Annotated in this window: 109 protein-coding genes, 1 tRNA gene and 1 riboswitch (1 of these 111 running past the window's edge); of the genes, 44 read left to right on the top strand and 66 right to left on the bottom strand. The window is 73.3% G+C overall.

The features are described 5' to 3' along the window. Positions 1-106 precede the first annotated feature (106 nt). The 6 genes from V7S47_RS01135 to V7S47_RS01110 form a co-directional block, all read right to left on the bottom strand. Positions 107-373 (bottom strand): DUF4031 domain-containing protein, encoded by a 267-nt coding sequence (locus tag V7S47_RS01135; protein ID WP_090849613.1) that lies wholly within the window; start codon positions 371-373, stop codon positions 107-109. Further along, positions 370-1,083 carry a copper homeostasis protein CutC gene (locus V7S47_RS01130; RefSeq protein WP_090849611.1) on the bottom strand — a complete coding sequence of 238 codons (714 nt, stop codon included), beginning with the start codon at positions 1,081-1,083 and terminating at the stop codon, positions 370-372. The genes V7S47_RS01135 and V7S47_RS01130 overlap by 4 nt, the downstream gene beginning before the upstream one ends. 16 nt (positions 1,084-1,099) lie before the next feature. Further along, a complete protein-coding gene (locus V7S47_RS01125) occupies positions 1,100-4,792 on the bottom strand; it encodes a lamin tail domain-containing protein (protein WP_336559895.1) in 3,693 nt (1,230 codons plus the stop codon). Between the two features lie 138 nt (positions 4,793-4,930). After that, positions 4,931-5,221 carry a hypothetical protein gene (locus V7S47_RS01120; RefSeq protein WP_336559894.1) on the bottom strand — a complete coding sequence of 97 codons (291 nt, stop codon included), beginning with the start codon at positions 5,219-5,221 and terminating at the stop codon, positions 4,931-4,933. After that, the gene (locus V7S47_RS01115; RefSeq protein WP_336559893.1) at positions 5,218-5,961 is read right to left on the bottom strand and encodes a hypothetical protein; all 744 of its coding nucleotides are present in this window, start codon (positions 5,959-5,961) and stop codon (positions 5,218-5,220) included. The genes V7S47_RS01120 and V7S47_RS01115 overlap by 4 nt, the downstream gene beginning before the upstream one ends. Beyond that, positions 5,962-6,318 carry a hypothetical protein gene (locus V7S47_RS01110; protein WP_336559892.1) on the bottom strand — a complete coding sequence of 119 codons (357 nt, stop codon included), beginning with the start codon at positions 6,316-6,318 and terminating at the stop codon, positions 5,962-5,964. It abuts the gene before it with no gap. Between the two features lie 94 nt (positions 6,319-6,412). Between V7S47_RS01110 and V7S47_RS01105 the strand changes: the two genes are divergently transcribed. After that, the gene (locus tag V7S47_RS01105) at positions 6,413-6,754 is read left to right on the top strand and encodes a hypothetical protein (protein WP_090849603.1); all 342 of its coding nucleotides are present in this window, start codon (positions 6,413-6,415) and stop codon (positions 6,752-6,754) included. 7 nt (positions 6,755-6,761) lie between these two features. Here the strand turns inward: V7S47_RS01105 and V7S47_RS01100 are convergent, their stop codons facing one another. The 3 genes from V7S47_RS01100 to V7S47_RS01090 form a co-directional block, all read right to left on the bottom strand. Further along, on the bottom strand, positions 6,762-7,433 hold the full coding sequence (locus tag V7S47_RS01100; protein WP_244509194.1) for a GntR family transcriptional regulator: 672 nt from the start codon (positions 7,431-7,433) through the stop codon (positions 6,762-6,764). Between the two features lie 138 nt (positions 7,434-7,571). Next, entirely contained in the window at positions 7,572-10,115 is a 2,544-nt protein-coding gene (locus tag V7S47_RS01095) for an ABC transporter permease (protein ID WP_336559891.1), read from the bottom strand. Beyond that, positions 10,115-10,840 carry an ABC transporter ATP-binding protein gene (locus tag V7S47_RS01090; protein WP_336559890.1) on the bottom strand — a complete coding sequence of 242 codons (726 nt, stop codon included), beginning with the start codon at positions 10,838-10,840 and terminating at the stop codon, positions 10,115-10,117. The genes V7S47_RS01095 and V7S47_RS01090 overlap by 1 nt, the downstream gene beginning before the upstream one ends. A 63-nt stretch (positions 10,841-10,903) precedes the next feature. Between V7S47_RS01090 and V7S47_RS01085 the strand changes: the two genes are divergently transcribed. The 5 genes from V7S47_RS01085 (at position 10,904) to V7S47_RS01065 (ending at position 14,778) form a co-directional block, all read left to right on the top strand. After that, positions 10,904-11,521: an alpha-ketoglutarate-dependent dioxygenase AlkB gene (locus V7S47_RS01085; RefSeq protein WP_336559889.1), complete on the top strand. Its 618-nt coding sequence runs from the start codon at positions 10,904-10,906 to the stop codon at positions 11,519-11,521. Positions 11,522-11,738: 217 nt separating this feature from the next. Beyond that, positions 11,739-13,181 (top strand): NADP-dependent phosphogluconate dehydrogenase, encoded by a 1,443-nt coding sequence (gene gndA, locus V7S47_RS01080; protein ID WP_336559888.1) that lies wholly within the window; start codon positions 11,739-11,741, stop codon positions 13,179-13,181. Beyond that, complete coding sequence (locus tag V7S47_RS01075; RefSeq protein WP_336559887.1) at positions 13,182-14,054, top strand: aldo/keto reductase; 873 nt, start codon at positions 13,182-13,184, stop codon at positions 14,052-14,054. 112 nt (positions 14,055-14,166) lie between these two features. After that, positions 14,167-14,415 (top strand): hypothetical protein, encoded by a 249-nt coding sequence (locus V7S47_RS01070; RefSeq protein WP_336559886.1) that lies wholly within the window; start codon positions 14,167-14,169, stop codon positions 14,413-14,415. 36 nt (positions 14,416-14,451) lie between these two features. Beyond that, entirely contained in the window at positions 14,452-14,778 is a 327-nt protein-coding gene (locus V7S47_RS01065) for a LapA family protein (RefSeq protein ID WP_090849587.1), read from the top strand. A 17-nt stretch (positions 14,779-14,795) separates the two neighbouring features. Here V7S47_RS01065 and V7S47_RS01060 read toward each other — a convergent pair whose 3' ends face one another. From V7S47_RS01060 to V7S47_RS01020, 9 genes are all read right to left on the bottom strand, one after another. Beyond that, positions 14,796-15,509 carry an SRPBCC family protein gene (locus V7S47_RS01060; RefSeq protein ID WP_336559885.1) on the bottom strand — a complete coding sequence of 238 codons (714 nt, stop codon included), beginning with the start codon at positions 15,507-15,509 and terminating at the stop codon, positions 14,796-14,798. After that, complete coding sequence (locus V7S47_RS01055; RefSeq protein ID WP_336559884.1) at positions 15,509-16,360, bottom strand: FAD binding domain-containing protein; 852 nt, start codon at positions 16,358-16,360, stop codon at positions 15,509-15,511. The genes V7S47_RS01060 and V7S47_RS01055 overlap by 1 nt, the downstream gene beginning before the upstream one ends. Next, positions 16,357-18,831: a xanthine dehydrogenase family protein molybdopterin-binding subunit gene (locus V7S47_RS01050; RefSeq protein ID WP_336559883.1), complete on the bottom strand. Its 2,475-nt coding sequence runs from the start codon at positions 18,829-18,831 to the stop codon at positions 16,357-16,359. The genes V7S47_RS01055 and V7S47_RS01050 overlap by 4 nt, the downstream gene beginning before the upstream one ends. Next, complete coding sequence (locus V7S47_RS01045) at positions 18,828-19,301, bottom strand: (2Fe-2S)-binding protein (protein WP_090849580.1); 474 nt, start codon at positions 19,299-19,301, stop codon at positions 18,828-18,830. The genes V7S47_RS01050 and V7S47_RS01045 overlap by 4 nt, the downstream gene beginning before the upstream one ends. 196 nt (positions 19,302-19,497) lie before the next feature. Then, positions 19,498-20,739 carry a transcriptional regulator gene (locus V7S47_RS01040; RefSeq protein ID WP_336559882.1) on the bottom strand — a complete coding sequence of 414 codons (1,242 nt, stop codon included), beginning with the start codon at positions 20,737-20,739 and terminating at the stop codon, positions 19,498-19,500. A 62-nt stretch (positions 20,740-20,801) separates the two neighbouring features. After that, entirely contained in the window at positions 20,802-21,863 is a 1,062-nt protein-coding gene (locus tag V7S47_RS01035; RefSeq protein ID WP_336559881.1) for an alpha/beta hydrolase family protein, read from the bottom strand. Continuing rightward, positions 21,860-22,993: an XdhC/CoxI family protein gene (locus V7S47_RS01030; RefSeq protein WP_336559880.1), complete on the bottom strand. Its 1,134-nt coding sequence runs from the start codon at positions 22,991-22,993 to the stop codon at positions 21,860-21,862. The genes V7S47_RS01035 and V7S47_RS01030 overlap by 4 nt, the downstream gene beginning before the upstream one ends. After that, complete coding sequence (locus V7S47_RS01025) at positions 22,986-24,107, bottom strand: vWA domain-containing protein (RefSeq protein WP_336559879.1); 1,122 nt, start codon at positions 24,105-24,107, stop codon at positions 22,986-22,988. Before V7S47_RS01025 ends, V7S47_RS01030 begins: the two co-directional genes overlap by 8 nt. Further along, positions 24,104-24,979 (bottom strand): AAA family ATPase, encoded by an 876-nt coding sequence (locus V7S47_RS01020; protein ID WP_336559878.1) that lies wholly within the window; start codon positions 24,977-24,979, stop codon positions 24,104-24,106. The genes V7S47_RS01025 and V7S47_RS01020 overlap by 4 nt, the downstream gene beginning before the upstream one ends. 17 nt (positions 24,980-24,996) lie before the next feature. Between V7S47_RS01020 and V7S47_RS01015 the strand changes: the two genes are divergently transcribed. After that, complete coding sequence (locus tag V7S47_RS01015) at positions 24,997-25,239, top strand: DUF3253 domain-containing protein (RefSeq protein WP_336559877.1); 243 nt, start codon at positions 24,997-24,999, stop codon at positions 25,237-25,239. On the opposite strand, the gene V7S47_RS01010 is transcribed toward V7S47_RS01015, so the two are convergent. From V7S47_RS01010 to V7S47_RS00975, 8 genes are all read right to left on the bottom strand, one after another. Further along, entirely contained in the window at positions 25,230-25,805 is a 576-nt protein-coding gene (locus V7S47_RS01010) for a nucleotidyltransferase family protein (RefSeq protein ID WP_336559876.1), read from the bottom strand. The genes V7S47_RS01015 and V7S47_RS01010 overlap by 10 nt on opposite strands. Then, entirely contained in the window at positions 25,802-26,470 is a 669-nt protein-coding gene (locus tag V7S47_RS01005; RefSeq protein WP_336559875.1) for a hypothetical protein, read from the bottom strand. Before V7S47_RS01005 ends, V7S47_RS01010 begins: the two co-directional genes overlap by 4 nt. Then, positions 26,467-27,003 carry an RNA polymerase sigma factor gene (locus tag V7S47_RS01000; RefSeq protein ID WP_336559874.1) on the bottom strand — a complete coding sequence of 179 codons (537 nt, stop codon included), beginning with the start codon at positions 27,001-27,003 and terminating at the stop codon, positions 26,467-26,469. The genes V7S47_RS01005 and V7S47_RS01000 overlap by 4 nt, the downstream gene beginning before the upstream one ends. Before the next feature lie 254 nt (positions 27,004-27,257). Then, entirely contained in the window at positions 27,258-28,889 is a 1,632-nt protein-coding gene (gene groL, locus V7S47_RS00995) for a chaperonin GroEL (RefSeq protein ID WP_090849563.1), read from the bottom strand. A 162-nt stretch (positions 28,890-29,051) separates the two neighbouring features. Continuing rightward, entirely contained in the window at positions 29,052-31,121 is a 2,070-nt protein-coding gene (locus tag V7S47_RS00990; RefSeq protein ID WP_336559873.1) for a hypothetical protein, read from the bottom strand. After that, the gene (locus V7S47_RS00985) at positions 31,118-31,621 is read right to left on the bottom strand and encodes a SigE family RNA polymerase sigma factor (RefSeq protein ID WP_336559872.1); all 504 of its coding nucleotides are present in this window, start codon (positions 31,619-31,621) and stop codon (positions 31,118-31,120) included. Before V7S47_RS00985 ends, V7S47_RS00990 begins: the two co-directional genes overlap by 4 nt. Positions 31,622-31,659: 38 nt before the next feature. Then, positions 31,660-32,502, bottom strand: coding sequence for an ATP-grasp domain-containing protein (locus V7S47_RS00980; protein ID WP_336559871.1), 843 nt, complete (start codon positions 32,500-32,502; stop codon positions 31,660-31,662). Positions 32,503-32,512: 10 nt separating this feature from the next. Beyond that, entirely contained in the window at positions 32,513-33,343 is an 831-nt protein-coding gene (locus V7S47_RS00975; RefSeq protein ID WP_336559870.1) for an SGNH/GDSL hydrolase family protein, read from the bottom strand. A 110-nt stretch (positions 33,344-33,453) separates the two neighbouring features. Between V7S47_RS00975 and V7S47_RS00970 the strand changes: the two genes are divergently transcribed. From V7S47_RS00970 to V7S47_RS00950, 5 genes are all read left to right on the top strand, one after another. Continuing rightward, complete coding sequence (locus tag V7S47_RS00970) at positions 33,454-33,822, top strand: YciI family protein (protein WP_336559869.1); 369 nt, start codon at positions 33,454-33,456, stop codon at positions 33,820-33,822. Next, complete coding sequence (locus V7S47_RS00965) at positions 33,819-34,166, top strand: YciI family protein (RefSeq protein ID WP_336559868.1); 348 nt, start codon at positions 33,819-33,821, stop codon at positions 34,164-34,166. The genes V7S47_RS00970 and V7S47_RS00965 overlap by 4 nt, the downstream gene beginning before the upstream one ends. Before the next feature lie 3 nt (positions 34,167-34,169). After that, positions 34,170-34,487, top strand: coding sequence for a YciI family protein (locus tag V7S47_RS00960; RefSeq protein WP_336559867.1), 318 nt, complete (start codon positions 34,170-34,172; stop codon positions 34,485-34,487). A 182-nt stretch (positions 34,488-34,669) separates the two neighbouring features. Next, a complete protein-coding gene (locus V7S47_RS00955) occupies positions 34,670-35,686 on the top strand; it encodes an RNA polymerase sigma factor (RefSeq protein WP_336559866.1) in 1,017 nt (338 codons plus the stop codon). 41 nt (positions 35,687-35,727) lie between these two features. Beyond that, the gene (locus tag V7S47_RS00950; RefSeq protein WP_336559865.1) at positions 35,728-36,504 is read left to right on the top strand and encodes a hypothetical protein; all 777 of its coding nucleotides are present in this window, start codon (positions 35,728-35,730) and stop codon (positions 36,502-36,504) included. Positions 36,505-36,516: 12 nt separating this feature from the next. Here V7S47_RS00950 and V7S47_RS00945 read toward each other — a convergent pair whose 3' ends face one another. After that, positions 36,517-36,798 carry a helix-turn-helix domain-containing protein gene (locus V7S47_RS00945; protein ID WP_336559864.1) on the bottom strand — a complete coding sequence of 94 codons (282 nt, stop codon included), beginning with the start codon at positions 36,796-36,798 and terminating at the stop codon, positions 36,517-36,519. A gap of 165 nt (positions 36,799-36,963) precedes the next feature. Here V7S47_RS00945 and V7S47_RS00940 point away from each other — a divergent pair, with 165 nt between their 5' ends. Next, complete coding sequence (locus tag V7S47_RS00940) at positions 36,964-37,305, top strand: DUF6907 domain-containing protein (protein WP_336559863.1); 342 nt, start codon at positions 36,964-36,966, stop codon at positions 37,303-37,305. A 6-nt stretch (positions 37,306-37,311) separates the two neighbouring features. After that, positions 37,312-38,535 (top strand): helix-turn-helix domain-containing protein, encoded by a 1,224-nt coding sequence (locus V7S47_RS00935; RefSeq protein ID WP_336559862.1) that lies wholly within the window; start codon positions 37,312-37,314, stop codon positions 38,533-38,535. Here the strand turns inward: V7S47_RS00935 and V7S47_RS00930 are convergent. After that, the gene (locus tag V7S47_RS00930; RefSeq protein WP_336559861.1) at positions 38,510-38,785 is read right to left on the bottom strand and encodes a MoaD/ThiS family protein; all 276 of its coding nucleotides are present in this window, start codon (positions 38,783-38,785) and stop codon (positions 38,510-38,512) included. The two genes, V7S47_RS00935 and V7S47_RS00930, sit on opposite strands and share 26 nt — an antisense overlap. Positions 38,786-38,860: 75 nt before the next feature. After that, complete coding sequence (gene thrC, locus V7S47_RS00925; RefSeq protein WP_090849540.1) at positions 38,861-40,126, bottom strand: threonine synthase; 1,266 nt, start codon at positions 40,124-40,126, stop codon at positions 38,861-38,863. Between the two features lie 9 nt (positions 40,127-40,135). Beyond that, positions 40,136-40,278: riboswitch (SAM riboswitch) on the bottom strand. Between the two features lie 163 nt (positions 40,279-40,441). Between thrC and V7S47_RS00920 the strand changes: the two genes are divergently transcribed. Next, complete coding sequence (locus tag V7S47_RS00920; protein ID WP_336559860.1) at positions 40,442-41,257, top strand: hypothetical protein; 816 nt, start codon at positions 40,442-40,444, stop codon at positions 41,255-41,257. Beyond that, positions 41,254-42,642 carry a hypothetical protein gene (locus tag V7S47_RS00915; RefSeq protein ID WP_336559859.1) on the top strand — a complete coding sequence of 463 codons (1,389 nt, stop codon included), beginning with the start codon at positions 41,254-41,256 and terminating at the stop codon, positions 42,640-42,642. Before V7S47_RS00920 ends, V7S47_RS00915 begins: the two co-directional genes overlap by 4 nt. 6 nt (positions 42,643-42,648) lie before the next feature. Here V7S47_RS00915 and V7S47_RS00910 read toward each other — a convergent pair whose 3' ends face one another. Continuing rightward, entirely contained in the window at positions 42,649-43,773 is a 1,125-nt protein-coding gene (locus V7S47_RS00910; RefSeq protein ID WP_336559858.1) for a DegT/DnrJ/EryC1/StrS family aminotransferase, read from the bottom strand. 28 nt (positions 43,774-43,801) lie between these two features. Next, the gene (gene pseB, locus V7S47_RS00905; protein ID WP_336559857.1) at positions 43,802-44,782 is read right to left on the bottom strand and encodes a UDP-N-acetylglucosamine 4,6-dehydratase (inverting); all 981 of its coding nucleotides are present in this window, start codon (positions 44,780-44,782) and stop codon (positions 43,802-43,804) included. A gap of 60 nt (positions 44,783-44,842) precedes the next feature. On the opposite strand from pseB, the gene V7S47_RS00900 reads away from it, so the two are divergent. Next, positions 44,843-45,865, top strand: coding sequence for a PseG/SpsG family protein (locus V7S47_RS00900; protein ID WP_336559856.1), 1,023 nt, complete (start codon positions 44,843-44,845; stop codon positions 45,863-45,865). On the opposite strand, the gene V7S47_RS00895 is transcribed toward V7S47_RS00900, so the two are convergent. The 7 genes from V7S47_RS00895 to V7S47_RS00865 all read right to left on the bottom strand — a co-directional run bounded on the left by V7S47_RS00895 (position 45,858) and on the right by V7S47_RS00865 (position 52,604). Beyond that, complete coding sequence (locus V7S47_RS00895) at positions 45,858-46,913, bottom strand: N-acetylneuraminate synthase family protein (protein WP_336559855.1); 1,056 nt, start codon at positions 46,911-46,913, stop codon at positions 45,858-45,860. The two genes, V7S47_RS00900 and V7S47_RS00895, sit on opposite strands and share 8 nt — an antisense overlap. A gap of 73 nt (positions 46,914-46,986) precedes the next feature. After that, on the bottom strand, positions 46,987-47,460 hold the full coding sequence (locus V7S47_RS00890) for a GNAT family N-acetyltransferase (RefSeq protein ID WP_336559854.1): 474 nt from the start codon (positions 47,458-47,460) through the stop codon (positions 46,987-46,989). Beyond that, positions 47,457-48,158, bottom strand: a complete 702-nt coding sequence (gene pseF, locus V7S47_RS00885; protein ID WP_336559853.1) for a pseudaminic acid cytidylyltransferase — start codon at positions 48,156-48,158, stop codon at positions 47,457-47,459. Before pseF ends, V7S47_RS00890 begins: the two co-directional genes overlap by 4 nt. Positions 48,159-48,212: 54 nt before the next feature. Beyond that, positions 48,213-50,537 (bottom strand): endopeptidase La, encoded by a 2,325-nt coding sequence (gene lon, locus V7S47_RS00880; RefSeq protein WP_336559852.1) that lies wholly within the window; start codon positions 50,535-50,537, stop codon positions 48,213-48,215. Positions 50,538-50,875: 338 nt separating this feature from the next. Continuing rightward, positions 50,876-51,721, bottom strand: a complete 846-nt coding sequence (gene otsB, locus V7S47_RS00875; RefSeq protein ID WP_336559851.1) for a trehalose-phosphatase — start codon at positions 51,719-51,721, stop codon at positions 50,876-50,878. Between the two features lie 83 nt (positions 51,722-51,804). After that, positions 51,805-52,257: a LytR C-terminal domain-containing protein gene (locus tag V7S47_RS00870; RefSeq protein ID WP_336560427.1), complete on the bottom strand. Its 453-nt coding sequence runs from the start codon at positions 52,255-52,257 to the stop codon at positions 51,805-51,807. Between the two features lie 47 nt (positions 52,258-52,304). After that, complete coding sequence (locus V7S47_RS00865; RefSeq protein WP_090849518.1) at positions 52,305-52,604, bottom strand: DUF3263 domain-containing protein; 300 nt, start codon at positions 52,602-52,604, stop codon at positions 52,305-52,307. A 112-nt stretch (positions 52,605-52,716) separates the two neighbouring features. Here V7S47_RS00865 and V7S47_RS00860 point away from each other — a divergent pair, with 112 nt between their 5' ends. Beyond that, positions 52,717-53,727: a Gfo/Idh/MocA family protein gene (locus V7S47_RS00860; RefSeq protein ID WP_336559850.1), complete on the top strand. Its 1,011-nt coding sequence runs from the start codon at positions 52,717-52,719 to the stop codon at positions 53,725-53,727. Here the strand turns inward: V7S47_RS00860 and V7S47_RS00855 are convergent. Next, complete coding sequence (locus tag V7S47_RS00855; RefSeq protein WP_336559849.1) at positions 53,709-54,362, bottom strand: sensor domain-containing protein; 654 nt, start codon at positions 54,360-54,362, stop codon at positions 53,709-53,711. The genes V7S47_RS00860 and V7S47_RS00855 overlap by 19 nt on opposite strands. Positions 54,363-54,477: 115 nt before the next feature. Between V7S47_RS00855 and V7S47_RS00850 the strand changes: the two genes are divergently transcribed. The 6 genes from V7S47_RS00850 (at position 54,478) to V7S47_RS00825 (ending at position 61,185) form a co-directional block, all read left to right on the top strand. After that, positions 54,478-55,905, top strand: a complete 1,428-nt coding sequence (locus tag V7S47_RS00850) for an alpha,alpha-trehalose-phosphate synthase (UDP-forming) (protein WP_090849512.1) — start codon at positions 54,478-54,480, stop codon at positions 55,903-55,905. Further along, positions 55,905-56,312, top strand: coding sequence for a GNAT family N-acetyltransferase (locus tag V7S47_RS00845; RefSeq protein ID WP_336559848.1), 408 nt, complete (start codon positions 55,905-55,907; stop codon positions 56,310-56,312). The genes V7S47_RS00850 and V7S47_RS00845 overlap by 1 nt, the downstream gene beginning before the upstream one ends. A gap of 9 nt (positions 56,313-56,321) precedes the next feature. Further along, a complete protein-coding gene (locus V7S47_RS00840; protein WP_336559847.1) occupies positions 56,322-57,554 on the top strand; it encodes an alpha/beta fold hydrolase in 1,233 nt (410 codons plus the stop codon). Between the two features lie 76 nt (positions 57,555-57,630). Next, the gene (locus V7S47_RS00835; RefSeq protein WP_336559846.1) at positions 57,631-58,368 is read left to right on the top strand and encodes a D-Ala-D-Ala carboxypeptidase family metallohydrolase; all 738 of its coding nucleotides are present in this window, start codon (positions 57,631-57,633) and stop codon (positions 58,366-58,368) included. A 61-nt stretch (positions 58,369-58,429) separates the two neighbouring features. Next, positions 58,430-59,740: an MFS transporter gene (locus V7S47_RS00830; RefSeq protein WP_336559845.1), complete on the top strand. Its 1,311-nt coding sequence runs from the start codon at positions 58,430-58,432 to the stop codon at positions 59,738-59,740. After that, positions 59,740-61,185, top strand: a complete 1,446-nt coding sequence (locus tag V7S47_RS00825) for a pyridoxal phosphate-dependent decarboxylase family protein (RefSeq protein WP_336559844.1) — start codon at positions 59,740-59,742, stop codon at positions 61,183-61,185. Before V7S47_RS00830 ends, V7S47_RS00825 begins: the two co-directional genes overlap by 1 nt. Before the next feature lie 217 nt (positions 61,186-61,402). Here the strand turns inward: V7S47_RS00825 and V7S47_RS00820 are convergent, their stop codons facing one another. Genes V7S47_RS00820 through V7S47_RS00810 form a run of 3 tightly spaced genes read right to left on the bottom strand, consistent with a single transcriptional unit; the run spans position 61,403 to position 63,608 of the window. Continuing rightward, on the bottom strand, positions 61,403-62,338 hold the full coding sequence (locus tag V7S47_RS00820) for a carbohydrate kinase family protein (RefSeq protein WP_336559843.1): 936 nt from the start codon (positions 62,336-62,338) through the stop codon (positions 61,403-61,405). Beyond that, positions 62,335-62,982 carry a class II aldolase/adducin family protein gene (locus V7S47_RS00815; protein ID WP_336559842.1) on the bottom strand — a complete coding sequence of 216 codons (648 nt, stop codon included), beginning with the start codon at positions 62,980-62,982 and terminating at the stop codon, positions 62,335-62,337. The genes V7S47_RS00820 and V7S47_RS00815 overlap by 4 nt, the downstream gene beginning before the upstream one ends. Next, positions 62,979-63,608, bottom strand: coding sequence for a TetR/AcrR family transcriptional regulator (locus tag V7S47_RS00810; RefSeq protein WP_336559841.1), 630 nt, complete (start codon positions 63,606-63,608; stop codon positions 62,979-62,981). The genes V7S47_RS00815 and V7S47_RS00810 overlap by 4 nt, the downstream gene beginning before the upstream one ends. Positions 63,609-63,708: 100 nt before the next feature. On the opposite strand from V7S47_RS00810, the gene V7S47_RS00805 reads away from it, so the two are divergent. Together V7S47_RS00805 and V7S47_RS00800 are read left to right on the top strand one after the other, a co-directional pair. Then, positions 63,709-64,074, top strand: coding sequence for a VOC family protein (locus tag V7S47_RS00805; protein WP_336559840.1), 366 nt, complete (start codon positions 63,709-63,711; stop codon positions 64,072-64,074). A gap of 16 nt (positions 64,075-64,090) precedes the next feature. Beyond that, the gene (locus V7S47_RS00800; RefSeq protein ID WP_336559839.1) at positions 64,091-64,522 is read left to right on the top strand and encodes a VOC family protein; all 432 of its coding nucleotides are present in this window, start codon (positions 64,091-64,093) and stop codon (positions 64,520-64,522) included. Positions 64,523-64,583: 61 nt separating this feature from the next. Here the strand turns inward: V7S47_RS00800 and V7S47_RS00795 are convergent, their stop codons facing one another. The 3 genes from V7S47_RS00795 to V7S47_RS00785 form a co-directional block, all read right to left on the bottom strand. Continuing rightward, complete coding sequence (locus tag V7S47_RS00795; protein WP_336559838.1) at positions 64,584-67,835, bottom strand: fibronectin type III domain-containing protein; 3,252 nt, start codon at positions 67,833-67,835, stop codon at positions 64,584-64,586. A gap of 47 nt (positions 67,836-67,882) precedes the next feature. Continuing rightward, positions 67,883-70,033: a fibronectin type III domain-containing protein gene (locus tag V7S47_RS00790; RefSeq protein WP_336559837.1), complete on the bottom strand. Its 2,151-nt coding sequence runs from the start codon at positions 70,031-70,033 to the stop codon at positions 67,883-67,885. 242 nt (positions 70,034-70,275) lie between these two features. Next, on the bottom strand, positions 70,276-70,779 hold the full coding sequence (locus V7S47_RS00785) for a winged helix-turn-helix transcriptional regulator (protein ID WP_336559836.1): 504 nt from the start codon (positions 70,777-70,779) through the stop codon (positions 70,276-70,278). A 64-nt stretch (positions 70,780-70,843) separates the two neighbouring features. On the opposite strand from V7S47_RS00785, the gene V7S47_RS00780 reads away from it, so the two are divergent. From V7S47_RS00780 to V7S47_RS00765, 4 genes are read left to right on the top strand one after another with little or no spacing between them, the layout of a single operon-like run. After that, complete coding sequence (locus tag V7S47_RS00780; RefSeq protein ID WP_336559835.1) at positions 70,844-71,308, top strand: PaaI family thioesterase; 465 nt, start codon at positions 70,844-70,846, stop codon at positions 71,306-71,308. 56 nt (positions 71,309-71,364) lie between these two features. Then, entirely contained in the window at positions 71,365-72,018 is a 654-nt protein-coding gene (locus V7S47_RS00775; protein WP_336560426.1) for a uracil-DNA glycosylase, read from the top strand. Then, positions 72,015-72,677, top strand: coding sequence for a SanA/YdcF family protein (locus tag V7S47_RS00770; protein WP_336559834.1), 663 nt, complete (start codon positions 72,015-72,017; stop codon positions 72,675-72,677). The genes V7S47_RS00775 and V7S47_RS00770 overlap by 4 nt, the downstream gene beginning before the upstream one ends. 51 nt (positions 72,678-72,728) lie before the next feature. Further along, positions 72,729-73,511, top strand: coding sequence for a dioxygenase family protein (locus V7S47_RS00765; RefSeq protein WP_336559833.1), 783 nt, complete (start codon positions 72,729-72,731; stop codon positions 73,509-73,511). Between the two features lie 148 nt (positions 73,512-73,659). Here V7S47_RS00765 and V7S47_RS00760 read toward each other — a convergent pair whose 3' ends face one another. Together V7S47_RS00760 and V7S47_RS00755 are read right to left on the bottom strand one after the other, a co-directional pair. After that, positions 73,660-75,234 (bottom strand): succinic semialdehyde dehydrogenase, encoded by a 1,575-nt coding sequence (locus V7S47_RS00760; protein ID WP_336559832.1) that lies wholly within the window; start codon positions 75,232-75,234, stop codon positions 73,660-73,662. A 3-nt stretch (positions 75,235-75,237) separates the two neighbouring features. Next, positions 75,238-76,863, bottom strand: a complete 1,626-nt coding sequence (locus V7S47_RS00755) for a GMC family oxidoreductase (protein ID WP_336559831.1) — start codon at positions 76,861-76,863, stop codon at positions 75,238-75,240. A 101-nt stretch (positions 76,864-76,964) separates the two neighbouring features. Between V7S47_RS00755 and pdxY the strand changes: the two genes are divergently transcribed. Then, complete coding sequence (gene pdxY, locus V7S47_RS00750) at positions 76,965-77,816, top strand: pyridoxal kinase PdxY (protein ID WP_336559830.1); 852 nt, start codon at positions 76,965-76,967, stop codon at positions 77,814-77,816. 96 nt (positions 77,817-77,912) lie between these two features. Here the strand turns inward: pdxY and V7S47_RS00745 are convergent. The 3 genes from V7S47_RS00745 to V7S47_RS00735 all read right to left on the bottom strand — a co-directional run bounded on the left by V7S47_RS00745 (position 77,913) and on the right by V7S47_RS00735 (position 79,679). Then, a tRNA-Thr gene (locus tag V7S47_RS00745) sits at positions 77,913-77,988 on the bottom strand. 186 nt (positions 77,989-78,174) lie between these two features. Further along, positions 78,175-78,948, bottom strand: a complete 774-nt coding sequence (locus V7S47_RS00740) for an SDR family NAD(P)-dependent oxidoreductase (RefSeq protein WP_336559829.1) — start codon at positions 78,946-78,948, stop codon at positions 78,175-78,177. 2 nt (positions 78,949-78,950) lie between these two features. After that, complete coding sequence (locus V7S47_RS00735; protein ID WP_336559828.1) at positions 78,951-79,679, bottom strand: SDR family NAD(P)-dependent oxidoreductase; 729 nt, start codon at positions 79,677-79,679, stop codon at positions 78,951-78,953. Between the two features lie 71 nt (positions 79,680-79,750). On the opposite strand from V7S47_RS00735, the gene V7S47_RS00730 reads away from it, so the two are divergent. From V7S47_RS00730 to V7S47_RS00720, 3 genes are read left to right on the top strand one after another with little or no spacing between them, the layout of a single operon-like run. Further along, positions 79,751-80,146 carry a hypothetical protein gene (locus V7S47_RS00730; protein ID WP_336559827.1) on the top strand — a complete coding sequence of 132 codons (396 nt, stop codon included), beginning with the start codon at positions 79,751-79,753 and terminating at the stop codon, positions 80,144-80,146. 20 nt (positions 80,147-80,166) lie between these two features. Next, positions 80,167-80,613 carry a redox-sensitive transcriptional activator SoxR gene (soxR, locus tag V7S47_RS00725; RefSeq protein WP_336559826.1) on the top strand — a complete coding sequence of 149 codons (447 nt, stop codon included), beginning with the start codon at positions 80,167-80,169 and terminating at the stop codon, positions 80,611-80,613. After that, positions 80,610-82,451, top strand: a complete 1,842-nt coding sequence (locus V7S47_RS00720) for a glycoside hydrolase family 13 protein (RefSeq protein ID WP_336559825.1) — start codon at positions 80,610-80,612, stop codon at positions 82,449-82,451. The genes soxR and V7S47_RS00720 overlap by 4 nt, the downstream gene beginning before the upstream one ends. 134 nt (positions 82,452-82,585) lie before the next feature. Here the strand turns inward: V7S47_RS00720 and V7S47_RS00715 are convergent, their stop codons facing one another. After that, the gene (locus V7S47_RS00715; RefSeq protein ID WP_336559824.1) at positions 82,586-83,605 is read right to left on the bottom strand and encodes an LLM class flavin-dependent oxidoreductase; all 1,020 of its coding nucleotides are present in this window, start codon (positions 83,603-83,605) and stop codon (positions 82,586-82,588) included. Positions 83,606-83,670: 65 nt separating this feature from the next. Between V7S47_RS00715 and V7S47_RS00710 the strand changes: the two genes are divergently transcribed. From V7S47_RS00710 to V7S47_RS00695, 4 genes are all read left to right on the top strand, one after another. Further along, entirely contained in the window at positions 83,671-84,885 is a 1,215-nt protein-coding gene (locus tag V7S47_RS00710) for a DUF4032 domain-containing protein (protein WP_336559823.1), read from the top strand. An 83-nt stretch (positions 84,886-84,968) separates the two neighbouring features. Beyond that, positions 84,969-85,190 (top strand): hypothetical protein, encoded by a 222-nt coding sequence (locus tag V7S47_RS00705; protein WP_336559822.1) that lies wholly within the window; start codon positions 84,969-84,971, stop codon positions 85,188-85,190. A gap of 133 nt (positions 85,191-85,323) precedes the next feature. After that, the gene (locus V7S47_RS00700; protein ID WP_336559821.1) at positions 85,324-87,789 is read left to right on the top strand and encodes a metallophosphoesterase family protein; all 2,466 of its coding nucleotides are present in this window, start codon (positions 85,324-85,326) and stop codon (positions 87,787-87,789) included. Positions 87,790-87,850: 61 nt separating this feature from the next. Then, a complete protein-coding gene (locus V7S47_RS00695) occupies positions 87,851-88,288 on the top strand; it encodes a nuclear transport factor 2 family protein (protein WP_090860657.1) in 438 nt (145 codons plus the stop codon). A 37-nt stretch (positions 88,289-88,325) separates the two neighbouring features. Here V7S47_RS00695 and V7S47_RS00690 read toward each other — a convergent pair whose 3' ends face one another. The 7 genes from V7S47_RS00690 to V7S47_RS00660 are packed head-to-tail and all read right to left on the bottom strand — an operon-like array spanning position 88,326 to position 97,361. Further along, entirely contained in the window at positions 88,326-88,889 is a 564-nt protein-coding gene (locus V7S47_RS00690) for a hypothetical protein (protein WP_336559820.1), read from the bottom strand. A gap of 2 nt (positions 88,890-88,891) precedes the next feature. Next, positions 88,892-90,592, bottom strand: a complete 1,701-nt coding sequence (locus V7S47_RS00685) for a choice-of-anchor P family protein (RefSeq protein WP_336559819.1) — start codon at positions 90,590-90,592, stop codon at positions 88,892-88,894. After that, positions 90,589-91,299 carry an ABC transporter ATP-binding protein gene (locus V7S47_RS00680; RefSeq protein WP_336559818.1) on the bottom strand — a complete coding sequence of 237 codons (711 nt, stop codon included), beginning with the start codon at positions 91,297-91,299 and terminating at the stop codon, positions 90,589-90,591. Before V7S47_RS00680 ends, V7S47_RS00685 begins: the two co-directional genes overlap by 4 nt. After that, a complete protein-coding gene (locus V7S47_RS00675) occupies positions 91,296-92,111 on the bottom strand; it encodes an ABC transporter ATP-binding protein (protein WP_336559817.1) in 816 nt (271 codons plus the stop codon). The genes V7S47_RS00680 and V7S47_RS00675 overlap by 4 nt, the downstream gene beginning before the upstream one ends. Beyond that, positions 92,098-94,083 (bottom strand): ABC transporter permease, encoded by a 1,986-nt coding sequence (locus V7S47_RS00670; RefSeq protein WP_336559816.1) that lies wholly within the window; start codon positions 94,081-94,083, stop codon positions 92,098-92,100. The genes V7S47_RS00675 and V7S47_RS00670 overlap by 14 nt, the downstream gene beginning before the upstream one ends. Beyond that, positions 94,080-95,813 (bottom strand): ABC transporter substrate-binding protein, encoded by a 1,734-nt coding sequence (locus tag V7S47_RS00665; RefSeq protein ID WP_336559815.1) that lies wholly within the window; start codon positions 95,811-95,813, stop codon positions 94,080-94,082. Before V7S47_RS00665 ends, V7S47_RS00670 begins: the two co-directional genes overlap by 4 nt. Positions 95,814-95,873: 60 nt before the next feature. Beyond that, positions 95,874-97,361, bottom strand: a complete 1,488-nt coding sequence (locus tag V7S47_RS00660; protein WP_336559814.1) for an ABC transporter substrate-binding protein — start codon at positions 97,359-97,361, stop codon at positions 95,874-95,876. 102 nt (positions 97,362-97,463) lie between these two features. Between V7S47_RS00660 and V7S47_RS00655 the strand changes: the two genes are divergently transcribed. Further along, positions 97,464-98,660, top strand: a complete 1,197-nt coding sequence (locus V7S47_RS00655; protein WP_336559813.1) for a GNAT family N-acetyltransferase — start codon at positions 97,464-97,466, stop codon at positions 98,658-98,660. A gap of 88 nt (positions 98,661-98,748) precedes the next feature. Here the strand turns inward: V7S47_RS00655 and rlmB are convergent, their stop codons facing one another. Both rlmB and cysS read right to left on the bottom strand, forming a co-directional pair. After that, complete coding sequence (gene rlmB, locus V7S47_RS00650) at positions 98,749-99,708, bottom strand: 23S rRNA (guanosine(2251)-2'-O)-methyltransferase RlmB (RefSeq protein ID WP_336559812.1); 960 nt, start codon at positions 99,706-99,708, stop codon at positions 98,749-98,751. A 70-nt stretch (positions 99,709-99,778) separates the two neighbouring features. Further along, positions 99,779-101,155 carry a cysteine--tRNA ligase gene (cysS, locus tag V7S47_RS00645; RefSeq protein WP_336559811.1) on the bottom strand — a complete coding sequence of 459 codons (1,377 nt, stop codon included), beginning with the start codon at positions 101,153-101,155 and terminating at the stop codon, positions 99,779-99,781. Between the two features lie 93 nt (positions 101,156-101,248). On the opposite strand from cysS, the gene V7S47_RS00640 reads away from it, so the two are divergent. Then, positions 101,249-102,499 carry a C39 family peptidase gene (locus tag V7S47_RS00640; protein ID WP_336559810.1) on the top strand — a complete coding sequence of 417 codons (1,251 nt, stop codon included), beginning with the start codon at positions 101,249-101,251 and terminating at the stop codon, positions 102,497-102,499. Positions 102,500-102,506: 7 nt separating this feature from the next. On the opposite strand, the gene V7S47_RS00635 is transcribed toward V7S47_RS00640, so the two are convergent. Continuing rightward, positions 102,507-103,253, bottom strand: coding sequence for an SDR family NAD(P)-dependent oxidoreductase (locus V7S47_RS00635; protein ID WP_336559809.1), 747 nt, complete (start codon positions 103,251-103,253; stop codon positions 102,507-102,509). Further along, positions 103,250-104,782 carry a molybdopterin-dependent oxidoreductase gene (locus V7S47_RS00630; protein WP_336559808.1) on the bottom strand — a complete coding sequence of 511 codons (1,533 nt, stop codon included), beginning with the start codon at positions 104,780-104,782 and terminating at the stop codon, positions 103,250-103,252. The genes V7S47_RS00635 and V7S47_RS00630 overlap by 4 nt, the downstream gene beginning before the upstream one ends. A 32-nt stretch (positions 104,783-104,814) precedes the next feature. Between V7S47_RS00630 and ispF the strand changes: the two genes are divergently transcribed. Together ispF and V7S47_RS00620 are read left to right on the top strand one after the other, a co-directional pair. Beyond that, complete coding sequence (ispF, locus tag V7S47_RS00625) at positions 104,815-105,318, top strand: 2-C-methyl-D-erythritol 2,4-cyclodiphosphate synthase (protein ID WP_336559807.1); 504 nt, start codon at positions 104,815-104,817, stop codon at positions 105,316-105,318. Then, the gene (locus V7S47_RS00620) at positions 105,315-106,199 is read left to right on the top strand and encodes an alpha/beta fold hydrolase (protein WP_336559806.1); all 885 of its coding nucleotides are present in this window, start codon (positions 105,315-105,317) and stop codon (positions 106,197-106,199) included. Before ispF ends, V7S47_RS00620 begins: the two co-directional genes overlap by 4 nt. Here the strand turns inward: V7S47_RS00620 and V7S47_RS00615 are convergent. Further along, the gene (locus tag V7S47_RS00615) at positions 106,188-106,853 is read right to left on the bottom strand and encodes a sirohydrochlorin chelatase (RefSeq protein WP_336559805.1); all 666 of its coding nucleotides are present in this window, start codon (positions 106,851-106,853) and stop codon (positions 106,188-106,190) included. The genes V7S47_RS00620 and V7S47_RS00615 overlap by 12 nt on opposite strands. A gap of 17 nt (positions 106,854-106,870) precedes the next feature. Then, entirely contained in the window at positions 106,871-107,254 is a 384-nt protein-coding gene (gene nirD, locus V7S47_RS00610; protein WP_090860674.1) for a nitrite reductase small subunit NirD, read from the bottom strand. Positions 107,255-107,429: 175 nt separating this feature from the next. Between nirD and V7S47_RS00605 the strand changes: the two genes are divergently transcribed. Further along, positions 107,430-108,110 carry an IspD/TarI family cytidylyltransferase gene (locus V7S47_RS00605; protein ID WP_336559804.1) on the top strand — a complete coding sequence of 227 codons (681 nt, stop codon included), beginning with the start codon at positions 107,430-107,432 and terminating at the stop codon, positions 108,108-108,110. Here V7S47_RS00605 and V7S47_RS00600 read toward each other — a convergent pair. Together V7S47_RS00600 and V7S47_RS00595 are read right to left on the bottom strand one after the other, a co-directional pair. Then, the gene (locus tag V7S47_RS00600; RefSeq protein WP_336559803.1) at positions 108,090-108,650 is read right to left on the bottom strand and encodes a 2-C-methyl-D-erythritol 4-phosphate cytidylyltransferase; all 561 of its coding nucleotides are present in this window, start codon (positions 108,648-108,650) and stop codon (positions 108,090-108,092) included. The two genes, V7S47_RS00605 and V7S47_RS00600, sit on opposite strands and share 21 nt — an antisense overlap. A gap of 63 nt (positions 108,651-108,713) precedes the next feature. Beyond that, entirely contained in the window at positions 108,714-109,199 is a 486-nt protein-coding gene (locus V7S47_RS00595; protein WP_090860676.1) for a CarD family transcriptional regulator, read from the bottom strand. Between the two features lie 213 nt (positions 109,200-109,412). Between V7S47_RS00595 and V7S47_RS00590 the strand changes: the two genes are divergently transcribed. Continuing rightward, positions 109,413-109,723, top strand: partial view of a UbiA family prenyltransferase gene (locus V7S47_RS00590; protein WP_336559802.1) — the beginning only. The gene runs 523 nt beyond the window's last position; only the first 311 of its 834 coding nucleotides appear in the window; the start codon lies at positions 109,413-109,415; the stop codon falls past the right edge of the window.

Below are 109,723 nucleotides of genomic sequence, written 5' to 3'. Positions count from 1 at the left end.
GCCCCCCCGCGCGCCCTCCTCCCCCGAGCTGGGGGGGCCCCCCCCGCCCCCCTCGGCCCCCCCCCCCCCCCCAACTTCTGCTGACTCGGCCGGAGAGCCGGGGGGGTCAGGTGGGGCGGCGGGGCTTGCGGCGGCGCAGGCCGGCGGCGACCAGGCGGGCGACCAGCTCGCGGGAGGTGACGGCGACGGCGCCGGCGGCCAGGACGTCGTCGTACCACTCGGACGGGACGTCGTAGTGGTCGCGGTCGAAGCCGCGCTCGGGGATGCCGAGGGTGCGCGCGAAGGCGTGCAGCTCGTCGTACGACGTGTCGCTGGCCAGGTGGGACCACATCCGGCCCCGGGAGGGGACCAGCGGCGGGTCGATGAGGATCACCGGCGCTGCCGCGTGTCGTCGAGGAGCCGGCGCCAGGAGCGGACGTGGCCCGCGTCGACGTAGGACTTGTACGACGCGCCGGGCCGCGCCTGGACGCCCAGATGGAACTGGCGCACCCCGGCCCGGACCAGCCACGGCACCTGCTCGGCGAGCAGGCCTCCGCCGGCCATCATCATCCGGGCGATCGCCGGGTCGGACTCCGCGGTGGCGAGCAGGTCGTCGCCGCCGACGGCCATGCCGCGCGGCGAGCCGGCCGAGCGCACCCCGGCCAGTCCGGGCAGGTCGAGGACCCGGCGCCAGGAGCGGCGGGGGTCGAGGGTGTGGTCGAACGCGCGGTGGAAGGTCCACGGCACGCCCGGCAGGCCGGTGGCGAGGTGGCGGCAGACCTCGACGTCGACCTCCAGCTCGCTGTCGAGGAAGCCCCACGAGAGGCCGGCCGCGCCGGCTCCGAGGTAGTCGCCGGCCAGCCCGAGCAGCCGGGTGAGCTCGCCGCCGGTCGTCGTCCACGAGTCGTTGAGCCGCAGCAGCACGAAGACGGGGACGTCGCTGGCCCGGCACACCGCCGAGACCAGCGCCGGCTCCGGCGAAGAGGCGTAGCCGTCGGGACCGGTCCCGAGCGCGACGAGGTGGAGCCGGTCGGCCCCGCCCTCGTGCGCGCCCGGGACGTCACGCTCGTGGAGCGCCGTCACCTCGAGGAGCAGCTCGCCCATGGCGTGAGCGTAGAGGTCAGCGCCCCCGCTTGGCCTTCACCACGACGCGAGTCGCGGTCGCCGAGCCGCGGTGCAGGGCGTCGCCGTCGTAGACCGCGCGCACCCGGTAGGCGCCGGCGACCAGCCGCGCGGTGCTGAACCGGACGACGCCGTCGCGCAGCCGCACCGTCCGAGTGACGGTCCGCCCCTTCCGCGGGTCGAGCACCACCGTGACCGTGCCGGTCGGGTCCCAGGCACCGGTGACCCGCACCGTGACCGCGGCCCGCTTGCCGGCCGTGACCGTCCGGGCGACGCTCAGCCGGGTCCTCGACACCGCCGGGCCGGTCGCCCGGACGGCCGCGCTGGTCGCCGTACCGCTCGCGTGGCCGGGCCGGGCCGCCGTCACCCGGACGGCGACGCGCCGACCCTGGTCCGCTCCGACCAGCCGGTACGACGACGCCGTGGCGCCGGCGATCGGGGCCCCGTCGCGCAGCCACTGGTAGCCGAAGGCCAGGCCCGGGACCGACCAGGTGCCGCTGGTGGCGACCAGGCGCTGCCCGGTCACCGGAGTCCCGGAGACCCGCGGCGCCGCCGTCGCGGTCGCGGCGTCGCCGGCGACCACGGAGGCCGGCTCGGTCGTCGCCGGGGCGCCGGACGCCCCGCCGGCCGGGCGGGTCGCGGTGACGCGGGCCGAGACCGCGCCGGCGGCCAGGTCGGCCGCCGTCGGCGTGTACGTCGCCGAGGTCGCCCCGGCGATCGGCGCGCCGGAGCGCAGCCACTGGTAGGCGAAGGCCAGCCCGGCCTCGTCCCAGCCACCGGTCGAGACGGCGAGCTCGTCGCCGACCCGGCCCGACCCGGAGACGACCGGCGCGGTGACCAGCAGCGGCAGGTCCTCGACCGTGACCGGCGCCGAGGCGGCGGTCTCGTCGGCGTACCCGGTCTTCGAGGCGGTGACGACCACGCTCAGCGCCGCACCCTTGTCCGCGCTGGTGACGACGTACGACGTGCCGGTCGCGCCCTCGATCGGGGTCTCCCCGCGGCGCCACTGGTAGGCGAGGGTGACGCCGTCGACCGACCAGGTGCCGGCCGTCGCGGTCAGGGTCTCGCCGGACCGAGCCGTGCCCGAGACCTGCGGTGCGGTGGTGCTGTCGATCAGCCCGGTGCAGGGAAGGCTCGCGGAGCGGAGCGAGTGCCCGCCGGTGCCCGCGTCGTCGGACCAGACGACCTCCTTCGTCCCGTCGACGCAGGTGGACTGCGGGGCGATCGCGAAGCCCTCGTTGTTGAGGTTCGGCATGCCGGTCGGGCGCTCGTAGCCCCCGACCACACCGAACGTCCCGTTCGCTCCGATCCTCAGGTGCGAGACCTGCCCCTGGCAGGTGTCGTCGCAGACGGCCCACAACTGCTGGCGCTCGGCGTCGAACGAGACGTCCATGACGTGCGGGAACCCGCTCGCGACCTTGGCGACCCGGTGCTGGAGGCCGTTGCCGAGGGCGTAGGCGTAGAGGGCGCCGTCGTTCTCCAGGGCCATCACGAACAAACCGTCCCCGTGACCGGCGTACGACGACGGCCGGTAGGCCGCCCCGGTGCTCTCGTCGACGAACCCGCCGGCGACCAGGTAGCTGTCGGGCACCCAGGTGAGGCCCTCGAAGCCGAGGTTGGAGCCACCGGCGATGCCGGCCAGCTCGGGGAAGTCGGCGTTCAGGTTCCACGTCGCGGTGGCGCGCAGCGGACCCGGCTGCGTCGGGTCGAAGCGGAGCACCTGGTTGAGCGGGACGCCGCTGGACGTGTTGTCGCGCTCGGTGGTCGCGTAGATCGCGCCGTCCGGTCCGACCGTCACGCCCTCGGTGTCGGGCTCGCCCGAGCCGTCGGCAAAGGTCAGCGCCTTGCCGGTGGCCCAGCCGTCGGTGGTGAGCGGGGTCCACAGGCCGCCGACCTTGGTCAGCTTGAAGAGACGGTTCTTGTTCTTGATCGCCCACAGCACGCCGGGCTCGGTCGGGCTGAAGGCCAGACCGCTGACGTCACCGGCACTGACGTCGGAGACGAAGGCGTTCTGCGGGTCCGACGTCGTGACCGTCTGGCTGCCCGGCCACGGCTCGGTGTCGACCCCGAAGAACGGCGGCGGGCAGAGGTTGGCGGCCCCCTTGGTGACCGCCTCGGTGGCCACGAAGGCGCCGGCCCCGTCGGCGCACCGGCCGTACGACGTCGTCGCGTGCGTCGTCCAGGCGTAGGAGTCCACCAGGGTGGTGCCATCGGCGCGGAGGAGGCGCGCGGAGTCGGGCTGGCCGAGACCGAAGCCGAACGCGGCCTCGTCGAGGACCAGGTAGGCGCCGGCGGCGATCGTGGTCGCGGCCGGGATGGCGTAGGAGTGGGTGTCGTCGGCGTCCTTCAGCACCCAGCCGGACACGTCGACCGGCCCGGCGCTCACGTTGACCAGCTCCACCCAGTCCCCCGGCTGCCCGCCGCTGGACTCGACCTCGTTGATCCGCACCGGCTGGCAGACGTTCTCGGCGCCGGGGCTGGCCACGGGGTTCTCGACCAGCCCGGGGCCGTCGGGGCAGCGCCCGTACGACGGCAGCCGGTGGGTGGTCCACGCGTAGGTGTCGACGACCGTGGTCTTGTCGGACAGCAGGATCGTCACGCTGTCGGCGGCCCCGAGGCCGAAGCCGCCGACGATCTCGTCGGGGTTGAAGGCGAAGAGCTCGCCGGGCTGGAGCGGGGTGGACTCGGAGGTGATCCGGACCGGGCTCGCGGCCGAGTCGGCCACCCAGAAGTCGGCCACGTCGACCAGCGCGTCGCTGACGTTGCGGACCTCGACGAAGTCGGGGTTCGGGTTGGTCTTGACCTCGTTGATCTCGAGGGCGTCCGCACCGGCCGGGGCCGGACAGGTGTTGACCGCGCCCTTGGTGGGCGCCGTGGTCGTCGTCAGGTTCCCGGTCCCGTTCGGGCACCGCCCGTACGACGTCGTCGCGTGCGTCGTCCACGCGTAGGAGTCGATCACCGTGGTGCCGTCCTCCGCGAACAACCGCGCCGAGTCCGGCTGCCCCAGCCCGAACCCGAACGCCGCCTCCTCCAGCAGGAAGTAGCCGCCCGCCGGGATCGACGTGCCCGCCGGGATCACGTACGCGTGGGTGTCGTCGGCGTCCCGGAAGACCCACCCCGACGCATCCACCGCACCCGTCCCGGTGTTGAGCAGCTCCACCCAGTCACCCGGGCTCCCACCGCTCGACTCCACCTCGTTGATCCGCACCGCCGTGTCCGGCACGGTGCAGGCGTTGGCCGCGCCGAGGCTGGCCGCCTGCGCCTGCACGAACGCGCCCGTGCCGTCCGGGCAGCGCGACCACGACGGGTTCGAGTGGCTCGGGAACGTGTGCCCGTCGACCAGCGTGGTGCCGTCCGGCAGGAACACTCGCGCGGCGTCGCCGTTGCCGAGCCCGAAGGTGGTGGGGAAGGACAGGAAGCCGCCCGCGGGGAGCGTCGTACCGGCGGGGATCGCCTGCGAGCTCGCGTCCTTGTCGTCCTTCAGGATCCAGCCGGAGAGGTCGACCGGCGCCGCGCCGATGTTGGTCAGCTCGATCGAGTCGGGAGCCGGACCGTTCGACACGATCTCGTTGATCTTGACGTCGGCGGCCCCGGCGGACGCCGGCGGCGCCAGCGCGACCAGGAGCGGGACCAGGCCGACGGAGCCGGCCAGGAGGGAGGTGATGAGGGCAGAGCGGTGACGCGATGGCACGAGGTGAGTCCTCCACGATTTCGGCCGGACCCGAGTCGGCGGCGTCCACAACAGGCTCGTGCACTGTCATCGCCACCGGAGAACCCGGCGTGAACACCGGGCCAACTCGAGCCGGACGCCCGCCGTCGTACTCCTCGCTCAGCCCGCGGCGCGACCGATGTCCTGCGCCACCACGACGAGCGCCCGCTGGACCAGCCGGACGGCCGCCGGGCCGAGCGTGTGCGGGTCCCGCCAGACGTCGTCCCACCCGAGCAGACCGCAGCGGACCCGCTCGCCGACCGACTGCTCGGCCGCCGACGCCGACGCCGCCCCGCTGACCTCGTCGAGGGCCGCCCGGACCGCCGGGTCGACGGGCTGGGTCCGGGTGACGGCCGCCGCGCGCTCGGAGACCGCGGCGGCGCGGGCCAGGGCCGCCTCCAGGTCGGTCACGAGCGCACCAGCGAGGGCAGCCCGCGGAACAGCTCGAGGCGGTCCTGCTGCTGGTGGACCCAGTCGACGACCGTCCCGTGGAGGTCCCGGAGCGTCTCGATCAGCTCCAGCACGCGCTTCACGTCGTCGATGATGTCGGTGATCGCGTCCAGGCCCTTCAGCAGCAGCTCGGCCGCGAAGGCGCCCCAGCCGGCCGGGCCGGAGACCTTCGACAGGATCCGGCGGGCCAGGCGGACCAGGGTCCGACCCAGCTCGACGACCAGCCGCTCGACCTCGATGCCGATCCGCTCGGAGAACCGCGCGATCTCCTCGAAGGCGATCGCACCGACCCGCACCGTCTCGCCCAGCCCGCGCGCGGCCAGGCCCAGGGCGTTGACCCGGAGCAGGTACGCCGACGCCGCGGCCCCGCCCCAGCCCGGCTCGACCCCGACCGAGAGCCGCGCCAGGTTGTCGGCCCAGTCGTGCAGCGCCTCCCGCACGTTTATGCACGCCGCGGCGTTCTGGCCGATCGTCGCGTAGTCGCCGGTCAGCGGCAGGATCAGCAGCTCCTCCAGGCTGCCCTCGGGCAGCCGCGGCAGCCCGGCACCGGCGTGGTTGACGGCGTCGATGCCGTGGTTGACCACGTCGCGCATGGTCGTGAAGGCCTCGTCCCAGGCCGTGAAGGTCGCGTCGTGGTCGAGCTGCTTCCCGCCGCGGTCGGGCTCCTCGAGCCGGATGCTCATCAGGGTCGGGACCGGCATTCAGGCCACCCCCCGCAGGTCCCGCCCGAGCGCCACGCTCGAGCCCGCGGCCCGCCCGTCGGAGCCGGCCAGCTCGCGCTCGGCCGTCACCACGCCCGCCCGCACCTCGGCCCACTGCTCGGCGAACTCCTCACCGGTCCGCCGGAACGCCCAGGCGACCAGGTCCATCGCCTCGGCGAGCGGCCGGAGCAGGCAGACCGGGCTCGGCTCGAACCCGGCCCGGTTGGCGACCCAGGTCGTCGCGTGCCCGACGATCCGCTCCGCCTGCTCGGCCGCCTCGTCCATCACCTGCGGCAGCCGCCGCAGGTCGTCCCACGCCTCCACGAACACCTCTGCCGGTGCATCGGTCGCGCCCATCGTCGTACCTCCCGAGACCGTGGTCACCCGTCGTGACCGGTGCCCGACGCGTGCCCGGACGGGCCGGCCTTTGAAACGCGAGCACAATGGGGCTGTGGACAACGCGCTGCTGTACGACGCGCGGGCTCGGGTGCTCGCGGACCTCTCGGCCCGCGGTCAGGCGACGGCGGCCGCGGTCAGCGCGCTCGAGGACGCCGTCTCGGCCCGGAAGTGGTGGGCCGAGCAGTGGCCCGAGGGGGCCGTGTACGTCGCCGGGCTGGTCGCTCAGGACGTCCAGGACGCGCTGTTCGAGGCGGCCGGCCGCTGGCCGCTGTGCTCGATCTGCGAGGACGGTCCCGTGCACACGCTCTACATCCAGCCCGACCTGGGCGGCCCCGACCCGGTGTGGGTCTGCGAGGAGACCGGCGAGCCGGTCGCGGCGCTGGGGAAGCTGTAGCGGACTGCTAGCCGTCCTGGCCGAGCTGGACCCAGAGGGTGAACCGGTCCGCGCGGTAGACGGTGCGCGAGACCTCGACGACCTTGTCGCCGGCGATGGCCCGGCGGGAGTGGCGCAGCACCGGGGAGCCGGGCTCCACCTCGAGCAGGCCGCACTCCTCGGCGTTGCCGCGGTCGGCGTTGATCGAGTCCTCGGCCCAGGAGGGGCGCAGGCCGCGCGACTCCAGGGCGTCGTACAGGCTGGTGGGCATGCCGCTCTGCAGGAAGCCCGGGAGCAGGACCTCGTTGAGGTAGGCGTCCTCGATGCACATCGGGACCCCGTCGGCGCGGCGCAGCCGGCGCCAGTGGATGACCGCGTCCCCCTCGGTCAGGCTCAGCGCGCGGGCGACGCCGGGACCGGCCTGCTCGCGGCGGGCCAGCAGGGTCTGCGACTCCGCGAGCATGCCGCGGCGCGCCATCTCCTCGGAGTAGCTGGTGATCCGGCTGGCGGTACGACGGGGCCGCGCGACGAAGGTGCCCCGTCCGGGGATCCGCTCGAGGAGTCCCTCGACGACCAGCGCGTCCATGGCCTGGCGCACCGTCATCCGGGCGACGCCGAAGCGGTGCACGAGCTCGCGCTCGGACGGCGCGGGCGATCCGGGGGCGCTGCCGGTCACCAGGGAACGGACGTACTCGCGCACCTGTACGTGCTTGAGCGATCGTCCGTCCGGAACCAGTACTTCCTCCACATCCCCGAGGGTAGATGGACTAGACACCTTCCGTCCGGGAAATCCGGGATCTTGACCGATTCGGGCTGACGAAGTCCAATCCGGCGCCCCTCACTCCGTGGCGATGGCCCGCAGCACGTCGAGGCGGGCCGCCCGGCGGGCGGGCAGCACCGCCGCGAGCACCCCGATCAGCACCGACAGGGCGAGGAAGACCGCGAGCTGGCCGGTCGGCACGCTGATCACCTCGAGGCCCTCGTCGCGCAGGGCGTACATCAGCACGATGCCGAAGAAGGTGCCGAGCAGCACCCCGAGCACCGCGCCGAGCACCGCGATCACGACCGACTCGAGTGTGATCATCCACCGCAGCTGGCGCCGGGAGAGCCCGATGGCCCGCAGCAGCCCGACCTCGCGGGTGCGCTCGATGACCGACAGCGCGAGGGTGTTGACGATGCCGAGCACGGCGATCACCAGCGCCAGCGCGAGCAGGGCGAAGATCAGCAGCACGAACTGGTCGATCGGGGCGCGCTGCTCCTCGGCGAACTCGGCCTGGTCCTTGACGGTGACGATCGGCAGGTCGGCGATCGCCTCCTCCAGCCGGTCGCCGACGCCCGGCGAGGCCGGGTCGACGTCGATGATCAGCGCGTTGTCCTTGTCCTGCGCCCCGGTCGCGAGCAGCGTGTCGACGGTGGTGACGATCGGGAAGAACAGCACCGGGTTGTCCTCGTAGATCCCGACGACCTCCCAGCGCTGGTCGCCGGCCGGCATCTCGATCTCCAGGTCGTCGCCCACCTGGAGATCCTCGTCGTCGGCGTAGGTCTCCTGGAGCAGGACCGTGCCCTCGCGCAGCGCGGTGACGTCACCGGCCGCGGCGGTGAGCTCGAGGAACTCCGCGCCGTCGGCGTCGATGCCGACCACGCCCTGCGGCTCGCCGTCGATGGTGCCGCCGGTGTAGCGCTGCCGCACCACCTGGACCACGCCGTCGACCGCCCGCATCCGCTCGGCGACCTCGGGCGAGAACGACCCCGCCACGACGTTGCTGACGACGTAGTCGCCGACGAAGTTGTCCTCGATGGACTTGTCGACCGAGGCCTTGGCGGAGTCGCCGACGATGGCCATCGTGCAGGCCAGGGTGAGCCCGATCATCAGCGCCGAGGCCGTGGCCGTCGTACGACGGGGGTTGCGCAGCGAGTTCTGGCCGGCGAGGTTGCCGACGGTGCCGAACAGGCGCGCGAAGGTGACCCGGGCCAGCACGAGGAACGGCCGGCTGATCACCGGGCTGGCGGCCGCGACGCCGAGCAGGATCGCCAGCACGCCGGCGCCGACGAACCAGCCGCCGTGCGGCACCTCGACGACGTCGCCCAGACCCGCGAAGAGCGAGACCAGCCCGGCCAGCACCAGCACCACGCCGGCCTGGAGCCGGCGCTGGATCGAGGACTCGGGCAGCACGACGTCGTCGCGCAGCGCCTGCACCGGCGCGATCCGGGTGGTGCGCAGCGCGGGCAGCAGGGCCGCCGCCATGGTGACCAGCACGCCGATGGCGTAGGCCGCGAGGACGGTGCGGGGCGCGAAGATCAGCGACTGCCCCGACAGGTCCAGCCCGACCTGGGCGAAGACGGCCCGCAGCCCGATCGCCAGCAGCACGCCCAGCCCGAGACCGAGGGTCGCGCCGAGCAGGCCGAGGACCAGCGCCTCCAGCTGGACCGAGCCGAGCACCTGCCGCTTGGACGCCCCGAGGGCCCGGAGCAGCGCGAGCTCGCGACTGCGCTGGGCCACCAGGATCGAGAAGGTGTTGACGATCAGGAAGGCGCCGACCACGAGCGCGATGCCGGCGAAGATCAGCAGGAACGTGGTGAGGAACGAGATCGCCTCGAGCAGGTCGGAGGCCGCCTCGTCGGCCGCGTCGTCACCGGTGACCGCCTCGAGCCCGTCGGGCAGCTCGGCCTCGACCCGGTCGCGCAGCTCCTCCTGGGAGACGCCGTCCTCGGCGGTCACCCAGAGGTCGGAGTAGGCGTCGGCACCGTCCAGGAAGAGCTCCTGGGCGGTCACGGTGTCGAAGATCGTGAGCGTCGCCCCGTTGAGCGAGCCGCCCTCGCGGAAGTCGGCGATGCCGACCAGGGTCGGCTCCAGGGTCGCGGTGGCCCCGGCGGTGTTGAGGGTGACGGTGTCGCCGACGACGTACCCGGCCTTCTCTGCCGTCCCGGCGTCGAGCGCCACCTCCTCGGGACCGTCGGGCACCCGCCCCTCGGTCATGACCAGACCCTCCAGGCCGTGGCCCGCGGGGGCCCCGGTCCAGTTCGAGCCGAGCGACGGCGGGCCGAAGCCGCCGACCACCTTGTCGTCCTCGTCGAGGACGACGACGTTCGTCGCGTTGACGTTGCCGTCGACCCGCGCGGCGCCGTCCACCTGCTCCAGGTCGGCCGCGACGTCCGCGGGGACGGTCAGCGTCGAGAGGTCGCCCATCGGGTTGACCGCGCCCTCGGGCCGGACGACGACGTCGCCGACCGTCGAGGCGAACAGCGCGGTGAAGCTGCGGTTGAGCGTGTCGGAGAAGACCAGGGTGCCGGCGACGAACGCGACCCCGAGCACGATCGCGAACGTGCTCATCAGCAGGCGCACCTTGCGCCCGAGCAGGCTCTTCAGCGCGGCGCGCAGCATCAGCCGGCCATCCCGGCCATGACCTCGAGGACCTGCTCGCGCGTGGGCTCGCGCAGCTCGCTGACGACCTGCCCGTCGGCCAGGAAGACCACCCGGTCGGTGTACGACGCCGCCACCGGGTCGTGCGTCACCATCACGATCGTCTGGCCCTGGTCGGCGCTGCGGCGCAGCAGGTCGAGCACCTCGGCGCCGGAGCGCGAGTCGAGGTTGCCGGTGGGCTCGTCGGCGAACACGATCCGCGGCCGGCTGACCAGCGCCCGGGCCACGGCGACCCGCTGCTGCTGGCCGCCGGACAGCTCGCTCGGCTTGTGGCGCAGCCGGTCGCCGATGCCGACCGTGTCGACGACCGCGTCGTACCACTCGCGGTCGGGCTTGCGGCCGGCGATGGCCAGCGGCAGCAGGATGTTCTCCTCGGCGCTGAGCGTCGGGACCAGGTTGAAGGACTGGAAGACGAACCCGATCTCGTCGCGGCGCAGCCGGGTCAGGGCCTTGTCGTCGAGCGTGGTGAGGTCCTGCTCGCCGACCAGGACCTGGCCGCTGGTGGCGGTGTCGAGCGCGGCCAGGCAGTGCATGAGCGTCGACTTGCCGGAGCCGCTCGGCCCCATCACCGCGGTGAACTCGCCCGCGAGGAGGTCGAGGGTCACGTCGTCGAGGGCGCGTACCGCGGCCTGGCCCGCGCCGTAGGTCTTGGTGAGCCCGCGCACCTGGCAGGCGATCTCGGTCATGGAGGGATGCTCCCAGACTTCACCGACATTTTGCTCGAACGCCTGTTCGACTACGATGCGCGCATGGACTTCCAGAGCTCGCTGTTCCAGGCGGCCCCCGCCGGGGTGCGCGACTTCTCGGGGATCGAGCGGACCGGGCTGACCCGTGGCGCCTGGGTCGACGTACGACGCAGCTGGCTGCCGGACGCCGACGACGTCTTCACCCGGCTGGTCGCCGACGTGCCGTGGCGGGCCGAGCGGCGGCAGATGTACGACCGGGTCGTCGACGTGCCGCGACTGCTGCACACCTACATGCTCGGCGAGCCGCTCCCCCACCCCGTGCTCGAGGAGGCGCGCGACGCGCTCAGCGAGCACTATCTGCCCGAGCTGGGCGAGCCCTTCCGCACCGCCGGCTGCTGCTACTACCGCGACGGTCGCGACTCCGTCGCCTGGCACGGCGACACGATCGGCCGCGGCAGGACCCAGGACACGATGGTCGCGATCGTCTCGGTCGGCGACCCCCGCAAGCTGCACCTGCGCCCCCGGGCCGGTGGGGCCGAGGCGGTCGTGGTCGAGATGGGCCACGGCGACCTGGTCGTGATGGGCGGCTCCTGCCAGCGCACCTGGGAGCACGCCGTCCCCAAGGTCTCGTCCGCCGGACCGCGGATCTCCGTCCAGTTCCGCCCCCTCAACGTGTTCTGAGGGCGCTTCGCCCGAGCCTGCGAGGGCGAAGAGGCACGCCCCAGGTCGAGTAGCCGCGCGACCGACGAAGGAGGTCGCGACCGGCGTACCGAGACCATGACCGAGGGTCTCGATACGCTCGCTGGCGCTCGCTACTCGACCAACGAGGGGACTCGCTGGCGCTCGCGAGAGAGACCAGCGAAAGCCGGGGTTTGGCCTGGCGTAGTTGGCTGGAGACATGGCAGAGCAGCAGGCAACGATCGGGGTGACCGGGCTGGCCGTGATGGGCCGCAACCTGGCCCGCAACATCGCCCGGCACGGGCACGTCACGGCGGTCCACAACCGCACCTTCACCAAGACCGAGGCGCTCGTCGACGAGTTCGGCGACGAGGGCACGTTCGTGGCCAGCGAGTCGCTCGAGGACTTCGTGCAGAGCATCGAGACGCCGCGCGCGATCATCATCATGGTCAAGGCCGGCGAGCCGACCGACGCGGTGATCGACGAGCTGGTGCCGCTGCTCGACGAGGGCGACATCGTGGTCGACGGCGGCAACGCCCACTTCGCCGACACGGTCCGCCGCGAGCAGGCGCTGTCCGAGAAGGGGCTGCACTTCGTCGGCATGGGTGTGTCGGGCGGCGAGGAGGGCGCGCTCCACGGACCCTCGATCATGGTCGGCGGCTCCGAGCACGCCTACGAGCGGCTCGGCCCGATCGTCGAGTCGATCGCCGCGCAGGTCGACGGGACGCCGTGCGCGACCCACGTCGGCCCCGACGCGGCGGGCCACTTCGTGAAGATGGTCCACAACGGCATCGAGTACGCCGACATGCAGCTGATCGCGGAGGCCTACGACCTGCTGCGCAGCATCGCCGGGCTCAGCCCGGCCGAGATCGCCGACGTCTTCGAGGAGTGGAACGGCGGCGACCTGGAGTCGTTCCTCATCGAGATGACCGCCGACGTGCTGCGCCACACCGACGGCGAGGGCGGTCAGCCGTTCGTCGACGTCGTCCTCGACGAGGCCGAGCAGAAGGGCACCGGCCGCTGGACCGTGCAGGCGGCGCTCGACCTCGGCGTCCCGGTCACGGGCATCGCCGAGGCGACCTTCGCCCGCAGCCTGTCGGGCCACACCGAGCAGCGGGCCGCCGCCCGCGAGGTGTTCACCACCGACCCTGACGAGCAGCGGGTGTCGGTGGACCGCGACGTCTTCGTCGACCAGGTCCGGGCCGCGCTCTACGCGTCCAAGGTGGTCGCCTACGCCCAGGGCTTCGACCAGATCGCGGCGGGCGCCGAGGCGCACGGCTGGGACGTCGACCTCGGCTCGGTCGCAACCATCTGGCGCGGCGGCTGCATCATCCGGGCGCAGTTCCTGGACCGGATCAAGGACGCGTACGCCGAGGAGCCCGACCTCACCACCCTGCTGACGACGGCGTACTTCGCCGACGCGGTCAAGGCCGGCGTGGACGCCTGGCGTGAGGTGGTCGCGACCGCGGCCCAGGGCGGCGTACCGGTGCCGGCGTTCGGCAGCTCGCTGTCCTACTTCGACGGGCTCCGGCGCGAACGGCTGCCCGCCGCCCTGATCCAGGCGCTCCGAGACGACTTCGGGGCGCACACCTACCGACGCGTCGACCGCGAGGGGACCTTCCACACCCTCTGGGCCGGCGACCGCAGCGAACAGGAGATCTGAATGACCACCACGAGCGACAACCTGGCAGCAGCCAGCGGCACCTTCCGACTGGGCGGCGACCTGCCCGTCGTCCGTCTCGGCTACGGCACGATGCAGCTCCCCGGCGAGGGGGTCTGGGGCCCGCCGAAGGACCACGACGAGGCGATCCGGGTGCTGCGACGCGCGGTCGAGATCGGGATCACCCTCTTCGACACCGCCGACTCCTACGGCCCCGAGACCGCCGAGCAGCTGCTGAAGGAGGCCCTGCACCCGTACGCCGACGACGTCGTGATCGCCACCAAGGCCGGGCTGACCCGCCAGGGCCCCGGTGTGTGGACCCCGGTCGGCAACCCGGCGTACCTACGCCAGCAGTGCGAGCTGTCCCTGCGCCGGCTCGGGCTGGAGCGGATCGACCTGTTCCAGCTGCACCGCATCGACGGCGCTGTCCCCCTCGAGGACCAGGTCGGCGAGCTCGCGAAGCTCCGTGACGAGGGCAAGATTCGGCACATCGGGCTCTCGGAGGTCGACGTCGACCAGCTCAAGGCGGCCCAGCAGGTCGCGCCGATCGTGTCGGTGCAGAACCTCTACAACCTGGCCGACCGCTCGGCCGAGGAGCTGCTGGACCACTGCGACGCCGAGGGCATCGGCTTCATCCCGTGGTTCCCGCTCGCGACCGGGGCGCTGTCGAAGGAGGACGGCCCGCTGGCCGACGCCGCGCGCGAGCACGACGCGACGCCGTCGCAGCTGGCCCTGGCCTGGCTGCTGCGCCGCTCGCCGGTGGTGCTGCCGATCCCCGGCACGTCCAGCGTCGACCACCTGGAGTCCAACACCGTCGCGGCCGGCATCGAGCTGACCGACGAGGAGTTCGACCGGCTCTCCGCCGCAGGGGGCTGACCACCCGCCGGGGACCGCCGGGCCGGAAAACCGGGTGACGGCGGTCTCGGCAGGGGGTGTGATGGGCACCGGACAGCAACTCCGTCCATCTCGGAGACGAAGGAGCGACACCATGCCCGAGCGCCAGGACCCCCGGACCGATCCGGTCGACATCCCGCCCGCTCCGCACGAGCACGTGCGCGGCGAGGACGCCTATCCCGGCTCGGCCACCGAGCCGACGATGGGCTTCGTGGTCTCGCAGGACAGCCGCTTGCACCACACCCACGGCTCGGCGCCCGACCGGCCGCGGCCGCTGGTCTGGGCGCTGCTGCTCCTGCTGGTGCTTGCCGTGGTCGTGGCCCTGGTGGTCGTCGTCGTCTGAGCGTGTGACGGCGTGCGCCGACGGGCACCGGAGGTCATGAGCGACACCACCGACCCGGTCACCGGCGACACCGGCAGCGCCCCCGTGACCGAGGCCCCCCGGGCCGACCCGCTGCGCGGCTCGAGGACCAGCGGCACCTGGGCCGCCCTGGTCGTCGCCGCCGTGGTGCTGATCCTGCTGGTCGTCTTCATCGTGCAGAACACCCAGTCGGTGCAGGTCTCCTACTTCGGCTGGGAGGGCACGGCCCCGCTGGCCGCCTCGCTGCTGGTCGCCACCGCGGCCGGGATGCTGCTCGCGATCATCGCGGGCTCCCTGCGGATGCTCCAGGTACGACGACGCGTACGGCGCGACCTCAAGCGCTGACCCCGCCGCGCCGGGGCTCAGCGCCCCCGGCGACCGAGCAGCCAGCCGACCAGCAGCCCGAGCAGACCGGCCGCCAGCGGGCCGCCGTACGTCCTCAGCAGCACCGGTACGACGGCCGCCCCCAGGTCGACCGAGTCCGCGGCGTGGGCCCGCGGCGGCGGTGACCTGTCCACCGATCCGGCCGCGGAGCCGGTGGCGGGGTCACCGCTGCTCGGGGGCGGCGGTGAGCTGGCCACCGGACCGGGGGCCGGTTCGGTGGCGGACTCACCGCCGACCGCCGGGTCCGGCGTGCTCGAGAGCCGCTGCTCGAGACAGGTCACGAACTGGCCGAGCAGCTTGTCCGAGACGTCCTGCATCACGCCGCGCCCGAACTGGGCCGGCTTGCCGGTGATGGCGAGGTCGGTGAGCACCTCGACGTCGGTGCCGGCCGGTCCGGGCGCCATCGACAGCGTGACCGTCGCGCCCGCCGTGCCGTTGCCGCGCTTGTCCTTGCCCTTCGCCTCCACGACGAACCGGTGCGCCGCCTCGTCCTTCTCGACGAACCGGCCGGAGCCGGAGTAGACGAGCGCGATCGGGCCGAGCTTGACCTTCACCGAGCCGGCGAAGGTGTCGGGCTCGACCGAGGTGACCGTGGCGCCCGGGAAGCACTCCGCGACCGAGGCGATGTCGTTGAAGTGCGCCCAGGTCTCGTCGACCGAGGTGGGGACGGTGAAGCGGTGCTGGAGGTCCATCAGGACGCGGCCGCCAGGATCGCCCGCCGGGTGAGGACCCGCGCGAGGTGCCGCCGGTAGTCGGCGTCCCCGTTGAGGTCCGAGGGCGGGTTCGTGCCCTCGGTCGCGTGCTCGGCGGCGGCCCGTACGGCGTCCTCGGTCGCCGGCTGTCCCGCCAGCGCCTCCTCGACCGCCCGCGCCCGCAGCGGCGTCGAGCCCATGTTGGTGAGTCCGATCCGGGCCTCCGCGATCACGCCTCCCTCGACCCGCACGGTCGCCGCGACCGCCACGATCGGCCACTGGTGGGCGACCCGCACGAACTTCTCGTAGTGCGCGCCCCAGGCGGTCCGCTTGGGCAGTCGCACCTCGGTGAGGATCTCGTCCTCGCCGATCGCCGTCTCGAAGAGATCGACGAAGAAGTCGTCGGCGGCCACGGTGCGGCTGCCCCCCGGGCCGGCCACCACGAACTCGGCCCCGAGCGCGAGCGCGGGCGCTCCGAGGTCCCCGGCGGGGTCGGCGTGCGCGAGCGCGCCGCCGAAGGTCCCGCGGTGCCGGACCTGGGCGTCGGCCAGGTGCTCGACGGCCTTGGCCACCAGCGCGGCGTGCTGGGCCACCAGCGGGTCCGAGCCGACGACGGAGTGCGGGGTCATCGCGCCGACCACGATCGCGTCGCCGTCGTCGCGCACCCCGCGCAGCGACTCGATCCGACCGAGGTCGATGACCATCTCGGGCGCGTTGAGGCGCATCCGCAGCACCGGCAGCAGGCTCTGACCGCCGGCGATGATCTTGGCGTCGTCACCGTGCTGGGCCAGGGCGGCGAGCGCGTCCTCGACCGAGGTGGGCGCGACGTAGTCGAATGCGGCGGGGATCATCGGGCGTCTCCTTCCGTGCTGTCGGCGCCGGGTTCGGCGGGATCGAAGTGCGGCATCGCCGCGGCCTCCGTGGCGGGGCCGCCCGAGGCGCCGTCGCCGTTGATCGCCTTCCACACCCGCTCGGGCGTGCAGGGCATCTGGACGTCGGTGACCCCGAGCGGTCGCAGCGCGTCGACGACCGCGTTGACCACGGCCGGGGTCGAGGCGATCGTGCCGGCCTCGCCCACACCCTTGGTGCCGAGCGTGTTGGTCAGCGACGGGGTCGTCGTGTGGTCGACCTCGAAGCTGATCGTGTCGGCCGCGGTCGGCAGCAGGTAGTCGACGAACGAGCCGCTGACCAGGGTGCCGGACTCGTCGTACACGGCCTCCTCCCAGAGCGCCTGGGCGATGCCCTGCACCAGGCCCCCGTGCACCTGGCCAGCCACGATCAGCGGGTTGATGACGTTGCCGATGTCGTCGACGCAGACGTACTTCCGCATCGTCAGCGCGCCGGTCTCGGTGTCGACCTCCATCGCGCACAGGTGGGTGCCGTGCGGGTAGTTGAAGTTCACCGGGTCGTACGTCGCGTCGCTGTCGAGCGACGGCTCCATCCCGTCCGGCAGGTCGTGGGCGGCGAAGACCGCGGAGGCGATCTCCTGGATCGCCATGCCCTGGTCGGTGCCGCGGACCGTGAACCGGCCGCCGCCGAACTCCAGGTCGTCGGCCGACGCCTCGAGCAGGTGGGCGGCGACCACCTTCGCCTTCTCGACGACCTTGTCGGTGGCCTTGACCAGCGCCTCGCCGCCCACGACCAGCGACCGGGAGCCGTAGGTGTCCAACCCCTTGTGGGCGACCTGGGTGTCGCCGTGCAGCACCTCGACGTCCTCGAAGGGGACGCCGAGCCGGTCGGCGACGATCTGGCTGAACGCCGTCTCGTGGCCCTGCCCGTGCGCGCTCGCGCCGGTGACCACCTCGACCGTGCCGGTGGCCAGCATCCGCACGCTCGCGTGCTCCCAGCCGCCCGCGCCGTAGTCGAGCGAGCCGAGCACCCGCGACGGCGCGAGGCCGCACATCTCGGTGAACGTCGAGACGCCGATGCCGAGCTGGACCGGGTCGCCGGAGTCGCGGCGGCGCCGCTGCTCGGCGCGCAGCTCGTCGTACCCGAACATCTCCTTGGCCCGGGCGGTGGCCGCCTCGTAGTTGCCGGAGTCGTACTCCAGGCCGGCGACCGTGGTGAACGGGAACTCCTCGTGCTTGATCCAGTTCCGCTCCCGGACCTCGAGCGGGTCCACGCCCAGCTCGGCGGCCAGCTCGTCCATCAGCCGCTCGATGGCGAACGTCGCCTCCGGGCGGCCGGCGCCGCGGTAGGCGTCGGTCCAGGTCTTGTTGGTGAGCACGGTCTGGACGGCGAAGCGGTAGGCGGGGAACTTGTAGATCGCGTTGAACATGAAGGCGCCGAGCACCGGGACGCCGCCGCCGACGAGCGACACGTAGGCGCCGAGGTCGGCCAGCAGGTCGACCTTGAGGGCCTTGACGTTGCCCTCCCTGTCGGCCGCCAGGGTCAGCTTCTGCCACTGGTCGCGGCCGTGGTGGGCGGCCATCAGCGACTCGCTGCGGGTCTCGGTGTACTTCACCGGGCGGCCCACCCGGCGGGCCACCGCGACGGTGATCCACTCCTCGGGGGTGGTCTGCAGCTTGCCGCCGAAGCCCCCGCCGACGTCGGGTGCGATCACCCGCAGCTTGGACTCCGGGATGCCGGTCGTCGCGGCCAGCGCGAAGCGGAGGATGTGCGGGATCTGGGTCGCCGACCAGACGGTCAGCTGCTCGCCGGTCGGGTCGACCACCGTCGAGCGCGGCTCCATGAAGGCGGGGATCAGCCGCTGCTGGCGGTACTCCCGCTCCAGGACGATGCCGTCGACGCGGGCCTCCGCGATCGCGGCCTCCACGTCGCCGCCCGTCCCGGCCTCGTTCGAGTCGAAGACCCACAGCGCCGACTTGTTGGTGCCGAGGTCGGGGTGCGCCAGGACGGTGTCCTCCGCCGACTCCCGCAGGTCGAGGGCGGCCGGGAGCACGTCGTACTCGACGTCGACGAGCTCGGCCGCGTCGCGCGCCTCGGCGGCGGTCCGGGCGACGACGACCGCGACGATCTCCCCGGCGAACGCGACCCGGCCGGTCGCCACCGGCAGGTGCGTCGGCGTCTTCTGGTCGGGGGTGATCGGCCAGGCGTTGATGAGCACGCCCTGCGCCTCGCCCAGGTCCTCCCCGGTGACGACGTCGACGACGTTGGTCGCGGCCTTCGCGGCGCTCGTGTCGATGCTGGTGATGGTCGCGTGGGCGAACGGGCTGCGCACCATGGCCAGGTGCAGCATCCCCGGCAGGGTGATGTTGTCGGTCCAGCGGGTCCGGCCGGTGATCAGCCGCTGGTCCTCCTTGCGGCGCCGGTCGCGGCCGATCTCCTTGGCGACCTCGGGCGCGTCCTGGACGGCGGTCATGCCTCGGCCCCCGCCGCGTGCTGCACCGCTCGCACGATGTTGTGATAGCCCGTGCAGCGGCACAGGTTGCCCTCGAGCCCGAGCCGGATCTCCTCCTCGGAGGGGTGCGGGTTCTCCTTCAGCAGGTCGACGCTCTGCATGATCATCCCGGGCGTGCAGAAGCCGCACTGCAGGCCGTGGCACTCGCGGAACGCCTCCTGCACGGGGTGCAGCTCGCCGTTGCCCGTCGTCGCCGCCAGCCCCTCGATGGTCGTCACCTCCGACCCGTCCGCCTGGACGGCCAGCACGTTGCACGACTTCACGCTGGTGCCGTCGAGGTGCACCGTGCACGCGCCGCAGTTGCTGGTGTCGCAGCCGATCACGGTGCCGGTCTTGCCGAGCCGCTCGCGGAGGTACTGCACCAGCAGCATCCGGGGTTCGACGTCGTCGGCGACCTTCGCACCGTCGACGGTGAGGCTGATCCGGGTCATGAGGACTCCCTTGCATGTGTGGTGCAGGTCACGCTAGGGAGCCGTGGTTGGCCAGCCGTTGGTTGAGCTCCACCGGTGGTTGAGGAAGGACGAAGTCCTGTCTCGAAAACCCCGCAGCCTGGCGCCGTCGTCGGCCTGCGGAGGTTTCGAGACGGTCGTTGCACGACCTCCTCAACCACCACCGGGGGCGGCGCGGTCAGCGCCGCGCGACCGCGAGCCGCCCCTTCAGCAGGGGTACGGCGGGGTGCGCGCGCCCGCCCACTCCCCCGCTGAGCGAGCGGAGGCAGACCTCCAGCACCTCGACGTCGTACGGCGCGAGCTCGCTGTAGCGGACCACGGCGTCGGGCTGCGGGTCGGCGAGCAGCGCCTCGCGCAGGGCGACGGCGACGTACTCGGCGAGCTCGCCGAGCGCGGGGCTGTCGGTGCCGGGGAGCAGGTCGCCGCCGTACGCCTCGACCGCGGCCGCGACGTGCCCGCGGCGCAGCAGCCCGAGCACGTGGTCGACGTCGGTCGCGACCGGCATCAGCAGCCGGTAGGGCCGGGAGGAGAGCTGGCCGCCGAGCGCGGAGCGCAGGTGCGAGACCTCGGCCTTGAGCGTGGAGAAGGTGACCGGCTGGTCGCCGTACACGAGGGCGTGCAGCTGCTCCAGCGAGAGCCCTTGGGGGTGCATGGCGAGCAGGGCCAGGATCTCCGTCTGGCGCCGGTTGAGCAGCAGCCGCTGGCCGTCGAGGCGGGTCTCGGCCGTGCCGAGGAGCGTCATCACCAGGCCCGGGTCGTGGGTGTCGTCGGCACCGGCCGTCCCGGCGGTCGAGCGGGGCAGGGCCGACTCGATCAGCCGGGCCATCACCCGTGCGGTGGCGAGCCCGATCGGGTGGGTGCGGTCCCAGGTGGTCGACAGGTCGAGGACGCCGAGCTCGACCCCCGTCACCGGGTCGTGGACCGGGGCCGCCCAGCAGACCCAGTTGTGCACGATCGAGGCGTAGTGCTCGGCGCTGAAGACCATCGCCGGGGCATCGAGCCGGGTGGCCAGGTCAAGGGCGTTGGTGCCGACCGACCCGTCGTCCCAGCGGCCGCCGGCGACGAAGTTGACCGTCTCGGCCTTGCGCCGCATCACCCGGCCGCCGTACGTCCACAGGATCCGGGTCTGCGGATCGGTCACGGCGACGACCAGGTCGCCGTCCTCAGCGGTACGGCGCAGCTCGGACTCGACGCTCTCGACCGCCACCTGCAGCGGCGAGCCCCGCCAGATCGAGGCGGTCTCGGACTCGTCGGCCAGCGGCGCCTCGGTGACGTCGGGCGAGACGGTCGCCTCGGACCGGGCCCAGCTGCTCAGGATCTCCGGCCGGACGAGCGGCTCGGCGTCGTCGCCGTGCTCGACGAACGTGCTCCAGGCCTCGACGGCGTGGTGCCGCCTCGTGCGCAGCTCGCGAGCGTCCATCGCGTCTCCCCCGGGTCGGTGCTCGCACTGTAGCCGGGAGGGTGATGGGCGTCACCCGACGTCTACACGTCGAGCCGGCGCTTCAGGAAGCGCACCGTCTCCTCGATGGAGGCCTGCCACTCCGGGACGAACGCGTGCTGCTCGCCGTCGTACACCTCGAGCCGGCTCTCGACGCCGGCCTCGGTGAGCAGCCGCTGGGTGGTCCGCGCCCACGGGAACGGGCACTGCTCGTCGTCGGTGCCGTGGTGCATCAGCACCGGCTCGGTGATCCGGTCGAAGTAGGTGCGCGAGGAGAGGCCGCGGTAGACCTCGGGCACCTCCTGCGGCGTGCCGAACCGCTCGTAGACCGCGTCGACCGCGTCGGGCCGGCTGACCGCCGTGAAGTGGCGCAGGTTGTCGAGGTAGCGCGAGCTCACGCTGGCGTAGACCACGGCCGCGTCGACGATGCCGGGCTGGGCGACCAGCGCGTTGAGCGTGATCCCGCCTCCCATCGACCGGCCGAGCATGGCCATCTTGTCGGCGTCGACGTAGGGCTCGCGCTTGAGCGACGCGACGGCGTTCAGGGCGTCGCGGGTGTAGCCGATCCGGCTCTCCCGGTCCAGCGCGGTCGCCGGGTCCGAGCCGGCGTGGCCGCGGTAGTCGGTGTGCAGGACCACGAAGCCCGCGTTGGCCAGCCAGTCCTGCTCGCGGGCCAGGCCCTGGCCGGTGACGTAGACGTCGGGGTCGATGTAGCCGTGGTTGAGCACGATCCCCGGGAACGGCCCCTCGCCCTTCGGCCGGAGCAGCACCCCGCTGACCCGCACGTCGCCGCTGCGGTAGACCACCCGGTGTCGCGTGTACGACGACGTCTCGCCCTCCAGCTCGGTGAACCGGATCCGGCTGCCCCGGAACTCCTCGCGCATCAGCTGCGGCAGCGAGGTCCGGCTGGTCACCGGCGGCAGGGTCTCGGCGGGCTCGGCCGGCTCGGCCGGCTCCGTGGGGGTGGGCGCGGCGGACGCGCTCGCCTCCTGCGTCGGGGTCGTGGACGCGGACGGCGTCGCGGCCGGGGCGTCCGAGGAGTCGTCGTCGCTGCACGCCACCAGCGGGGCGAGCAGGAGCAGGGCGGCGGCCGCCGTACGTCTCATGCGAGAGGTCCTTCCCGGTGGATCCGTCCCTGGGTGTGCGCGAGCGGCTCGCCGGAGCCACCCCAGCGGCCGGCGATGATCTCGGCGGCAATGCTGACCGCCGTCTCCTCCGGCGTGCGGGCGCCGAGGTCGAGTCCGATCGGGCTGGCCAGCCGGGCCAGCTCGTCGTCGGTGAGGCCGGCCTCCTTCAGCCGGGCCGTCCGGTCCTCGTGCGTACGACGGGAGCCCATCGCCCCGACGTAGGCGATCTCGGGCAGCCGGAGCGCCACCTCGAGGAGCGGTACGTCGAACTTCGGGTCGTGGGTCAGCACGGTCACCACGGTCCGCGGGTCGATCGCGCCGGCCTCGGCCTGCGCGGCGAGGTAGCGGTGCGGCCAGTCGACGACCACCTCGTCGGCGTCGGGGAACCGGCTCGCCGTGGCGAAGACCGGCCGCGCGTCGCAGACCGTGACCCGGTAGCCGAGGAAGCTGCCGACCCGGGCCACCGCCGCCGCGAAGTCGATCGCGCCGAAGACCAGCATCCGCGGCTGGGGCGCGAACGCCCAGACGAACACCCGCATCCCCTCCCCGCGCCGCTCGCCGTCCGGGCCGTAGGTCAGCGTGGCGTTCGTGCCCGCCGCCAGCAGTCCGAGCGCGTCGTCGGCGACGGCCGCGTCGGCCCGCGGCGAGCCGAGGCTCCCGACCCCCTCCGTCTCCGGCCGTACGACGAGCCGCCGCCCGAGCCAGGCCGGGTCGGGGTGCTCGACGACCGTGGCCAGCGCCACCGGCCGACCGGCGGCGACGTCGGCCGCGATCTCGCCGAGCTCCGGGAAGGTCGCGCGCGAGACCTGCTCGACGTAGACGTCGAGGATCCCGCCGCAGGTGAGCCCGACCGCGAACGCGTCGTCGTCGGAGACGCCGTACCGCTCGAGGACGGGGACGCCCTCCTCGACGACCGACCCGGAGAGCTCGTAGACCGCGCCCTCGACGCAGCCGCCGGAGACCGATCCGACCGCGGTCCCGTCGGGGCCGACCAGCATCGAGGCGCCGGGCGGGCGCGGGGCGGACCGGAAGGTCGCGACCACGGTCGCCACCCCGACGGTCTCGCCGGCCTCCCACCACGCCAGCAGCTCGGGCAGCACGTCACGCACGGGCGACCACCTCCACCAGCTCGGCGTAGGTGGCGAGCGAGTGACCCGCGACGAAGTCGTCGACGTGCGGCAGCACGGCGAGGATGCCCCGCTGGACCGGCTCGTAGCCGACCTTGCCGCGGTGCGGGTTGACCCACACGACCCGGTGCGCGACCCGGTGCAGCCGAGCCACCTGGGCGGTCAGCTCGGCGGTGTCGCCCCGCTCCCAGCCGTCGCTGAACACGATGACCACCGCACCGCGGGCCGTCCCCCGCTGGCCCCAGCGGTCGAGGAACGAGCGCAGCGTCTCGCCGAGGCGGGTGCCGCCGGACCAGTCCGGAACCGTCCGGCCGGCGGCGACCAGCGCGCGCTCGGGGTCGCGGAGCCGCAGGGCGCGGGTGACGTGGGTGAGCCGGGTGCCGAGCGTGAACGTCTCGACCGACGCGGGCGCGGCCTGGGTGAAGCGGTGCGCGAGCCGGAGCAACGCGTCGGCGTACCCGCTCATCGAGCCGGACACGTCGACCAGCAGCACCATCCGGCGCGGCTTGCGGCCGCGGCGGCGGCGAGCGATCTCGGCCGGCTCACCCATCCGCCGCAGGCTGGCGCGCAGGGTGCGGGAGGCGTCCACGTCGCCGCGGTGCCACGGCCGGTGCCGCGGGGTACGACGGAACGGCACCCGCGGCCGCAGCGTCGAGAACAGCGCCGTCAGGCGCTGCCGCTCGGCGGGCGACAGGGTGGCCACGTCGCGGTGCCGCAGCACCTCCACCTCGCTGGCCCGCGCCCGGACGACCTCGGCGTCCTCACCTGGTCCGCCCGTCCCGTCGCCGTCGGTCTCCGGCAGGTCGGTCGCCACGGGGGTGACCGGCTGCGGCGGACGCGGTCGCGGGAGGCCGTCGCGCGCACCGAACCAGGCGGCGAAGACGGCGTCGTACCGCTCGAGGTCGTCGGGGCCGCTGCACAGCGTCGCCCGGCCGGCGGCGTACGTCGCCCGCCGGTCGTCGATCCCCACCAGCGCGACCGCCTCCAGGAAGCCGCGCGAGCGGTCGGGGGTCACCGGCACGCCCGCCGCCCGCAGCGCCCGGGCGAAGCCGAGCAGCACCTCGTCGGCCTCGTGGCTCGTGCCGGGAGCGCTCATGCCAGCATCCGCTCCAGCGCGCCGCGGACCCGGTCGGCGTCCTCGCGGTACTTCACCAGCGCCCCGAGCGTCCGCGCGGCCGTCGCGAGGTCGAGCTCGACCGTGCCGAGGTGGTGCAGGGCCCGGGCCCAGTCGAGGGTCTCGGCCACCCCGGGCGGCTTCACCAGCTCACCGCCGTCTCGCAGCCGCTGGACGACGCCGACCACCTGCGCGGCCAGGGCCGCCGACACCTCGGGTGCGCGGGACCGCACGATCTGGACCTCGCGCTCCAGGTCCGGGTGGTCGATCCAGTGGTAGAGGCAGCGCCGCTTCAGCGCGTCGTGCAGCTCGCGCGTGCGGTTGCTCGTCAGCACGACGTAGGGCGGGGTCGCGGCGCGGACGGTCCCGAGCTCGGGGATGGTCACCTGGTAGGTCGCGAGCACCTCCAGCAGGAACGCCTCGAACTCGTCGTCGGCCCGGTCGACCTCGTCGACCAGCAGCACCGCGGGCGCCTGCTGCAGCGCGGCCAGCACGGGGCGGGCGAGCAGGAAGCGCTCGTCGTACAGGCTCTTCTCCGCCTCCTCGACGTCGGCTCCACCGGCCGCCTCCAGCGCGCGCAGGTGCAGGATCTGGCGCGGGAAGTCCCAGTCGTAGAGAGCCTGGCTCGCGTCGATGCCCTCGTAGCACTGCAGCCGCACCAGTGGCAGGCCCAGGCTCTCGGCCAGCGCCTCGGCCAGCGCGGTCTTGCCGGTGCCGGGCTCCCCCTCGAGCAGCAGCGGCCGCTCCATCCGCAGGGCCAGGAAGGCCACGGTCGCCAGGTCGTCGTCGCAGAGGTAGCCGGTCGCCGCCAGGCGCGCCGCGACCTCGGCCGCGGTGTGCAGCTCACCCTCCATGGGGAAAGGCTACTGACGTGACCGAACTGGAGCAGCGGATCCTGGCCCTGCTCGACGCCCGCGCCGCCGACGCGTCGATCTGCCCGAGCGACGTCGCCCGCGACGTGGACCCCGACGACTGGCGCCCGCTCATGCAGCCGGTGCGCGACGCCGCCGCCCGGCTGGCGGCGTCCGGGCGGGTGGAGGTCACCCAGCAGGGCCAGGTGGTCGACGTGACCACGGCACGCGGTCCGGTACGGATCCGGCGCCCTCAGGCGTAGTCGATGTCCCGGCCGGTCGCCAGGTCGCCGCACTCCACCAGGGACACGTCGTGGGCGCGGAGGTGGTCGCGCGCACCGTGGTCGCCGGTCGCCGTCGCGACGACCCGGGCCCAGTGGTCGCGACCGAGGAGGACCGGGTGGCCCGGGACCCCGTCGTACGACGCCCGCGCGAGCGTGGTCGGCCCGGTGGCGGACGCGAGCACCCGGGCGACCACGTCGGCCGTGACGTCGGGCAGGTCGACCAGGTGCACCAGGGCCGCGTCGACCGACCCGCTCAGCGAGGTCAGCCCCGCGCGGAGCGAGGAGGACATGCCTTCGGCCCAGTCGTGGGCGACCACGACATCGGCGCCGCGCCCGTCGAGCAGGGCCACGGCCTCGTCGACCACGGCCCCCAGGACCACGGTCACCTCGGCGCAGCCGCCAGCGTGCAGCACGTCGACGGAGCGGGCGAGCCAGGGCTCACCCGCTCCGTCGTCGGAGGTGTCGACGACCAGCGCCTTGGGCCGGCCCATCCGGGTTCCGGCCCCCGCGGCCAGCAGCAGGCCGTGGACCGCGGGCGTGCTCACCCGCCGAAGGCGTCCGTGTAGAGCTGCTCGAGCTCCGGCGTCGCCGGGCCGCTGAAGCCGCAGACCGTGACCTGGCCGTCGGTGGCCGAGACCAGGTAGGTCTCGCCCACCTGGAAGTCGACCGCGCCGATCAGCTGGGTCATCTCCTCCGACGGCTGCACCACCTCGACCCGGTCGGCCTCGTCACCGGCGTACGTCGTGGTGGGCGTCAGCACCACGGTGCCGTCGCTGATCTCGTCGACCGTGCCGGCGAAGGCGACCTGCTGCTGGGCCAGGACCTCGGCGTTGGGCACCATGCACCGCCCGCTCGCCCCGGTGGGCGCGCGGAGGCTGACGATCACCGGCTCGGCGCCGTCGCTGCTGCCCGTGCCGTTCTCGGCGACCGGCGGCGCCGAGTCGTCGTCGGGCGAGCCGGTCAGCGTGAAGATTCCGACGCCCCCGATGACCAGCACCGCCGCGGCGGCGACCAGCCAGGTGAGCGGATTGCGTCCGCGGGTGCCCGTGCGGCGCTCGGGGACCTGCGTCTCGGTGTCGTGGCTCATGGTGTCCTCCAGGAGTCGGGCGACCCGCTCGGGGTCGGCCGGGCCGAGGGAGGCAGCCGGGTCCGCGGCGCGCAGGCGCGCGCGCAGCTCGTCGTCACGGTCGAAGTCGTGCGTGTCGGTCATGGCCTTCTCCCCTCTCTCGACTCCTCATGTCCGGCACGCCCGTCGACCTTTCGCAGCTCGTCGGCCAATTTCTGCCGGGCCCGGTGCAACCGGATGCTGGCGGCGTTGGGGGTGATGCCGAGGACGGTGGCGATCTCGCCTGGCCCCAGCTGCTCCCAGGCCCACAGGCGCAGGAGCTCCGCGTCGGGCGGGCGCAGCGCCGCGAGCGCCGCGGTCACGGCCTCGTCGCCCGACCCCTCGGCCGGGTCCGGCACGACGTCGGGCACCCCGGCGCTGGCGACCCTCGCCGCCAGGCGGCGCTGGCGACGCTCGCCGCGCTCGGCGTTGGCCAGGCAGTTGCGGGCCACGCCGTAGGCCCACGGCAGGGCCTCGGACGGGATCTGGTCGGCCCGGCGCCAACAGACCAGGAGGGTGTCGGCCAGGACGTCGTCGGCGGTCGCCGGGTCGGTACGACGCAACAGGAACCGCCGCAGCGGCTCGACCAGCCCCCGGGCGAGCTCCTCGAACTCGGCCCGGCGCACCTCGTGGTCCACGTCGTTCCTCTCGCTGGTGGTCCGGCCCGGTCCGGGTACCCCGGGGGCCAGCCTCTCAAATGCGGGAAGGCCCCGGTCCCTCGTGGGGATCGGGGCCTTCCTGCTGGTGCTGTGGTGCGTGGTGCGGCGTCCTTGCGGAACCTGGATCCCGGTCTCGGTACGCGTCGCACGTCCGTCGCTTCGCTCCGGTCGTGCCGACGCTACTCGACCTGATCGACCACGCTGCCCGCGACTTCGTCGCGGGCAGCTGTCGATCAGAAGTCCATGCCGCCCATGCCGCCGGTCGGGTCGCCGCCCATGGGCGCCGCCTTCTCCGGCTTGTCGGCCACGACGGCCTCGGTGGTGAGGAACAGCGCGGCGATCGACGCGGCGTTCTGCAGCGCCGAGCGGGTGACCTTCGCCGGGTCGATGATGCCCTCGGCGATCATGTCGACGTACTCGCCGTTGGCGGCGTTGAGGCCGTGACCCGCGGTAAGGTTCGCGACCTTCTCCGCCACGACTCCGCCCTCGAGGCCGGCGTTGATGGCGATCTGCTTCAGCGGGGCCGAGGTGGCCACGCGGACGATGTTGGCACCGGTGGCCTCGTCGCCCACCAGGTCCAGCTTGTCGAACGCGGTGGCCGCAGCCTGCACCAGGGCGACGCCGCCGCCGGCGACGATGCCCTCCTCGACGGCCGCCTTCGCGTTGCGAACGGCGTCCTCGATGCGGTGCTTGCGCTCCTTGAGCTCGACCTCGGTGGCCGCGCCGACCTTGATGACGGCCACGCCGCCGGCCAGCTTGGCGAGGCGCTCCTGGAGCTTCTCGCGGTCGTAGTCGGAGTCCGACTTCTCGATCTCGGCGCGGATCTGGTTGACCCGGCCCTCGATCTGGGCCGCGTCGCCGGCACCCTCGACGATGGTGGTCTCGTCCTTGGTGATGACGACCTTGCGGGCCTGGCCGAGCAGCTCGATGCCGGTGGTCTCGAGCTTGAGGCCCACCTCCTCCGAGATGACCTGGCCACCGGTCAGGATCGCGATGTCCTGCAGCATGGCCTTGCGGCGGTCACCGAAGCCCGGAGCCTTGACGGCCACGGACTTGAAGGTGCCGCGGATCTTGTTGACCACCAGGGTCGAGAGGGCCTCGCCGTCGACGTCCTCGGCGATGATCAGCAGCGGCTTGCCGGACTGCATGACCTTCTCGAGGAGCGGCAGCAGGTCCTTGACGTTCGAGACCTTCGAGTTCGCCACGAGGATGTAGGGGTCCTCCAGGACCGTCTCCATGCGCTCGGGGTCGGTGACGAAGTAGGCCGAGATGTAGCCCTTGTCGAACCGCATGCCCTCGGTGAGCTCCAGGTCGATGCCGAACGTGTTCGACTCCTCGACCGTGATGACGCCCTCCTTGCCGACCTTGTCCATCGCCTCGGCGATGGCGTCACCGACGGTGGTGTCGCCACCGGCGGAGATGGTGGCGGTGGCGGCGATCTGCTCGCGCGTCTCGACGTCCTTGGCCATGCCGAGCAGCTGCTCGGACACGGCGGCGACGGCGGCCTCGATGCCGCGCTTGAGACCCATCGGGTTCGCACCGGCGGCCACGTTGCGCAGGCCCTCGCGGACCATCGCCTGGGCGAGCACGGTGGCGGTGGTGGTGCCGTCGCCAGCGACGTCGTCCGTCTTCTTGGCGACCTCCTTGACGAGCTCGGCACCGATCTTCTCGTAGGGGTCCTCGAGCTCGATCTCCTTGGCGATGCTCACACCGTCGTTGGTGATCGTGGGGGCGCCCCACTTCTTCTCCAGGACGACGTTGCGGCCCTTGGGACCGAGGGTGACCTTGACGGCGTCGGCGAGCGTGTTCATGCCACGCTCGAGGCCGCGCCGGGCCTCCTCGTTGAAAGCAATCAGCTTGGGCATAACTCCTGCGATTCCTCACGCTTAGAGTTGTGGATCCGGTTCGGTGGGTTGCCCGCGACGGACGGTCCTGCGTGACCGGCGAACCCTTTCTCGCCGGCGCTCGGACCTCAACTGGCACCGATCCGGTTTGTCACTCTCATGGTAAGAGTGCCAACCCAATGTTTAGCACTCGCCCCCTGCGAGTGCAAGCGCGGCGGCCCGGCAGGAGAGGGCCACCGACGCCCAGCTGGCGACGTGGTCCGCGCCCTCCGGGAGGCCGGTCACGTGGGTGACGACACCGACGTCGCCGGTGCCGACCCGCCACCGCAGCAGCCGCACCCCGCCAGCGTCGCGCGACTCGTAGAGCACCTGGTCGTCGGCGGTGAAGCCCACCATCGGGCAGCACGGCGAGGTGCGGTCCGGATCCGAGGGCCCGCCGATCCGCAGCATCTGCGTGCGCGACTGGAGCGGCGCCACGGTGACGGTCCCGCCCTCAGGGCTCGGGTCACCGTACGCCTGGGCCAGCTCGCCGCCGTCGAGCCGCACGCCGTACGGCGTCACGCCGTCCGGCGCCCAGGTCAGACCGGGCCCCATCTGGGGCGCGAGGTCCGGCAGGGTGAGTCCCGCGGACCTCCCGCTGTAGGAGCCGACGCCCGAGACGGTGTCGGAGCGCAGCCAGCCGATCCGGTCGAGGCCGCTCCCCCAGCGCTCCTGGAGCGGCAGTCGCCGCCAGCGCCCTCCGGGCACGTCGAAGACCAGGAGGTGGTCGCGCTGGAGGAACGCGAGGTAGCGGCCGGACGGCGAGAGCATCCGGTCGTGCAGCCGCTCGACGGGCTGACCGTCGTCGCCGCGGACCTCGGCGACCCGGGAGACGTCCAGGGTCCGGCGCTCCTCCCCGCCGACCAGCAGCACCCGATCGGGACCGACCGCGACCGCGAGCTGCGCGGCGGGCAACGGCACCTCCTCGGCATCGGCGGCCGGCGCCGCGACGTCCACGACGATCGGCAGCACCCCGTCGACCGTCGGCAGGTCGGGCTCCTCGGCCAGCGTGGGCGCCTGCCAGGTGTCGACGTCCGCGCCACGCGCGTCGGGCAGGCCCGCTCCGGGGTCGTGCTCCACCGGCGCCGGGTCCGCCTGCAGGCGGGAGTAGCTGCCCACGAACGTCTCCCTCCCGCTGGCCAGGCCGACGATCCGGGTGACCAGCCCGAGGTCGTGGGTGCCGACGTCCCAGGCGAGGATCCGCGGCTCCGCGCTGCGGGACTCGAGCGCCACGGTGTCCTCGTCCAGCCACCCCGCCACCGGGCAGCACTGCAGGAAGCGGCCGTCGTTCGGCTCCGAGGTGATCGCCAGCACGTCGCGCTCGGGACCGTCCTCGACCAGCACCGTCTCGGGGTCGTCGACGGACCCCGGACGGCCGGGGAGCGCGGCGCCGTACCCGAAGGCCCGGGCCCGGACGCCGGCCACGCTGGTGAGGTTCGGCCCGAGCGCCGTCGCCTCCTCCAGGAACCCCGGGACCGGGGGGTCGACGACGTCGGCGGTCGAGCAGCAGCCGGCGGGCCCCACCGAGCTGCCGTCGGGGAGGGCCACGGTCTCGTCGTCCACCCAGGTCAACGGGTAGGTCTCGCGGCCGCCGTCGACCACCACGTTGCTCCAGGCACCCGACGCGAGGTCGAGGAACTGCACCGCGCCCGGCTGGGGGAACACCAACGTCGAGCCGGACGGCGAGAGCATGGCGTCGGTCGCCGCCGACGGCCCGGAGGGGTACGTCGCCGGCCCCAGCCGGGAGACGTCCACCCCGACCGGGACGCCGTCGGTCCCGACCACCACCACCCGATCCAGGGCGCCCCCGTCGCCGATCACGCCGAAGGCCGCGACCGCCGCCTCGGGCAGGACCGCGTCGGGCTCAGCCGCGCTGAGGTCGAGCTCCGCCGGCAGCCGGGACTCCACCGCCGGGAGACGGGCCTCCTCCGCCAGGGAGGGCCCCCACCACACCCGGGCCCCGTCGACCACGGCGTCCGGCGCCGCCGGCGCGGTCGGGTCCTGCGACGGCGGGTCCCCCGGCGAGGCGGTGACCGCGAGCACCCCGAGGGCCACGGCGACCGCCGTAGCACCGCAGACGCCAGCGAGGGCCGTCGTACGTCGGCGCCGACGGGCGCGGACGCCCGCCTGCCAGGCGCCGGAGGCCAGATCGCGACCGGGCGGGAGGTCGGCGACCCGCTCCTCCAGCAGCTCGCGCAGGGTCTCGTCGCTCATGCCGTCTCCCCGATCAGCTCGGCGAGCTCGGGCGCGGCCTCGCGCAGCCGTCGCAGCGCCAGGTGGGTCTGGCTCTTCACGGTGCCGACCGAGACCCCGAGCGCCTCGGCGGCGTCCCGCTCGGGCAGGTCGTCGAAATAGCGGAGCACCACGACAGCTCGCTGCCGCGGCGTGAGGCCGGCGAGCGCGCGATCGAGCAGCAGCCGGCGGTCGACGTCATGCTCGCCGGAGCCGACCGGCACGACGTGCTCGGCGCCGTCGACCAGCTCGCGGCGGTGCTTGCGCCACCAGGAGATGTTGGCGCGGACGATCACCTGACGGGCGTAGGCCTCCGGTCGCTGGTCGCGCAGCCGCCGCCAGCGCATCGCGACCTGGGTGAGCGCGTCCTGGACGAGGTCCTCGGCGCGGTGGTGGTCGCCGGTGAGCAGCACCGCGGTGCGCAGCAGCGCGAGCTGACGCTCGCCCGCCCAGCGCGTGAAGGCCGCCTGCTCCTCGTCCATGTCCTCTCAACGCGGGGCGGCACCGGAAGGTTGGAGGGTCAGAGCCGGTCCTGCACCGCGTCCGCGAAAGGTACGGCGTTGCCGGGGATCACGTCGAGGTAGAGCCCGGGCTCGGTGGCCTCGACCTCGCTGACCACGAGGCGGCCGTCGTACCGCATCAGGTCGACGCGGGCGTAGGCGAGCGAGGAGCCGAGGAGCTCCTCGACCGCACGCACGGTGGTCACGGCGAGCTCGGCCGGCTCCGGCTCCAGCTCGGCGAGGTACGACGCGCCGCCGTACTGCTCGTGGACGCGCACCTCGCCGGCCGCCGCCACCTTGCGGACCTGGCTGGTGGCCCGACCGTCGAGGACGAAGACGGAGATCTCGCCGTCGGTGTGCACGGACTCGACGACCGGCTGGGCCAGCCAGGGGCCGTGCTCGGCCTCTTGGGCCCAGGCGTCGGCGTCGTCGACCACGATCAGGCCGCGGCCCCCGGCCCCGACGCGCGGCTTCACCACGGCGCGCCCGTGCTCGGCGACGGCGGCGGCCACGCCGGCCCGGTCGTCGACCAGCGCGCTCGGCACGATCGGGACGCCGCGCCCGGCGAGCTCGACGAGGTAGCGCTTGTCGGTGTTCCAGCGGAAGAGGGCGGCGCCGTTGAGCAGCACCGGACCGGCCGCCTCGACGGCCTCGGCCCAGGCCAGGAACTCCTCGAGCCGCCACTCGTAGTCCCACGTCGAGCGGACCGCGACCACGGACGCCGCCGCCCAGTCGACCTCGGCGTCGTCCCAGCGGACCCACCGGGCGTCGATCCCGCGCCGGGCCAGCTCGGCGTCCAGGGCCTCGTGGCCGGGCTCGCCGTCGGGCATCGCGGCGAAGGTGGTCAGCAGGACGTCGCTCATGTAGCGAACGCTACAAGTGCGGCAGGCTGTGGCCGAACGGCACCCGGTCGTGCACGCCGAGCGCGGCCAGCACCGACGGGAGCATCGCCTTCGCGGTCCGCTTGTAGCCCAGCGCGCTGGGGTGGAACCGGTCGAGGCTGAACATCTCCTCGGGATTCGTGATGAAGAACGGGCCGACCACGTGGGACAGGGACACGACGTGGGCGCCGGAGCGGACCGCCGCCTGACGCTGGGCGTGGGCGAGCTGCTTCGAGGCCCGGGACCCGAGGGAGCGCAGCGGCTGCGGCACCGGCCGGAGCATGCCGAGGTCGGGGCAGGTCCCGACCACCACGGCGGTCCCCCGCTCGCGCAGCCGGACGATCGCGGCCTCCAGGTCGCGCACCGAGTCGGCGAGCGGGACCCGGTGGGTGACGTCGTTCCCGCCGACCACGATCACCGCCACGTCCGCGACGTACGACGGCGGCAGCCGGTCGAGCTGCCCCGCGAGCGCCGAGGTCTCGGCCCCGACCACCGCGACCGTGCGCAGCCGGACCGCACGCTGCGTGGAGGTCGCGAGCGCCCGGGCGATCCGCCCGCCGAGGGTCTCCTTGGGCCTCTCGGCACCGAGCCCGGCCGCGATCGAGTCGCCCACGAGCAGCAGGTCGACGGGGTCGCCGTACCTCTTCTTCCAGGTGCGGTCGGCGTCGATCGCGTGCTCGCCGAGCGGCTTCCCGATGATCGCGCGTGCCTTGGCGGCCTGGGCACGGAGCAGCTGACGGGAGCCGACGACGAAGCCGACGCCGAGGAGGCCGGCGGCCCCGAGGGCGGTGCCGGCGGCCCGGGCGGCGCGGGGAGTGCTCATGGGGAGGTCCAATCACGGTCACCTGAACGGATTCCTGCCGGGAGGTGTCGATTCGGGTCGACCTGGGCCGTCACCACCGTGACACATCACCCGTGAGAGAGGATCGACCCATGACGGAGTACGTCGTACTGCTGCCCGGTGACGAGAGCCGCTGGGAGGCCGCCACCGCCGAGGAGAGGGTGGCCACCTACGCCCGCCACGAGGAGTCCTCCCGACTGCTGGCCGAGCGCGGCCACCGCGTGACCGGTGGCTCCGAGCTGACCCACTCGCGGACCGCCAAGGTGGTCCGTCGTACCCCCGAGGGCGGGCACGTCGTGACCGACGGCCCGTACGCCGAGGCCGTCGAGCAGCTGAGCGGCTTCTACGTCGTCGAGAGCGACGACCTCGACGACCTGCTGGAGATCTGCGGCGTGCTGGCCTCGGTCGAGGAGGGCGTCGAGGTGCGCGCGGCCGTCGACCACGGCGGGGACCCGGCATGAGGTTCGTGGTGCTGATGGCCGAGGCCGACCACTTCGCGCGATGGTCGGCGCTCGGCGAGGACGAGCAGGGCGCGGTGTTCGAGGCGTTCGGCGCCTTCGAGGCGGCCGTCGTCGAGCGCGGCGGGTCGGTGGTCGGCGGCGAGGGCCTCGCCCCGGTCGCCGAGGCCCGGACCATCCAGCCCGGGCCGGACCGGGTCGTGACCGAGGGCCCCTACGCCGAGTCCGTCGAGCAGCTCGGGGGCTTCTTCGTCGTCGACCTGCCCGACCTGGCGACGGCCGTCGAGACCGCCCGGCTGCTGCCCGCGTCGTACCTGGTCGAGGTCCGGCCCGCGTCGGACGGCTGAGCGATGCGCTTCCTGGTGCTGCTCGGCGGCGCCGGCCACCACGAGCAGTGGGAGTGCGCGAGCGAGGCGACCCGCGAGCGGATGATCGCCGACTACCACGCGTTCGCCGACGCCGTCCGGGCCCGCGGGACGCTGGTCGTGGGCGACGCGCTGCCACCGCCGGGGCGGGTGACCGCCGGGCCGTTCGCCGAGGCGGTCGAGCAGCTGGGCGGGTTCTACGTCGTCGACCTGCCCGACCGGGCGGGCGCCGACGAGGTGGCCAGGCTGCTGCCGCACGAGCACGACGTCGTCGTCCTGCCGACGCTGGGGGTCGAGGTCTGAGCCCGCTCGAGACGCTCCTGCGCGACGAGTGGGGCCGACTGCTGGCCCTGCTCGTCGCGCAGTACCGACGTCTCGACCTGGCCGAGGACGGGCTCGCCGACGCGTTCGAGGCGGCCGCCCGGACCTGGACCACGCCGCCCGACAACCCACCGGCGTGGCTGCTCACCGCCGCCCGACGGCGGGTGCTCGACCGGCTCCGGGCCGAGGCCGTGGCCGCCCGGAGGCTCCCGCTGCTCGAGGTCGACGCCGCGGTGCAGGAGGGAGCGGGGCGGGTGATGGCGGACGCCGGGGAGGTGGTCGTGGACGAGCGGCTGCGGCTGGTGCTGCTCTGCGCGCACCCTAGGCTGTCGCGGGAGGCGGCCGCGGCGCTCACCCTGCGGCTGGTGCTCGGCGTCGCCACCGAGGACGTCGCCCGGCTGTTCCTGGTCCCGACCGCGACCATGGCGGCGCGGCTGACGCGGGCGCGGAAGCGACTGGCGGACGCGCGGTTCGCCGTACCCCCGCCGGCGGAGCTGGCCGCGCGGGTCGACGTCGTCGCGGACGTCGCCTACCTCGCCTTCACCGCCGGGTACGCCCCGGGCTCCGGCGCCGACGTGCTCCGCACCGACGTCGCCGCCGAGGCGGTCCGGCTGGTGCGCGTGCTCCGCTCCGTCCTGCCGGACGGCCCCTGGCCGGAGCTCGACGCGCTCCTCGCCCTGATGCTCCTCCAGCACGCCCGCCGTGACGCCCGGGTCGAGGACGGCCGACTGGTGCTGCTGCCCGACCAGGACCGCTCCCGCTGGCGCCACGACGAGATCCTCGAGGCGCTCGCCCTGCTGCGCCCGCTCGTGGGCGCGCGGCCCGCGCCGTACCTCCTCCAGGCGCTGGTCGCCGCCGAGCACGCCGTCGCCGCCTCCGCCGAGGCGACCGCCTGGGACCGCATCGTCGACCGGTACGACGAGCTGCTCGCCCTCGCCGACTCCCCCGTGGTCCGGCTCAACCGGGCGGTCGCGGTCGCCGAGCGCTCCGGCCCCGCGGCCGGGCTGGCCGCGCTCGACGGCGTCGCCCTGCGCGGCCACCGGCTGCCCGCCGTACGGGCCGAGCTGCTGGCGCGGTGCGGTCGGGCCGAGGAGGCCAGGCTCGCCTACGACGCCGCGCTCGCCCTCTGCGCCAACGAGGCGGAATCCACGCATCTGCGGACGCGGCGCGGCGAGCTGTGAGAGCGTGCGGCTCCTCCTGCCCATCTGCCCGAGGAGTCCCTGTGCGTCGTCTCGTCCTGGCGCTGACCGCCGTGATCCTCGCCCTCCCCGTGCCCGGCGCGGTCGCCCGTCCGCCCGACGCCGAACGACGTGCGCTCGAGTGGGGGGTCTACATCGGGGCGCACCACGACGACCTGATCGAGTTCACCGTGACCGCACGGTCCCACGTCCGGTTCTGGATCATGGCCGGCTCACCCGACAACGGCTGGCCCGACGTCCCCGAGAACCGCACATACGACGTGCAGATCCGTCGCGCGAGCATGCTGGCCGCCCGGACGCCGGCCTGGCGCACGCGGTGGACCGGACTGACGGCCGAACGCCTCCGGCTGCGCATCGGCGGGGGCCGCGTGCTCTGCCTGCGGATCCGCCAGCACTCCTTCGGCCTCACGAGCCCCTGGTCGCGGCCCGACTGCGTCGTCCGCGGGCGCGACGACGCGCGGGTCCGTCGTACCGGCCCGATGCACGTCGAGCGCGACACCGCCTACCCCGACCGACGGGCCACGGTCCTCGGCGAGGGCGGCACCCTCCGGCTGCGTGGCGTCCCCCGGGGTGCGCGCTACGGCGTGGTCTACACCGACCGGTACGACGGACGCGGCTGGCCGCACATCCGCACCATCGGCTCCCGGGACGTCTACACCTCAGGGGGCTCGGGCGCGCACGGTCTCGGGTGGGACGTCCGCCTGGCCGCGCCCCATCGCGGGACGCTGGTGATCGACACCGAGTACGGCTCGACCGAGCCGATCGGCGCGCTGGTGGTCATCCCCCGCTGGGTGCGCTGACCGCCTCGAGCGTCACTCCGAGCCCAGCGCCGGCAGCACCGGCGGCAGCAGGTCCACGATCGCGACCTCCAGCACCTGGCTGAGCGACACCAGCGAGGTGAGGGTCGGGTTCATCGGCGTCCCCGGGCGCGACTCGCCCTTCTCGTACTTCTGGTAGGTGAAGGACGTCAGCCCGGCCAGGTGGGCCACCCGCTCCTGGCTGATCCCCTTCGCCGCGCGTGCGCGCGCGAGATTCTGGCCGAGCTCGCGGGCGAACTCCTCCCACGTCGGGGTCGTCGTACCGTCTGCTGCCACGCGGCCCAGCATCCCGCATCCCTTCCGAGCGGATGCCCATACGGGTATGGTAAAGTCATGCTCAAGGTCGGACCTGTGGACGGCGACCCCCGCCGACATCGCGACGTCGGCGGTCACCCCTACGGTCGGACCCACCAGGAGGCCACGGCACCGGAGGTGGGGCAGATGACCAGACCCGAGCGACCCGTCCCCTCGTGGCTGGCCGAGCACTGTCCGCCGTGGTGCGTCCGCGAGCACCACGAGGGCGACCACGTCGAGGACCGCTACCACCAGGACGAGCCGGGGATCTTCCCCGTCGTCGGCGGGACAGCCGACACCGTGCCGATCACGTCCTCGCTCGAAGCGGTCGAGCTGGTGGTCCGCCGAGGTCGCCACGTCGGCGAGTCCGTCACCTGGGTCGCGGTCGAGGCGGTCGACCGCACCGGCCCGCGCCTGCTGCTCACCCTGGAGTCCGCCCGACACCTCGCCAGCCACCTGGTCCGCCGGCTCGGCACGGTGGACGGCTGACCCGGGGTGCTCACCCACGAGGCGACGTACGGCGGCCGACCACTGCTCCCGCCCGACCTGGTCGGCGAGCTCGGCCGTCGAGCACCGGCCCTGACCGAGCTGGTCGCCGACCGCGTCCGCACCGACGTCCCCGACCTCGCGGGCCCGCGTACCGACCGGCGGCACCGACGGCTCGCAGGCGCCGCGACCGTCGCGACGCACCACTTCCTCGAGCTCGCCCGCGGCCGGGCCCGCTCACCGTTGCCGGTCTACCAGCTCTTCCGCCAGGTCGGGTACGGCGAGGCCGTCGAGGGCCACGGGCTCGGTCCGGTGCGGGCCGCGCTCCGGATCGCCGCCCGCGAGGCCTGGGCGACGGTGCGGGAGTTCGCCTCCGAGCACACGCTCACGGCCGACGACCTCGGCCGCCTCGGTGACGCGCTGTTCGACCTGCTCGTCCACGTCGACGAGCAGGTCGTCCACGGCCACGCGATGGCCGAGCACGCCCTCGACCGCGACGTCGGCCGGGCCCGGGCCCGGCTGCTGGACGCCCTCCTGGGCGGCACCGATCGACCTCGGCTCGACGCCGAGGCGGCGCGGGCCGAGTGGCCGGTCCCCGCGAGCGCGGTGGTCCTCGCCGCCACCTTCCACGGCACCCTCCGCCTCGACGGGGTTCCCGACCAGGTCCTGGCCCGCACGACCTCCAGCCCGGCGGTCCTCGTGTGCGACGCCGCGCTTGCCGACCAGGTGGTCGGCCGGCTCCGCTCGGCCGCGCCCGACGTCCGCGTGGTGGTCGCCTGGCCGGTGCCCGCCGAGGAGGTGGGAGCGGCCCACGCCTGGTGCACGCGGGTCCTGGGCCTGGTCGACCAGGGCGTGATCGCGCCGGCGCCGGTCCTGTGGTGCCGCGACCACCGCACCCAGGTCTGGCTGCACGCCGACCCGGTGCTGCGGGCGTCGCTCCGCGACGAGCTTCTCCAGCCGCTGCTGGACGCCACGCCCCACGCGCGCGACATCCTGTCGGAGACCCTCCTCGCCTGGCTCGAGACGCGCGCGAGCGCCCCCGCGCTCGCGCACCGCCTGGGCGTGCATCCCCAGACGGTGCGCTACCGCTGGAAGCGGATCAACGAGCTCTTCGGGTCGGCGCTGCAGGACCCGGAGTTCCTGCTCCTGGCGACGATGCTGCTGAGGTCGAGTGTGCCGGGGACGAGCGTCCCCCGGCCGGACCCGCTCAGCCGCCCGCCACCGCCGGGATGACCGAGATCTGGGTGCCGTCCGGCGTCGGGGTGGCCAGGTTGTCGAGGAAGCGCACGTCCTCGTTGCCGACGTAGACGTTCACGAAGCGCCGCAGCTCGCCCGAGTCGTCGAGGATCCGCCCCTTGATCCCGGCGTACGACGCGTCGAGGTCCGCGATCACCTCGCCCAGGGTCGCGCCCGAGGCGGTGACCTCGGACTCGCCGCCTGTGTAGGTGCGCAGGATGGTCGGGATGCGGACGGAGACGCTCACGGTTCTTCTCTCCTCGTCGGTGTCGGGGGTCGGTGGTCGAGTGCCTCGCGAGGAACGAGCGAGGCGTATCGAGACTCAGGCCAGGCCGGTCGCCACGAAGGCGGCGTACGACGGCGCGATGGTCGCGATCGGGCCGACCGAGTCGGCGACCGCGTCGAGCGTCTTCAGCCCGTGACCGGTGTTGATGACGACGGTCTCCAGCGAGGTGTCCAGCTGACCGGACTCGACGAGCTTCTTCAGCACGCCCACGGTGGTGCCGCCGGCGGTCTCGGTGAAGATGCCCTCGGTGCGGGCCAGCAGCACGATCGCCTCGCGGACCTCGTCGTCGCTGATGTCCTCGACGGCTCCACCGGTCTCGCGGCAGATGTCGAGGACGTAGATCCCGTCGGCCGGGTTGCCGATGGCCAGGCTCTTGGCGATGGTGTCCGGCTTGACCGGACGGATCGCGTCGACGCCGGCCTTGTAGGCGACCGAGACGGGCGAGCAGCCGGTGGCCTGGGCGCCGTACACCTTGTAGGGCTTGTCCTCGACCAGGCCGAGCTTGATCAGCTCCTGGAAGGCCTTGTGCACCTTGGTCAGCTGGGAGCCGGACGCGACCGGGATCACGATCTGGTCGGGCAGCCGCCAGCCGAGCTGCTCGGCGATCTCGTAGCCCAGGGTCTTGGAGCCCTCGGCGTAGTAGGGACGGACGTTGACGTTGACGAACGCCCACCCGTCCTCCTCGCCCGCGATCTCCGAGGCGAGCTTGTTGACGTCGTCGTAGTTGCCGTCGACCGCGACCAGGTTCTCGGTGTAGACCGCCGAGTTGACCTGCTTGGGCTTCTCCAGGTTGCTGGGGATGAAGACCACGGTCTTGATCCCGGCCCGGGCACCGGCCGCGGCGACCGCGTTGGCCAGGTTGCCGGTCGAGGGGCAGGCGAAGACCTTCGCGTCGAGCTCGCGGGCCGCGCTCAGGGCGCAGGCGACGACACGGTCCTTGAAGGAGTTGGTCGGGTTGGTGCTGTCGTCCTTGACCCACAGGTTGTCGATGCCGAGCGTGGCACCCAGGTTGTGGGCCTTCAGCAGCCGGGTGAAGCCGGGCTCCATGTTGGGGCTCTGCTCGATGTCGTCCGGCACGGGGAGCAGTGCCTTGTAGCGCCAGATGTTGCGGGGGCCGGCCTCGATCTCCTCGCGCGTCACCTGCGGGAAGTCGTAGGCGATCTCCAGGGGTCCGAAGCACTCCGGACACGCGTAGAACGGGCCGAGCTCGACCTGGTGCCCGCACTCGCGGCAGGAGAGGGCGGTGGCGTTGCCGAACGCGCCCTCACGCAGGGTCTTCTTCTCGGTGACAACAGCGCTCATGAGTCCTCCTCCTCATCTTCCCCGGTGCGACCGTCGCAGTCCGGGCGGAATTGGCACCGTCTCCACGTCCGATCCCGAAGTCCGGGAGGCGGAGGCTCGTGGCGGTTGCCGGGACTTCACTGGGCCGTTCCCTCAGTCCCTCTTGATGAGCTGAGACAGACTGTACGGCGCCCGTCTCACCATGTGCACATCGGTTCCGGGATGTGGGACATGAGGGATGGGGCTGCTCCGACCCACGGCGGTCGCCGGGTCGGGGCCCGCGCCAGGCATAATCGCGCTGCCCGCCGCTCGGTGGGACGCGACGGAAGGATGCTCGTGCCGCCAGTCCCCTCGGCCCCGCCGGCGCGACCGGAGCCGCTGGCCCTGCTCGCCGAGACGATCGTCGAGCAGCTGGCCCGGCGCCACCGCTCCCCGGAGGGCGGGACGACCGTGGTCCGGGGCGACGCCGGCGACGACTGGCGCGCCGCCGTACGCACGCAGGACGCTCCCGGTCGGCGGGTCCTCCTGCTGCTCGCGGGTGACCAGGTCCCCGGTGACCTCGCGACGCACGCGGCCGGGGCCGGGTTGGCGCTCTCGCGCGCAGTGCCGTACGGCGTGCTGCTGGGCGGTGGGGACTCCGTGCTGGCCCCGCTCGACCGGACCCACCGCTGGCGGCGCGTGCTGTCGTGGCTGCCGTACGACCCGCGGCTCCTCGACCTCGCCGTCACCCTCGACGGCGTGCTCGGCGCGGCCCTCCCCGACGCGACCGCGCCGCGCCGCCTCGTGATCCTGGACCCGGTCGGCACGCCCGCGCCCGACGTACCCGAGGGCCCCGGCCCGGCCGACCTCGACCCGCTGCTGACGACGAGCCGGACCCGCTACCTCTGCTTCGCGGTCGTCGCCCAGCTCGCGCAGCGGCTGCCGTCGCTCGAGATCGCGTCCGTCCTGCCCCCGCAGCGCGCCGAGGAGTACGACGCCTGGCAGGCGGCGCACGCGGTGGACGACCAGGTCACCCGGATCCTGGGCGCCTGGTCGACGGGGTGCGCACGCCGGATGCGGCACGGCGCCGACGTCACGCTGGCCTCCGACTACCCGCTGGCCCGGCAGCTCATCGAGCAGCACTACCGCGTCTTCGACGGCGGTCCGGCATGAGGCCCACCGCTCTCCTGAGCTACCTCTGGGACAAGCAGCAGCACGTCCTCGACAGCTACCTCGCCCAGGTGCGCGTGGACGTCGTCGTCACCCCGGCCGCGCTCGTCACCGACCACCTGCGCCGCATCGCCGCTGCGCACGGGTGCGAGGTGGTCACCGTCGAGAGCCTCCACCCGCCGCGTCGTCGGACGGCGGCACGCTCGGCACCCCTGCAGCGAGCGCTCCGACGACACCTGCGGACCGCCTCCTGGGCACCCGACGACCTCGACGCGGAGTCCGCCGCCCAGGTCGCCGGCCACCTCCGGACCCGGCTGGCCGTCGACGTCCCGATCGCCGTCGAGGTGCTCGACGCGCTCGCCCGCGTCGACGAGGCCTACGACGTCGTGCTGTTCGCGACGAGCGAGGACATCGTGCAGCGCTCGAAGGTCGCGACCGCCTGGGCCGGTGCCCACGGCATCCCGACGGTGCACCTGGCCCACGCGATCGCCCTGGTCGACCCCTACACCGTCCACGCCCACCTGCTGGCCGACACCCTCGTCGTCTACGGCGAGCGCGGCGCCGAGGGCTATCTCGACCTCGGGATCGCCCGCGAGCGGATCGAGGTCACCGGCAACCCGTCCTGGGACGTCTACGCGTCGCTGCGTCACGAGCGAGACCGGCTCCGCCGGGACCTGCTCGCCGAGCACGACCTCGACCCCGACGCGCCGATCGTCGTGTTCGGCACCACCTGGTCGGCCCACCTGACGGCGCAGGAGACCGGCGCGGCGCACGCCCGGACCCTCAGCGCCTTCGTCGCGGCCTGCGTGGAGCTGGAGCGCTCGGGCGTGCGAGTGAACGCGGTCGTCAAGGACCGGCCCAACAACGTCGCCGCCGGCCGGGACCTGCTCCACCGCCTGGTGTCCGAGCACGGGCCGACCACCCAGCGGTTCGCCTACGCCACCGACGACCCGGAGCCGTGGGTCGCCGGCTCGGACGTCCTGGTCGCCGTCGACTCCAACCTGCTGGTGGAGGCGATGCTGGCCGGCACGCCCGCCGTCAACCTCGTCGGCGTGGCGCTGCGCCCGATCCCGCCCGCCTTCGACGGCGAGAGCGGGGTCGTCGAGGCGGAGCCGGACGAGCTGGCCGCCGAGCTGCGGGCCATCCTCGTGGACCCGGCGGTCCGCTCGGAGCTGGCGGCCCGCACCGAGCTCCGGCTGTCGCACTACCACCACGGTGGGATCGACGGACGGTCCACCGAGCGGGTCGCCGCCCTGCTCGTCCGGCTGACCCGCCGGCCGTCCCGGCTGCGCGAGCTGCGCCGGCGCCTCACCCGGCAGCGCGACCGGCTCCGGCGCCGCTGGCGGCGTGCCCGGCGCGCGGCCCGGCGGCGGGGCGGGCAGGCCTGAAGCCGCTCAGCGCAGCGCGGCGCGGAGGGCGTCGACGACGCGGTCGACGTCGTCGTCGGTGAGGTCCGGGAACAGCGGGAGCGAGAGCTCCTGCGCGTAGAAGGCCTCGGCGTTCGGGCACGCGCCCCGACGGTGACCCAGGTCCGCGTAGACCGGGTGCCAGTAGACGGGGATGTAGTTGACCTGGACGCCGATGCCCGCGGCCCGCATCCGGTCGTAGACCTCGCGCCGGCGGCCCTCCAGGACCCGGACCGGATAGAGGTGCCACACCGGGTCCGCCCCTGGACGGCGCCCGGGCAGCGCGAGGCCGGGTACGTCGGCGAGCCGCTCGTCGTACCGCGCCACGATCTCCGCGCGGCGCCGCTTGAACGCCTCGAGCCGGGTCAGCTGCGACAGCCCGAGGGCGGACGCGACGTCGGTGAGCCGGTAGTTCACGCCCAGCTCGTGCACCTCCTGGTGCCACGGACCCTCGTCGGTCATCCGGAAGCGGGCCGGGTCGCGGACCAGCCCGATGAAGTGGAACTCGTGGGCGCGCTGGGCCAGGGCCGGGTCCCGGAACACGGCCGCGCCCCCCTCGCCGGTCGTCAGGTTCTTGGTCGGGAAGAACGAGAAGGTCGTCATGTCGGCGAGGTCGCCGACCGGCCGGCCGTCCAGCGTGGCCCCGATCGAGTGGGCGGCGTCGGCGAGGGTGAGGGCCCCGACCTCGTCGGCGAGCGGCTGGAGCCGGTCGTAGTCGGCGGGCTGACCCGCGTAGTCGACGGCGGTCACGACCTTGGTGCGCTCGCCCACGGCGTCGGCGACGGCGTCGGGGTCGATCAGGCCGGTCTCGGGGTCGATGTCGGCGAAGACCACGGAGGCACCGAGCAGGCTGGCGCCCGAGGCCGACGCGACGAAGGTCATCGGGGTGCACACCACCTCGTCGCCGGGCCCCACCCCGGCGGCGGCGTACGCCATGTGCAGCGCCGCCGTACCCGAGGTGCAGGAGACGGCGCGGTGCCCGCCCGCCAGCTCCCCGATCCGCCGCTCGAGCTCGGCGACGAGCGGACCCGTGGTCAGCCAGTCGCCCCGGAGAGCGGCGACGACCGCGTCGATGTCGGCGTCGGAGATGGACTGCCGACCGTACGGAAGCACGCTGCTCCTCCTCTCGTCCGCGCCCGCGTCAGGCGAGGATCGCGGCGATCTGGTCGCGGGTGTACCACTCGTCGTTGGTGTCGGAGCGGTAGGCGAACCCCGGACCGACGGGCGTCGTCCCCGACGGGGCCCGGTAGCCCCAGGTCGCGAGGTCCGGCTGGATGACGTAGTAGCGACCGTCCTCGAGGACCAGGGCGCGGCGGCCCTCCTCGGGACTGATCATCTCCTCGTGGAGCTTCTCCCCCGGGCGCAGCCCGACGTCGTGCATCTCCGCACCGGGCGCGATCGCCTGCGCAAGGTCCGTCACCTTCATCGAGGGGATGCGGGGCACGAGCAGCTCGCCGCCCTGCATGAGGTCGAAGGTGTCGACCACCATCCGCACCGCCTGCTCGAGGGTGATGAAGAAGCGGGTGCACCGCAGGTCGGTGATGGGCAGCGACCGCCCCTCGGCGGCCAGCCGCCGGAAGAAGGGGATGACCGAACCCCGGCTCCCCATGACGTTGCCGTACCGCACGACGGCGAACCTCGTGTCGTAGCCGGCGGCGTAGTGGTTGCCGGAGATGAACAGCTTGTCCGCGGTCAGCTTCGTCGCGCCGTAGAGGTTGATCGGGCTCGAGGCCTTGTCGGTCGAGAGGGCCACGACCTTCTGGACCCCGGTGTCGATCGCCGCCTCGATCACGTTCTGGCTGCCGAGCACGTTGGTCTTCACGAACTCGAACGGGTTGTACTCCGCCGTGTCGACCTGCTTGAGGGCGGCGGCGTGGACCACGTGGTCGACGCCGTGCATGGCCCGGGCGAGGCGGCGCTCGTCGCGGACGTCGCCGAGGAACCAGCGCAACCGGGGGTCGTCGCCGAACTGCTGACGCATCTCGTACTGCTTCAGCTCGTCGCGGGAGTAGATGACCAGACGGGCCGGGTCGAGGTGGTCGAGCGCGTATCGGGTGAAGGTCTTGCCGAAGGACCCGGTGCCGCCCGTGATCAGGAGGCTGGCGCGCTGGAGGACGGACACGAGCGCCTATCCTAGGCCCGTGCCACGCCCTGGGACCCCGGCGCCCCGACGATGACGACCGTGGCGTTCCTGTGCGACCTCGGCCCCGTCCGCGGCACCGGCCACGTCATGCGCTGCGTGGCGCTCGCCGAGGAGCTCGCCGCCCGCGGTGTCCGGTGCGAGGTCGTCGCCGACTTCGAGAGCGTCCCGTGGGCGGCCGACCAGGTGGCCGCGCGCGGCTTCGGCGTCCACCCGTCCGCGGGTCCCGTGACGGACGCGCTCCCGGTGCTGGAGGCACTCGGGGCGCACGCGACGGTGCTCGACTCGTACGTCGCCACCCCCGCGCTGAGCGCGCGACTGGGGGCCGGGGGCCGACCGGTCCTGGCCGTGGTCGACCGCGACGCGCGGGACCTGGTGGCCGACCTCTACCTCGACCAGAACCTGGGGGTCACGCCCGCGGACTACCCCCCGGGGCTGCCGGTGCTGACCGGCCCGCGCTACGCCCTCGTCCGCGACGAGGTGCTGCGCCTGCGACCCCCCGCCCCGCTCGCGGTACGGCGAGCGTCGCGCCCCCAGGTGCTCGCCTACTTCGGCGGCACCGACGCCTACGGGGCCGGGCCGGTGGTGGCGACGGCGCTGGCGCGGACCGGGGTGGCGATGGACGTCACCGTCGTCGTACCCCGGCCCGAGCTGCGCGACGCGGTCGCCGAGGCGCCGTGGACCAGCGGACAGCGGCTCACCGTGACCGGTCCGCCCCCGTCCCTGATGGCACTCGCCGTCCGCGCCGACCTGGTCGTGAGCGCGTCCGGGACGTCCCTGGTCGAGCTGGCCTGCCTGGGCTGCGCCTGCGCGCTGGTCTCGGTGGTCGACAACCAGGAGGAGGGCTACCGGCTGGCGACCAGCACCGGCCTGGCGGTCGGCATCGGCCGCCTCTCGGCCCTGCGCCGGGACACCGACGAGGCCGTCGCCGCCCTGCGCGGCGTGCTCGGCGACGACGCCCAGCAGCACCGACTGCGTCAGGCGGGCTGGGCCCTGGTCGACGGCCGGGGCCGGGGCCGGGCCGTCGACCGGCTGCTCGGGCTCCTCGAGTCCCGGGTCACTTGAACGAGTCCCACGTCAGGGGGGTGTTCGCGGGCAGGTCCTCGCTGAGCGCCATCCCGACGACGGCGTCGAGGTAGCGCGGCGCTAGGCCCGTGCCGGGCCGCACGATCTTCACGTCCTCGGCCGTCACCCGCTCCCCCGCGCTCATGGCGCGCGCGAGGATGAGCGAGCGGATCGCCGTACGACGCTCGGCGACCTCGCCGCCCACGACGTGCTTGCGCGCCGAGCCGGGCTTCCCGAGCGCGAGGTGCGCGTCGGCCAGGGCCCGGGTCAGCGCCCCGACCTCCGCGATCGGCAGGCTGAACCAGTGGTCCGGGCCGTCGTCGTCCTGGGAGGGGGTCACGTGCTTCTCGACGATGCCGGCGCCGAGGGCGACCGCCGCGATCGCGGCCGTCGACCCGAGGCTGTGGTCGGAGAGCCCGATGACGGCCTCGGGGTACATCTGCTGCAGCAGCGGGATCGCGCGCAGGTTCATCTCGTCGATCGGCGCGGGGTACTCGGCGACGCAGTGGAGCAGGCTGAGGCTCGCGACGCCCTCGCCGAGGAGGGTCTCGACAGCCTCGTCCGCCTCGCTCAGGGTGCACTTGCCCAGCGACAAGATCACCGGCTTGCCGGTCCGGGCGAGGTGCCGCAGGAACGGCAGGTGCCCGACGTCGGAGGCGGCCACCTTGTAGCCGGGCACCCCGACACTCTCCAAGTAGTCGACGCCGTCCTCGCTGAACGGCGTGGCGAACGAGACCATGCCCAGCTCCTCGCCGAGCGCCATCAGGTCGCGGACCGCCTCACGCGGGAGCGACAGCCGGTCGAACATCGGCCCGATCGGCTCGGTCCGCTGCCGTCCAGCCGGTCCCCAGGTCACGTCGCGGTCGTGGTCGGCGACGAGCTCGGCCGCCGTGTAGAGCTGGAACTTGATCGCCTCGGCGCCCTGCGCGGCCAGCGCCCGGACCATGGTCTCGGCCTTGACGACGTCGCCGTCGTGGTTGGCGCCGATCTCCGCGACCAGGAGCGGCGGGTGCGGCTCCCCGGCCGTCCGGTGACCCAGTGTGAACATGATCCGCCCTTCCGATCGAGTACGCCGCGTACAGCATGGCGCACCCCCACGCGCCCGCCTCGGGCAGGCTCGCTCAGACCGGGCGAGCGAGCGCGACGACCCCGTCGTCGCGGCCCAGCTCGTCGTACCCGAGGCCGGCGAAGAGCCGCAGCGAGGCCGCGTTCTCCTCGCGCACATGCGCCAGGAGGCGGATCACCTCGGGCCACGGGAGGGCACCGCGGACGAGCCGGAGCGCCTCGGCCCCGACCCCGCGTCCGCGCGCGTGCTCGGCCAGCCCGATCGACACCTCCGCGTCCACGCCGGAGCGGTCGAGCCGCACCTGGCCGACCGGGGTCCCGTCGAGCTCCACGACGAGCAGCCGACAGGTCTCGTCGGCGAGGCGCCGCTCGAGCCAGGAGCGGTGGGCAGCGGGTTCGATGACGTCCTGGGTCAGGGAGGCGGCGCGCGTGGACCGCTCGTTGCGCCAGGCCAGCAGCCGGTCCGCGTCGTCGAGGCGTGCCGGTCGCAGCCGGAGCCCGTGGGGGCCGTGGAGGCTGTCCGGGCTCACGGCTGGTCGCCGCCGGCCACGAGCGCGGCGTACATGAGCTCGGCCCGGGTCCAGTCCGCCGGGGTGTCGATGTCCTGCACGCGGTGGCGAGGCAGGCGCACCGGTCTCATGCCGGCCGGCCAGAGGCTCCGGGTGGCCCGCAGCACCGGCACCGGCGTCCAGTAGAACTGGCCGGCGTCGTGCAGCGCCTCCGGCAGGTCCTGCGACCGCGTGCCCGCGTGCTCCGGCCACAGCACCTGCAGCGCACCGTCCTCGGCCAGGCCGAACGCGCGGTGGACCGGGAAGTCGAACTCCGTGACGGACACCGCTCCCGGGTGCCCCTGGGCGAGCACCTCGAGACCGGCCACGAGGTCGGCCGCGCGGATGAACGGGGCGGTCGCGAAGAGGGTGCACACGTTGTCGTACGACGAGCCGGCCCGCTCCAGCTCGTCGACCGCGTGCAGGACCACGTCGACCATCGGGGTGACGGCGTCGGCGATCTCCCCCGGTCGCAGGAACGGGGTCCGGGCGCCCAGCGATCGAGCGACGTCCGCGATCTCCTCGTCGTCGGTGGTCACCACGACGTCGTCGAAGAGCTGCGAGGCGAGGGCCGCGTCGACGGCGTACGCGAGCACGGGACGGCCGGCGAACGGTCGGATGTTCTTGCGCGGGATGCGCTGGCTGCCACCCCGCGCCGGGATGACCGCCACGTTCCGCACGGCGTCATCCAAGCACATCGTCCGTCCGCCGGCCGCCGCCGTCGGCTCGCGTCCTCAGGCCGCCGCGTGGGCCTCCGCCCCGGCGGTCCCGGCCGGGGTCAGCGCCCCTCGCACGACGTCCAGCACGTCACCGACCACGTGCACGGTGACCGACTCCAGGACGTCCGCGGGGACGTCGTCGAGGTCGGGCTCGTTGCGCAGCGGCACGAACACCTCGGTGAGGCCGGCCCGCTGGGCGGCGAGCAGCTTCTGCTTCAGCCCGCCGATCGGGAGCACCCGGCCGTTGAGCGTGACCTCACCGGTCATGCCGACCTCGGAGCGCACCGGCCGGCCGGTCGCGAGCGAGGTCAGCGCGGTGACCATGGTGATGCCTGCGGACGGGCCGTCCTTCGGCGTGGCGCCCGCGGGCACGTGCACGTGGATCGCCTTCTCGAAGAACGCCGGGTCGACGCCGAGCACGTCGGCGTGGGCCCGCACGAAGGACAGCGCGATCTGGGCGGACTCCTTCATCACGTCGCCGAGCTGGCCGGTCAGGGTGAGACCGGACTTGCCGTCGCTGGCGCTCGCCTCGATGAACAGGACGTCGCCACCCAGGCCGGTCACGGCCAGGCCGGTCGCGACACCCGGGACCGAGGTCCGCTCGTGCGCCTCCGGCGTGAACCGTGGCCGCCCGATCAGCTCCTTGAGGTCCGGCTCGTCCACGTCGAGACGCTCGGCCCCCGTGGCCAGCTTGGTCGCCGCCTTCCGCAGCGCCTTGGCCAGCAGCCGCTCCATCTGCCGTACGCCGGCCTCGCGGGTGTAGTTGGCCGCCAGCTCGCGCAGCGCCGCATCGGTGATGGTGAACTCCTCGGGCGTCACCGCCGCCCGCTCCAGCTGCCGGGGCAGCAGGAAGTCACGGGCGATGGCGACCTTGTCGTCCTCGGTGTAGCCGTCGAGGGTGACCAGCTCCATCCGGTCCAGCAGCGCGCTGGGGATCTGCTCGACCACGTTGGCCGTGGCGATGAAGAGCACGTCGGACAGGTCCAGGTCGAGCTCGAGGTAGTGGTCGCGGAAGGTGTGGTTCTGCGCCGGGTCCAGCACCTCCAGCAGCGCTGCGGCCGGGTCGCCGCGGTAGTCGGCGCCGACCTTGTCGACCTCGTCGAGCAGCACGACCGGGTTCATCGAGCCGGCCTCCTTGATCGCCCGCACGATGCGTCCGGGCAGCGCGCCGACGTACGTCCGGCGGTGGCCGCGGACCTCGGCCTCGTCGCGCACGCCGCCGAGGGCGACGCGGACGAACTTGCGACCCAGGGCCCGGGCCACGGACTCGCCGAGCGAGGTCTTGCCGACTCCGGGAGGTCCGGCGAGCAGGATCACCGCGCCGGAGCCGCGGCCGCCCACGACCTGCAGGCCGCGCTCGGCGCGCCGGGAGCGGACGGCGAGGTACTCGACGATCCGGTCCTTGACCTCCTCCAGCCCGTGGTGGTCGGCGTCGAGGACCGCGCGGGCGGAGCCCACGTCGGTGGAGTCCTCGGTGGTGACGTGCCAGGGCAGGTCCAGGACGGTGTCCAGCCACGTCCGGATCCACCCGGTCTCGGGGCTCTGCTCGCTGGAGCGCTCGAGCTTGTCGACCTCCTTGAGCAGTGCGGTGCGCACGGCGTCGGGGACGTCGGCGGCCTCGACCCGGGCCCGGTAGTCCTCGGACCCCTCGGGCTCGCCCTCGCCGAGCTCCTTGCGGATGGCGGCGAGCTGCTGGCGCAGCAGGTACTCGCGCTGCGTCTTCTCCATGCCCTCGCGGACGTCGTTGCCGATCTTGTCGGTCAGCTCGGACTCGGCCAGGTGCTCGCGGGTCCACTCGACCAGGGTCTCCAGCCGCTGCTCGACGTCGGGCTGCTCCAGCAGCTCGCGCTTGCGCTCGATGGAGAGGTACGGCGCGTAGCCGGCCGCGTCCGCGATCTGCGCCGGGTCGGTCATGCCGTGCACCTGGTCGATGACCTGCCAGGCCTCCCGGCGCTGCAGGACCGCGACGACCAGCCGCTTGTACTCCTCGGCGAGCTCGTGGGCCCGCTCGGAGACGACCTCGTCGACGGGCTCGACCTCGACCCACAGGGCGGCACCGGGGCCGGTCACCCCGCTGCCGATCTCGGCGCGCTGCTCGGCCTTGAGCACCGCGGCGGGGGCGCCACCGGAGAAGCGACCGACCCGCTCGATGGTCGCGACCACGCCGTACGACGCGTAGCGGTCCTCGAGCCGGGGCGCGACGAGCACCCGCTCGTCGCCGCTGCTCTGGGCGGCGTCGATCGCGGCCCGAGCGGCCTCGTCGAGCTCGATGGGGACGACCATGCCGGGCAGCACGACCAGGTCGGTGACGAACAGGACGGGAAGACGCGTGACAGACATGCGTCCCTCACTTTCGGCGAAGTTGAGTAGTACCGGCTCAACTACCGGGCGGCCTCTCCTGTTCCGGAGAGTGCCTCCGTTCACCGTGGGCGAACAGGGGGTGTCGGGAAAGGCCGGGAACGTCCTAGTTCCCCGGTGAACCGGGGAACTAGGACCGAGGCGACGCCACGGCTGACTCCCGGCACGTCCCACCAGCACCACGGACCACCCTGGTTCGGACCTCCCGGCCTTTCCCTGACGTTCCCGGGCATCGCGTTGCCCGGGAACGTCCAGTTCTCCCTGAGGAGGACGCGGCAGCCGGGGTGGCCGATGCACCCGGCGGACCCCGCCGTACGACGTCAGGCCCGCAGGTCCCGCGCGTCCGCGGTCAGCTGCCGCAGCAGGTCGAGCACGCCCTCGGGGCCGTGGACGACGACGTCGGAGTGCTCGACGAGCGCGGACTGCTCGTCGGAGGCGGAGCAGACGAGCAGGGTGGGCATGCCGTCCTTGGCCATCTTGGCCACCGCGTCGAAGGCCTCGAGGTCGCCCAGGTCGTCGCCGGCGAAGAGGAAGCCGCCGGCGCCCACCTCGTCGGCCAGGGTGCGGACCGCCTGGCCCTTGTCCATGCCGGGGGCGCGGACCTCGATGACGTTGCGGCCGGGTTCGAGCACCAGGCCGTTGCGACCGGCCAGCTCACGCAGCAGCGGGAGCAGCCGGGCGTAGGCCGCGTCGCGGTCGGGCAGCCGGCGGGTGTGCACGGCGTGGGCCAGGCCCTTGTCCTCGACGAACGCGTCGGACGCCTCGGCGGTGCGCAGCGCCCGGGGCAGATCGCGCAGGAACGCCGCCAGCCCGACGGGCGGGCGCGGCGAGACGATCCGGCGGTGGGTCGAGCTCCACCGCTCGTTGCCGTACTGGCCGAAGAGGTAGAGCTCCTTGCCGGACCTCTCGATCGCGTCGCCGACCTCCTCCAGTCCGCCGAGGTCGAGCGCCTGGCGGGCCGGGCGCCCGGTGACCACGGCGACCGCGGCGACCTGCGCCGCGAGGTCGACCAGCACCTCGCTGGCGTCGGGGTGGATGTGCGCGGCGGCGGGGTCGTCGACGATGGGCGACAGGGTGCCGTCGAAGTCCAGCCCGACGACGGTCTCGGCCGCCGCCCGGACGAGGGCGGCCCAGCGCTGCTCCCCGACCGACGAGGTGAACTCCATGAGCCTCAGCCTGTCACGGACCGGGGCGACGTCGTACGACGTGGGTCACTCCCGAGACGAAGACCCGGTGACGAACGGGTGGCCTAATCCAGCTCGCCGGTGAGGACCAGGGTCAGCCGGTCCTCGCGCATCCCGCTGACGGCGGGCAGGGTGCGCTTCACCCCGAGGTCGCGGGCCAGCAGCTTGGCGGCCCGCTCGAGGCGCTGCGGGAAGTAGACCGTGGAGGTCGGGATGGTGCCGTACCAGTTGTCCGAGCCCACGACCGACCAGCCCACGGTGGTCGCGCGGTCGGCGACCCGACCGGCGAGCCCGCTGATGCCGGAGTTGTTGTAGACCTCGACGTAGACGTCGCCGCGCTTCACCGGGGGCTTGCGCGGCTTGGCGGGCGCGGAGGTCGTCGGCGCCGGGGCCGTCGGGCTGGGCGCGGCGCTGGAGGACGGCTCCGCGACCGGCGTGATCTCACGCTCGGTCGGCTCACCGCCGCGGGTGGCGACGAAGGCGATCGCCGCCATGGCGACGGCGATGATGCTGAGCATCACTACGGGAGAGGGGAAAAGCAGCCCGCGCTGGCGCATGCCGGGCCTCAGACCTCGAACCCGAGGCGGCGCGCCGAGCGCTGGCGCTGCCGGGCCGCGCGAAGCCGACGAAGCCGGCGGACCAGCAGCGGGTCGGCCTCGAGGGCCTCGGGACGGTCGATGAGGGCGTTGAGGACCTGGTAGTAGCGGGTGGAGCTCATGTCGAACTTCTCCCGGACCGCGGTCTCCTTGGCGCCGGCGTACTTCCACCACTGCCGCTCGAACTCGAGGATGTCGCGGTCGCGCTCGCTCAGGGTCGGCTCGACCTCGGCCTCGTCGGGGCCGTGGAGGGCGTTCGCGGCATCCATGCGATGTCTCCTGGGAGCGGTCGGGTGGGGGTGTCCACGCAGCACTGTACGCGGCGAACCACATCGATGTCATTCGCACCGCGGCGAGTCCCCCGATCGCTAGTCTCCAGCCATGGCCGACACGATTCGCTGGGGCATCCTGGCCACCGGCAAGATCGCCCGCTCCTTCGCCCGCGACCTGGCCCTGGTGCCCGACGCCGAGATCACCGCCGTCGGCTCACGCCGCATCGACGCCGCCCGCGCCTTCTCCGAGGAGCACACCCGAGGGTCGGCGACCGCCCACGGCTCCTACGAGGAGCTGGTCGCGGACCCGGCGGTCGACGTCGTCTACATCGCCACGCCGCACGCGCTGCACCTCGACAACGCCCGGCTGGCCTTCGAGGCCGGCAAGCACGTGCTGTGCGAGAAGCCGCTGACCCTGACGACGGCCGACGCCGAGGAGCTCTTCGCCCTGGCCCGCGAGCACGGCCGGTTCGCGATGGAGGCGATGTGGATGGCCTGCCACCCCGTCATCCGGGCCCTGGCCGAGCGGGTGCGGGCCGGAGACTTCGGCTCCCCGCGCTCGCTGCGGGCCGAGCTCGGCTTCCGGGTCGATGCCCCGCCGGAGGACCGGATGTTCGACCCCGCCCTCGGTGGCGGCGCCCTGCTCGACATGGGCATCTACCCGCTGACCTTCGCCCACCTGATGCTCGGGGAGGCCGAGCAGCTCACGGCCCAGGCCGACCTGACCCCGACCGGCATCGACCTCGACGTGGCGATCGCCGGCCGCTACCCCGGCGGCGCGGTCGCCGCGCTCACCGCCTCCATGACGTCGTGGTCCTCGCGCTCCGCGGCGATCGCGACCGACCGGGGCCGGGTCGAGGTGCCGTTCGGCTTCCACCACCCGCGCTACGCCACCTTCACCGAGCACAGCGCCCAGGGTCCGGCCCACCCCCAGCGGATCGAGGGGCTGGAGCCGGTGATCGGGCAGGGCTACGGCAACGAGATCGCCCACGTCGGCGACTGCCTGCGCCAGGGACTGCTGGAGAGCCCCTACGTCCCGCACGCCCAGACGCTGACCCTGATGCGGCAGCTCGACGGCCTGCGCGAGCAGGTCGGGATCCGCTACGCCGCCGACGCCTGAGCCGGCTGCGGGGCCGGGGCCCCCGCCCGGGCCCGGGTGCTGAGCAGTGCGGAGGCCAGCCCGGCGTGCACGGCCGCGCACCCGCGGACCACGAACGGCAGGGTCACGACCGCGGCCAGCCCGATCGCCAGCATCAGCAGGCTCTCCGCCTGCCGGCTGTCCCCCAGCCCGATCAGCTCGGCCAGCCCCTGGTCGTCGCCGTCGGGCAGCCAGCGCTGCCAGAACCAGTAGGTCAGGCCCATCCCGGCGCTGGCCCACCAGGTCACGGTGACCACGAAGACGACCGTCCCGGTCACGAAGGACAGCAGCGACCAGACGAGGTCCAGCCAGGACTGCGGGTCGCGCAGCGGCGTCGCCGTACGACGCAGCCAGCCGTCGCCCGGCCCCGCCGATCGGTACGACGCCCGCGGGACGTCGGCGTCGAGCAGCCGCTCCATCCGGACCCGCTCCAGCTGCGCCAGGCCGCGGGCGACGTGGAGCGTCGCGGCCAGCACGAACACGCCGACGACGGTGAACAGCAGGCCGACGCCCAGCGCGAGCCCGACCACCGCGAGCACGAAGCCCACGACGCCGAGCACGAACGCGGAGAGGACGTAGGCGGACTCGCGGAGGAGGCGGGTGAGGGGGTTGCTCATGACGTCCACGCTAGGGAGATCCGAGGGTGGGTACAGGGGCCCACGCCCACCATCCGGAGGTGGTGCCAGCACCACCTCCGGCGGGCCACGACTACCGAGTGACTAGGGTGACCGCGTGTCCAACAACCTGGTGATCGTCGCCAACCGACTGCCGGTCGACCGGGTCGCGCAGGCCGACGGGACGCCCGGCTGGCGGGTCTCCCCCGGCGGCCTGGTGACCGCCATCGAGCCGGTGATGCGCGCCAACGACGGCGTCTGGATCGGCTGGCCCGGTGGCACCGAGACCGACCTCCAGCCGTTCGAGCACGACGGCATGAGCCTGGTCCCGATGACCATGACGCAGGAGGACATCCAGGGCTTCTACGAGGGCTTCAGCAACGGGACCCTGTGGCCGCTCTACCACGACCTGGTCGCCAAGCCGGAGTTTCACCGGGAGTGGTGGGACTCCTACGTCGCGGTCAACCACCGCTTCGCCGAGAAGGCGGCCGAGCTGGCCGCCGAGGGCGCGACGGTGTGGGTGCACGACTACCAGCTGCAGCTGGTGCCGCAGATGCTCCGCGAGCTCCGCCCCGACCTCCGGATCGGCTTCTACCTCCACATCCCGTTCCCGCCGGCCGAGCTGTTCCAGCAGCTGCCGTGGCGCCGCCAGCTGCTCGAGGGCCTGCTCGGCGCCGACCTGGTGGGCTTCCAGCTCCCCGGCGCCGCGCAGAACTTCGTCCGCCTGGTCCGCCAGCGGGTCGGCCACAAGACCCACCGCGACCTGGTCTACCTGCCCGACGGCCGCACCGTGCAGGCCGCCGCCTTCCCGATCTCCATCGACGCCGCCGGCTTCGAGGAGCTGGCCCGCTCCGAGTCCGTCGGGAAGCGCGCCACCGAGATCCGCGAGGCGCTCGGCAACCCGCGCAAGGTGTTCCTCGGCATCGACCGGCTCGACTACACCAAGGGCATCTACGCCCGACTGCGCGCGTTCAGCGAGCTGATCGCCGACGGCCACCTCGACGTCGAGGACGCGGTCTTCGTCCAGGTGGCCGTGCCCTCGCGCGAGCAGGTCGAGCAGTACCGCATCCTGCGCGACGACATCGACCGCCTGGTCGGCCGGATCAACGGCGATCTGGGGCGGATCGGCCGGCCGGCCATCAGCTACCTGCACTCGTCGTACCCGCGCGAGGAGATGGCCGCGCTCTACCGGATGGCCGACATCCTCGCGGTCACGCCGTACCGCGACGGGATGAACCTGGTCGCCAAGGAGTACGTCGCCTGCAAGTACGACAACGAGGGCGCCCTGGTGCTCTCGGAGTTCGCGGGCGCCGCCGACGAGCTGCGACAGGCCTGGCTGGTGAACCCCTACGACATCAACGGCATGAAATCGGCGATGCTCGAGGCCTACCAGGCCGACGAGCGCGAGATCACCCGGCGGATGAAGGCGATGCGCAAGACCGTCACCCAGAACGACGTCGCGGCCTGGGCCGACAGCTTCATGAGCGAGCTGTCCGACGTACCGTCCTCGCACGGCAAGGCCGTGCGCCCCGCGAAGCGGTCCTGATGCTCGAGATCTCCACCGACGCGACGCGCCTCGACGTCGACACCGTCCACCGCTGGCTCTCGACCGACGCCTACTGGTCCCTGGGCCGGCCACGAGAGGTCGTCGAGACCTCGATCGCCAACTCCCTGTGCTTCGGGGCGTACGACGACGGTGAGCTGGTCGGGTTCGCGCGGCTGGTGACCGACCGGGCCACCTTCGCCTGGCTCTGCGACGTGTACGTCGTCGCCGAGCGCCGCGGCCAGGGCGTCGGCACCGCGATCATGGACGCCATCGATCACGAGCTGGTCGGGCGGCACATCAAGCGCGCCCTGCTGGTGACCACCTCCTCGCCGGGGCTCTACGAGCGCTACGGCTACCAGCCGGTCGACGGCGGCGGGACCGTGATGGGCCGCAGCTACCAGGAGTAGCGTCGGACCATGGACCTGATCCCCAAGCCCGACCAGGTCGTCTCGGCCGCGAGCAACGTCGCCCACCAGCTCTTCTACGGCGGTCTCGCCGACCTGCGGCCGATGGCCCGGACCCTGGTCGACGAGGGCCCACAGCGGCAGGTCTACCACTACCGCCCCTCCGCGACCGCCCGTCCGCAGGGCGACCCGGTGCTGCTGGTCACCCCGCTGGCCGCGCCCGCGATCTGCTTCGACCTGCGCCGGGGCTGCTCCCTGGTCGAGCACCTGGTGGAGCAGGGCCGTCCCACCTACCTCGTCGAGTACGGCGGCGTCGCGTTCCGCGACCGCAACCTCGGCATGGAGCACTGGGTCGACGAGGTGCTCCCCCGCGCGATCGAGGAGGCGTCCGCCCACGCGGGCGGCCGCCCGGTGCACGTGGTGGGGTGGAGCCTCGGCGGGATCTTCGCGCTGCTCACCGCGGCCGACCGGCCGGACCTGCCGATCGCCTCGCTGACCGCCGTCGGGTCCCCGACCGACGTCTCGCTGGTCCCCCTGGTCGCCCCGCTCCGGCCGCTGCTGGAGCTGACCGGCGGCCGCGGGCTGGTCACCCGGACCTACCGCGCCGTCGGGGCGGCCCCGGTCCCGCTGGTGCGGTGGGCCTTCCAGCTGTCGTCGTTCCAGAAGCTGGTCACCAAGCCGCTGGCCGTCGCGACCCACCTCGACGACGCCGACTTCCTCGCCCAGCTCGAGGCGGTCGACCGGTTCACCGACCAGATGTCGGCGTATCCCGGCCGCTCGTTCGGGCAGCTCTACCACCGGTTCATCAAGGGCAACGCGCTCGTCGGCGGCTCGATGGAGCTCGGAGGGCGGACGATCTCGCTGTCGGCGATCACGGCGCCGGTGCTGGTCCTGGCGGGCGCCACCGACGGGATCGCCCCGGTCGCGGCGGTGCGCGCGGTGCTGCCGCACCTCTCGAGGTCGCGGGAGCCCCGGTTCGAGATCGTCCCGGGCGGTCACCTCGGCATGCTCACCGGCCGCGCGGCCCGCACCAGCACCTGGGCGGTGCTCGACGAGTGGGTCGACGAGTGGTCCGGGGCGACCGTCGTACCGCCGACGAAGAAGGCCGCGACGAAGAAGGCCGCGCCGAAGAAGGCCGCGCCGCGCAAGCGGGCGACGGGCAAGAAGGCCGCGAGCAAGGAGGCGATCGGGGCCAACCCGACCCGCCGCTACGGGTCGGGCGGGTCGCGGGCGCTGTCGCGCTGAGGATCCTTCCGCTGTCGGGTGTCGGCGATCCGTGGCAGGGTCGAACGGGTTCTGACCCCTCTCGGAAGGTCCGACCATGTCCCTGCTCCGCCGCACCCTCGCCGCTCTCGCGCTGGTCGTCACCAGCCTCGTGGTGGTGGCCGCCCACCCACCGGCCGCGCACGCCGACGAGTGCTACTCGTGGTCCCGCAACCTCTCCTCCGGCGCGACCGGCGCCGACGTCACCGAACTCCAGGCCCGGGTCGCCGGCTGGGCCGGCTCCGGCGTGAACATGGGCATCGACGGCACCTTCGGCCCACAGACCGAGCAGGCGGTGCGCAACTTCCAGGCCGCCTACGGCCTGGGCGCCGACGGCGTGGCCGGTGCCGCGACGTACGCGAAGATCTACGAGCTCCAGGACGCCGACTGCTCGACCGCCCACTTCGACTGGGCCGAGGTCACCGGCGGCTGCGGCCAGGGCGGCTACTCGGGCGGCTCGGTGTCGGCGGCCCAGGTGCAGGAGAACCTGAAGCGCTCGATGTGGAAGGCCGAGGCGCTGCGTCAGCGGCTCGGCAACGTGCCGCTGACCGTCAACAGCGGCTTCCGCTCCCAGGCCTGCGACCGGCAGGTCGGCGGCAGCGGCACCGGCCAGCACACCTACGGGAACGCCCTCGACTTCGCGGCCGTGAGCGGCGGGTTCTGCCCGGTTGCCGAGCAGGCCACGCACGTCGGGTACGGCGGCATCTTCGGCCCGGGCTACCCCGACCACGACGACCACGTGCACGTCGACCTGCGGGGCGGTCGCAGCTGGAGCGCGCCGAACTGCGGCATCTGAGCGTCTCGACGGGCGGCGGTTTCCCCGGTTCACCGGGGAGACTGCCGCTAGCCTCCCGCAGGTGACCGACCACGCCCTGCCCCGCAGCGTCCGGATCGGCTACGGCTCGGGCTCCGTCGCGACGGGCGCCTTCGGCACCGTCCCGGGCCTGATGCTGCTGCCGTACCTCACCGACGAGGTCGGCATCGCCGCGATCGCCGCCGGCTTCATCGTGTTCCTGCCGAAGGCGTGGGACGTCGTCCTCAACCCGGTCGCCGGCCGGATCAGCGACCGCACCGTCGACCCGCGCGGGCCGCGCCGCCCGTGGCTGTTGCGGGCCGGCATCGCGCTCGCGGTCTGCTTCGCGCTCCTGTTCGCCGCGCCCGACATGGCCACCGGACTGGAGGCCGCCTGGGTGCTGGTGATGTTCCTGGCCTGCGCGTCGGCGTACGCGTTCTTCCAGGTGCCCTTCGTCTCGATGCCCGCCGAGATGACCCCGTCGTACGACGAGCGCACCCGGCTGATGACCTGGCGGGTGGCGATCCTGGCCTTCACGATCCTGCTCGCGGGCGCCACCGCGCCGATCATCCGCGACGAGGTCGGCGGGCGGGACGGCTACCGGCTGATGGGCGTCGCGATGGCGGTGATCATCCTGGTCGGCGTGCTGTCGGCCTACCGCGGCACCCGGGCCGCGCCGCTCGGCACCGTCCAGCCGGGCGCCGGGACGCTGCGCGACCAGCTGCGGATCGTGGCCGGCGCGCGGGACTTCCGGCTGCTGCTGGTGACCTTCGTCGTCCAGGCGCTGGCGGTCGGCTGCGTCCTCGCCGGGGTCGACTACCTCGCCGAGGACGTGCTCGACAGCAAGGGCGCCGTCACGGTGCTGTTCGCCGGTTTCGTGGGTCCGGCGCTGCTGCTGACCCCGATCTGGTCGGCCGTGGGCCAGCGGATCGGCAAGAAGCGCGGGTACGTCGCCTCCTCGCTCTTCCTCGCAGCCGGCGCCCTGGTCGCCGCGCTGGCCGACACGGCGCCGTTCGGCGTGCTGGTCGGCGCGGTCGTGCTGATGGGCGTCGGGTACGCCGGCTGCCAGGTCTTCCCGATGGCGATGATGCCGGACGCGGCGGCGGTGGACGCCCGCCGTACCGGCTCGCACCGGATCGGCGTCTACACGGGCGTGTGGACGGCCGGCGAGACCTTCGGACTGGCCCTCGGCCCCGCGGTCTTCGCGCTGGTGCTGCAGCTCGGCGGCTACCGCTCGGGGGCGGACGCCGTCCAGCCGGACTCCGCGGTCACCGCGATCGTGCTCGGCTTCGCCCTGCTGCCCGCGATCCTGATCCTGCTCAGCCTGTGGTGGCTGAGCCGCTACGCCCTCGACGCCTCGGAGGTGTCCGCCTGATGTCCGACGTCCTCGCCCGCCTGCGCGAGCTGCAGTCCGCCGACCTGCCGGTCCACGGCGGCCGCACCCTCGCCTACGTCTACGACTCCGGACTCGCCGAGGTCGACCGGGTCGGCCGCGAGGCGGTGGCGGCGTACGCCGGCTCCAACGGCCTCGACCCGACCGCGTTCCCGAGCCTGCTGCAGATGGAGAACGGCGTGGTCGGCTTCGCCGCCGACCTGCTCGACGCGCCGGCCTCGGCCGTCGGCACGATCACGTCCGGCGGCACCGAGTCGGTGCTGCTCGCGGTGCAGTCCGCGCGTGACAGCCGGCCCGACGTCGCCACGCCGAACATCGTGGTGCCGACCACCGTGCACGCCGCGTTCCACAAGGCCGCCCACTACTTCGGTGTCGAGATCCGCCAGGTCCCGGTCGGCGCCGACTTCCGCGCGGACCCGGCCGCGATGGCCGCGGCGACCGACGACTCGACCGTGCTGGTCGTGGTCAGCGCGCCGTCGTACGCGCACGGGGTCGTGGACCCGGTCGAGGCGATCGCCTCTGATGCCGCCGCGCGCGGGATCCGCTGCCACGTCGACGCGTGCATCGGCGGCTGGGTGCTGCCGTACGCCGCCCGCCTCGGCCGGCCGGTCCCGCCGTGGACCTTCGCGGTCGAGGGCGTCACGTCGATCTCGGTCGACCTGCACAAGTACGGCTACGCCCCCAAGGGCACCTCGGTGCTGCTGCACCGCACCCCGGCGCACCGGCGGCCGCAGTTCTTCGCGTCCGCGTCCTGGCCGGGCTACACGATGCTGAACTCGACGATGCAGTCGACGAAGTCCGGCGGCCCGCTCGCCGGCGCCTGGGCGGTGCTGGAGACGCTGGGCGACGAGGGCTACCTGCGGCTCTCGCGCGACGTCTTCGAGGCGGTCGACCGGATCGTCGCCGGGATCGCCGCGCCGCTGCGGGTCGTCGTACCGCCTGACTCGACGCTGGTCGCCCTGGCCACCGACGACTCGTGCGACCCCTTCACGATCTGCGACGAGATGGCGGCGCGCGGCTGGTACGTCCAGCCGCAGATGTCGTACGACGGCCACCCCGCCACCGTGCACCTCTCGGTCAGCGCCGCCACCCTCGCCTCGGTCGACGAGTTCCTGACCGCCCTCGGAGAGTCGGTCGCCGCCGCGGTCGCCGCGGGCCCGGTGGCGGTCGACCCGGGCGTCGCCGCCTTCATCGCCTCCCTCGACCCGGCCACGCTCTCCGACGACGACTTCGACGGCCTGCTCGCCACCTCCGGCCTGGTCGGCGAGTCCGACTCCGGCTCGCTGGAGCTGCCGGGTCGGATGGCCGAGGTGAACGCGATGCTCGACCTGGCCAGCCCGGCCATGCGCGAGGCCCTGCTGGTCGCGTTCCTCGACCGCCTGTCCCGGCCGGTGCGCGGGGCCGCGGGCGGACCGGCCGAGCGCTGACGCGGTGTTCGCAGCTGCTCCGCGGCGCTGCAGCACCGCACGAGAGCGGCGGACACGCGTTGCAGCGACGGCGTCGGGTACCGGTCGACCATGACCACCATCCCGACCGAGCCGCTGCCCGAGCCCGAGGTCGTCCCCAGCGGCGACCCCACCCCGATCCCCGACACCCCGCCGCCGGCCGAGCCCGCGCCGGTCTGAGCCGCGGGCCGGCGTCGCGTTACTGCCCGGCCCGGACCGCGGCGGCCGCCACGACAGCCAGCACCGAGTCGAGCGAGTAGGACCCGGCGTCGGTGCCGAGGCCGGCCGCCACCTGACCGGCGGTGGCGCAGCCGAGCTCGGCGGCGCCGCGCAGGTCACGGCCGAGCGCGAGACCGCGCAGGAAGCCGGCGGAGAAGGCGTCGCCGCAGCCGGTGGTGTCGATGACCGGGACGTCGTACGCCGGGACCTCGACGACCGCGTCGGCGGTGACGACGACGGCCCCGCGGGCGCCGGCGGTCGCGGCCACGCAGCCGGCTCCGGCGTCGACCAGCGCCCGCGCGCCGTCGACCAGCGACGAGGCACCGGTGAAGCCGAGCACCTGCTCGTCGTTGGGCAGCAGGTAGTCGGTGTGCGGCAGCGCGTCGGCGATCCAGGCGAGCATGTCGGGGTCGCCGGGGGCCAGGACGTCGAGCGACGTCACGATGCCGAGCGAGCGGGCCCGGGCGAGCAGCTCGCTTGCCGCCGGGCCGCCGAGGAACTCCGGCCCGCCGAGGTGCAGGTGGGTGACGCCCTCGAGCGCGTCGGCCGGCAGGTCGTCGAGGGTGAAGGCCCCGTTGGCCCCGATGCAGTGCCAGGCCGGCCGGTCGCCGTCCGGCCGGACCGGGATCACCGACGACGAGGTCTGGTGGTCGTCCTTGCGGGCCAGCCCGGACACGGAGACGCCCTCCGCGGCCAGCAGGTCGAGCAGCACCGACGCGATCGGGTCGGTGCCGACGGCGCCGTACGACGCCACCTCGGCACCGAGCCGCGCGAGCACGACGGCCGTGCCGCCCGCGGTGCCGGCCGGCGAGAACCGGATCTGCTCGACCAGCTGGCCGTCCGAGCCGGCGGGGATGGACTCGATCCCGATGACGTGGGTGTCGAGGACGTGCACGCCGACGGCGGCGATCTTCATGGGTTCTCCTGCGGGGTTCCGTAGCCGCGCGCGAGCGCGGCCGTGATGACGGCGACCTGGTCCTCCTCGGACAGGACGCGGACCGGGCCGAGCGCGCTGGCCCGGTGGTAGAGCGCCGCCAGCCACTCGAGCAGCAGCGCGTGGTCGACCGCCTGCTCCAGCGTCGTGCCGACGGTCACCGAGCCGTGGCTGGCCATCAGCGCGGCCTGGCGGCCGGCCAGCGCGTCCCGCACGTGGGCCGCCAGCTCCGGCGTCCCGAAGGTGGCGTACGGCGCGACGCGGACCGACCCGCCCAGCAGCAGCTGCTGGTAGTGGACGACCGGCAGCTCGTCGAGGACGCACGCCAGCGCCGTCGCGTACGGCGCGTGCGTGTGCACGACCGCGCTCGCGTCGGTGTCGGCGTAGACGCCGAGGTGCAGGCCCAGCTCGGAGGTCGGCTGGAGCCGTCCGGTGAGGACCCGGCCCGTGAGCGACACGACGGTGACGTCCTCGAGCCGGCACTCGGCGAGGTCCAGGCCGGAGGGGGTGACCGCGACCCGGTCACCGGAGCGCAGGGAGACGTTGCCGGCGGTGCCGATCAGCAGTCCCTCCACGGCCAGGCGGCGGGCGGCGGAGGCGACGGCGGCACGGAACTGGTCGGTCATGCGGCGTACCGCTCGAGGTAGGCGGTGACCATCGCGACGCCCTCGGCGACCAGCACGCGGTCGCCCCCGGAGCGCCGCTCGTAGGCGAGCTGGAAGACCCGGTCGCCCACCTCCACCGCCAGCTCGGCCAGCGGGTCGGTGAGGCTGGGACGGACCAGGCCGAGGCCGGCGGCGTACTCCCGCAGGGTGCGCGCCACGCGAGCGTTGTGGTCGCGACCGAACTGCGCCACGGCGGCGTTGGTGCGCCCGCGCAGGTAGACCTCGACGAAGGCGGGTCGGCGGTCGTAGACCTTCACGAAGGCGGCCATGGTCGCGCCCACGATCCCGGCGATCGTCCGGTCCTCCTCGGGGAGGGCGGCGAGGTCGGCGAGGACCTGCTCGTCCATCTCGGCCATGTCGCGCTCCACGAGCGCGAGCAGCACCTCCTCCTTGTCGGCGAAGTACTGGTAGAGCGAGGCGACCGGCATTCCCGCGACCCGGGCGATCTCGCGGGTCGTGAGCGCGGCGACGCCGTGCTCGAGGACGACCGCGGCCGCAGCATCGAGGACGCCCTCGACCCGGCGGCGACTGCGGGCCTGGGTCGGGACCCGGCGGCGCGGGGCGGGCTCGACGGAGGGCAGCGACATGGGGGGACTGTAGGCCGCAGAAGACGAACCTGACACAGGTTCAGGTCAGAAAGTCGCACAACGGTCGGGATCTGACCGCAATCGCCGACACGGTGGAGCCATGACCGCACCGAACCTATTCCTGGTCTACGTGACCGACATCGAGCGATCCACCGCGTTCTACCGCGACCTGTTCGACCTGGAGCCGCAGCTGACGACACCGCGGTACGTGCCCTTCGAGGTCGCGCCCGGCGTGCTCTTCGCGCTCTGGAGCGGCCGGGCGGACCGGGTCACCCCGGAGGTCGTCCGCACCTCCGAGGTCGGCCTGATGGTGCCAGGGTCGGCGGCCGCGGTGGACGAGCTGTTCACCGCCTGGACCGCGCAGGGCGCGACCGAGGTCGAGGCGCCGTACGACGACGTCTTCGGGCGGACCTTCGTGGTGGCCGACCCGGACGGCAACCTGATCCGGGTCTCTCCGCTGGACTGACCGGGTACCGGAGGCCATGGCTCTCATCGACAGCTCCGGCTTCGCCCACGTCCGCCTCACCGTCACCGACATCGCCCGCTCGAAGGCCTTCTACGACCAGGTCTTCGGCTGGCCGACCGCGGTCGACGCCTCGCAGCACGTCGACGAGCCCGGCGTCCGCGAGTCGGCCGAGCAGTTCTACGGCGGCGTCGTCTACCAGACTCCGCAGGGCACGCTCTTCGGCCTGCGGCCGGTCGGGAGCACGTCGTTCGAGTCGGCGACCACGGGCCTCGACCACGTGAGCTTCGCGGTCGGATCGCGCGACGACCTGATCAGCGCGGCCGCCGCCCTCACCGAGGCCGACATCGAGCACGGCGAGGTGACCGACCTCGGTGACGCCGGCATGGCGATCCTGTCCTTCCAGGACCCCGATGACATCAACATCGAGCTGACCGCACCACTCGGCTGACCCGAGCGACAGCGACGCCGGCCCCCGGGAGGATTCCCCGGGGGCCGGCGTCGTGGGTGGCTCAGGCGCCGCGCTGCAGCTGGACCAGCCCCGTCGGGTAGCGGTCCCGCGCCGAGACGTAGACCCGCCCGTGCCGGGTGTCGACCGAGACGCCGTACACCTTGTTGCCGAAGGCGTGCGCCGACAGCCGCGCGACCTGCGAGAGGTCGGTCGTGCTGAGCACCGTCACCCCGGAGGCGTCGAAGGTCGTCGCCGCGTGGCCCAGGTAGACCCGGCCGGCGACCGGGTCGACCGCGACCGAGCGCCAGCTCGGCGCCGCCGTCGCGACCTCGCTGAGCAGGGCGTACGTCGCCCCGTTCAGCACCCGGAGCCCGACCGTGCCGGCCGTGTTCTCATTGGAGAGGTAGACCCGGTCGTGGACCGCGTCGTAGGCGATGCCGTGCGAGGTCCAGGCCGCGCCCGGGAGCTCGACCTTCTGCACCTGGGCGCCGGTCGTCGCGTCGGCGACGAGGAACCCGGTGCCGCGGGTCGCCCCGAGCACCCGGCCCCGCGCCAGGTCGACGTCGATGCCCCGCACGTTCGCGTCGAAGTCGAACGGACCCCGCTCGACCTCACCCGAGGCCTGGTCGAGGACCACCCACTTGTTGGCGTAGGCGACGTACAGCTCGTCCTTGGTCTCGTCGAGCGCCACGTCGCGAACCCCCTCCTCGGCCGCGTTCGGCACCGTGATGGTGCGCAGCGTCGTGTCCGCGACCGGGTCGATCACCCGGATCCGGGCCGGGCGCTGCTCGTTGGCGACGTAGACGTGGCCGGTCGACTGCTCGACCACCGAGCCGACCGGGCGGTCGTCGGTCGCGGTGTCCGAGGCGTCGGGGATCGCGGTGAGCGACCTCGGCGTGTACGCCGTCCCCGCCGGCACCTCGGGCTCCGGCTCCGGCTCGGGCTCCGGCTCGGGGTCCGGGTTGCCGCCCTCGAGGATCCGCTCGCTGACGGTGACGGCGACCGGGACGGTCTCCTCACCCGGCGGGTTCAACCGGTGGTCCCGGTTCGACACGTAGACCCGCTGCCGCTCCTCGTCCACCGCGATCCCGTAGCCGTCCTTGCCGAACTGCGGACCCGGCTTGTCCACCAACAGCTCACCCTTGGCCGCGCCGTAGACCGAGAACCCACCCGACGACGCCGACACCCCGGTGAACCCGACATACAGCAGCCCGTTCGTCGAGTCGAAGTCCACCTGCCGGGCCGAGGCCCGCGTCGGCGACTCCCACACCTGCTTGAAGTTCGCGCCCGCATCGAAGACCTCGACGTTCTTCACGTCCGTCAGCTCCTCGAAGTACGCCACCGCCACGCGCCCACCGACCTCGTCGGCCGCCACGTAGTACGCACCCGTCGTGCCGTTGATCGTGCCCAACGACTCACCCGTCACCGCGTTGAACACCTCCACCCCACGCGCCGGGATCGCCGCATAGACATAGCCCAGCTTCGGGTCCACATCGATCGACCGGTTCGACTCACTGATCGGGAACGGACCCCGCACCACCTCACCGAACGACCCCGCCGCGATCGACACCACGACCCAGTTCTTGTTCTGCTGCCCCACGTAGAGCAGCTTCCTCGCATCATCGATGCCCAGGTCCCGGATGTTCTCCGGCAACGTCATCGACCGCAGCACCTTGTCCGTCACCGGATCGATCTCCCAGATCGTCCGACCGTTCTGATCACCCAGGAACAACGTGTCCCGCTCCTGCGAGAACACCACCCCCGCCGGCAGCTGCGCCGTCACGTCATCCACCGACACGAGGGACTTCTCGAAGGCGTAGTCGAGGTCACCGACCGGGTCGGTCGGGTCGGTGGGGTCCGTCGGGTCCGTGGGGTCCGTCGGGTTCTCGCAGCCCAGGCACGGGCCCGGGTCGGTCGGGTCGATGACGTCCGGGGCCTCGTCGTCGGTGACGGCCTTGCCGTGCTCGTTCTTCACGATGGTGAAGCCGTCGTAGTACTGCCCGTCGGCCGTGCGGGACTCGTAGCGCAGCCGACCGCTGGAGACGTCGATGGCCTGGTAGAGCTGGAGGCCGCCGCCCATCCGCCGCAGGTGCGCGTCGTTCTCGTTCCAGACCCGCGGGCCGGCGCGGTACTGCTTGTCACCCACGACCGAGACCGCGAAGACCGGCCCGGAGTAGCTCCGCTCCTTGTCCCAGCTCGCGGGGTTGCCCACCTCCGCGGCGTCGGTGTTGCCGCGGCCGTAGCCGTGGTCGTGGCCCTGCAGGACCAGGTCGACGTCGTACTTCTCCATGAGCGGCAGCCAGGACTGGCGCAGCGCCCGGTTGTTGCGGCCCTCGTCGAGGGAGAACAGCGGGTGGTGGAAGTACACGACCGTCCACTGGTTGGGGTTGTCCTTCAGGACGCCGTCGAGCCACGCGGTCTGGATCGCGAGCGGCTCGGCCGAGCTCAGGTTGCTGTTGAGCGAGATGAACCGGACGCCCTGGTAGTCGGTGTAGTGGACCGTCCCCTCCATCGCGTCGTACGCCGGCCCCTGGCCCTGCGGCCCGGTGTCGGGGTAGGTGAACTGGGCCTGGAACTGGTCCGAGATCGCCTCCCCCTCGTACTCGTGGTTGCCGGGCGCCATCAGGAAGTTGGTGGTGCCGAGCACGTAGTCGGTGGCGTCGTACACCTCGCCCCACTGCTGGTCGCTCATCGCGTCGTTGACCAGGTCGCCGACCTGCACGACCAGGTCGGCGTCCGGCCGGTCCCGGAAGGCGTTGCGCATGACCCGCGAGGCCTGGGACTTGATGCCGGTCTGCACGTCGCCGAAGTAGAGGAACGAGAACGGGTCGGCGGTGGCCGACTCGGTGGTGAAGTGCTGCCACTCGCTGAAGTTGGTGCGGTCACCGACCCGGTACTGGTACATCGTGCCCGGCTTGAGGCCGGTGAGCCGCGCGCCGTGGAAGGTCTGCTGGTAGCCCAGGTCGGCCGTCATCTCGGTCGACCGCTCGGCCGCGAACGTCGTGTTGTCGTTGCGGTAGGTCAGGCTCGAGGCCTCCCGCAGCTCGACGACGGGCTCGGCCACGCCGGTCGAGGTGCGCCAGGTGACGTACTGGCTCGTCGACGGGTCGGCCGTCGGCGTCAGCGTGATCCGGTCCGGGACCCGGGAGGGCGCGTAGAACGCCGCGGCGTCCACCGGGGCCGCCGAGGCGGGAGCCGGTACGACGGCGCCGACGCCGGCCAGCAGCGTGCCGGCCGCGAGGGCCGCGGCGAAGCCGGCGCGGAGCCGGGACCGGCGACCGGACGGGTGATCGGACGGGTGGTCGGACTGCATGGAGGTCCCTCTCGGGTCGCGGGGGCGGTCGGGGCGGGGAGCGGTCGTCATCGGACCCTCACCACCCGGGCGGCCGAGGTGGAGCCGGCGACGTTCCCGGTGCCGACGTAGGCGACCGTGATCCGGTGCTTGCCCGGGGCCAGGCGCGGCAGCCGCACCGTGGCCTTGCCGGCCTTCAGCACGACCCGGGCCACGACCCGCTTGCCGTTGCGGACCACCAGGGCGGCGTTCGGGGCGGCGACGCCGGGCACGGAGACCCGGACGGTGAGCCGCCCGCGCTGGCCGGGCCGGACCCGCGCCGGAGCGGTGACCCGGGTGGTCGACCGCGCCTTGGTCACGTTGACCAGGACGGGCGCCGACGTACCGCCGCGGACGGTGGTGCCGCGAGGCACGAAGGTCACGGTCAGCGCGTGCCGACCAGCGGACAGGGTGCGCGGGAGCACGGCGGTGGCGACCCCCGAGGCGTTGACGCCGACCCCGGTGGCCACGACGGTGCGGCCGTCACGGACGACGACGCTGCCGGCCGGGACGACGCCCGCGACCGGGGCGACCCGGGCAGTGACGCGGACCGGCGTCGAGGTGCCGTAGACCTGGCGCGCGGCCCGGTCGACGGAGACCGTCGGCGTCACGAGCGTCGGCGTCGGGGTGGTCGGCTCCTCGGGCTCCTCCGTCGGCTCGTCGGTCGGTACGGCGCCCGGGACGGCCGGCTCGGGCAGGCTCGGCCGGCCGATGTCGCCGCGCGTCGAGCCGGGCCCGGAGGCCCGCGCGGTCGTCTCCGTGGTGACCAGCTTCTTCCCGGCCGACTTGGCGATCGTGAACGCGTCGACCAGGTTGCCGGCGACGTCCCAGGTCTCGACGTGCATCTCGCCGGCCTTCACGTCGACGAGCTGGTAGAGCTGGGTGTCGCGGCCGACCACGCGCAGGTGGGCGCCGTTGGTGACCCAGTTGTTGGAGTCCGCCGGGTCCGGGACGTAGTACTTCGGTCCGGCCACGGAGACCAGGTAGACCGGGCCGGTGTGGCTCTTGTCCTTGGTCGCGCCGGCTGGGAGCCCGGCCTCGTTGGCGAGCAGGTTGCCGCGCCCGTAGGCGTGGTCGTGACCCTGCATGACGATGTCGACGTCGTACTTCTCGAAGAGCGGGAGCCAGGCCTGGCGCAGCGCGGCGTTGTCGCGGCCCGAGGTCACCGAGAACACCGGGTGGTGGAAGGTGGCGACGGTCCACTGGTTCGGGTTGTTCTTCAGCACGTCCTCCAGCCACGCGGTCTGCGCGGCCATCGCGGCGGTGTCGCCGGGGAAGTTGCTGTTCAGGGCGATGAAGCGGACGCCCTGGTAGTCGGTGTAGTAGACGTTCTCGTCGTAGAGCTGGGTGACCCGCTCGTCGGTCGCGGGACCGTTGCCCGGGTACTCGAACTGCGCGCCCCAGTGCCGCGACAGCGTCGGGCCCGGGTAGTACTCGTGGTTGCCCGCCGCGGCGATCACGTTCATCCCGCCGTTGGCGTAGCCGGCGGCCTCGAACCACTGGCCCCACTCGGCGTCGGAGATGTCGGTGTCGATGAGGTCGCCGGCGTGCAGCACGGCCCGGGCGTACGGCCGCGCCTCGGTCGCCGCGCGGAAGGTGCGCGAGACGTACGACTTGATGTCGTTCTGCGCGTCGCCCTGCATGATGAACGAGAACGGCTCCGCGGTCGCGGCGGCCGTCGTGAACTCGGCCCACTCGCTCCAGGTGTCGCCGTCGCCCACGCGGTAGACGTAGGTGGTCGCGGCCTTCAGGTCCGTGATCGTCGCCGAGTGGTGCGCGACGTCGTACCCGAGGTCGGTGCGGAAGGTCGTGGTGGTCGCCTCGACCGTGCGCTCGGCCGTGACGACGCCCGGGACGGCGACCGCGAGCTGCAGCCGCGGGGCGCCGGCGGACGTCGAGGTCCGCCAGGACACGCTCTGGGAGACGGCGGGCGTGGCGGTCGGGGTGAGGATCACCCGGTCCGGCACGACCTGCGGGTCGTAGATGGTCGCCGGGTTGACGGCCGGCGGCGCGAGCCCGCCACCCGCGGCCAGGGAGACGACGCCGGTCGTGGCCACGAGCCCGAGGGCCAGGCTGCCGACGACGAGGCCGGCCCGGGTCGGGCGCCAGCGCGACCGTCCGGGAGTGCGGCCTGGGTCTGCGGGAGGGGTGCTGCTGCTTCCGGGGGTGCCGGTGGACATGCCGGGAGGGGCCTCTCGTTCGGGACAGGACGCCGCCCGTCACCGGGCAGCGGGGAGCCTCGGCACCTGCCCGAGAGGCGCCGCTCCGGAGCGGACGCTAGGGGAGCCCGGACCCCTTGCCGGACCACCTGGACGAGCCCGTTCCGCGTCCTGACGGCATCTCGTCCTCGCCCGTCGCCGGCTCTTCACCGAGCGTTGTCCGAGCCGTCGGCGAGGCGTCTAGACCGAGCGGCGCGAAGACGTCACCGGGCTGACGCGGCGTGTTCATCCGCCGGCAGCCCACCCGGCCCCGGACGGGGCGCGACGTCGCGCGGGTCGGTCACCTGGTGCCCGTGCTCGCAGACCAGCGCAGCGTGCACGACAGCCCCGCAGTCCCGGTGGGCGATCTCGACCGGCGGGCCGCCGGGGTCGGCGAGGTAGCGGTCCCCCCAGTCGGCGACCGCCACCAGGACGGGATAGAGGTCGAAGCCCTTCGGGGTCAGCCGGTACTCGTGCCGCTCGCGGGCCCCGTCGTCGCGGTACGGCGCGCGCCGCAGGATCTCCTGGTCGACCAGGAGCGCGAGCCGGTTGCTGAGCACCTGGCGCGGGATCCCGCTGTGGCGGCGGATGTCGTCGAAGCGCCGCACCCCGTTGAACACCTCGCGCAGCACGACGAACGTCCACCGCTCCCCCAGCACGGCCATCGAGCGACCGACGGTGCAGTTGGCGGTCGACCAGTCCAGGGCGGGCGGGTAGCTCGTGGCCATCCTCACAGCCTACCGCTGCTGAGTCTCGTTGACAGACCCAGCGCGCGTGCGCTTCCCTGGGTCCATGACCGAGACCCAGACTCCGGCACCCGAGCTCGACCTCGCCGCGATGAGCGGCCTGGAGGTGCTGATGGCGATGCGCGACGGCCTGCTGCCGGCGGCCCCGATCGCCGAGACGCTCGGGATGGTGAACTTCGACGGCGAGCACGGCTCCATCTCGGTCGAGCTCGACCCCGAGCACCGCCACTACAACCCGCTCGGCACGGTCCACGGCGGGGTCATCTCGACCCTGCTCGACACCGCCGCGGGCTGCTCGGTCCACTCCACGCTCGGCCCCGGCGAGGGCTACACCTCGCTCGACCTGACGGTGAAGTTCCTGCGGCCCGCGACGGTCGACTCCGGGCGGCTGCGCGCGGTCGGCCGGGTCATCCAGCGCGGGCGTCGTACGGCACTGGCGGAGGCGCAGCTGTTCGACGGCCGCGGCAAGCTGGTCGCGCACGCGACGTCGTCCTGCATGATCTTCGCCTGAGCCCCCTCTACGGTAGGCGCGTGAGCGCACTCGCGGGACTGGTCGACCAGGGTCTGATGGCGCCGGACTGGGCCGAGGCCCTGGCGCCGGTGGACGAGCAGATCGCCGCGATGGGACGGTTCCTGCGCGAGGAGATCGCAGCGCACCGGCCCTACCTGCCGTCCGGCGAGAACGTCTTCCGCGCGTTCCGCCGCCCGCTCGCGGACGTGCGGGTGCTGATCGTGGGCCAGGACCCCTACCCGACGCCCGGCCACCCGATCGGCCTGAGCTTCGCGGTCGAGGCGCACGTGCGGCCGATCCCCCGGAGCCTGGCCAACATCTACACCGAGCTCGGCGACGACCTGAACCTCGAGATGCCCGCCCACGGCGATCTGACCGCGTGGGCCGACGCCGGCGTGATGCTGCTCAACCGGGTCCTCACGGTGCAGCCCGGCGCCTCGGCGTCGCACCGCGGCAAGGGCTGGGAGCAGGTGACCCAGCGGGCCATCGAGGCCCTGGTGGCGCGGGGCGGTCCGCTCGCCGCGATCCTCTGGGGCCGCGACGCCCAGAGCCTCAAGCCGATGCTCGGCAGCACGCCGTACGTCGAGTCGGTGCACCCGTCCCCGCTCTCCGCCAGCCGGGGCTTCTTCGGTTCGCGGCCCTTCAGCCGGGTCAACGCCCTGCTGGTCGAGCAGGGCGGCGAGCCGGTCGACTGGCAGGTGCCCGCGTGAGCCGGCGCCGCCGCCTCGCGGTCGTCGCGGGCGTCCTGGTGGTCCTGGCCGGCGCCCTCGTCGGCACGGCGAACGCGGTCGTGCTCGCCCGCACCGACGACCTCGTGCTGACCGACCCCGCCGACGTCCCCCACGCCCAGGTGGCGATCGTGCCGGGCTCGATGGTGCGCCCCGACGGCACCCTCGGGACGATCGTGCAGGCCCGGGTCGACGCGGCGGTCGCGCTGCACGACGCCGGCACGGTCGACAAGATCCTGCTCTCCGGCGACAACGGCACCCGCGCCTACAACGAGCCCGACACCATGCGCGACGCCGTGCTCGCGGCCGGCGTACCTCCCGAGGACGTGTTCACCGACTACGCCGGCTTCAACACCTGGTACACCATGCGCCGCGCGCGTCTGGTCTTCGAGGTCGACTCGGCCGTCGTGGTGACCCAGGCCTTCCACGTCGCCCGCGCGGTCGATCTCGGTCGGGCCGCCGGGCTCGACGTCCACGGCCTCGCGGTCGACAGCGCCGGGCGGCTGCGGGTCCGGGCGCGAGAGGTGCTCGCGCGGGTGCGCGGCTTCGGCGAGGCGACGATCCGTCCCGACGTCACCGGGGGCCCGACGCTGCCGATCACCGGCGACGGCCGGAGCTCGTGGGCGGAGCCGAAGCCCTGACAGACCGACCTCCGAGGGAATAAAGTTGAAAGTGAAACCATTGGAGGAGTCATGGCCGCTGTCGACACCCGCATGCCCGCGCTCTACATCGGGCACGGAGCTCCCCCGCTCCTCGACGACACCCTCTGGTCCGGGCAGCTCGCCGAGCTGTCGGCGGACCTCCCCCGGCCGACGGCGATCCTGATCGTCAGCGCGCACTGGGAGTCGGCGCCGATCAGCCTGAGCGCCAGCGGGGCGCCGCTCGTCTACGACTTCGGCGGCTTCGACCCGAAGTACTACGAGATGACCTACCGCACCCCGGACGCCTCCGACCTCGCGCGCAAGGTGGCGGCTCTGATGCCGGCCACCCAGCCGGTCCACCAGCACGCGACCCGCGGCCTGGACCACGGCGCGTGGGTGCCGCTGACGATCATGTACCCGGCGGCCGACGTACCCGTCCTGCAGATGTCGCTGCCCACCGAGGACCCCGGCACCCTGCTCGAGATCGGCCGACGGCTCCGGCCGCTGCGCGACGAGGGCGTGCTGATCATCGGCTCGGGCTTCCTCACCCACGGCCTGCGCTACCTGCGCGAGTTCCGCATCGACGCGCCCGCGCCGGGCTGGTCGACCGAGTTCGACCACTGGGCGTCGGAGGCGATCGGCCGCGGCGACGTCGACGCCCTCGCCAACTTCCGAGAGCTGGCGCCCGGCATGCCCTACGCCCACCCCACGGTCGAGCACTACACGCCGCTCTTCGTCACCCTCGGCGCCTCCGTCGACCCCAGCACCCCTGCCGAGCAGATCATCGACGGGTTCTGGATGGGCCTCTCGAAGCGGTCGCTGCAGGTTGCCTGAGCAAGCGACGGGCGCGTCGAGATCCCTCGTGTCGCGGATCGAGTCCGACCCACTCAGGTACGACGCCCCGCGTCCGATGTGAACGGCACACCGGACGCGGACGCCGTCGCCATGGGGCGGCGGCGTACGCGCACGTCGATCCGGCGGCTCAGCGCATCCGGGTCTTCCGCATCATCTTCAGCCCGGACAGCATCGACTTCACGTAGGCGTCGTAGTCCTGGCCGGGCCGGGCGCCCATCACCTGCTTCTTCAGCACCGCGAGGTTCTGGACGTCGGTGTACTTCAGCAGGCCGTAGTCGCCGTGCCGGGCACCGACGCCGGACTGCTTCACCCCGCCGGACGGCGTGCCCTTGGAGGCGAAGGCGGTGGCCAGGATGTCGTTGACGTTGACGTTGCCGGACTCGATGCGGCGCGCGACGGCGCCGGCGGCCTCGACGTCACCACCCCACACGGAGGCGTTGAGGCCGTAGTCGGTGTCGTTGGCCAGCGCGACAGCCTCGTCGACGGTGCGGTAGCGGTGCAGCGCGACCACCGGCCCGAAGGTCTCGGTGACGCCGCAGAGCATGTCCTTCGTGACCCCCTCGAGGATGGTCGGCTCGAAGAACGCGGGCCCGAGGTCGGGACGGGCCTTCCCACCGGTCACCACGGTCGCCCCCTTGGCGACCGCGTCGTCGACGTGGGCCTGGACGCGATCCTTGTGGTCGGGCGAGACCAGCGAGCCCATCTCGGGCCCGAAGTCGTACGACGCCCCGACCCGCAGCCTCTCCGCAGCCGCCACGAAGCGGGTCTTGAACTCGTCGTAGCGCGACTCGGGCAGGTAGATCCGCTCGATGTGCATGCAGATCTGGCCGGTGTTGCCGAACACCCCGAAGACCGCGCCCTGCACGGCCTCGTCCAGGTCGGCGTCCTCGAGGACGATCATCGGGTTCTTGCCGCCGAGCTCGAGGCAGCAGCCGATCAGGTTGCGTCCGGCGCGCTCGCCGATCACCCGCCCGGTGTTCGTGGACCCGGTGAACATCACGTAGTTGGCGTTGTCGATCAGGGTCGGCCCGACGTCGGGCCCCTCCCCGCAGACGACCTGGAACAGGCCCTTCGGCAGGCCCGCCTCCTCCAGCATCGAGATGCCCCACAGCGGCGACAGCGCGGTCTTGTTGTCGGGCTTGAGGACGATCGCGTTGCCGGCCATCAGCGCCGAGACGGCATCCGAGATGCCGGTGGCGAAGGGGAAGTTCCAGGGCGCGATGATGCCGACGACGCCCTTGGGCTGGCGGATCTCCGTCGAGGTCGTCAGGAACGGCACCGGGCCGCCGCGTTTCACCGGGGCGAGCAGCTTGGGCGCCCGCTTGAGGTAGTGGCTCATCACCATCGGCGGGTCGCAGGTCTCCTCGATCGCCATCCGCCGGTTCTTGCCGCTCTCGACCTGGATCAGGTCGGCGGTCTTCGCGGCGTTGTCGACGAAGAGGGTGTGCGCCCTCTTGAAGACCTTCAGCCGCTTGGCCAGCGGCCAGGCGGCCCACTCCTGCTGGGCGGTGCGGGCCGCGGCGAAGGCCCGCTCGATGTCGGCCGGCGTCGACTGCGGGAGCTCGACCAGCACCTCGCCGGTGTAGACCTCGGTCAGCTTCCAGGTGCCGCCGCCGGTCGACGGCACCCGCGCGACCAGGCGCTGCAGGAAGGCGTCGGTGACCGACGCGGGGCGGGCGATCCGCTGCGGGGTGAGGGTCATGACTCAGCCCCGCCCCAGGACCAGGTCCGCGCCGCGCTCGCCGATCATGATCGCCGGCGCGTTCGTGTTGCCGCCGGTGATCGACGGCATGATCGAGGCGTCGCAGACCCGCAGGCCCTCGATGCCGCGGACCTTCAGGTCCGGCCCGACGACCGCGAGCTCGTCGACGCCCATCCGGCAGGTGCCGACCCCGTGGTAGACCGACGTCGCGCGATTGAGGATCGCGTCGCGGAGCGCCTGGCCCTTGAGGTTGGTGCCGGGGTGGATCTCCTCCTTGACCGCGCCGCCGAAGGCCCCGCCGGCCATGATCTCGCGGACCATCTCCGAGCCCTCGCCGAGCAGCTCGACGTCGGCCGGGTCGGCGAGGTACTGGAAGTCGATCAGCGGCGCCGCCGTCGGGTCCGACGACGCGAGCCGCAGGGTGCCCCGGCTGCGCGGGTAGATGAGCGTCGTCAGCACCGTGAGCGACGGCCGCGGGTCGACGTCGTGGCGGATCGGTGCGTCCTGGTTCGGCGAGACGTACGACCAGGGCAGCAGGTGCAGCTGCAGGTCGGGTACGTCGGTCGCCTGGGAGGTCCGGACGAAGCCGACGGCCTCGAAGACCGAGTTGGCCAGGAACGTCGTACCGGGCCGGAGGACCTCCTTGGCGATCCCCTTGGCGAAGAAGAAGGCATTGCCGCGCATCTTCGAGGTCGTCGTATGGAAGGTCATCGCGTGGAACATGTGGTCGTGCAGGTTGTCGCCGACCGGGAGGTCCGCGACGACGTCGATGCCGTGGTCCTTGAGGTGCTGAGCGTGGCCGATCCCCGAGAGCATCAAGATCTGGGCCGAGCCGATGAACCCCGCCGAGAGGATGACCTCCTTGCCGGCGCGGATGGTGCGCTGCGAGCCGTCCTTGTCCGTGACCTCGACCCCGGTCGCGCGGCCGTTCTGCAGCACCACCTTGCGGACCAGCACCTCCGACTGCAGCTGCAGGGTCGGCGGCGCGAGGTGGTGGATGTAGCCGCGCGAGGCGCTGTAGCGCAGGCCCTCCGCCGCGTTCTGCTGCATCCGGCTGACGCCCTCCTGCGACTCGCCGTTGTAGTCGTCGAGCACCTTGACCCCGAGGGTGTCGGAGGCGGCCTGGATGAACTGGAGCGTGCCCTCCTGCGGGGTGGCGTTGCGGGTGACCCGGATCGGCCCGCCGGCGCCGCGGAAGGCGTTCTCGCCGTCCTCGAAGTCCTCCATCCGCTTGTAGGCCGCGTTGACGGTGTCGGCGTCCCAGCCGGCGTTGCCCTCGGCGGCCCAGGAGTCGAAGTTGGCCCGGTTGCCGCGCACGTAGACCATGCCGTTGATCGAGCTCGACCCGCCGACGACCTTGCCGCGCGGGACCGGCATCTTGCGGTCGAGGAGGTGCTTCTGCGGGGTGGAGTAGTAGCCCCAGTCGACCCGCTTCTTGATCTCGGGGACCGCGTGCATCGGCCCGATCATCCCGGGCTTCTTCACCAGGAACTGATCGTCGCTCTTGCCCGCCTCGAGGACGATGACGCTCGCCCCCGACTCGGCCAGGCGGCCGGCGATCGCGGCGCCGGAGCTCCCGGATCCGACGACCACGTAGTCGGCTTCGCTGCGGTAGGGGGTCTTGGCCATGTCTCAACCTCGGCGTTCACATACTCCGGGAATGTGTCAGCGCTCACCCTACGACATCAACTGCAACCTGTTCTAGTTCTGTCGGGGTCCATGATGGGGCCGTGCAGATCCTGTCCATCCAGTCCTCGGTGGCCTACGGCCACGTCGGCAACTCCGCCGCCACCTTCCCGCTGCAGCGGATCGGCCACGAGGTCTGGCCGGTCCTGACCGTCCACTTCTCCAACCACACCGGGTACGGCGCCTGGCGCGGCCCGCTCCTCGCGCCCGCCGACGTCGCCGACGTGATCGCCGGCATCGACGACCGGGGCGTCCTCGGCCAGGCCGACGCGGTGCTGTCCGGCTACCAGGGCGACCCGGCGGTCGGGGCGGTGATCCTGGACGCGGTCGCCCGCGTGAAGGCGCTCAACCCGTCGGCCGTCTACTGCTGCGACCCGGTGATGGGCGACGTCGGCCGCGGCATGTTCGTGCGCCCCGGGATCCCCGAGTTCATGCGGGACACGGTCGTCCCGCAGGCCGACATCGTGACGCCGAACCACTTCGAGCTCGACTTCCTGGCCGGCCGCACGACCACCACGCTCGACGAGGTCCTGGACGCGGTGGACGCCGTACGGGACCGCGGGCCGCGGGACGTGCTGGTGACCAGCGTCCTGACCACCGAGGGGGTGGCCGACCACCTCGACGTCGTCGCCGTCTCCGACGCCGGCGCCTGGGTCGTCACGACCCCCCTGCTCCCGATCAGCCCCAACGGCTGCGGCGACGTCACCGCCGCGCTCTACCTCGCCCACCTGCGCACGACGGGCTCCCCCGCCACCGCCCTGGAGCGGACCACGTCGTCGGTCTTCGCGATCCTCGAGGCGACCATCGCCGCCGGCACCCGCGAGATCCAGCTGATCGCCGCCCAGGACGCCATCGCCGACCCACCGGCAACGTTCACGGCGCGACAGCTGCGCTGAGCCGGTCGTCCTCCTTGCCCGGACCGCCGGGGAAGGAGGACGTTCCCGGGCAGAACATCGGCCCAGAACGTCCAGGAAGGGCCGAGAACCCCTCCGTGGAGCCGGTGACAGGAGTCGAACCCGCGACATCCTCTTTACAAGAGAGGCGCTCTACCTACTGAGCTACACCGGCGCGGCCCCGCGGGGCCGGCCGCTCATGCTAGTGGCCGGGGCTCGCCCGTGCCGCAGCCGAGGGGGCGAAGAACTGACGGCCCAGCACAGCTGGACCGGCCTCCCCCGGGCGCCAGCGCGTCACCTTCTCGCCCCCTGCACGCTGGCGCGCCAGCCTTCCCGGGCGACAGCCCGGCCACCGACCACCTCAGCTGAAGAAGCTCCCACCGCCGTCGACGCTCAGCGTCACCCCCGTGACGTACGACGAGTCGGGGCCGGCGAGGTAGACCGCGGCCCGACCGACGTCGGACTCGGCGTCGCCGAGGCGCGGGACGGAGAGCGACTTCAGCACGATCTTCTCCAGCTCCTCGGGGCGCTCGTCGAAGTAGGACCGGGCGCCGTCGCTGAGCACGAAGGGCGCCAGATTGTTGACCGTGATGCCGTGCCGGCCCCACTCGCGGGCGGCGACCCGGGTGAGCCCGCCGACGGCGGCCTTCGAGGCGACGTACGCGCCGAAGCCGGCCATCCCCTGCGGCTCGGAGCCGGAGCGCAGGTTGATCACCCGACCGCCGCCGGCGGAGTCGCGCAGGTGCGGGAAGCAGGCGCGCATGAAGTAGAGGGTCGCCTTCGGACCGGTGTCGAGGACCCGGTCCAGCTCGTCATCCGTGGTGTCCTCGAAGCGCCCGGAGGTCGCGTCGATGGCGTTGTTGACCAGCACGTCGACCGAGCCGAACCGCTCCACGACGGCCGCCACGCAGGCGTCCACCTGGGTGGAGTCGCGGATGTCGCAGACGTACGGCGCGGCCGCGCCGTACGACGACAGCTCGGTGACCACGCGCTCCGCACCCTCGGCGTCGAGGTCGACGACCGCGACGTGCGCGCCCTCCTTGGCGAACGCCCGGGCGATGCCGGCGCCGACGCCGCGGGCCGCGCCGGTGACGATCGCGACGCGCCCCTCCAGGACCCTCCCGACGCCGGCCATGCTCAGCTCATCAGCCCGTCGATGGCCAGCACCGTGCCGGTGACGTACGCGGCCGCAGGCGAGGCGAGGTAGCCGATCGCCGCCGCGATGTCGCCGGGCGGGATCGCGCCGGGCATCTGCATGAACAGCCGCTCGGAGATCCGTGGCTCGAGGTCGGTCGGGTAGGACTCCGCGACCTTCGAGACCATCGGGGTGTCGATGGTGCCCGGGCAGATCGCGTTCACCCGGACCCCGGTCGGCACCAGCTCGAGCGCGAGGTTCTTGGTGAGCTGGGTCAGCCCGCCCTTCGAGGCGCCGTACGCCGCGGCGTACGGCTGCGGGACCCGGCCCGCGACCGACGACACGTTCACGACACAGCCCTTGGCCGCCTTCAGGTGGGGCAGCGCCGCCTGGGTCAGCAGGAACGGGCCCTTCAGGTTCACCGCCAGCACCCGGTCGTACTCGGCCTCGTCGATCTGCTCGAAGCGCCCGAACTGGACGATCCCGGCCACGTTGGCGAGCACGTCGATGCGGCCGTACTGGGCGCAGACCGCGATCGCCGCGTCCACGGACGCCTTGCTGGCCACGTTGGTCTCGACGTAGGTGACGCCGTCAGGGACGGTCGGGTTCACGTCGAGGGCGAACACGACGTCGCCGGCGTCGCGGAACATCGTGGCGGTCGCGTGGCCGACGCCGGAGGCGGCGCCGGTGACGACGACGACGCGCTGGTTCTCGCTCGGGGTGCTGGTCATGGCCGGACGCTAGCGCAGAACTAGAACTCGTTCTAGCAGCGTGGGACGACGATCTGTACGACGATGTCCGCGTGACCTTCGGACTCGCGTGGTGGCTGCGCCCCGAGGAGCGCGCGGACATCGGGACGCCGTTCCTCATCGTCCTCCAGTCCACGATCGCCATCCCCGTCTTGGACGAGTTCCGCGGTTCGCCGGGAGCGCTCGCGTTCGCCCTCGTCTTCGGCGGCTTCTTCGGACTGCTGGCCCTGCGCAACTGCCTGCGGCTGCTGCGACCGCGGCCGGTCCCCACCACCGCGATGCTGGTGAGTCTCGTCCTCTGCGCGCTCTACCTGGGTCTGCTGGTCTCCGGCCCCATCCTGGACGGCGACGACACGCTCCGCGGGCTGCTCTTCGTCCCACCGCTCGGCGTCCTCGTGGTCGCCCTCGCCCAGGAGAGCGTGCGCAAGGTCAACTTGAAGCAGGCTTGAACCTCCGCAAGGCTGGGTGGGTGACCCAGCTGACGATCGGACACCTGGCCGAGCGGGCCGGGGTGGCGACCTCGGCGATCCGGTTCTACGAATCGCGCGGGCTGATCCACTCGGTGCGCACGGCCGGCAACCAACGGCGCTACGAGCAGCACACCCTGCGCCGGATCGGCTTCATCCGCACCGCCCAGCGGATCGGGCTCACCCTCGAGGAGATCGCCGAGGCGCTCGCGACGCTGCCCGACAACCGCACCCCGACGAAGTCCGACTGGCACCGGCTCAGCAAGTCCTGGCGCCCGCGCCTCGACGAGCAGATCCGGCGCATCGAGCTGCTGCGCGACCGGCTCGACGGTTGCATCGGCTGCGGCTGCCTGAGCATGAAGAGCTGTGCCCTGACCAACCCCGGCGACGAGGCCGCGGCGTACGGCACCGGCGCCGTCTGGCTCGACCCTCGAGGAGGATCCCGATGACCCACCTGCTGCACGAGCCCCACCACGACGGCTCCCCGACGTACCTCTCCGACGAGACGCCGGCGCTCGGCTGGCCGGTGAAGGTGCGGCTGCGCACCTGGTCCGGCGACCCGGTCGAGTCGGTCTGGATCCGGACGACGTACGACGCCGAGCCGACCTTCCACGCCTGCGCCGTGGTCGAGCGCGACGAGCACACGACCTGGTGGGAGGGCGACCTGCCGGTGCACAACCCGGTCACCCACTACCGCTTCCTGCTCGCCGACGCCGCCGGCGACCAGCGCTGGCTGACCGCCGCCGGCGTGGTCGACCACGACGGTCCGGACACCTTCGACTTCCGCGTGACCGTGCACGAGCCGGCGCCGGACTGGGGCCGCGACGGCGTGGTCTACCAGGTGTTCCCCGACCGCTTCGCCCGTTCGGCCGCGGCGGCCGACCGACCCACGCCCGACTGGGCGGTCCCCGCGGACTGGGACGACGAGGTGGTCTTCGAGGGCAGTGACCCGCGCACGCCGCTGCAGTACTTCGGCGGCGACCTCGACGGCGTCGTCGAGCACCTCGACCACGTCGCCGAGGCGGGCGCGACGATCCTCTACACGACGCCGGTCTTCCCGGGCGAGAGCAACCACCGCTACAACGCGTCCACCTTCCTGCGTGTCGACCCGCTGCTGGGCGGCGACGAGGCCTTCGCGCGGCTCAGCACCGCCGTGCACGAGCGCGGCTGGCGGCTGCTCGGCGACCTGACCACCAACCACACCGGCGACACCCACGAGTGGTTCGCCCGGGCCTCCTCGGACCCGGCCTCGCCGACCCGGGGCTGGTACTACTTCAACCACGACGGCAGCTACGAGTGCTGGATGGGCCACGGCACGCTGCCCAAGCTCAACCTGGCCGACGCCTCGCTGCGGGCCGCGATGGTCGAGGGGCCGGACTCGGTGGTGGCCCGCTGGCTGCGGCCGCCGTACGACGTGGACGGGTGGCGCATCGACGTCGCCAACATGACGGGCCGGCTCGGCGCGCTCGACGTCAACCACGACACCGCCCGTGCGGTCCGTCGTACGGCGGCCGCGGAGCGGGCCGACCCGCTGGTCATCGGCGAGCACAACCACGACGCGTCGGGCGACCTCGACGGCGACGGCTGGCACGGGACGATGAACTACTCCGGCTTCTCGTGGCCGGTCTGGTCGTGGCTGCGCGACCCCGCCTCCCCCGCGCGGGCCTTCGGCCGGCCGGTGCCCGTGCCGGTGCGGCCGGGACCGCTGGTGGTGCAGACCCTGCGGGAGTGGTCGGCCCGCTACGGCTGGCTGGCCGCGGCGACCTCGTGGAACATCCTCGGCTCCCACGACAGCGCGCGCATCCGCACCGTCACCGGGTCCGGCCCGCTCCACCGGGTCGCCGCCGGGCTGCAGTTCACCCTGCCCGGCGTCCCCATGGTCTTCGCGGGCGACGAGATCGGCCTCGAGGGCGTGCTCGGCGAGGACTCCCGCCGCCCGATGCCCTGGGACCGCCCCGAGACCTGGGACCGCGCCACCCTCACGGCGTACGGCGCCCTCGCCGCGGCCCGCCGCGACCACGAGGCGCTGCGCCGCGGCGGCCTGCGCTGGGCTCACGTCGACGACGACGCGCTGGTCTTCCTGCGCGAGCACCCGACCGGCTCGGTCCTGGTCGCCGCGCGCCGCGCCGCCGGCCCGGCGATCGACCTGCCCGCCGGACCGCTGGGCTTCGGAGACGGGTCGCTGCTGCTCACCACCGCCGACGGGCGGGTGGGTGAGCTGAAGGAGAAGCGGGGCGTCGTACGGCTGGCCGCCGGCGGGCCGGGGCTGTCGGTCTGGCGGGTGTGAGGGCGGCCGCAAAGGTTCATCGGCTAGCCGATGAACCTCACGCCTGGACGACGAAGGTTCATCGTCCCGCCGGGAGTTTCATCGGCTAGCCGATGAAACTCTCACCGGCCGCCCCGCAGCACCTCCACCAGCGGTCACCGCCAGCCCAGCGCCGGCGCGACGTGGGTGAGCAGCGCCTCGAGGACGTGAGCGTTGTAGTCGACGCCCAGCTGGTTGGGCACGGTCAGCAGCAGGGTGTCGGCGGCGGCGATGGCCTCGTCCTCGGCGAGCTGCTGGACGAGCTGGTCCGGCTCGGCGGCGTAGGTCTTGCCGAAGCGGGCGGTGGTGCCGTCGATGATCCCGACCTGGTCCTGGCTGCCGCCGTCGCGACCGAAGTACATCCGGTCGCGGTCGTCGACGATCGGGAAGATGCTGCGGCTGACCGACGTGCGCGGCGTCCGCTCGTGGCCGGCGGCCTCCCAGGCCTTGTGGAACATCGCGATCTGCTCGGCCTGCAGCTGGTGGAAGGGGACGCCGGTGTCCTCGGTGAGCAGCGTCGAGGACATCAGGTTCATGCCCTGCTCGGCGGTCCACTCGGCCGTCGAGCGGGAGCCGGCGCCCCACCAGATCCGGTCGCGCAGGCCCTCGGAGTGGGGCTCGACGCGCAGCAGCCCGGGCGGGTTCGGGAACATCGGGCGGGGGTTGGGCTCGGCGAAGCCCTCGCCCTTCAGCACCTCGAGCAAGACCCGGGTGTGCTCGCGCGCCATGTCGGCGTGATCGGTGCCGGGAGCCGGCTCGTAGCCGAAGTAGCGGTAGCCGTCGATGACCTGCTCCGGTGACCCCCGGCTGATGCCGAGCTGCAGTCGCCCGCCGGAGATCAGGTCGGCGGAGCCGGCGTCCTCGGCCATGTAGAGCGGGTTCTCGTAGCGCATGTCGATGATGCCGGTGCCGATCTCGATCCGGCTGGTGCGCGCCCCGATCGCGGCGAGCAGCGGGAACGGCGACGCCAGCTGCCGGGCGAAGTGGTGGACGCGGAAGTACGCCCCGTCCACACCCAGCTCCTCGGCCGCGACCGCGAGGTCGATCGACTGCAGCAGCGCGTCCGAGGCCGAGCGGGTCGCCGACGGCGGCGACGGCGTCCAGTGCCCGAAGGACAGGAACCCGATGTTCTTCATGCTCTCCGCAACACCAGTTGAAGCGTCAATCTTCCCCGCGAGCGACCGGGTCTAGGGTGGACGCCATGGCGCTGCGCATCGTCGCCAGCCGACCGGATCCCGCGATCATCACGCTCCCGTGGTCCCAGCCGCTGGAGGAGTGGGACGACCGGTACGTCGTACCCCTGCCGCGCGGGCTCTCGCGCCACGTCGTGCGGATCGTCCGGCTCCACGAGCGCACCTACGCGGTGAAGGAGACCGTCGAGGAGATCGCCTTCCGCGAGTACCGGCTGTTGCGCGACCTGCAGCGGATGGGCCTGCCGGCCGTCGTGCCGCAGGGGGTCGTGACCGGCCGGGTCGACGCCGACGGGGAGGAGCTGCCGGCGGCGCTGCTCACCCAGCACCTGCAGTTCTCGCTGCCCTACCGCAGCCTCTTCGCCCACGGCATGAGCGCCGAGGCCCTGCCGTCCCTGGTCGACGCGCTGGTCGTGCTGCTGGTGCGGCTGCACCTGGCCGACTTCTACTGGGGTGACGTCTCGCTCTCGAACGTGCTGTTCCGCCGCAACGCGGGCGGCTTCGCGGCGTACCTCGTCGACGCCGAGACCGGCGAGCTGCGCCCGACCCTGTCGCGGCAGATGCGCGAGTACGACCTGACCATCGCCACCGAGAACGTCTTCGCCGAGCTGCTCGACCTGCAGGCCAGCCACTCCCTCGACACCGAGGTGCAGGCGCACGCGATCGTGGTCCTCCTCCAGGAGCGGTACGACGCGCTCTGGGCCGAGCTGACCGACGTCGAGGAGTTCTCCGCCGACGAGATGTGGCGCATCGAGCAGCGCATCGAGCGGCTCAACGACCTCGGCTTCGACGTCGACGAGCTCGACATCGTCACCGACTTCGACGGTGACGAGGTGCGGATCCAGCCCAAGGTCGTCGAGCTCGGCCACCACCGCCGCGAGCTGCAGGCGCTCACCGGCCTCAACGTCGAGGACGGCCAGGCCCGGCGGCTGCTCAACGACATCGCCGCGTTCACCGCCCACCACGACCTGGGCCGCGAGGACCGCAGCCTGGTCGCCAACCGCTGGCTGACCCGGATCTACGAGCCGCTGGTCGAGATGATCCCGCCCGACCTGCGCGGCAAGCTGGAGCCGGCGGAGTTCTTCCACGAGGTGCTGGTGCACCGGTGGTACCTCTCCGAGCGGGCCGGTCACGAGGTCGGCATCTTCGACACCGCCCGCGACTACATCGACACCGTGCTGGTGACCAAGCCGGACGAGGTCGTCGCCGCGAGCGACGACGAGTGACCCCGGCCCGGGCGCCGGACCTCCGGTCTAGTCCGGCGACCGGGCGCCCGTAACCCCGGGGCTCGGCCACCCGTTGTTCCCCCATGGCGATCATGCCGATGCCGGGGCTGGGGCCCTCGAGGGCGCGGAGCACCCGCCGCGCCTGGCGGCGCGCCAGGTCGCGCACGGAGGCGATCAGCCTCACGCCGACCGAGGAGGCGCAGCTGACGGCGCTCTTCGCCGACCAGCTGGCCCGGGGCTGGATCCCGAAGGAGTCGGACCTCCGCGACGCCCTCGGCGCCCTGCGCGCGGCGACCGACGACTGAACCGACCGACGACTGAACCGGCCGGCGACTGAGGCGGCCGTCACCGTCGTACGGCGAGCCGGCCGCCCACCGGCCCGCCCGCGGTCGTCGTCCGTTCACCGACCGGTGTCGGTCGCTTCCTAGCGTCACCGGCATGACCTCCTCCCCGTCCTGGTCCCGCCGCGCCGTCGTCACGGTCGGCGCCGCGTCCGCGGGCGCGCTGGCCCTCGCCCCCGCGCTCCTCTCCGGCTCCGCCTCGGCCCGGACGGCGCGGGTGCTGTCGACCGCCCGCGCGGGCACCCTCGGCCTGCTGACCGACCCCTTCCTGCAGGCGCCGACCGCGGACGGCGTCTCCGTCGTCTGGATGACCGAGTACGCCGGCGCCCGCCACACGCTGCTCGTCGGCGAGGCCGTCGAGGCGCTCACCGACGCGCAGCTCGTGGCGGCGGCGACCGGCACCCCGCCGGCCGGGGTCCGGGCCTTCGCCGCGAGCTCGTTCCGGCTGTCCCGGGTGGTCGAGGACGCCGCGTCCAACGTCGCCGACAAGCCGACGACGATGACGCCCCGGGAGGTGCACCGGCACGAGGCGGTCGCGACCGGACTGGGCGCGCGGACGCCGTACCGGATCGTCAGCACCGACGGCGGCGCGTTCGCGGCCTCGGGGACCTTCGAGCTGGCGCCCGCGCCGAAGCCGGGCCAGGACCTCACGATCATGCTGACCAGCGACCACCAGGCGATGGTCAACACCCCGGCCAACCTGGCCCTGGCGAAGGCCACCCTCGGCACCATCGACGCGGTGTTCCTCGCCGGCGACCTGGTCAACGTCCCCGACCGGGCCTCGGAGTGGTTCGACGACACCCGGGGCAGCGGCTTCTTCCCCGCCCTCCAGGGCCGCGGCGGCCGGGTCTCCACCGGCGGCCGCTCGTACGCCGGCGGCGAGATCGTCCAGTCGGCCGTGCTCTACCCCTCGATCGGCAACCACGAGGTCCAGGGCCGGGTCGACGGCCTGACCGCGCTCAACCTCAACAACTGCGTGCCCGTCGAGATCGCCGAGCGCCGCTACGAGCAGGTGAAGGCGACCGTCAACCCGGGCGGCGACCCAGCGATCAAGGCGCAGTGGCTCGAGGACAACTCGTGGAGCACCACGACGTACGAGGAGATCTTCTCGCTGCCGGAGGACTCGCCGGGCGGCAAGCGCTACTACGCGACCACCGTCGGCGACGTCCGCCTGGTCAGCCTGTTCTCGACCCGGATCTGGCGCGGGACGAACGCCAACACGCTGCCCGCCGACCGCACGGTCGTGAGCCGCTACCAGGAGCCGGTCGCGGCCCTCCCCGACCCGATGGCCCAGGGGTACGGCGAGTTCGTGTTCGAGTCGCTCGCGGCCGGGAGCGAGCAGTACGAGTGGCTGAAGGAGGAGCTCGCGAGCGAGGCCTTCCAGGGCGCCGCGATCAAGGTCGTGGTCCTGCACGAGGGGCCGCAGGGCCTCGGCGACAACGTGATGCCGGTCTTCGCCGAGCCCGACCGGATCGAGACCCGAGACGCCGCCGGCGCGCTCACCTCGGTGCGCTACGAGTACCACCCGCGCGACAACATGCTGCTCCACGACCTGCAGCCGCTGCTGGAGGAGGCCGGCACCGACCTGGTGCTCAACGGCCACAGCCACCTGTGGAACCGGTTCCGCTCCGAGAGCGGCACCAACTGGCTGGAGACGTCGAACACCGGCAACACCTACGGCGCCTTCGACAGCCTCTCGAGCCGGACCCGCCCGCTGCCGCCGGCGCCGTGGAACGCGGACAACTACCTCGCGCTCGGCAACCCCGGCGGACTCGAGCCGATCCTGCCGACCGTCGCCCCGTTCCTGAACCCCGACGGCGTGCCGCTGCCCTTCGTGCAGAGCAACGACCTGTGCGTCTTCACCGCGCTCGACACCGGCACGCGCACCGTCACCAGCTGGGTGTACGACGTCCGCCAGCCCGACACCGCCCCGTGGGTCCTCGACGAGTTCACGATCGGTCGCGGTGCCACCAACCTCACCGCGCACGCCGTGATCACGGGCACCGACGGTGTCCGCATCGCCGGCACGGTGCGCTCCGAGACCGCGGCCACCGGCACCGTCGTCCTCACCGCGGAGGGCCGCGAGCTGGCCCGCGCCACGGTCACCGGCGGCGTCTTCTCGGTCACCCTGCCGGCGGGCCTGCTCGACGTCGGGACGCACGCGGTCGGGCTGGCCTTCCCCCGCACCCGCACCCACCTCGCGACCTCGATGACCCTCGCGGTCACCGTGCCCGACCCCGACGCGGTCGTCGTACCCCCGACCCCGGCCGCGCCGGCCCGGGCCGTGGTCACCGCGCGCGTGCTGAAGGTGCTGCGCTCGCGGGTCCGGGTCGCGGTCCGGGTGGACGTGCCGCGCGGGCACGCCACCGGCCGGGTGGAGATCCGCCGCGGCGACGGCACCCTGGTCCGCCGGGCGACGCTGCGGCGCGGCCGGGTCACCGTGAACGTCCCCCGCCGCAAGCTCCGCGCCGCCGGCCAGACCACGCTTCGCGTCGTCTACCCCGGTACGGCGTCGGTCGCCCGCTCGGTCGGCACCGTCACGTTCCGGCTCGGGCGGCGCTGAGGCCGTCCCGCTGATCGGGGACAGCGCAGCCGCGCCCGCGACCTCGTCCTAGATTCGCGCCGTGACCGACAGCGCGCGCGAGATCGAGGACCTGCTGCTCAGCTACGCCGAGCGCATCGACGCGGGTGACTTCGCCGGCGTGGGCGCGCTGTTCGCGCACGGGACGCTCGCCGGCCAGCGCGGCAGCGAGCGGGTGCAGGCGCTCTACGAGGCGACCACCCGGCGCTACGACGACGGCACCCCGTTGACCCACCACGCGGTGACGAACCTGCGCGTGCGGGTCGACGAGGAGGCCGGGACGGCCGTCGCGTCGTCGTACTTCACGGTGACGCAGGCGACCCCCACGCTGCCGCTGCAGGTGGTGGTGACCGGTCGCTACGCCGACACCTTCCGGCGCCGGGACGACGGGTGGTGGTTCGACGAGCGGGTCATGCACGTCGACCAGGTCGGCGACGTCTCCCAGCACCTGCTGATCGACCCTGCCCTCCTCCGAGCCTGACCCTGCCCCCGCCCTGCCTCGGCCGAGGAGAGGGGGCTCAGGGGCGGCAGACGCGGCAGGGGGTGAGGCTCGGGTTGTCGCCGGCCGGACGGAGGTCGTCGCGGTGGGCGATCAGGGCGCAGTCACGGCGGTGCAGGGTGGTGCCCTCGCCGGCGGTGACCGGGATGGCGGCGACGTCGACGCCCTGGTCGTTGATCGCGGCCGAGCGCGAGGTCACGTCGGCGAGCACGAGCAGGGTGTCGGCCAGCCGCTTGGAGGACTGGCGACCGTCGTCGGCGATCCGGGCCAGCCAGGCCCCGAAGTAGAGGAATCCGCCGACGAAGGTCAGGCCGAGGCCGAGCAGGCCGCCGGAGACCAGGTAGGACAGCTGGTCGTACTGGTACGGCGTGTTGGCGGCGCCGTACCAGCCGAGCACGATCACCACGAGCCCGAGCGGCAGCAGGATCGCGCCGGCCCAGAACAGCACGACCTGGAGCAGCTGGTAGTGGTTGTTCTTCAGCGGGGCCGCGCCGTCGGAGGACGGCCGGACGCCGGCCCGAGGGAGGGCCGCGCGGGTGCCGGGCAGGCTGGTGGGCTGCGAGGTGGGGTGCAGCGTCGTCATGGTCACGCCTTTCGGAGGTCGGGCAGGCCGCTGTCGAGGCCGTGCGAGCAGGAGGCGCCGCCGCCGAGGGCGGCCGCGCCGAGCCGGCGCAGGTAGCTGCCGGCGACGGCGGCCAGGGCGATGCCCCCGAGGAGCAGCAGGCCGGGGATGGAGAAGAGCGGGGGCAGCCCGGCGGCGGCCGGGGCCGAGGGCGGCAGGTCGCCGGCCGCGGACGCGTCGGCGTCGGTCGGGGTCGTCGGCGCCCCCGTCCCACCCGGAGGTACGGCGGACCCACCGCCCGCTCCGGCTCCCGACCCGGCACCGGCCGCGGGCTGGTCGGCACCCTCGCCGCCGGGGGCCGCCGGCGTCTCCGGCGCGGTGGCCGGGACGTCCGGCGGGACGATGCCCTGAACGGTGTCGACCTCGCTCTCGGCCGACCCGAGGGTCAGCACGACGCGCGGCGCCAGGTTGGGCAGGGCACCGAGCAGGCTCTTCAGGACGGCCGCCTCGGGCGGGAACGGCACGTTGGCCAGGATCGTCGCGAGCGGGAGCTGACGGAGCACCGGCGAGAGGACCGCGGTGTCGATCTCGACCTGCAGGGCGGCCAGCGCGGTGGACGCCCTGTCGCCCTCGACGACCTTCTCGGGCGTCGGCAGGGTGAGGGTGATGCCGAGCATCTTCAGCGCCTTGGCCGCGTCGTCGGGCAGCCCGGGGATCGTCCCCGACCGGCCCACCGCGGTGTAGCCGTCGGGACCGAAGGCGAACTCCTGACCGGCGATCGTGATGGTGCCGAACCGGGCCGCGCCCGCGGGCACGCCCAACTTCCCGTCGCTGGACGACGTCGCGGTGGCGTGGATGCCGGAGATGGTCACGATGCCGCCGAGCAGCCGGACGTCGCCCAGCGAGGCGCGCGACGTCGTGACGACCTGGCCGTCGGCCACCTCCGACTTCGAGCTCGAGACGTAGCCGCCGAGGTCGACCAGCGCGCTCAGCGCGGGCGGGATCTGGCAGGCCGCCGTCTCCTCCGCGACGGGCTCGTCGGCCGCGGCCGGCTCGGAGGCCTGTGCCGCTGGCGGCTGGTTGGTGGTGGCGCTGCTGGTGCTCAGGCCGGGCAGCGCCGCGGTCAGGGCACCCAGGCCGCCCGGGAGCTCGGACAGCGGCAGCGCCGGCAGACCCGGCAGCGCCGGGAGACCCGGCAGGCCCGGCGCGACTCCCCCGCCCGATGCCGGCGCCGAGACGTCGCAGTCGGACGAGAAGCCGGTGGAGGCGCTGACCGCGCCGTCGCCGGAGGTGGTGCGCATGACGGTGCCGGGGAACGGCTCGTCGGTCTCGCTCTCGGGCCCGGCCGGGAACTGCGAGTTGACCTGCACCGGGTAGCCCTGGGCCGCGATCGGGCCGGCCAGCTCCGGCGGCAGGCCGAGCTGCTCGACGATGGTCTTGAGCCCCTCGCCGACCGGGTCGCCCGGCCAGAGGTAGCTCGACCGGCCCTGCGAGCTGCTCGAGTCGGCCTCGACGGTGCTGTAGCCGAACGAGAGCTCCAGCTGCGGCGTGGCCGGCACCGGGATGGTCGGCTCGTAGATCTCGAGCTTCACCGGCGTCGCCTTCGCGGAGGTGCTGTAGCCGCTGAACGGCTTCTTCTCCTCGGCGGCCGCGGGACCGGCGCCCCACGGGAGAACGGCGGCCACGAGGCCTGCGGCCAGGAACGGTACGACGAACGGCTTCATGCCGCGCCTCCCAGGATGACGTCGGACATGGTCTCGAGGATCTCGGCGGGCTCGCCGGTGGCGACCACGCGGCCGCCGGACATGACGGCGGCGTAGTCGGAGACCCGCAGCGCGGTGCGGGCGAACTGCTCGATGCAGAGGATGGAGACGCCGGACGCGGCGATCTGGGCGACGGTCTCGTAGAGCTCGTCGACGATCAGCGGCGCCAGGCCCATCGACAGCTCGTCGAGCAGGAGCAGCGCCGGGTCCGAGGCCAGCGCGCGGGCCATCGCCAGCATCTGCTGCTCGCCGCCGGACATGGTGCCGGCCAGCTGGCCGCGGCGCTCGAGGAGGCGCGGGAAGTAGGCGAAGGCCGTCTCGAGGACCGACTCGGCCGGGACGCCGGCGTACGACATCAGGGTGAGGTTCTCCTGCACGGTCAGGTTGGGGAAGACCGACCGCCCCTCCGGCACCGTGCACAGCCCGAGCCGGGCCAGCTCCTCGGGCGGGGCGCCGCGCACGTTGACACCGCCCAGGTGGACGTCGCCGCTCGTCGGCGACTTCACGCCCGAGATCACCTTGGTCAGCGTGGACTTGCCGGCGCCGTTGGGCCCCAGCAGGGCCATCACGGCGCCCTTGGGGACGACCAGGTCGACGCCGCGCAGCACCTCGATGCGGCCGTACGCCGCGTGCAGGTCGACGATCTCCAGGATCGGCACGCCGCTCATCGGACCTCCTCGGGGACCACGGGCAGCACCTGGGTGACGGTGGCGGGGTCGTCGGCGGGGTCGTCGGCGCCGTCGGCGGCGTCCTCGACGTCGGAGTAGCCCAGGTAGGCCCGCTGCACGGCCGGGTCGGAGCGGATCAGCGACGGCGGGCCGGAGGCGATCACCGAGCCGAAGTCGAGCACGTGGATGTCGTCGCAGACGCCCATCACCAGGTCCATGTCGTGCTCGACCATCAGGATCGCCCGACCCTCGGCGGCGAGCTCCTGCAGGAGCTCGCCGAAGGCGTCGGTCTCGGTCTCGTCGAGGCCCGACGACGGCTCGTCGAGGAGCAGCAGCTTGGGCTGGCCGGCCAGGCAGCGGGCCAGCTCGAGCAGCCGGGCGGTGCCGGTCGGGATCGAGTCGGCGCGCTCGCCGGCGTACGACGCGATGCCGACCCGCTCCAGCAGGGCGTCGACGTCGGCGGACGACGGGCGGATCCAGCCGAGCGGCCCGCGGTGGATGTCGAAGGCGACCCGGACGTTCTCGCGCACCGACAGCGACCCGAACGCCTCGAGGCGCTGGAAGGTGCGGCCCATGCCGCGCTTGGAGCGACGGTGCACCGGCAGCCGGGTGACGCCGCGGCCGTCGAAGCGCACCTTCCCGCGGGTCGGGCGCTGCAGACCGCTGATCACGTTGAAGCAGGTGGTCTTGCCGGCGCCGTTCGGCCCGATCAGGCCGGTGATCCGGCCCGCGTGCGCGGCGAAGCTCGCGTGGTTGACCGCGGTCACCCCGCCGAACTGGACGACGACGTCGTCGACCTCAAGGAGCGACATGGGCGGGCACCTTCCTGCTGTCGGGCCTGGAGTCGGGGCGCTGGTCGGCCAGGCCGGGTACGACGGCCTCCGCGGGCGCGTCGACCTCCCCGCGCTCCGGGAGCCGCGGCAGCCGCTCCCAGACCTGCGGGAGCGCCTTCGTCTCGGCGAGCCGACCGACCCGGAACAGCTGGTTGGCCAGCCCGTTCGGGTCGCGGCCCGCGGCGACCGCGCCGAAGCCGATGACGGCGAAGATCAGCCCGGCGATGCCCGGGTGGTCGCTCTGCATGACCGGGAGCAGCATCAGGCCGACGCCGCCGAGCGTCGCGCCGGTCACCGAGGTGACGCCGAAGACGACCGCCAGCAGGAGCAGCGGCAGGCTGTTGAAGAACTGGAAGTCGGCCGCGCCGATGGTCTGCCGCAGCCCGGCGTACAGGGCCCCGGCGAGGCCGGCCATACCGGCGGAGAGCCCGAAGAGGGCGACCCGGAACCAGCGCAGGTCGAGGCCGAGGGTGCCGCACGCGGCCGGGCTGTCGCGCATCGCGATGAGCAGCCGGCCGACCGGGCCGCGGCGCAGCAGGAGCAGCGCCAGCGCGGTCAGCACGAAGAAGACCGCCATCAGCATGACGTAGCCGCCGGTGCTGGTGATCGAGGTGCCGAGCACCGACATCCGCTCGGCCGGCAGGGTGCCGTTGAAGCCGAACGCGAACTCGGCCTGGAAGACCATCTTGTCCATCAGGTAGGCGAAGGCCATCGTCGACAGCGCGAGGTAGAGCCCCGTCAGCCGCAGCACCGGCAGCGCCACCAGCGCCCCGACGCCGGCCGCGATCAGGGCCGAGAGGGCCAGTCCGTAGAGGTTGGGCTCGTCGAGCTTGGCGTAGGCCAGCGCTCCCACCCCGGCGAAGGTGAGCTGGGCCAGCGAGACGTGGCCGCCGTACCCGGTGAGCAGGACCAGCGAGAGCATCACCATCGCGTACGTCGCGGCGGTGCCCACCAGCAGCAGGTCGGAGTCGGCGAACGAGCCGGCGAGCAGCGCCACCACGAGCAGCAGCGCGGCGCCCCAGCCGACCGACTTCGTCATCGACGGCAGCGGCGCGGAGACGATGCCCTTGACCTGGCCGATCCGCAGCTGGGCCTGCGGCATCAGCACGATGACCAGGAACAGGAACAGCGCCGGGATGACGTTGCGGACGCTGTTGAGCAGCCCGTCGGTCGGCAGGTACCCCGAGGCGTACGACGTCGCCAGCCCGAGCGCCATCGCGCCGGCGAAGGTCATCGGCAGGCTCTTCAGCCGACCCAGCATCGCGGCGGCGTACGCGTTGATGACCAGCAGCGTGAGCGCGTAGTAGTCGAGGCCGACCTGGGAGACGAGCAGCACGCCGGCCAGCGCGGCCAACGCGACCCCGATAGCCCAGGAGAGCGCGGCCGCGGTGTCGGGCTTGCCGCCGAAGAGCCGCAGCAGCTCGGGGTTGTCGACCGAGGCCCGCATGGCCGTGCCGATGCGGGTGCGGTTGAGCAGCAGGTAGAGGCCGAGCGCGGTCGCGGCCGAGAGCACGATGGTGAGCAGCTGGTGGCCGGTGATGATCACCCCGCCGACCTCGAAGGACGTGGTCGGGAAGAACGGGAGGACCGAGCGGGCCTCCGGCGGCCAGATCTGGGTGGCGAAGCCGATGCAGCCGACCAGCAGCCCGACCGTGACCACGAGCGCGACGCTGACCGGCCCCTCACCGAGACCTCGGGTCACGAAGCGCTGCAGCAGCCAGCCGGTCGCCGGGGCGACGACCAGCAGCACCAGCACCAGGGCCAGCCAGGTCGGCAGTCCCTGCCGGACGCTGAAGTCCCAGAAGACGAAGGACATCACCATGCCGAGCGCGCCGTGGGCGATGTTGAAGACCCGCGTCGTGGTGTAGGTCAGCACCAGCCCGCTGGCCGCGATGGCGTACGCCGCGCCGCTGAACAGGCCGAACACGGTGAAGGCCAGGAACGTGGTCACATCAGCCTCCTGGGGCGTGTGGTCGTGGTCCGGGTGGATGCCGGCGTCGTACCAGTGGTGCGATGGCCAGGCGCCGACGCGTCGTCATACCGGGCGTATTCCGGCGTGTCGGCAACGCCGCCAGCGCTCCGCTGGGGCGGCGTCGGCGCCGCCCGGGCTGCGGGCACACGCCCCAGGCCGGTGTCGGTGAGCGGTCCGCAGAGGTACTTGCCGGGGGAGACCTTCTTCCAGCTCCCGCCCTGCTGCCGGATGATCGAGACGCAGTTGGTGGTGGTCTCCGCGCCGACCTGCTGGGGCGCGTGGATGCCGTTGCCGGTCCAGTCCTTGACCTTGGCCAGCGACTGCACCAGCGTCTGCCGGTTCAGCCGCCCGCCGAGCGCGATGGCCTGCTGGACGAACAGCCGGGCGGCCGACCAGGCGTAGACGCCGTAGGTGTTGGGCTCCGCGTCCGGGTCGACCTGCGCCAGCCAGGCCCGGTAGAGCTCCATCTCCTTGTTGCTGAAGTCGTCGAACAGCCCGGTCTGCGAGTAGACGTAGACGCCGTCGGCGTACTCCCCCGCCTCGTCGACGTAGCGCTGGTCGTGGATGGTGGCGTCCTGGAGGAAGATCTCCGGCTCGAACCCCTGCTGGGCCATCGCCTGCTGCAGGCGCACGGTGAACTGGTAGGGGCCGGTGTAGTTGACCAGCTTCACGCCCTTGTCCTTCAGCTGCTGGACGTAGGGGGCGTAGTTGAACTCCGAGGTGTCGATGCCCTGGAAGACGGTGACGTTCCAGCCGTTCTTCTGCCACGCGGCCCGGAAGTTCTCCGCGTTGTCGGGGGCCGCCCCGGCGTTGACGTAGAGCATGCCGACGCTCTTCACGGCGTCGGGCGCGGTCTTCTTGAAGTACTGCGGCATCGCCGAGGGCACCTGGTTGGGCTTGACGGCGTACGCCGCGAAGCAGGTGCGGCAGGCCGTGCGCTCGGCGGAGACGGAGTAGGAGCGGACGTCGGGCAAACCGCACTTCTCGGCCGCCGCCGCGCCGCCGTAGTCGAAGGCCGACTGGGACCCGACCGCGGCGAACGACTTCTCGCAGGCGGTCGTGTAGGCCTGGTTGTCGGCGCCGGCGTCCGCGCGGCTGTCGAGCGCGGCCACCTTCAGCTTGCGCCCGCAGATGTCGCCGGTGCTGTTGAAGTAGGCGACGTAGGCGCGGGTCGCCTGCTGGGCGGACTCGAAGATGCCGGGCACCGGACCGGAGATGTCCGAGGCGTTCGCGATCGTGATCGTGTCGGCGGTGATGCCGGTCTGGTTCTTGAAGCCCGCACAGCCGCCGGCCTTGGTGCCGCCGTCGGCCGCGTTCTCGCCGGATCCGCTCGTGCCGCCGCCACCGCCCGGTGCGGCGGACTGGCCGCCACCACCGGGCCCAGCACCGCCGGCCGGCTCGGACCCGGGCCCGGCGGGCGCCGAGGCCGCCGGATCGGCACCCGGGACCGGGGCCTCGGCACCCTCCGGGACCGTGCCGTCCGCGGCTGTCCCTCCGGACCCCGTGACGCCGGTGTCGGCGCCGGTGCGGGCCACCGTGTCGGGATCGAGCCGGGAGCCGCAGGCCGCGAGGGCGAGCGAGAGGGTCAGCGCGAGCAGGGTGGCGCCGACGGCGGCCCGGCGGGCCCTCGTCGTACGCCCATGTGACCGTCCGAGACCGGTCGTCATGGCGTCCTCCAGAAAGTAGAACACGTACCAGTAACGAGTCACGGCGCCAAAGGTGACGGGGACCACACAAGGATTTCGGACGAGAAACGTCCGATCAGTTGCTCAGCCCCCGGAGGTGATGCCGGAGCACTGGTACTTCGTGCCGCCGACCGGCTTCCAGGCACTGCCCTTGAGCTGGATGAAGCGCCAGCATTCGCCGGTCTGCTTGGCGCCGACCTGCTGCGGGGAGTGCAGGTCGTTGGCGGTCCAGTTCTTCACGCCCTTGACCTGGGCGATCAGCCCGGCCCGGTTCAGCTTGCCGCCGAGGGCGATCGACCGCTCGACGAAGAGCCGGGCCGCCGACCACGAGAACAGGCCGAAGAACGACGGCGTCGCGCCGGGCTTCACCTGGTCCAGCCAGCCGAGGTAGAGCGCGAGCTCCTTGTTCTTCGCGGCCTCCTCGAACGGCGTGAAGTTCGTGAAGACCACAGTGCCGTCGACGGCGTCGCCACCCTCGGAGACGTACGCCGGGTTGTAGTCGGTCGGGTCGCGCAGGTAGAGCTTCGGCTGGTAGCCCTGCTGCTGCATGGCCTGCCGGAGCCGGACCGACTGCTGGTAGGCGCCGGTCCAGAAGACGACCTCGACCTTCTTGTCCTTCAGCTGCTGGACGTACGGCGCGTAGTTGAACTCGGTGATGTCGATGCCCTGGACGACGTCGAACTTCATCCCGCGCTTGCCCATCGCCTTGGCCTGGACCACGGCGTTCTGGGCCGCCGCGCCGGCGTTGATGTAGAGGAAGCCGGCGTGCTGGCCGGCCGAGCCGTAGTTCTTCAGCACGAAGTCGGCCACGGCGTTCTGGTGCTGGCCGGTGTTCGTCGACTGGGCGCCGAAGCAGGTGCCGCAGGCACTCCGCTCGCGGGTCACCGCGGCCGAGCGGAGGTCCGGCAGGCCGCACTTCTCCGCGGTGGCGGCGCCGCCGGAGTCGAAGGCCGACATCGAGCCGACCATCGCGAAGGTCTCCTCGCAGGCCTTGGCGTAGGCCTGCTGGTCGGCGCCGGCGTCGGCGCGGGTGTCGTAGGTCTTGAGCGCGAGCTTGCGACCGCAGACGTCGCCGGTGCTGTTGAAGTAGGCGACGTAGGCGCGCACCGCGTCCTGGCTGGCCTCGAAGATGCCGGGCACCGGCCCGGAGACGTCGGAGGCGTTGCCGATGGTGATGGTCTTGTCGGTGATCCCGGGGCCGTTCTTGAAGCCGTCGCAGGTCGCCCCCTTGACCCCGCCGCTGGCGCTGTTGGCGCCCTTGCCGCCGTCGGTGCTGCCGGTCTTGCCACCGCCGGCCGCGCCCGCGCCACCGGACCCGCCGGCGGCCGCACCGCCGCCCCCGGACGCGCCGGCACCGCCGGCCGCGGCCTCGCCGCCGCCCGCGGTCGCCGCCCCGGGCACCTCGCCCGCCGGGACCTCGCCGGCGGCGGGCACGCCACCGTCAGCCGTCGTACCGGCTCCCCCGGCGCCGCCGTTGACCTGGGACACGGTCTGGGGATCGAGCTGCGAGCCGCACGCCGCGAGGAGCAGGGCGAGCAGGCTGACGAGCAGGGCCGAACAGCGTCGGGACACGACGATCTCCCTCGAAGTAGAACAGGTACCAGTTCCTCAACGAGATCCCACCGCAAAGGTGACGGCAGCCACACCTGGGCGACGGGCCGTAGGTTGCTGCCCATGGCTGAGCGCGTGACCCGTCCGGTGACCGTCGAGGACTTCGAGCGGTCCGTGACCCTGGGCCTGGAGGCCTTCGGGACCCCGCCGGCGGGGACGCCGGTCCCGACGGCCGCGGAGTTCCCCCACCCCGGCCGGCACAGCTTCGGGACCTTCGAGGACGACCGGCTGCTGGCCCGGCTGATCGGCCGGGAGTACCACTCGTGGTTCCGCGGCGTCGAGGTGCCGACCTGTGGGATCGCCGGGGTGACCGTGGCGGCCGAGCACCGCGGCGAGGGCCTCCTCGGCGACCTGGTCGGAGCGGTGCTGGCCGACGCGCGCACCCGCGGCGAGGTGGTCTCGACGCTCTACCCGACCGCGCCCGGCATCTACCGGCCGTTCGGCTACGAGGTCGTCGGCTCCTACGACACCGTCGAGGTCCCGACCGCCGGCCTGGCCCGGGTGCGCCCGCCCGTCGGCGTCACGGCCCGGCGCGCGACGCTGGACGACCTGCCCGCCGTCCGGGAGGTGTACGACGCCTGGGCCGCGCAGCAGAACGGTCCGCTGACCCGCCGCGGCCCGTCGTTCCCCACGACCGACGAAGAGCTGCTCGCCGGCTTCACCGGCATCACCGTGGCCGTCGACGCGGACGGGGCGGTCGTGGGCTACGCGTCCTGGGACCGCGGTCAGGGGTACGGCGCCGCCGCGCGACTGGAGGTCCTCGACCTGATCGGCCTGACCCCGGACGCGTGCCGCGCCCTGTGGCGGGTGCTCGGCAGCTTCGCCACCGTCGTCCCGGCCGCCCGGGTCCGCACCTCGGGCGCCGACCTGGCCCGGCTGGTGCTGCCGTTCCTCGCGTGGAGCGTGGTCGAGACGCACCCCTACATGCTCCGCGTCGACGACGTCCGCGGGGCGTTCGAGGCGCTGCCGCTGGCGGGCGCGGCCGTCGTACCGCTGCGGGTGGTGGGTGACCGGCTGGGCGTCCTGGACGGCGACTACCTGCTGGAGGTCGGCCCGGACGGCGTCCGCTGCACGCCGTCCGCCGCCGACCCGGCCGCGACCGTGCTGACCCCGCACGGCCTGGCCCTGCTCTGGTCGGGCGCCCAGTCCTGCGGCAACCTCCGCCTGGCCGGCCACCTCACCGACGGCTCACCCGCGGACGACGCCGCGCTGGACGCCCTGCTGGGCGGCCGCCAGCTGCACGTGCGGGACTACTTCTAGCGAGGTCCGTCGGGGTAGTCCGCCACACGAGGGTTGCGTACTGGCGAGTAACCAACCCCTGTGTGACGGACTACCCCGACGGCCCCATCTACCTCCGGGCGCGCGCCTCGGAGATCGCGTACAGGGTGACGCTGGCGGCGACGCCGGCGTTGAGGGACTCCAGATGGTTGGCCATCGGGATGGACACCAGCTGGTCGCAGGTCTCGGCCACCAAGCGCGAGAGGCCGCCGCCCTCGGCGCCGACCACGACCACGAGCGGGCCGTCACCGAGCCCCTCGGGCGCGACGAGCTCGGGCAGCGTGACGTCGCCGTCGGCGGCCAGGCCGACGACCATCAGCCCGGCGTCCTGGAAGGCCTTCAGCTGCCGGACCAGGTTGACGGTCTGGGCGACCGGGATCCGGGCGGCGGCGCCGGCGCTGGTCTTCCAGGCCGAGGCGGTCATGCTCGCGGCCCGGCGCTCCGGGATGACGACGCCGTGGGCGCCGAAGCCGGCCGCGCTCCGGACGATGGCCCCCAGGTTGCGAGGGTCGGTCACCTGGTCGAGGGCCACGATCAGCGGCGCCTCGGCGTTGGCCGCAGCGGCGTCGACGAGGTCGTCGGGGTGGGCGTACTCGTACGGCGGGATCTTGGCCGCGAGCCCCTGGTGGACCGCGCCGTTGGTCAGCCGGTCGAGCTCGTTCTTGCTGACCTCGAGCAGGCTGATCCCGGCGTCGGCGGCCAGCGCGAACGCCTCGCGCAGCCGGCCGTCGCGCTCGGCGCCGGCGGCGACGTACACGCCGGTGACCGGCACCCCCTCGCGGAGCGCCTCGACCACGGAGTTGCGGCCGGCGATCCACTCGATGTCGCTGCTGGAGCGCTTCCGCGGACGGGTCGCCGCGGCCTTCTCGGCACGCTTCACCGCCTTGTGGGCCTGGTGGTAGGGCCGGTCCTTGGCCTTCGGCGTCGGGCCCTTGCCCTCCAGGCCGCGCTTCACGCGGCCGCCCGACCCGGCGGTCGGCTTCTTGGCGGTCTTGCGGATGGCGCCCTTGCGGCTGGAGTTCCCTGGCACGTCAGTGCTCCTTGGATCGGTGGTCGAGTGGCTCGCGAGGGACGAGCGGGCGTAGCGAGACCCCTGGCATCTAGATCAGGGTCCACTTCGGTCCGGTGGGGGTGTCCTCGACCTCGATGCCGGCCGCCTTGATCCGGTCGCGGATCGCGTCGGCGGCGGCGAAGTCCTTGGCGGCGCGCGCGTCGGCGCGGGCCTCGAGGAGGCCGGCGACGAGGGCGTCGACGGCACTGGTCAGCTTGGCGTCGTCGCTCGACGCGGCGCCCCAGGCGGGGTCGGCCGGGTGCAGGCCGAGCACGTCGAGCATGGCGAGCACCTGCCCGGCGTACGGCGTGGGGTCCTCGGCCTTGTTGCCCTCGCGCACGGTGTCGTGCAGGACGGCGACGGCCGCGGGCGTGCCCAGGTCGTCGTCCATCGCGGTCACGAACGCCGCCGGCAGCTCGCCGGACTCGACGTCGCCGGCCCGCTCGAGGAAGCCCTCGATGCGCCGGAATCCGACGGCGGCCTCCTCCAGCGCCTCGAAGCTGAACTCGACATGGCTGCGGTAGTGGGCGGCGACGAGGTAGAACCGCAGCTCGATCCCCCGCACCCGCTTCAGGACCTCGGGGATGAGCAGCGAGTTGCCGAGCGACTTGCTCATCTTCTCGCCGGCGGTGGTGATCCAGGCGTTGTGGAACCAGTACGACGCGAACGCGTGCCCGGCCGCCCGCGACTGGGCCTGCTCGTTCTCGTGGTGGGGGAAGCGCAGGTCGACGCCGCCGCCGTGGATGTCGAAGGCGGTGCCGAGGTACTTGCCGGCCATGGCGGAGCATTCGATGTGCCACCCGGGCCGCCCCGGGCCCCACGGGCTCGGCCAGGACGCGGTCTCCGGCTCGGACTCCTTGCGGCCCTTCCAGAGGGCGAAGTCGCGCGGGTCGCGCTTGCCGCGCGGGTCGGCGTCCTCGGCCGCCTCCATGTCGTCGAGGCGCTGGCGCGTGAGCTCGCCGTACGACGACCAGCTCCGGACGTCGAAGTAGACGTCGCCGGAGCCGTCCTCGGCGGCGTAGGCGTGCCCGCGCGAGATCAGCCGCTCGATGAGCGCCAGCATCTCCGGGACGTGGCCGGTCGCGAGCGGCTCGTAGGTCGGCGGGTCGACGTTGAGCGAGGCGTACGCCGCGTCGAGCTCGCGCTTCATGGCCGCGGCGAGGTTATACCAGGGCCGGCCCTGGGCGGCGGCCTTGGTGATGATCTTGTCGTCGATGTCGGTCACGTTGCGGATGAACGTGACCTCGTGGCCGGTGTGCCGCAGCCAGCGCTGCAGGACGTCGAAGTTGACCGCCGACCGGACGTGCCCGACGTGCGGCTCGGACTGCACCGTCAGGCCGCAGAGGTAGAGGCCGACCTTCCCCTCCTCGAGGGGGACGAAGTCACGGACGTCGCGCGTGGCGGTGTCGTAGAGCCGGAGGGTCACCCCCCGAGTCTAGAGATCGCGGGCCCGCGCGGCGGCATCCGCGGATCCTGTGACTGCTGGGACGGATGGGACTCACCGGCGTATCGTGGCCGGGTGCGTCTTCCCCTCGCCGTCGTGCTGACCTCCGCCGCCCTGCTCGCCGCCCCGCTGACCGCCGTACCGACGGCCTCGGCGGCGCCCGCCCGGGCCGCCGCCCGCACCGTCCTCCACACCGGCTGGGACACCACCGCCGAGCTGCGCAAGGGCACGGTCAAGGGCGCGAAGGTGCGCGCCGGCCGGGTGGTGCTGACCAAGCCGACCGCCACCCGCCGCTACGCCGGCAAGACGTACAACGCCGCCAGCTGGACCTCGCCGTGGGTGAGGCCGCGCTTCGGGCTGACCCAGCTGATCCCCTCGTGGTCGGCCACCACCCCCGGCGACTCGTGGATCGAGGTCAAGGTGCGCGGGAAGGCCGCCGACGGCGCCCGGTCGAGCTGGGACGTGCTCGGGCGCTGGACCTCCGGCGACCGCTACCTCAAGCGCACCAGCGTCTCCGGCCAGGACGACGACCTGGCCGACGTCAACGTCGACACCTGGGTGGCCTCGAAGGCGGCCGGCCTGACCTCCTGGCAGGTGCAGGTCGTCCTGCTGCGCAAGACGGGGACCACCAAGGCACCCTCTCTCGACGCGGTCGGGGCGGTCGCCTCGCGGCTGCCCGGCACCGCCCCGGCGACGTCCAAGCCGGGCGTCGCGCGCGGCATCGTGCTCGACGTCCCCCGCTACTCGCAGATGATCCACGACGGCCACTCCCCCCAGTGGGGCGGCGGCGGCGAGGCCTGGTGCTCGCCGACCTCGACCTCGATGGTGCTCGGCTACTACAGGTCGCTGCCGCGGGCCAAGGCCTACTCCTGGGTGCCCCAGCGGCACACCGACCCGTTCGTCGACCACGCCGCGCGCTCGACGTACGACCGCGACTACCGCGGCACCGGCAACTGGCCGTTCAACACCGCGTACGCCGCTCCGCTGGCCGGCCACGCCTTCGTCACCCGGCTCACCTCGCTGCGCCAGGCCGAGCGGCTGATCAAGGCCGGCATCCCGGTCGTCGCGTCGATCTCGTTCCCCCGCGGCGGCCTGTCCGGCGCGCCGATCTCGTCGACCAACGGGCACCTGCTGGTGATCGTCGGCTTCACGGCCACCGGCGACGTGGTGGTCAACGACCCGGCCGCCTCGACCCGGGCCGGCGTGCGTCGTACCTATGAGCGCGGCCAGTTCGAGAGGGCCTGGCTGCCGACCTCCGGCGGCCTGGTCTACGTCATCCACGACGACGAGCACCCGCTGCCGGCGGGTGGCGCGGGGGCCTGGTAGCGGCCGCTCATACGCCGTAGCCGCCGTCGACGTCCAGCTTCTGCCCGGACACGAACCCGGCCCGGTCGGAGGCGAGGAAGCAGACGGCCTCGGCGACGTCGGCCGCGGTGCCGAAGCGGCGCAGCGGGATGTTGCGGCGGGTGATCGCGAGGGCCTCGTCCGACAGCTCGCCGTCCGCGATCAGCCGGGCGGCCATGCCGTCGGTGAGCATGCCGGGGCCGACCGCGTTGACACGGACGCCGTACCGGCCCTCCTCGGCGGCGAGGGCGCGGACCATCGCCTCGACGGCGGCCTTGGGGGCCGAGGACAGTCCGTCCCGGACGGGGAAGCGCGCGGTGGCGGCGGTGGTGACCGCGACGACCGAGCCTTGCGAGGTCCGCAGGTGCGGGAGGGCGGGCTGGACGGCGGCGAAGAACCCCGCCGCGTCGGCGGCCAGCTGGGCGGCCATCGCGGCCGGTGGTACGGCGGACAGGTGGGTCATCGGGACGTGCGGCCCGGCCGCGTAGACCAGCGTGTGCAGCCCGCCGAGGTCGGCGACGACGGCCTCGACCACGGCGGCCGCGTCGGCGGCGACGCTCGGCGCCCCCAGGTCCAGCCCGTACGACGGCCCCGGCGTCTCGGTCGGTCGGTTCGAGCGGTAGGTCAGCGCGACGGTCGAGCCCCGGTCCGCGAGCATCCGGACGATCGCCAGCCCCAGCCCGCCGCTGCCCCCGACGACCAGGGCGCCCCCGGCCCGACCCGCGAAGTCGCTCACTCGTCGCTCACCGAGATCTGGATCTCGTGCCAGCCGGTGGCGCCGTCCGGGACGGGCTGCGCGACCACGCCGGTCTGCACGGTCCCGTCGCGATCGGTCGCCCGGACCCGCAGCACGTGGTCGCCGGGCTCGAGGTCGACGTGGGCGACCCACTGGACCCAGGTGTCGACGCCGGGGGTCGGGGCCAGCTCGGCCTCCTGCCACGCCTCGCCGTCGACCGCGACCTCGACCGTCCGGATGCCGGTGTGCTGGGCCCAGGCGACGCCGGCGACCGCGACGTCGCCCGCGGGGACGTCGTCGCCCGAGGACGGCACGTCGATCCGTGACGAGAGCTTGATCGGCCCCAGCTCGGACCAGCCCTTCTCGGTCCAGAAGGCCTCGAAGTCGTCGAAGCGGGTGACCTCGAGGTCGACGACCCACTTGGTGGCCGACACGTAGCCGTAGAGCCCCGGGACCACGGTCCGGACCGGGAAGCCGTGGTCGATCGGCAGCGGCCGGCCGTTCATCGCGACGGCCAGCAGCGCGTTGCGGTCGTCGGTCAGCGCCTCCAGCGGCGTCCCGCACGTCCAGCCGTCGTGGGAGGTCTGCTTGACCGCGTCCGCCCCCGCCCGTACGCCGGCCTCGGCGAGCAGGTCCGCGACCCGGACGCCGCTCCACCAGGCGTTGCCGATCAGCTCGCCCCCGACCTCGTTGGACACGCAGGCCAGGGTCACCCAGCCCTCGGTGAACTCGCGCGAGACGAGGTCCTCGTAGGTCAGGACGAGCTCGCGGTCGACCATCCCGTGGATGCGCAGCGACCAGTCGTGCGGCTCGATCGCCGGCACGCTGATGCCGGCGTGGATCAGGTAGAAGTCGTCGCTGTGGGTCTGCCAGGGAGTCACTCCCTTGACGCCGATCCGGGCGCCGTCGGGCACCGCGGGCGAGGTGACGCCGTTCAGCTTCAGCAGCTGGCGGGTCTGCTCGACCTGGCGGCGGCCGCGGCCGACCACCCGTCCCAGCAGGCCGACGGCCATCGCGCCGCCGGCGACCAGGCCCGCCCGGATCAGGAAGGTACGACGGTGGTGGCCGCCGCTGGGCGCGACCTCCTCGGGGTGCCCCGCGAAGGTCCGCAGCGGGTCGGTCACCAGCGACAGGCAGACCAGCCAGGTGACCAGCCCGACCGCGACCGGCACGAAGTCGACCAGCTGCTGGTTGCGGAGCGCGGCGACCGCGCCCGCCCCGGCTGCCGCCAGCGCGCCGAAGACGATGGTCGGCGCCCACCAGCTGCGCCGGGCCAGTCGCCCGGCCCAGGCGAAGACCAGCGCGAGCACGACGATGACGCCCAGCACCAGCAGCGGCTTGTCAGCGCGGCCGAGCCGTTGGATGGCCGCCTCCGCGATGAAGCCTGGGGTGAACCGGATGACCAGGTCGGCCACGGCCACCAGCGGGGAGGACTTGACGTGCAGCGCGTTGGCCGCGGCATAGCTCGTGGCGAGGCCGGCCAGACCGGCCGCCAGGCCGGCCAACGACCACGAGCGCGAGGTGTCCACGCGCTGATTGTCGCGCACGGCATGATCGGCACGTGGCCACCGTCCCTCCCGCCGTCAGTCCCGTCCCGTTCCGCACCGGCATCGGCACCGACGTGCACCGCCTGGTCCCGGGTGTCCCGATGCACCTGGCCGGGCTCTCCTGGCCCGACGAGCCCGCCGGGCTGGAGGGCCACTCCGACGCCGACGTCGCCGCCCACGCGGCCTGCGACGCGCTCCTGTCGGCCTCCGGCCTGGGCGACCTCGGCTCGAACTTCGGTACGGCGGATCCGCAGTGGGCCGGCGCCTCCGGGGCGACCCTGCTGGCCGAGACCGCCCGCCGGGTCCGCGAGGCGGGCTACGAGATCGGCAACGTCGCCGTGCAGGTCCTCGGCAACCGCCCGAAGGTCGGCCCGCGCCGCGCCGAGGCGGAGGCGGCCCTCTCCACGGCGATCGGCGCGCCGGTGAGCGTCTCGGCCACCACCACCGACGGCCTCGGGCTGACCGGGCGCGGGGACGGGGTCGCCGCGGTCGCGACCGCCCTGGTGGTCCGGCGGTGAGGACCTTCGACGGCCTGCGACTCCACGTCGCGCCCTACGGGCCGGTGGACGCGCCGGTGACCGTCGTCCTGGCCCACTGCTGGACCTCGGACGCCGAGGACTGGCACTACCAGGTGCGCGACCTGCTGGCCCGGTTCGGGACCGGCGTCCGGATCCTGACGTGGGACCTGCGCGGGCACGGGCGCTCGGACGCCGCCCCCGAGAGCGCCTGCACGATCGAGAACCTGGCCCGCGACCTCGGCGACCTGGTCGACGTCCATGCCCCGCGCGGCCGCCTCGTGATCGCCGGGCACTCGATCGGCGGGATGACCATGACCGCCCTGCCCCGGGTGCGGCCCGACCTGCTGGAGCGGATCGCCGGACTGCTGTTCGTCGCGACGTCCTCCGGCCGGCTCGACACGGTCACCCTGGGCCTGCCCGAAGTCGGCCCGGCCGTCCGCAACCGGCTGCCCTTCGTGCTCGCGACCCGCGCGCGGCTGCTCAACCGGCGTACCCGGCGCCGCTCCCCCAGCATCGAGCGCGCCGTGGTCAACCGGTTCCTCTTCGGCGAGCCGCTCCGGCTCCGCGACGCCGGCCTGGTCGTCGACCAGCTGATCTGCTGCCCGCCGGCGACCATGTCGGGCTTCTACCGCGACTTCATGCGCCACGAGCGCACCGCCGACCTGGCCGCCTACGACGGCGTCCCCACCCGGGTGCTCGTCGGCGACCGCGACCTGCTCACGCCGCCCGAGCACGCCCGCCGGATCGCTGGCGCCATCCGCGGCGCCCGGCTCCTGGTCGCGCCCGGCGCTGGCCACATGCTGCCGCTGGAGCGCGACGAGCTGGTCTCGGGGCAGCTGGTGGAGCTGGTCGAGGACGCGCTGGTCCCCTCAGGCGGCTGAGGCCTGGGCGGAGATCCGGAACCGCCGCGCGACCAGGTCGGCGACGAACCGGTGCGCGCCGATCACGTCGGCCACCACCGCGGCGCCGGCGGCCAGCGACTGCTCCCGGACCCGGGTCGCGTCCGCCCCCGGCGTGAGCAGGTACGGCGAGACCACCACGCCCCGCCGGACGACGTCCTCCGGGCGGCGGCCGCGGCCCTCGAGCGTCGCGAGCTCGACCGGGCCGGTCCAGCTGTCGGCCAGCAGCAGCGCCGCCCGCTCGAGGTGCCGGTCCACCGACGGGTCGCTCGACCCGAGGGCCACCATCACCACGGGCTGGCCCGGCCGGGCGCCCGCCGCGATCAGCCGCGAGGCCTGCGCGGCGGCGACCAGCGGGTGCGGCCCGAGGGCCGGCGTGACCGAGACGTGGTGGACCGACGAGGCCGCGACCAGCGGCAGGTCGTGCAGCAGGTGGTGGGCGGTCGAGAGCAGCAGCGGCACCACCACGCTCGACTCGCGGGCCGCGTCCACGACCGCCTGGAGCGACGGTGCACGGTCCTCGACGTACGAGACGATGCCGGGCACGCCCAGCGTGGACGCCGCCCGGTCGGTGATCTCCTGGGCGACCTCCGTGGCCCGGCCGGCTCCACGTGCGACGGTGACGAGACAGCTCATGGCGGGGTCTCCCAGACTCAGGCGGCGGTGTCCTGCTTGCGGTGACCGACGAGGACGACGCCCTCGACGACCTTGACGTCGTACGCCGGGACCGACACGTGGCCGTCGTCCAGGCACTTCCCGGTGCGCAGGTCGAACGCGTGCTTGTGGGCCGGCGACGCCACGAACGGGACCTCGCCCCGACGACCCACGATCCCGCGGGCGATGAACGACCCCTTGGCGAACGGGTCGTGGTTGCCGAGCGCGTAGACCGTGTCGTCCGGCGTGCGGAAGATGGCGATCGCCTGCCCGTGCACGAGAGCGGTGGCGCCGCGCTCCACCTCGAGCTCCGCGACCCGGCAGACCGGCTGCCACTCCTCCGTGCTGGCCGGACGCGGTGTCGTCCGCGTCGTCCGGGTCATCGACGATCCTGCGACGACCGGTTGAGCGACTTCACGTGGGACCCCGTCATCCCGCGCCTCCTCTCGGCACCTGTGACGCTAGGTGTCGCGTGTTCGGGGCCTGTTTCGGGATGTAACAGCCAGGAAAACGTTCCCTCTCCGCGGCGCCGGTCCCCGCGGTCGGTAGCGTGCCCGGGTGACCTCTCCCGCCACCGCCGTCGTCGTGCTCGCCGCGGGCTCCGGGTCCCGGGTCGGCGCGGACCGCAACAAGGTGCTGCTGCCGCTCGGCGACCGGCCGGTGCTGGCCTGGTCGCTGACCGACGCGCTGGCGCTGCCCGCCGTACGACGCGTGGTGCTGGTGGTCCGGCCGGGCGAGGGCGACGCCGTGGGGGCCGCCGTGGCGCCGTACCTCGGAGATCGGGAGGTGCACGTGGTCGACGGCGGCCCGACCCGGCACGCGTCGGAGTGGCAGGCGGTCCGGGTCCTCGCGCCCGCCATCGACGCCGGCGAGCTCGACCTGGTCGCGATCCACGACGGGGCCCGCCCGCTCGCCGGCGCCCCCTTGTGGGGGTCGGTCCTCGCCGCGGCGGCCGAGCACGGGGGCGCGATCCCGGTCGCGCCCCTGGCCGGGCTGGTCACCACCGGGCTGCGGGCGGTCCCGGGCGAGCTGGCAGGGGTGCAGACCCCCCAGGCCTTCGCCGCCCGGGAGCTCCTGGCCGCCTACCGAGCTGCCGACGCGGACGGGTTCGAGGCCACCGACACCGCCGGCTGCCTGGCGCGCTACACCGACGTGCGGATCGCCGCAGTGCCCAGCGGACCGGGCAACCTGAAGATCACCTTCGCCGAGGACCTGGGACTAGCGACCGCTCTGGTCTAGGGCCTCCAGGAGCCGTACGTCGTCCCGCGAGCCGACCCGGCGCCCCGCGGGCGGCGCCTCGACGGTGCGGACGGCGAAGCGCTCCGCGAGCGCTGCGACCAGGGTGGCGAAGTCGTTGCTCGGCAGGTCCTCGAGCGCCGTGACGACACTGGCGGGCAGCACGACCGGCGAGGCCACGGCCAGCAGGTCCGCGCGGTCGACGGTCGCGCCGACGTACCCGCCCTCGACGTGCTTGACCGTGTCGGTGACCGGCCGGACGCCGACGACCACCGCGTCGTGCTCGACCGCCTCCTCCAGGCAGGCCCGGAGGAAGGCCGGCGGGGTCAGCGGGCAGAGCGCGTCGTGCAGCACCACCGGCTCGCCGGCATCGACCAGCCCGGCCCAGGCGGTGCCGAGGTCGAACGGGGTCACCCCCGACTCCCCGAGGGCCCACGAGGCGCAGGCGACCAGCGCCTCGCCGTGCAGCAGCGCGAAGGGCAGCGACCCGCGGTCCTGCTCCACCACCGCGCCCAGGGCGGCCACCGGCTCGTCGTACTCCACGGGCACGACCCTACAAATGCATCGAGGCCCCCGGACGCTGGGTCCGGGGGCCTCGATCGCTGATCAGGAGGCGAGCACCTCGTCGAGGAGGGCCTCGGCCTTGTCCTCGTTGGTGCGCTCGGCGAGCGCCAGCTCGGAGACCAGGATCTGGCGGGCCTTGGCGAGCATCCGCTTCTCACCCGCCGACAGACCGCGGTCACGCTCGCGGCGCCACAGGTCGCGCACGACCTCGGCGACCTTCATGACGTCGCCGCTGTGCAGCTTCTCCAGGTTGGCCTTGTAGCGGCGCGACCAGTTCGTGGGCTCCTCGACGTGTGCGGCACGCAGCACGTCGAACACGCGGTCGAGACCCTCCTTGTCGACGACGTCACGCACGCCGACCAGGTCGAGGTTCATGGCCGGGACGCGCACGACCAGGTCCTGCTGGGCGACGATCCGCAGGACGAGGTACTGCCGGTCCTCTCCCTTGATGGTCCGCATCTCGATGTCCTCGATGACAGCGGCCCCGTGATTCGGGTAAACAACCGTTTCGCCGACGGTGAAAGTCATATGTCAGGTTCCCCTTCCTAGAGAGCCAGTCTAACACGTGTCAGACCGACTCAGAACGACGTTTCCGCAGGTCAGCGCCACAATGGGGTATTGACAGATGCCGCGAGGCCGTGCTGGAGCCGGGTCGCTGAGGACCCTCCCGACGCGGAAAACCGCTGGTGAACGGGGGTGTTCGGGCCGTTCGGGACGGCCCCGTGGTCGATACTGCACCGCATGCCGACCGAGCCCGCGAGCAGCGCTGCCGACGAGCCCGTGACCACCGTGGAGCAGGTCCCGACGCCCGATCCGGCCCCCGGGTCGACGACCGGGGCGGCCCCGGCGGAGACGCCCGGGCCGAGCGCGGCCCCGTCGTACCTCACGCCGGTCCTGCTGCTCCGCGCCGCCCATCCGCGCCAGGCCCTGCTGACCGCGGTCGGCGTGGCCGCGGCCGCCGCTCTGGCCGGCCGGCCGACCCGGGAGGTGCTGGTCGTGCTGGCGACCGTGCTGGTGGGCCAGACGATCCTGGGCTGGCACAACGACATCGT

The sequence above is a fragment of the Nocardioides sp. CCNWLW216 genome, assembly GCF_037120545.1.
Lineage (GTDB): Bacteria > Actinomycetota > Actinomycetes > Propionibacteriales > Nocardioidaceae > Nocardioides > Nocardioides lianchengensis.
This window is presented reverse-complemented; position numbering and strand designations above follow the sequence as displayed.

Coding starts and splice junctions, on each gene's coding strand:
- V7S47_RS01060 (WP_336559885.1), bottom strand. CDS start 15,509: ATGGACCTCCAGCACCGCTTCACCGTCCCCACCTCGGTCGACGAGACC.
- V7S47_RS01020 (WP_336559878.1), bottom strand. CDS start 24,979: ATGGAGGGTGAGCTGCACACCGCGGCCGAGGTCGCGGCGCGCCTGGCG.
- V7S47_RS00700 (WP_336559821.1), top strand. CDS start 85,324: ATGACCTCCTCCCCGTCCTGGTCCCGCCGCGCCGTCGTCACGGTCGGC.
- V7S47_RS00765 (WP_336559833.1), top strand. CDS start 72,729: ATGGCCGCTGTCGACACCCGCATGCCCGCGCTCTACATCGGGCACGGA.
- V7S47_RS00690 (WP_336559820.1), bottom strand. CDS start 88,889: ATGACGACGCTGCACCCCACCTCGCAGCCCACCAGCCTGCCCGGCACC.
- V7S47_RS00805 (WP_336559840.1), top strand. CDS start 63,709: ATGACCGCACCGAACCTATTCCTGGTCTACGTGACCGACATCGAGCGA.
- V7S47_RS01115 (WP_336559893.1), bottom strand. CDS start 5,961: ATGCCGGTCCCGACCCTGATGAGCATCCGGCTCGAGGAGCCCGACCGC.
- V7S47_RS00775 (WP_336560426.1), top strand. CDS start 71,365: ATGGCGCCGGACTGGGCCGAGGCCCTGGCGCCGGTGGACGAGCAGATC.
- V7S47_RS00655 (WP_336559813.1), top strand. CDS start 97,464: ATGGCTGAGCGCGTGACCCGTCCGGTGACCGTCGAGGACTTCGAGCGG.
- V7S47_RS00840 (WP_336559847.1), top strand. CDS start 56,322: ATGGACCTGATCCCCAAGCCCGACCAGGTCGTCTCGGCCGCGAGCAAC.
- V7S47_RS00845 (WP_336559848.1), top strand. CDS start 55,905: ATGCTCGAGATCTCCACCGACGCGACGCGCCTCGACGTCGACACCGTC.
- V7S47_RS00760 (WP_336559832.1), bottom strand. CDS start 75,234: ATGACCCTCACCCCGCAGCGGATCGCCCGCCCCGCGTCGGTCACCGAC.
- gndA (WP_336559888.1), top strand. CDS start 11,739: ATGGCAGAGCAGCAGGCAACGATCGGGGTGACCGGGCTGGCCGTGATG.
- V7S47_RS00940 (WP_336559863.1), top strand. CDS start 36,964: ATGACCAGACCCGAGCGACCCGTCCCCTCGTGGCTGGCCGAGCACTGT.
- V7S47_RS00870 (WP_336560427.1), bottom strand. CDS start 52,257: ATGCTCAGCATCATCGCCGTCGCCATGGCGGCGATCGCCTTCGTCGCC.
- V7S47_RS00895 (WP_336559855.1), bottom strand. CDS start 46,913: ATGTTCACACTGGGTCACCGGACGGCCGGGGAGCCGCACCCGCCGCTC.
- V7S47_RS00965 (WP_336559868.1), top strand. CDS start 33,819: ATGAGGTTCGTGGTGCTGATGGCCGAGGCCGACCACTTCGCGCGATGG.
- V7S47_RS01045 (WP_090849580.1), bottom strand. CDS start 19,301: ATGACCCGGATCAGCCTCACCGTCGACGGTGCGAAGGTCGCCGACGAC.
- V7S47_RS01070 (WP_336559886.1), top strand. CDS start 14,167: ATGCCCGAGCGCCAGGACCCCCGGACCGATCCGGTCGACATCCCGCCC.
- V7S47_RS00615 (WP_336559805.1), bottom strand. CDS start 106,853: ATGAGCTGTCTCGTCACCGTCGCACGTGGAGCCGGCCGGGCCACGGAG.
- V7S47_RS00755 (WP_336559831.1), bottom strand. CDS start 76,863: ATGGCCAAGACCCCCTACCGCAGCGAAGCCGACTACGTGGTCGTCGGA.
- V7S47_RS00780 (WP_336559835.1), top strand. CDS start 70,844: ATGACCGAGACCCAGACTCCGGCACCCGAGCTCGACCTCGCCGCGATG.
- nirD (WP_090860674.1), bottom strand. CDS start 107,254: ATGACCCGGACGACGCGGACGACACCGCGTCCGGCCAGCACGGAGGAG.
- V7S47_RS00790 (WP_336559837.1), bottom strand. CDS start 70,033: ATGTCCACCGGCACCCCCGGAAGCAGCAGCACCCCTCCCGCAGACCCA.
- V7S47_RS00715 (WP_336559824.1), bottom strand. CDS start 83,605: ATGAAGAACATCGGGTTCCTGTCCTTCGGGCACTGGACGCCGTCGCCG.
- V7S47_RS00785 (WP_336559836.1), bottom strand. CDS start 70,779: ATGGCCACGAGCTACCCGCCCGCCCTGGACTGGTCGACCGCCAACTGC.
- V7S47_RS00815 (WP_336559842.1), bottom strand. CDS start 62,982: ATGACCGACCAGTTCCGTGCCGCCGTCGCCTCCGCCGCCCGCCGCCTG.
- V7S47_RS00740 (WP_336559829.1), bottom strand. CDS start 78,948: ATGGCCGGCGTCGGGAGGGTCCTGGAGGGGCGCGTCGCGATCGTCACC.
- V7S47_RS00855 (WP_336559849.1), bottom strand. CDS start 54,362: ATGAGCAACCCCCTCACCCGCCTCCTCCGCGAGTCCGCCTACGTCCTC.
- V7S47_RS00975 (WP_336559870.1), bottom strand. CDS start 33,343: ATGAGCACTCCCCGCGCCGCCCGGGCCGCCGGCACCGCCCTCGGGGCC.
- V7S47_RS01110 (WP_336559892.1), bottom strand. CDS start 6,318: ATGGGCGCGACCGATGCACCGGCAGAGGTGTTCGTGGAGGCGTGGGAC.
- V7S47_RS00810 (WP_336559841.1), bottom strand. CDS start 63,608: ATGTCGCTGCCCTCCGTCGAGCCCGCCCCGCGCCGCCGGGTCCCGACC.
- V7S47_RS00960 (WP_336559867.1), top strand. CDS start 34,170: ATGCGCTTCCTGGTGCTGCTCGGCGGCGCCGGCCACCACGAGCAGTGG.
- V7S47_RS00985 (WP_336559872.1), bottom strand. CDS start 31,621: ATGGACGAGGAGCAGGCGGCCTTCACGCGCTGGGCGGGCGAGCGTCAG.
- V7S47_RS00705 (WP_336559822.1), top strand. CDS start 84,969: ATGGCGATCATGCCGATGCCGGGGCTGGGGCCCTCGAGGGCGCGGAGC.
- V7S47_RS00990 (WP_336559873.1), bottom strand. CDS start 31,121: ATGAGCGACGAGACCCTGCGCGAGCTGCTGGAGGAGCGGGTCGCCGAC.
- V7S47_RS00820 (WP_336559843.1), bottom strand. CDS start 62,338: ATGAAGATCGCCGCCGTCGGCGTGCACGTCCTCGACACCCACGTCATC.
- V7S47_RS00970 (WP_336559869.1), top strand. CDS start 33,454: ATGACGGAGTACGTCGTACTGCTGCCCGGTGACGAGAGCCGCTGGGAG.
- V7S47_RS00865 (WP_090849518.1), bottom strand. CDS start 52,604: ATGGATGCCGCGAACGCCCTCCACGGCCCCGACGAGGCCGAGGTCGAG.
- V7S47_RS00915 (WP_336559859.1), top strand. CDS start 41,254: ATGAGGCCCACCGCTCTCCTGAGCTACCTCTGGGACAAGCAGCAGCAC.
- V7S47_RS00795 (WP_336559838.1), bottom strand. CDS start 67,835: ATGCAGTCCGACCACCCGTCCGATCACCCGTCCGGTCGCCGGTCCCGG.
- V7S47_RS01050 (WP_336559883.1), bottom strand. CDS start 18,831: ATGACCGCCGTCCAGGACGCGCCCGAGGTCGCCAAGGAGATCGGCCGC.
- V7S47_RS01025 (WP_336559879.1), bottom strand. CDS start 24,107: ATGAGCGCTCCCGGCACGAGCCACGAGGCCGACGAGGTGCTGCTCGGC.
- V7S47_RS00685 (WP_336559819.1), bottom strand. CDS start 90,592: ATGAAGCCGTTCGTCGTACCGTTCCTGGCCGCAGGCCTCGTGGCCGCC.
- V7S47_RS00980 (WP_336559871.1), bottom strand. CDS start 32,502: ATGAGCGACGTCCTGCTGACCACCTTCGCCGCGATGCCCGACGGCGAG.
- V7S47_RS00835 (WP_336559846.1), top strand. CDS start 57,631: ATGTCCCTGCTCCGCCGCACCCTCGCCGCTCTCGCGCTGGTCGTCACC.
- V7S47_RS00680 (WP_336559818.1), bottom strand. CDS start 91,299: ATGAGCGGCGTGCCGATCCTGGAGATCGTCGACCTGCACGCGGCGTAC.
- V7S47_RS01075 (WP_336559887.1), top strand. CDS start 13,182: ATGACCACCACGAGCGACAACCTGGCAGCAGCCAGCGGCACCTTCCGA.
- V7S47_RS01130 (WP_090849611.1), bottom strand. CDS start 1,083: ATGGGCGAGCTGCTCCTCGAGGTGACGGCGCTCCACGAGCGTGACGTC.
- V7S47_RS00825 (WP_336559844.1), top strand. CDS start 59,740: ATGTCCGACGTCCTCGCCCGCCTGCGCGAGCTGCAGTCCGCCGACCTG.
- V7S47_RS00595 (WP_090860676.1), bottom strand. CDS start 109,199: ATGACTTTCACCGTCGGCGAAACGGTTGTTTACCCGAATCACGGGGCC.
- V7S47_RS01095 (WP_336559891.1), bottom strand. CDS start 10,115: ATGCTGCGCGCCGCGCTGAAGAGCCTGCTCGGGCGCAAGGTGCGCCTG.
- V7S47_RS00860 (WP_336559850.1), top strand. CDS start 52,717: ATGGCCGACACGATTCGCTGGGGCATCCTGGCCACCGGCAAGATCGCC.
- V7S47_RS01065 (WP_090849587.1), top strand. CDS start 14,452: ATGAGCGACACCACCGACCCGGTCACCGGCGACACCGGCAGCGCCCCC.
- otsB (WP_336559851.1), bottom strand. CDS start 51,721: ATGGAGTTCACCTCGTCGGTCGGGGAGCAGCGCTGGGCCGCCCTCGTC.
- V7S47_RS00710 (WP_336559823.1), top strand. CDS start 83,671: ATGGCGCTGCGCATCGTCGCCAGCCGACCGGATCCCGCGATCATCACG.
- V7S47_RS01035 (WP_336559881.1), bottom strand. CDS start 21,863: ATGAGACGTACGGCGGCCGCCGCCCTGCTCCTGCTCGCCCCGCTGGTG.
- V7S47_RS01005 (WP_336559875.1), bottom strand. CDS start 26,470: ATGACCGACACGCACGACTTCGACCGTGACGACGAGCTGCGCGCGCGC.
- V7S47_RS01055 (WP_336559884.1), bottom strand. CDS start 16,360: ATGATCCCCGCCGCATTCGACTACGTCGCGCCCACCTCGGTCGAGGAC.
- thrC (WP_090849540.1), bottom strand. CDS start 40,126: ATGAGCGCTGTTGTCACCGAGAAGAAGACCCTGCGTGAGGGCGCGTTC.
- V7S47_RS01040 (WP_336559882.1), bottom strand. CDS start 20,739: ATGGACGCTCGCGAGCTGCGCACGAGGCGGCACCACGCCGTCGAGGCC.
- V7S47_RS00800 (WP_336559839.1), top strand. CDS start 64,091: ATGGCTCTCATCGACAGCTCCGGCTTCGCCCACGTCCGCCTCACCGTC.
- V7S47_RS00675 (WP_336559817.1), bottom strand. CDS start 92,111: ATGTCGCTCCTTGAGGTCGACGACGTCGTCGTCCAGTTCGGCGGGGTG.
- V7S47_RS01085 (WP_336559889.1), top strand. CDS start 10,904: ATGGACTTCCAGAGCTCGCTGTTCCAGGCGGCCCCCGCCGGGGTGCGC.
- V7S47_RS00720 (WP_336559825.1), top strand. CDS start 80,610: ATGACCCACCTGCTGCACGAGCCCCACCACGACGGCTCCCCGACGTAC.
- V7S47_RS01090 (WP_336559890.1), bottom strand. CDS start 10,840: ATGACCGAGATCGCCTGCCAGGTGCGCGGGCTCACCAAGACCTACGGC.
- V7S47_RS00735 (WP_336559828.1), bottom strand. CDS start 79,679: ATGACCAGCACCCCGAGCGAGAACCAGCGCGTCGTCGTCGTCACCGGC.
- lon (WP_336559852.1), bottom strand. CDS start 50,537: ATGTCTGTCACGCGTCTTCCCGTCCTGTTCGTCACCGACCTGGTCGTG.
- groL (WP_090849563.1), bottom strand. CDS start 28,889: ATGCCCAAGCTGATTGCTTTCAACGAGGAGGCCCGGCGCGGCCTCGAG.